This is a genomic window from Kocuria sp. CPCC 205263 (assembly GCF_040981075.1).
Lineage (GTDB): Bacteria > Actinomycetota > Actinomycetes > Actinomycetales > Micrococcaceae > Kocuria > Kocuria rosea.
In genome coordinates this window covers 113,432-225,933 of the sequence record NZ_JAVKPV010000003.1, presented here as the reverse complement: position 1 = coordinate 225,933, position 112,502 = coordinate 113,432, and the positions used below count along the sequence as shown (strand labels likewise).

The window sequence follows — 112,502 nt, the reverse complement described above, 5'->3', positions numbered from 1 at the left end:
GTCGATGCCGACCAGCCGCCGCTTGCCGCCGGTGGTGGCCGCAGCTTCCGTGGCGTCGTCGGAGGTTGTGCCTTCGGGAGCTCCCGCACGGGTGGTTGCCCACGGTGTGGTCTCTGCGGAGGCTGCTCCGGCTGCGGAGGCCGGACGGCGGTCGGAATCGGTCATGACAGGTGTGGGCTCCCCCGGGCGATGTGTCGGTGAGCTCCCTGCCCACCGGCCCGGACCGGTGGGCCCAGGACGAACTCCACTGGATCAGCCACCGATATGCCCCAGTTATCGGAACTCTGTGTCGAGGCTGTGAATCGGTCGCTGACCAGGGCGGATCGAGCGGACGGTCCTCTGCGCCCCCGTCGGGCTCCTGGCGGTGGCGCAGGGAGTGCGCAGACCGTCATGGGCGTTCTGCACCGGCTGACACCGACCGCGCAGCACCATCGTGGCGCGCGAATGCGATCGCAAGGACGGGCGTCTCGGGCACTTCGGGGTGGCACACCGCACCTGTTGTCCACCTGGTGGCCACCGGGAGGTCATCGACGCGTCGCAGACTGGGGCTGTGCCGGCACGGAGCCAGTGCCAGGACGGGTCTCACCGGATGAAGCCCGACTGCGCCTCTCATGACGCTGGCACCCCTGTCACAGGGGGATCCGGATCGCGGCGAGTTGCCGCACGGTGCGGGGACACCGCGAGCGTGTCGCACCAGCAGTTCTGGGCGGTGACGTTGCCGTGCTGAAACGCACGCGAAGCAGTTGGGCGGCCAGCACGGGGGGATGCCATGACCGAGCAGAAGACCGATCCACGAGGCCTGCGGACCGGGGTCCGCCTGTTCGTGTTCACGACCCCCTCTGCAGTGGCGGTCCTGGCGGTGGCCACCGACACCCCGGCGGTCATGGTCCTGATCGCGGTTCCCGGGGCCGTGGTGGGCGCCGTGCTGCACCAGGAGCGACGTCGGATCACCGATCAGCCCGCCCTCGCCGGTACGGTTCCGGGGCCCCTCGATCGACCCGGTCCCGGACAGTCGATCACGTCCGCCCCGGAGACACCCCGAGGGGCGGCCGGAAGGGAGAAGAGGTTCGGCGAGCCGGAGTGGCATGTGGGTGATCTGTGTCATCTTCTGTCCATCCCCTGGTCATCCGGAAGTCATCGCCGCGTCGGACACTGGGATGGTGCCGGCACGATGCCAGTGCCAGGACAGGGCCTCCCGGGCGAAGCCTGCCTGCGCCCTTCGTGGTCCTGGACAGGCTGTCACGGGCAACCGGATTGTGGCGGATCACCACAAGGTGCCGGCACACCACGACCACCTCGGACCAGTGGCTCCGTGCACTGGAGCTGCCGCACCGGCAGGAACGAGAAGCCGGTGGGCGATCAGCATAGGGGGACACCATGACCGAGCAGGAGACGGATCTGCAGGACCCACGGGTGCTGCACCGGGCCGCCGAGCACCTCACCGACCGCTGGGCCGGGGTCTTCTTCCCGGAGCTGATCGAGCGCTGCGTAGCCGAGTGCCATACGGATCTGGCACGGCAGGCGAGGATCCCGACGTATTCGGCCCCGATGGCCCTGCACGGTGCCGCCGACCGGCTGCGGACCCTGGCCCGTGAGGACGACCGGGGCCGGTCCGTGCGCCAGGTGCTGTTCGTGGACGACCACGACACCGGACCGGCCGCCTTGGCCGCAGCCCTGCTGGCCGAACACGCCGGGGCGGCGGTGGTGACCCGCTCGGCCGGGATTTCTCCGGGCGCCGCCCTGGACCAGCACGCGGTGCGACTGCTGGCCGAGCACGGGATCGACCCGGCCACCGCAACCCCGAAACCGCTCACCGACTCGATCCTGTCCGCCGCCGACTGGGTCGTCGTCGTCGGCGACCACCGACTCGGGCCGGTGGGCGAGGGCACCCACTGTCAGTCCTGGCCGGCAGTCCCAGCCCTGGGTGCCGACCAGGACCCCGGGTTCGCCGAGCTCGAAACCCGGGTGCAGGCCCTGTGGCTGGAGATCACCGCCGGCACCGGCCCCAAGCCCGCCCGGAAGCAGGCATGAGCCGGCCCATCGACCCCGCGGGGTCGGCCCAGCCCCTGGACACCCATGTGCTGGCGCGCACCGCCGAGCACCTGGCGCAGCGTTACGCCGGGGTGTTCTCCGCCGATCTGGTGGAGCGGATGGTCTTCGAGTCCTACGCGGCCCTGGCCCGCACCGCCCGGGTGCGCGCGCACCTGGCGCCGCTGGCCGGGCACTTCGCGGCCGCTCGGCTGGCGGCCCTGGCCCACGCCCGGGCCACCAGCACGGCCGCCCCGGGGCATGCGGGGGTGCCGCAGGTGCTGTTCGTCGGCGAGCACGACACCGGACGCGCCCAGATCGCCGCGGCTCTGCTGGCCCACCACGCCGGTGACACGCTCACGGTCCGCTCGGCGGGTCTGCTGCCCGGAACGGCACTGGAACCGCACGTCCGCACGGTCCTGGCAGAGCGCGGCATCGACACCGATGACCTGTACCCAAAACCGGTCACCGACGACGTGGTGGCCGGGGCGGACTGGGTCATCACCTTCGGCACCCTCGACGGGATCCCGGTCCCGACCGGGGCCAACCACCAGGACTGGGACGTCGTGGACGTGCTCGAGGCCGGCCCGGCGGCGGTGGCTGCCGTCATCGACGAGCTCGAGGACCGGGTCCAGGCCCTCTACGAACGGATCCGCGCCCACCCACCGGCGCCATAGCGCGGCCACGGCTCCGCTCCGGCGGGAGGAAGCCTGCACCGGCACCGGTTCACCATCGTCGTTGTCGGTGGTATTGAGCAACTCAACAGGGCCTTGCGGGCGATCCACCCCAGGATGGGGTCTGCCTGCGGCCGGAGGACGACATCTCTGTGGCGTCGGTGCGGTGTGAGCAACTGCACCCCATCAACCGCGGTACAGGCCCCGGAACGGTCGGAGCAGACTGGTGCCGGATTCTAAGATCGAGAGCATGGCCCTGGACCTGGAACTTCTCACGCTCAGCACTGCCCTGCTGCTGGCAGCGGCCCTGTGGCCGGCGCTGGCCCAGGCCGCACGCCGCCGACAGCTGACCACGACCGGCCGGCGGCTCCGGAGCCCGCGCGCCACCCTGCTGGGCTTTCTCGGGCCCGTCGCCCTGACCGCGGCCGCGATGGCCCTGATGGTGGCCGTCCGCTTCCTCTGAGCCCCTGCCCCGGGAGCTGACTGCCAGGTCGACCACCGGTTGACCTGCCCCTTCGCCGAACACGCGCCCAGATCGCGGCCGCGGATCGGAGACAGAACGGGCCTGTGCTGATCGGGATCGTCGGGGCGGGGGCCCGGGTGACAGCGGCTGGATGGTTCGCGGCCCAAGGTGCTCGACGGTGGCCCCGGCCAAGGCGTAGGGAACCCCGAGGATCACTTCGCCCGCGCGAAGACGCAGCCCCGGACGGTCGGCGCGTCCGCTAGCGGGACAACCGGACCGTACACCGGGCGGTGCTGTGGGCGTCGTTGCGCGTCCACCATCCGTCCATCCACCGCTCACCGGCTGGTCATGGTCGTGCTCAAGGCTGGGAGCTCAACGCAACCTTGAAAGGGGTTGGACACCATGGCTGACACCGTTTCGTCCATCGACGACCTCACCACCGTGCACGTCGGGAACCGACTGGAGGCCTGGTCCAACGGGGTGCTGCACCACCTCGGGATCGTGGAGGAGAAACTGCCCGAACTGGGAGTGCTGTGGATCCGCGAATCCGGCACCGGCCAGCGCAAGATGCTCGACGTGCTCAGCTACGACCTGCGTGTGCGCTGACCCCTCGACCAGCAGAGGACCTCTCACCGAGACGGTTTCCGGGTACAAGGGTCGGTTCTCGTTCACCCTGTGGGCCAGGGCCACGGAGTACGCGCCGAGAGGTTCCCGGCCGTCTCCGCGAAAGTTCCGCACCCAGCACCAGCAGCCTCTTCCGGCACAAGGACACGATCATGCGCGCATCCACCACCCTCACCTCGGATCTGAGCGATCCAGCCCGATCCCCTGGCCCGCACCGCAGGGTGCGCTCCTGTCTGCGACCGGAGGAGGCATTCCCCGATGAGCTGGGTGGCCTGAGCCTGGCCGAGCTGCAGGTGCTGCACTCCCGGATCTGCCGCCAGCTCGACAGGGAGTACCTCACCACACCGCACGGACCGCACCCCTGCACCACCGACCGGCTCCACGACGTTCTGGGCGAACTCGACGCCCGCGACAACGCCTGAGCCGGCAGCCGTGCCGCACGGCACGTGTCAGCTGATCTCCTGCGCGCCGAGGACGGAGAGCAGTTGCAGCCTCTCGTAGCTCTCGGTGCCCGGCACCGCGGTGTACACCAGCAGCAGGTGCGACTGCTGCGGGTCCAACAGCGTCTGGCAGTTCAGCTCCAGCGTCCCGACCTGCGGATGCACGAAGCGCTTGACCTCCTCGGGCCGGACACCGACCTCGTGCGCGTCCCACAGGTTCCGCAGCTCCTCGCTGCGCGCCAGGGCCAGCTCGGCCAGCTGCGCCGCCCGGGAGGCGGGCCCGCGCCGGGTGACGAGCGTGCGCAGGTGCGAGGCGTACAGGCGCGAGAGAAACGCATGGTCCTCGGGCGCGTACAGCACCCGCGCAGCAGGGTCGGTAAACCAGCGGTAGCCCAGACTGCGGGCCGGGCCGGTGTATCCGGTGGCGTCGCCGGTGAGCGCGACGCCCATCGGGGTCTGGCGCAGCGTCTCGCCCAGCTCGGTGACGATCTCGGCAGGGGTGTCGACCAGGCGGTCGAGGACGCGCAGCAGGCCAGGGCTGATGTGCTCGCTGAGCGCTCCGCGCGCGGGCGGGTGGTGCCCGGCGAGGCGGAAGAGGTGATCGCGCTCGTCCAGATTCAGGTGCAGGCCCTGCGCGATGGCTGCGATCATCTGCTCGGAGGGGCGCGGGCCGCGCTCACGCTCCAGGCGGGCGTAGTAGTCGGTCGACATGTGGCACAGCGCGGCGACCTCCTCACGGCGCAGGCCGCGGGTCCGCCGGCGCCGCCCCCGCGGCAGACCCACGTCCTCCGGCTGCAGCGCCTCGCGCCGCCGGCGCAGGAACTCCGCCAGCCCCGCCCGATCAATCACTGCCCTGTCGATTCCTGCCCGGTCGATCATCGGCCCACCTCTCCGTCGACTCAGGGCTCCTCGTCCCTACCGCTCATTCGTACATCACAGAACCACCCCTCAGCCACGGCCCGCCGATCCCACCTTGAGCCGGCACAGCGAACGGCACCACCGCGGCGGGCGCGGCGGGTTCGCGCCTGGGGTGGATCGACAGGCCCTGGTTGGGGTCGGCGCCGCGGCCGAGGCTGGAGGCACAGCCCGACCCATCCAGGAGGACACCGTGGCCAATCCATCGCCCGTCGACACCCGCCGGCCTCAGCACACCCGGCCCGGCAAGGAGCCGTTCAGCCACACCCGTCCCGGCGAGGCAGCACCCAGTGCCAGCGCGCGAGCGCGCCGTGTGCTCGAGCTGCCGGAGCCCGTGGAGCGCTCCGCGGGGCGCGCCGTCGCACACCGGGCCCTGGACCGCTTGGGCGGACCGGTCGGTCTGGCAGTGGCTGCGGCCCCGACCATCGCTTTCGTGGCCGCCGAGGCCGTCGCCGGGCTCGGCACGGCACTCGTCGCGCTGGCCGTGACCGCGGTGCTGGCCTGCGCGGTGCGCCTGGCGCGCCGCGAGCCGCCGGGGGTCGCGGTCGCCGGGGTGGTGGTCGCAGCGGTCTGCGCGGGCGTGGCGGCCCTCGCGGGTGAGGCGCGTGCCTTCTTCCTGCCCACCACGCTCCTGCCCGCGGTCTTCGTCGCGGCCCACGTCGTCTCGCTGATCGCGCGGCGGCCGCTGATGGGCATCGTCGTCAACCCGCTGGTCGGCGGGCCCAGCGCGTGGCGCGAGCACCGTGAGCTGCGCCGGGTGTACACCGTGAGCACGCTGGTCGTCCTGGTCATGGCCAGCGCGAACCTGCTCGTGCGGGTGCTGTTCTACCTCGAGAGCCAGCTCGCGGTCCTGGCTGCGGTCCAGGTCGGCGTCCCGGCGCTGTTCGCCGTCCACTTCGCCGTCACCGTGGTCCTCGCCCGCCGCGCGGCGGGCAGGCCCACCACCGGGTCCACGCCCGCGTCCCCCACCCCGCTCGCCCCTGACACCGTCCGACCCTGACGCCGTCCACGCCCGATCACCACGACCACAGGAGCAACGTCATGCCTCGCACACCCCAGTTCAACGTGCACGATCTGTCCGGGCGGCGCGCCGTCGTCACCGGAGGCAGCGACGGGATCGGCTTCGGCATCGCGCGTCGGCTCGCCGCCGCCGGCTCCGAGGTGGTCCTGCCGGTCCGCAACCGCGCCAAGGGCGAAGCCGCCGTCGCCCGCATCCGTGCCGAGCACCCGACCGCCCGGGTGTCACTGCGCGAGATGGACCTGTCCTCGCTGCGCTCGGTGGCCGCCCTGGGCGAGCAGCTGCGCGGTGAGGGGCACCCCATCCACCTGCTGATCAACAACGCCGGGGTGATGACCCCGCCGGAGCGGCAGGTCACCGCCGACGGGAGCGAGCTGCAGCTGGGCACCAACCACCTCGGGCACGTTGCGCTGGTGGCGCACCTGCTGCCGCTGCTCGTCGCGGGCCGGGCCCGGGTCACCTCGCAGATCAGCATCGCGGCCAGAAGCGGGGAGGTGAACTGGAGCGACATGAACTGGGAGACCTCCTACGCCGGCATGCGCGCCTACAGCCAGTCGAAGATCGCCCTGGGCCTCTTCGGGCTCGAACTGGACCGGCGCAGCGGCGCCGGCGGCTGGGGCATCACCAGCAATCTCTCGCACCCTGGTGTCGCCCCGACGAGCCTGATGGCGGCGAGGCCGGAGATCGGCAGGGAGCGCGACACCCCCAACATCGCCGTGATCCGCCGCCTGTCCCGAGCGGGGATCCTGGCGGGCACCGTCGACAGTGCGCAGCTGCCGGCGCTGATGGCTGCCACCTCGCCGCAGGCCCGCGGCGGGCTGTTGTACGGGCCGAAGGGACCGGGGAACCTCGGCGGCGGCCCGGGCCAGCACGCCCTGTTCCGCCCCCTGCGCGATCTGCAGGCGGCTGAACGTATCTGGAGGGTCTCCGAGGAACTCGCCGGGGTCTCGTTCGCCACTTCCGTGCCGGTGTGAGCACCGCCGCACCCAGCTCCCGTGAGAGGACCGTCCTCACCCACGGGTCCAGTGACGGTTTCGGCGGAGGCTCGGCAGTGCGGCTTGGGACTGCTGCACGATCAGGGGTCTTCTGAGCTGTCGTGATGGCCGCTGCTCGAGCCATGTGCACAGCGGGTCCCGGGGCCTAGGTCGTCGGACCTCTCACGCTCGGGGCCGGGGCGAAGATCGGCGCCGGCACCGTGGTGAGCACTGACGTCGAGGCCGACACCACAGTTGTGGGCATCAATGAGTGATGAGCCCGCTTCGAACCCCGAGCGTGCGTTCTACCGTCCGTGCCCGGAGGATCCTCGGGGAGAGGGAAGGCGCTCCTTCACCCACGCGACGTCGTGCGGCTCATCGAGTAGACGACGGGACCTGCCGGGATCGCAGTGGTGGCAGTGATGGCAAATCCAAGACGTCGGTAGAGGTGCACATTTCGTTCGTCCGAGGTTTCCAGGGCGACCCGTCCCATGCTGGGGCGGTTCGACCCGAAGGGCACGGCACGCCCCGACACGAACGCGGGGGCCGTTATCGCCAATATTGACTTTCGATAGATAAAGAGTGAAACTCGATGCATGACTAATGAACGTCAGGCGGTTGCCCCTCTCCGAATCTTCCTCGCGCTGCTGTTCGGGATCTTGGTGCTGTTCCAGGTCATGTCCCTGCCGGGGCAGTTCGCCCACATGGCCCAGGAGTCCCCGGAAATGGCGTATCTGCGGTGGCCGGCGACGGCCGTGACGGTGTTCTGGGTGCTGTGCGCCCAGGTGGTGATCATCTCCACCTGGAAGCTGCTCACCCTGGTGAAGAAGGACCGCATCTTTACGACGGCCTCCCTGGTGTGGGTCGATGCCATCGTGTGGGCCGTCGCCGCCGCCTGGGCCGTACTGCTGGGCGTGTTCCTCTATGTCGGTTTCAACGCGAATGATCCCGGGTTGCCGCTGCTGCTGTTTTTGATGCTGACTGGTGTCACGGTGCTGGGATTGCTGATGGTGGTGATGCGGGCGTTGCTGCGCCAGGCCACGACCCTGCGCACCGACATGGAAGCGGTGATCTGATGCCGATCGTCGTGCGCATCGACGTCGAGTTGGCCAAGCGCAAGATGAGCGTCGGAGAATTCGCCGAACGCGTCGGGCTCACCCCCGCCAATGTCGCCGTGCTGAAGAACGGCCGGGCCAAGGCGGTGCGCTTTTCCACCCTGGAGGCCATGTGCCGGGTGCTCCAGTGCCAGCCCGGGGACCTGCTCGAGTGGGTCGAGGACTGAACCACTCCCGCCCTCTGGAATACCTTGACTCCGTCGCCCCGCTCCCCGGCCACCCTCGGCGGCCGTCTCGCACCTGTGAGAGGACACCTCGTGAAGTACGTCATCCCCCTCGTCATCATCGCCATCGGCCTCGCGTTGGGCGTCGCCGGCCTCGTCTACGGCGAAGCTGACGACTCACCGGGTCTGCAGTTGTTGGGCGTCCTGCTCGTCCTGGCCACGGTGGTGTTCGGTGTGCGAACCGCCCGACGCAGCAGCTAATAGTCCAGTGGGGCAGGTCTCGCCAGCGGTGCCGGCGAGGAAAACCTGACCACTCGGTCGCGCCGGTCGGGTGCGTGCGTCACAGCCCTCCGGCGACCTCGATCGTGGTCCCGGTGGCGTAGGAGGCGTCCTCGGAGAGCAGCCAGGCGACCGCCCCGGCGATCTCCTCGGGCCGGCCGGCACGGCCCATCGGGATCGTCGCGGCGACCTTGGCCGGGCGGTCCGGATCACGGTGGAAATCTGTCCACACCGTGCCCGGGGCCACCGCGTTGACCCGGATGTTGTCGGCGGCCAGTTCCTTGGCCAGGCCCACGGTGAAGGCCTCCACCCCGGCTTTGGCCGCCGCGTAGTGCACGTAGGTGCCGGGTCCGCCCAGAGACGCGGCGACCGAGGAGATGTTCACGATCGCGCCGCCGCCGGCGCGCCGGAGCGGGCCGATGGCGCGCTGGGTGCAGGCGATGACCCCGAAGAGGTTGACCTCCAGGTCCCGGCGGATCTCCTCGAGGTCATTGGTCTCCAGCGGGCCCACCGCCGTGGCGGCCCCGGCGTTGTTGACCAACCCGGTCAGGGCCCCGAAGGAGGCGACCCGGTCGAAGAGCTCGGCGACCGAACCCGGATCGGTCATCTCCACCGGCACGGTCAGGGCGCGGCGGCCGCTGCGGCGCACCTGCTCGGCGACGTCCTCGGCGGCGTTGCGGTCGCGTCGGTAGGTGATCACTACATCGTGGCTCTGCGCGGCGAGGCGGCGGCTGATGGCGGCCCCGATACCGCGGCCGCCACCGGTGACCACGGTCAGCGGGGTCGACATCACGATCCTCCTCGTACGTCGGTGTCAGTGACCGTCCACGCTAGTCGAAACCACCACAGGAACACCCGCAGCGGCGAGAAGTCAGGCACGGCCGAACGGAGGCCCTCAGGGCACCTCGGTCAAGGGCCCACCCAGTGTCCACGAGAGAAGCCACATCACCCTGCAGCCGCCGTGAGCCGTGCCAGTAGGACAGGTCCGGCGATGAGACCGGGCCATGGACTCGTTGTCTGGTCCCAAGCACTCCAGGCGTCGTGGGTACGGATTGCTTCAGCTCGATGAACAGCACCCGGGTCTCCGTGGTTCCCACGTTATGACCCACGTGGTTCTGGGCTGGTAGCCACTGCACGTGGTGGGCAGCCATCTCGACCGAACGCGTACTGCCGTTGACGGTGATCTCCGTTGGAACGCGCTGAGGGTGACCATCCCGCTGTCCCCGTGGTGATGCTCATGGGTCCTGTCACCGGGATGGTCCCGGTACTCCAGCGCCCGTACCCGCTCGTTCTCGAAAACCACCTTGTAGAGCTGTGGGTCCGTCGTCGTCGGGTCCTTATCCATGGTCTGCTCCCGATAATTGCGGCACCTGGAGGCCGTGAGTCGGGCGATCGGAGCCTGAGAGCCCGAACTTTACGCTTTGCCCTGCAACGGAACAACGGCCTCCCACATGCTCGACGACGCCGGGATTCCATGGCGCAACAGTCGCGGTCGGGGTCGCGCAGACGGCGTGGTGACAGTGGGGAACAGGCGGCAACATGAGGGTCGCACCAGGTGCCACCGCCACGGTGCCAACAACACCGCCCACCAGCACTCAGGCCGACCGGCGATTCCCGCACATCCGTGCAGGACCAGACCGACCAGTTGCCCGGTCGCCGGTCTCGGCCCGGATCAGGCTGACGAAGGCACGTGAGGGCCACCTTTCTCACCGGTCATATGCAAAGCGGTCGGGGGTGTTGCTCGTCGTGGCGGCAGCCCACCTCCGGTGAGCGCCCACAGGGGACCCGCCACCGTGCTGAACACCACTGCGACGCCCGTTCGACGACTGCGGGGATGCCCGGGGGCATTCTTTTCTTCATCACTTCCCGCTCGACGTCCGTGGCGAGTTGCGGCGTCTCCTGGGGTTGATCGCTCCGTTGTGCCTGTCCACCAAGCGCATCGGCTGACCCACCCGATGCGCGCCCCGAAGTAGGGTCACAGCCATGGGGAATCAGCCGTACGAGTTGATGACAGGGCGGCAGGCCGCTGACGCACTCGATGCCTATCTGGCCGAACGCGCCCCGGCACTGCACCGTCTGCACACGGCCCTGGCCGGTCAGGGCCGGGATCCCGACAGGTTGCTCGATGGGTCGGTCTACTCCGTGTCGCCGATGTGGTCGTGGATCAACGCCCGCGTCGGTCAGCTCGGCCTGGACCCGCGTCCGCTCACCGCCGATCCGTCTCGGTCGACCTGGCCGTCCTGGGCCCGGCACGGCCGGCTCGTGGACCCGCACCCGCCGGCTGAGACGATCGTCCTCGTCGACGGCTTCGCCTCCTACCTCGGCCAGGTCCTCCTCGACGCAGCCCCGCAGGCGATCTGGCAGGTCGGTGAGCACATCATGGCCGACCACCCGCTGCTGAACTACCCGGTGCTCGCCTCGGACCACCTCCAGATCTTCCTGCCCGCTCTCCCGCTCTACAGCGTCTACCAGTCCGCCCACGGACGGGACCCGATGAGCGGGACCGAGATGCTCACCCACACCCGCCGCACCATCGCGGCCCTGCACGGGGAAGGCCCGGAAGCCGCCGCCCTCGAGGAGCCGCTGGTGACGGTGGTCGCCGAGCTCGACTGCTTCGACGTCGGATTGCGCGAGGACATCCCGGCCGCCCACCCAGGACTGGTGGAGCACCTGATCGCCGAGCTGTGCGACCGCGACGGCGTCGCCTCGGTCCACCGCTACGGTCCGGCCGCCCTGGTCGTGGACGTCGCGGACTGGGACGAGCTGCGGTTGAAAATGTGGTGCACGCTGTGGTTGCAGCGTCATCTGCCGCGGTAGCAGTGCGCACATTCTGAGACCGTGGCCGGCCCCGGCTACGGTATAGGAATCTGGATCCCGTCTCGCGCGTGTGGATGACTCTGCTCCACCCCGGCTCTGCATTCGACGGGCCGCTGCCCGACCCTGACAGGACCCTGCCATGCCGTTCACCCCCTATCGGCTGATGACCGTCGAGCAGGCAACGGCTGCCCTCGAGGAGTTCCTCGCCGAGCGCCCCGCCGCACTGGAGCGCCTGCGCACCGAGCTCACCGGCCACGGGATGAACCCGGCCACGCTGCTCGACGCCTCCCCGGCCTCCCTCACCCCGTTGTGGACCTGGATCACCAGCCGGCGCACCGAACTCGCCGCCAACCCCGCCGCAGGCGTGCCGGTGCTGCCGCGGGAGCAGTGGCCCTCCTGGGCCCGGCACTCCGTGACCGGCGTGAGAGTCCCGTCGGCGACGATGGACGTCCTGGTCGACGGGCTGGTCTCCTACCTCGCCACCGTGCTCATCACAGGAGCCCCCAACGCCCGGTGGGGCCTGGGCTCACCGGAGGACCCGCGCCACCACCTGCACCACCACCCGGTGCTCATCGGCCGCGGCCACCAGGTCTATGTCCCGACCCTGCCGCTGGGCGGGGTGCTGCGGCTCAAGCGCGGGGAGAAGTCACTGCACGCCACCGAACTGGAGCAGTACGCGGACGGTGTCATCAACGATCTGCGCACCAGCTCGCACGCCGTTGACGGCCCGCTGGACTTCCCGGTGAACGTCGTGGCCGAACCCGCATCTTTCGACGTCGGGGTGCACCCGGTCATCGCCGAGCGCAACTCGCGGCTGGTCGACCGCATGGCCCACGAGCTCGTTCGTCAGCGCGGGATCGACTCAGTGCTCAAAAGCGCCCCCGATGCGCTGCACGTAGACGCCCCGGACTGGCACGCCGATGAACTGGAGCAGTGGCTCACTGCCTGGATGAAGGCCAACGGCCCGTTCATCCGTTGAACACCCCACGCCCGCACTGCCCGCGCCACGACCGGTGCTCCGCATTCTCGCCATACACCCGATGCTGCCGACGGAACGGTGAAGTACCGGTACGACCTCACCTACGGCTACAACCGAGCACAGTTGCAGGATTTTCGCCGGGAACCTCAGTGACCGATCCAGCGCCGCGAACCCCCCTCGGCTTTCCCACCTCCGTTCGGCACCACGGGAGGTTCCGCGGCCTCGGCCCGCACGTCATCTTTCTCGGCACGTACCAAAACGCTTCAGATTCTGGCACCAGAGTTTTTCACTGCCGGAACGAGCCCGCCTCCGGGCTCTCCGCTTGTCGCGCCATCACGTCCCGAGGACCCTACCGACGGCCGGCGCGATCGCCAAAATCACGTTGTCGGTCCACACGGCAAACCGAATGTGGAGCCCGCGCTGCAACACAACCCGCTGCCGGCCAGGCCATAGGCAAAGCAAATCAAGGGCACCCTGGCTGAAACGCCCGGAGTATGAAATGTCGTGAGGAGAGCATTCCCGGTTCGTGGCGTGATCGAGGCTCAGGTCGTACGCCGCTTGCGCGCGCAAAGGCAACTGTTGTAAAAGTCCAATGCGGCACCCGGGTGCACTGGTACTCCGACGTCGTCTCCTTTTCGGAGGTTTCGGTGCAGGTTCGTATCGCAGAGAGCGTTGCTCTGGTCACCATCGGTGATGGTGTCATTGCCACATTGTTCCCGGCACGTCATGCCACCCGCTGGATGATCGGACCCGACTCTCTGGGCAGGGTGATGTCGGTGTTCATGGAACACCCCGGGCTGACGCGGGCCGTCGGCGTGGTGCAGCTCGCTGCCGGGATCGCTTGGGTGGCGGCCCTGCCGCCGAAGCCGAGGTGACCGACACCCCGCCTCGAGCCTCGAAGACCCCGGACTGGGCCACCCGGGTGGTGAGGCTTCCGCGGGGCTGAGCCAAGCCGGGCCACACCGCCGGCAGAGCAGCCCGTGCCAGGAGCGCACCTCCCCCGCAGCGACCCGGGTGGAGACATCTGGCGTCCCCGCCGCGCACAGCCAGCACTGCCCTTCTCGTTATCTGCCCTTGTCAACGGGAGGATTGGGTGTACCCGTCGGTTAGGGAAATGTGGGCTTGGCCGGCTACGGATCCTTGTGGCCTGCCGCGCCCCGCCCCTAGCGTGGCCATACCGGGCCATTGGTTTGGTGCTGTTGCACGCGATGAAGGGTGCTCCTGTGGATCACAAGCTCTCCGTCCTTGTTCAGATGGATCTCGAGAACAGATCCGTGCGGCTGGTGGTCACCGGGTGTGTGACCGAGGCCAATCAGCACGTGCTGTATCCGTTGGTCCGCCGGGCCCGGACGCTGATCCCGCCGGTGGCGGTCAGTGTCGATCTCACCTCCGCAGGACACGTCGAGGCCATCGCCGTGGACCTGTTGCGTTGGACGATCGATCACGACGAGCCCGTGCCCGGCGCCGACCCGGTACGGATCCTCACCCCCACCCCCTTCCCCGCCCATTCTTCCGTACCTGCCTGGAACACTGGCCGCCGGAAGTCCGCCAGGTCCTTGCCGGCATGAGCGGAGCTTCCCCTTCCGCGTACGGCCGGGCCGGCACGGCCGGCACCCGCCCACGACCCGCGTGTGGCCCCCGGTGATGACCACGTCCCACCGCCACGGCGCATCGGTCCAGCCGGCCGAGTTCACTCGCATCCTGACCGGTCTGCACCAACGGTGGCGCACCACCACCGGCGGGGCGCGGGTGGCCGCGGTCGCCCAGGCGGGCGTCCACCACGTATCCGGGGCGCGGTGGGCCAGTGTGGTCCTACACCGTCCCGGGCAGACCCGTACGCTGGTGGCCACCGCCCCCACCGCCCAGGACCTCGAGACCCTCCAGCACGAGCTCGGTTCCGGCCCCGGCGTGGACCCCGTCCTGGAGGGCAACGTCTGTCTCTGCCCGGATCTGGCCCAGGATCACCGGTGGCCCACCTTCGGGTCCCAGGCCCGGGGACGACTCGGAGTGGCCGCTCTGCTGACCTGCCGGGTGCCCCTGCCGGAGGACCCGGACACCACCATCGGCTTCACCTTGTCCTCGGACACCCCGAACGTGTTCGACGTCCACGCCACGTGGGTCGGGGCCCTGTTGGCGTCCCAGGCCGCCCTGGCCGTCTCGGCCCAACTGCACCGACAGCAGCTGCAGAACCTGGAACGGGCTCTGGAGTCCAACCGGGAGATCGGGGCCGCGGTCGGGGTGCTGATGGCCCGCCACGGGATCACCCGGTGCCAGGCCTTCGACCTCCTGCGCGAGGCCAGCCAGGACACCGGCCGGAAACTGGCCGCCATCGCCACCGGCGTCGTCGACACCGGGGAACTGACCTCGCCGCCCACCCAGGCCGGCAGGCAGGCCCATCGCTTGCCCGAAGCATCACCGTGACGCCCTCCGCACAGGTTCTCGGCCGCGGTGGACCAATGGCAAGACCTGGGACATTCGCTCCACTGTCGACGGGTGCGCTGGGCCCGGGTGGCGGCGTGGTCTCGTCCCGGAGGAACCCCTGCTCCCGGAAGGGCGCTTCCCACCACGATCACCGCGGAAAGAGCACCGTGGGGAGACAGGAGAAAGGGGCGGGACGGCCCCCCAGCCGTTCCCGACCCTCTACTCTCCGCCTCGAACCGGAAACCCACACATGGTGGCGGATCCCCCGGATCCATCGCGTGCCAGCTTGCCCAGAGCTCGAGAGGTCCTGGGAATCGCCCTCTCACCAGCAGAGTCACTCATTCCATCCATCGGGGCAAGACCCCCGAGGAGTCCGGGCATTCACAAAAGGAAGCAAACTTGTGTGAGGGCGAACACGCAGGGATGCCGGGCCGCGAATCCCAGGCCCCGTTCGAACATGGCGAGCATCCACGGTGCACTCCAGGGGAAGCAATTCCTTCCTCGACCATCTGCACGCAGGATCATGCCGGTCGCCATCGGCACCATGCCCGTAAGCGGAACGGCGTGCACAGCTGCATGACCTCCCGCTTCGTCGGTGCGGTCACCCCATCCCAGGCCACGAACGACCCCTGGTCGGGGCTGTGCTTTCGGTATGGTGTCGATGCGCTATGGGGACGGTCGGGGCGGCGGCCCGGACATGTCCCCATTCGTCTCAACACTGCGCAACCATGTGGTGAGCGCCTGGCAGGCGAGTTCGAGGTTGCCCATCTGGCAGTGCTGATCGGCCTGCTCAGCTCAGGTGAACAGGCGCGTCGTGACGCTACGGGCGGCCGCAAGCGCTTGAGCTTGTGCTCGAGTCAGTGATGGCGGCTGGAAGGCGTCGTGCTCTCCGCACACCAGCAGGACGTCCCGGCCCATCCGCCCGCTGTTCAAGTGTCCGGCATTCATGCCCAGGAACCACTCGGCGACATCGGCCGGGTCCTCGCTTTCGAGCATGTACAGCACCTGATCGACCACCGCACGCAGGGTCGGCGACAGCCGGGAACGGCTGCGCACGCTCCACCGCATGAAGTCCCCGGTGCCGCACCATCGTGCGAACCGGGGCCCGCAGCACCGGTGGAAGCCTGTGCATCCAGTCGTAGACCGGCGGCCAGGCCACGACACTGTGGATGCGGGACTCGCGCCCCGGTGCACGCAGCGCCCAGTACCCGCCCATCGAGATGCCGACCAGTCCGGCCCGGTCGAGCCGGAAATGGTCCAGCACGGCTGCAACCGGCTTTTCCCAGTCGTGGTCGGCGGTGAGCCCGTGCACCGTCCGCGCCCCTCCTTGTCCCGGTTCCTCGAAGGCGATCACGTCGAAGCCGGCCGCGGCGACCCGCTGGCAGACGGGGAAGAACTCCTCGATCAAGGAATCGAATCCGCCGTGCAGCCGAACCGTGCCGCCCGCCGGCAGCCCGCTCGCCGGAAGAGCATAGGCCGGCAACGCCGCGCCGGCATAGGGCACCTTGTGGCGGACGATGGCGGCATCAGTGAACGCGGTGTCGAAGACCTCAAGATACCGGCGGTAGCGATCCGTCTTCTGCACCGTCCGTGGCGGCGTGGAAAACTCCGCGATCCGCGCGTGACCTGCCGCCTGCCGGTACCGGCCCTCGGCGGCAGCCCGGCTCGACAAGCTCTCGAACACCGGAGCGCAGTCGTCCATCGACCGTAGGTGCGCCGCGGCGTCGAACAGCTCCTGGCGGTCGGCGAAGCCCAGTGCATGGGCCCGATTGAGTTGGTAGTTGATGAAGTCCCGTCGGTGAAAACGTTCGAATCCCAGCGGCAGAGCAACGAGCTCAGGATTGCCCACACCGCCAGCGTACGCCCGGCGTGGCCAACGCTCGAGACTCTCCGCGCACCAGCGTCCCGCCTCACCACACCGACTTGTTCCGGGTAGGAATCTTCCACTGCACCATCGCTCTCACAAGACGTGACCGGTAACGGGCCCATATGTAAAGTGCGTGGACACTGTCAGTTGGTGCGGGTCATGATCCACACCGGTGGTCCTGGGGTGGTCACGACAGCCTCGACTGTGAAGCCGAGGCGTTGGTAGAACGGGAGGTTCCGTGGGTCGGAAGTCTCCAGCAGGCAGGTTCCGCCCTGGCCGTCGATGGCTTCCAGCCCAGCGGTGACCACGGTCCTACCCAGGCCGTGGCCCTGGGCGGTGGGAGCCACGCCCACGGTGGCCAGCACCCAGTCGTGGGCGGGTCTGCGGGCCGCCACGAGTTCTTCGGCTTCCACTAAGGCTTCGAGACGATCCCCGTGGGCGTCGGTGATCTGTTCCAGCACCGCCGGTGGCAGCGGTGGGAGTGGGGCAGGCAGGAACGCGGCGGCGGCGGTGCGGTCCGGCACTGTCCACACCATCCCGTGCGGCAGCCCCGCGTGCCTGAGGTAGAGCAGTTGCAGGGTGCGAATTCTCTGGTGGCGGTCTTGGGCCGGGACGGTCCAGTTCGTCCAGGCATAGTCGTCGAAGGCGTCGGCGAGGACGTCGGCCAGCCGGGGCAGATCAGCGGCGGTGGCAGGTCGTGGCACGGGGTTTCCTTTCACCGGGTGGTGTCCGTAGGGCAAGGAGTCACCTTGCTCCGACATGGGCATGGTGCCCGTGGTGTTGACCACCACGGGCACCACACCGGGGAAGGATCTCGGTGCTTGATCAGACGTCGCGGCGCTTCAAGAGCACGGTAGCGGCAAGCAGGGGCACCAGGGCCCAGGCGCCCATGACCAGTCCTCCCTGGAGCTGGGTAAGAGCGTCGTCGGCGATCTCAATGGCCACGAGCTGGTTGCCGGCGTTGGACGGGAGGTACTCGGAGATCTCGGCCGCACGGTCCCCCGAGATCAGGCTCAACGCGGTGGGAAGCACCAGCAGCAGGGCGCTGAGGGTGACGATCCCGCCGGCGCTGTTGCGCAGCAAAGCACCTATGGCCAAGGCCATCACGGCGACCAGGGCCAGGTAGAGACCGGTGCGGGCGATGCTGCCGGTCACGCCTTCCGTGGTGAGGGCGAAGTCCAGGTCGTCGGGTCGCAGGAGGGGTTGGATGGCGGTGTAGGTGAGCAGCGCGGAGCCGGTGCCGATCACGTAGGAGACGGCCGTGATGATCAAGGCCTTGGCCGCCAACACCGGAGTGCGGGCGGGGACGGTGGTCATGGTGGCCTGGATCATCCCGGAGGCGTACTCGGCGGAGACGAACAGCACGGCCAGGGCGCCGATGAGCAGCTGTCCGAAGGTCAGGCCCCCGCCGGGTAGGGCGTGGATCATGGCGTCCGTGACGGGTTGCCCGTCGTTCATGGCTGCGGTCAGGCCCCAGGCCCCGAGGGTGCCCAGCCCCACCATGGTGGCGACCGTGGCCAGCAGCAGGTAGGCGGTGGAGCGCAGGGTCCAGAACTTGATCCACTCGGCGTGCAGGACCCGGCCGAAGGTGACGCGGCCGGAGGTGATCGCTGGGGATTCCCGGTGGTGGAGGGTGGTGGTCATGGTGGTCATCTTCCTTCGGTGACGAGTTCGAGGGAGTGGTATTCGACGTCGTCCTTGGTCAGTTCCATGTAGGCGTCCTCCAGAGAGGCTTGCAGGGCGACGAGTTCGTGGACGAGCACGTGGTGGTCCAGGGCGATGCGGGCGACCTGCCGGGTGGTCAAACCTGTCGCCTCGAGGGCGTCGGTGCCACCGGTCGTCACCTGCCCGCCGGCGCTGGTGAGCAGGTCCGCCATTCGGGCCGGTTCCTCGGCGCGCACCCGGATGCGGGCGTGGCTACCGCCGTTGAGGATCTCGCGCATCGGGGCGTCGGCAATGAGCCGGCCGCGCCCGATGACGATGAGGTGGTCGGCGGTCTGGGCCATCTCGGACATCAGGTGCGAGGACAGGAACACGGTGCGCCCCTCGGCAGCCAGTTGCCGGGTCAGGGTGCGCACCCACAACACGCCTTCGGGGTCCAAACCGTTGACCGGCTCGTCGAGGATGATCGTCTGCGGGTCCCCCAGTAGGGCCGCGGCGATGCCCAGGCGCTGTCCCATGCCCAGGGAGAAGCCGCCGACCCGCTTGCCGGCCACGGCGCTGAGCCCGGTGAGGTCGATGACCTCCCGCACTCTCGTCTTGGGGATGCCGTGGGTGGCGGCCATCGCGCGCAGGTGGTCGTAGGCGCTGCGGCTGGGATGCACGGCCTTGGCGTCGAGCAGGGCCCCGACCTGGTGCACCGGGGCCCGGTGCTGCGCGTAGGCCTTGCCGTTGACGGTGACGGACCCGGTGCTGGGTCGGTCCAGTCCCAGGACCATGCGCATGGTGGTGGACTTGCCGGCTCCGTTGGGTCCCAGGAAGCCGGTGACCCGCCCGGGGTGGACGGTGAAGGAGATGTCGTCCACGGCGGTCTTGGCGCCGTAGCGTTTGGTCAGGTGCTGTGCCTGGATCATCGGGGTGTCCTTTCAAGCGACGCTGGATCGGCTGGGGATCTGGGGTTCGTGCTTGGTTTCATGTTCCGGCGCGGGCCCGGAGGGTCGCACCGGCGAAACCACCGGGTTTCGTTCACGGCAGTCCGGGGAGGTGCAGGCTGGGCACCTCGCCCCGTGCCCGCGTGGTGGTCAGCGGGCCTCGACGGTGAAGGGCACGGTGAGCACGCGGCTGTCGGCGAGGCGGAACTGTCCCCACAGCTGGTGGAGGCCTGGCTCTTCGAAGTGGGTGTGCACGTCCAGGGTGGGTCCGTACTGCTGGCCGGGCAGGGCGAAGACGGGGTTGCCGTTCTTGTCCTCGACCTCGGCGTGTTCGTGGGTGAAGCTGTGACCGGCGGCGTCCATGACGACGACGTGGCCGGCGGCGGCGAGGTAGGGCTGCAGGTCCTCGAGGGGTTGGCCGGTGGCGGCGTCGGCGAAGGCGAAGGTCAGTTCGCTGGTCTGTCCCACTCGGGCGTCGCCGGTCAGGGTGACGCGCACACCGTCGACGGTCTGGGTCCTGGGGCTGGGAGCGAGGTCCACCGAAGCCGGGGCAGTACCGTCGATGACGATCTGCTGGGTGTCGCGGACGTCGGTCATTTGGCCTGGGCGGCGGAACTCGGTGTCCAGCCGGTAGGTGCCGGCGGTCGGGAAGGTCACGTCCACGGCCAGCTGCCCGGGTTCCCCGGTGGGTTCGGGGTGCAGGTGGGCGAAGCTGCCCAGGTCCGTCCGGGTGACGATCAGGTGCATCCAGACCTCGTGGCTCTGGCCCAGGTCCTCCACCGGTGTCCCGGTGGCGGCGTCGGTGAGGCTGACCAGGACCCGGGCGGGTTGCCCGGGGCGGACGTCGCCGGGGATGTCGAGGCGGACGTCGACCTCCGCTTCGTCGGCGGGGACTGGGTCGGTTTCGGTGGTCATCATGGTGCTCATGGCCGGGCGCATGGGCATGCCGGTGGACTGTGCCCAGGCCAGCACGCCGTTCATGCCCCGCTGGGCGGGGTCGCTGTAGCTCAGCGCGGTGAGGGCGGCCCCGATGACCAGGGCGAGCCCGGCGACGCCGGTCAGGTAGGCATAGTGGCCCACCCGGGTGGGCAGCGGCGGGTGCAGGATGTCCTGCACCCCGGCCGGGCGGGTGAATCCGCGCAGGCGCAGGGCGTTGGTGATGACGCTGACCGAGCTCATGGCCATGGCGGCCGAGGCCAGGATGGGGTCCAGCAGCAGCCCCGTGGCCGGGTACAGGGCACCGGCGGCGACGGGGATGAGCAGGGCGTTGTAGGCGAATGCCCAGAACAATCCCTGCTTGATCGTGGCAACCGTGCGCCGGGACAGGGCGATGGCCGAGACGATACCGTTCAGGTCGCCACCGATCAGGGTGATGTCGGAGGCGGCGATGGCCACGTCGGTGCCGGTGCCGATGGCGATGCCCAGGTCGGACTGGGCCAGGGCCGGGGCGTCGTTGATGCCGTCACCGGCCATGGCCACGACGTGGCCCTGGGCCTGCAGGGCCGCGATCCGCTCGGCCTTCTGGGCGGGCAGCACCTCGGCCAAGACGTGGTCGATGCCCACAGCCGCGGCCACTGAATTGGCGGTGTCGGCGTTGTCGCCGGTGACCATCCACACCTGAAGCCCGAGGGCCTTCAGTTGAGCGACAGCCTCGCCGGCCTCGGGGCGCACGGTGTCGGCCACAGCCAGCAAACCGGCGGCCTGTCCGTCCACGGCGGCGAAGACCGGGGTGGACCCGGTCCGGGCCGCTGTGGTGGCCGCCGTGGCCAGGCTCGCGATGTCCACCCCGTGGGCGGCCATCAGGGCCGGGTTGCCGATCAGCACCGTGTGACCGTCCACGACGGCTTGGAGACCGTGGCCGGGCAGAGCCTCGAAGGTCTGCACGGGCGGCAGTTCCAGCCTGCGGTCCCGGGCAGCGGCGACGAGGGCTTCCCCGAGGGGGTGCTCGCTGCCCAGTTCGGCGGCCGCTACCAGGGCCAGGATGTCATCCGGTGCCCATTCCCCGGCCGGGGAGATGTCGGTGAGCGTCGGGCAGCCGGTGGTGATGGTGCCGGTCTTGTCGAGCACAATCGCACTGACCCGGCGGGCCTGTTCGAGGGCTTCACCGTTGCCGATGAGGATGCCCAGTTTAGCGGCCTTGCCCGTGCCGACCATGACAGCGGTGGGGGTGGCCAGACCCAGGGCGCAGGGGCAGGCGATGATCAGCACCGCGATGGCGGTGGTGATGGCCAGGGTCATGTGGTTCTCCTCAGGCCCGAAGAGGACCCAAGCGATGAAGGTCGCTGCGGCGATGATCAGGACGGCGGGCACGAACCAGGCCGAGACGGCGTCGGCGAGCCGTTGCATCGGGACCTGTGAGCCCTGGGCTTCTTCGACGAGACGCACGATCTGGGCCAGGGTGGTGTCCGCGCCCACGGCGGTGACCGTCACCACGAGGGTGCCGGTGCGATTGGTGGTGGCGCCGATGACGGTGTCCCCGACCGCTTTGTCCACCGGGACGCTCTCGCCCGTGAGCATGCTCTCGTCCACGCTCGAGGCGCCGTCGAGGACGGTGCCGTCGACCGGGATCTTCTCCCCGGGACGCACCCGCACCAGCTCACCCACCACGACGTGTTCCACCGGCACGTCCAGCTCGACGCCGTCGCGGATCACGCGGGCGGTGGGCGGTGCCAGGTCGGTCAGTGCCCGGATCGCGGCGGCGGTGCGTTTCTTCGCTCGGGCTTCCAGCCACCGTCCCATCAGCATCAGGGCGAGGATGACCAGGGACGTCTCGTAGTACACGTGCAGGGGCAGGCCCCAGGATTCGGCGGCACCGGGCCACAGGGTGACGAAGGCGCTGTATCCGTAGGCGACCCCGGTGCCCAGTGCGATCAGGGTGTTCATGGTGGTGGTGCCGTGGCGGGCCGCAGCCCAGGCGGCGGCGTAGATGCCGCGCCCGGCCCAGAACTGCACGACGGTGGCCACCACCAGCAGTCCTGGCATCAGCCAGTCCATGGCGTCGATGGGCAGCGGCACGTACATCAGCACCATCAGACCCAGTCCGGTCGTGAGGGCCACCTGCCACTTGCGCCGCAAGGCGGTCAGATCGGCGTCCTGCTTGGTCTCGCGGTCGTCCGTGGCGGTCGGTGACACGGTGGTGGGTGGTACCGGTGTCGGGCTCGTAGCCGGTGGCCGGCCGGTTTCTCGTGGCCGGCCGGTGTAGCCGGCCGAGCCCAGTGCGGTGGTGAGGTCCTCCAGCTGCACCGTGTCGGGGTCGAAGGAGACCGTGGCGGTCTCAGCGGCGAGGTTCACGTGCGCAGCGCTGACCCCTTCGAGCTTGGTCAGGGCCTTCTCCACGCGCCGCACGCAGGAGGCGCAGGTCATGCCGCCGACCTCGATGGTGCATTCGGTCAGGGTCTGGGTCTGGGTCTGGGTCTGGGTGCTCATGGTCATTCCTTCAGCTGGGCAGGTCTTCTCAGGCCTGCTGTGCGGCGTGGTGGGCGTGGGTGTACTCCTGCGGGCGCAGCAGCATGACCCCGGCCATGGCCACCAGCATCAGCAGGTGCCCGGCGACCATCAGGGTGGCCGCCGAAATGAGCCCGGCCCACAGGGGCACGAACAGGATGATGAAGGGCAGATACATTGCTGCGGCCATCTCGGCGATCGGCGCCCAGCCGTGGCCGCGGAAACGCATCCAGGCCGACATGGCGATGGTCATGTCGGTGACCATCACAAGGGCGGCCAAGTCGGGGCGGGAGAACAGCTCGGTGGCACCGATCCGCTCCAGGACCCAGGACCAGACGGGGGCGAGGACGATCATGCCCACGACCATGGCAATCACCATCTCCAGGTAGTGGCGGGCGAAGGCCCGGGCACGCCGGTCTCGGGCGGTGGCCAGGACGGTGGCGGTGCGGGTGGTGCTCATGGCGTTTCCTCCGGAACGTGAATGCGGCGATGAGGGTCAGCGGGACGGGGTCACAGGAGGGTGCACCCGGCCTCCTCCAGGGCGGCGGCGACGGCGACGCGGGCGAGGGGGCGGTCGCTGAGGACCGTCACGTGCCCGGTGGACAGCTCGACGTCGACCTCCCCGACGCCGGTCAGGGCGCCGATCTCCTCGATGACGGCGGCGCGACAGTGCCCGCAGGACATGCCGGCGACCTGGTAGGTGGCGCGGACCGTGTGCTCAGTGGCGGAACGGGGCGGAACGGGGACGGTCATGGCATCTCCTCGAGGAAGTCCAACAGGAACGCGGTCATCGATGACCGGTGGATCGAGCATGCGCGCCTGTCACAGTGCTTTGGACCGGCGAAATCACCGGGTTCGCTGACCGGCGCGTCAGTAGACTGCCGCCGTGATCCAGGGACGACAGCAGGAACGCGCCGCCATCACAGCCCTGGTTGAGCAGGCCCAGGCCTCGCGCGGTGGAGCCCTGGTCGTGCGTGGTCTGCCGGGGGTCGGCAAGTCCGTGCTGCTCGAGGACGCCGCCGCCCGCACGCACGGGGTGAAGGTGCTGCGCACCCGGGGGGTGGAGTCCGAATCCCCTTTGGCGTTCGCCGCCCTGCACCGTCTGCTGCGCCCGCTGCTCGCGCACATCGGAAGGTTGCCGGCCCCACAGGCCCACGCTCTGCGGGCGGCGTTCGGGGAGATCACCGCTGAGGGCGTGGACCGGTTCCTGGTCTTTCTGGCCGTACTGAGCCTTCTGGCCGAAGCCGCTGAACACTCCCCTGTGCTGGCCGTGGTCGACGATGCCCAGTGGCTGGACGACGTGTCGGCGGCCGCGCTGCTGTTCGTGGCCCGCCGGCTGGACGCTGAACGCGTCGCGCTGCTGTTCGGCGCCCGAGACGGGGACGAGCGCCGCTTCGACAGCGGAGATCTCCCCGAGCTGAACCTCGCTGGACTCGACACCACGGACGCTGCTGAGCTGCTCGAGCGGCAGTCGGGAACTGCCGTGCCCGCCGACGTGGTCCGAGAGCTCATGGTCAGTACGGGCGGCAATCCGCTGGCCCTGGTGGAACTGGCCCGGTCCTTGGCCCCGGAACAATTGGCCGGCACATCCCGATTGCCCCACCCGGTGCCGTTGACCACCGGGGTGGAACGGGCGTTCCTGGACCGGTGCCGCCGCCTGCCCGAGACCGCGCAGACATTTCTACTGGTCGCCGCAGCGGACGATACGGGTCGACTGAGGACCGTGTGCCGGGCAGCGCGGGCCCTAGGCGCCGGCGACGAGTCGTTGGACGCCGTCGAGGCCTCGGGGTTGCTGCGGATCGTGGGAGGGCATCTGGAGCTGCGCCATCCCCTGGTCCGTTCCGCCGTCTACGGTGCTGCCACCGACTACCGCCGCCGCCGGGTGCACCAAGCTCTGGCCGACGCCCTGACGGGCGAGGACGCCTCCGAGCGGCGGGTGTGGCACCTGGCCGCCGCCGCGCAAGGACCGGACCCTGACGTGGCCGCCCAGCTCGACGAGGTGGCCCACCGATCCCGTTCCCGTGGCGGGCACGAAGCCGCCAGTGCGGCCTGGGAACGGGCCGCGGAGCTGACCACAACGGCCGAACACCGTGCCGAGCTGCTGTACGAGGCCGCCCAGAGCGCCTATCTGGCCGGGCAGATCACCCGCGCCAGAACACTGAACGAAATGGTGGCTGCCATCACCCAGAACCCGGGTCTACGCGCCGATGCCGTGCGCCGCCGGGCCCGGATCGAGTGGAACACCGGCTCGGTGCAACTGGGGCACCACATGATCCTGCAAGGAGCCCAGGATGTCGCCGGGGCCGATCCCACCCGGGCCCTGGAGATGGGGATGTTCGCCGCCGCCGTGGCCTCCTTCGGCGGGGACTCCGGGATCGACATCCGCCCCACCACACTCATCGCGGAACCTCCCACCACGGCCCCCGCCCGCGTGCACTGCTTCTGGCACCTGCTCGTGGGCCTGGACCACATCGCCCGCGGCGACATCGAACAGGGCGCCCCGGCCCTGCGCGCAGCTTTCGCCGACAAAGTCACGCTGGAGGGCATCGACCAGGACCTGTTGCCCAACCTCGGCATCGCCGCCCTGCACCTGGGCGATGACCACGCCGCCCGCCACTACCACGACCTGTTGCTCTCCAGAGCCCGCTCCACCGGCGCCTTGGTGATGGTGCTCTACGCCCTCACCCGGCGGAACCTCACCGACATCGCCGTCGGCGACTGGGCAACCGCCCGCGCAGGGGCCACCGAAGCCCTGCACCTTGCTCAGGGCATCGGCCAACCCGGCCTCACGGCGCTTCCACACGCCCTGCTCGCCCTGCTGGACGCTCTCCGGGGCGAGGAGTCGCACCTGCAGCACCTGGCCGCCACCGAGCAGATCGTCCAGCATCATCCGACGGGCATTGTCACCGGGATCGTGCACGACCTGCTCCACTGGGGCAGGGCCGTCGCCGGCGAGGACCCGGCATCTGCGCACTACCACCTGGCCGAGCTGAGGCTCCCGATCATTTGCCGCCAGGCAACCATCGATCGGGTCGAGACCACCGTGCGCGCAGGGCACCTGGGCCAGGCGCGCACCTGGGTCGAAGACGTGGAGAAGTTCGCCGAAGCGACCGGCACTGCTTGGGCGTCCGCCGCCGCACTTCACGGCCGGGCACTGCTCACCGACGGACCGGAAGCCGAAAGCTACTACCGCGCCGCCCTGGAACACCATCAGAACTCCCCGCGCGTGTTCGATCGCGCCCGCACCCAGCTGGCCTACGGCGAGTTCCTGCGGCGGGCACGCCGCAGGGTCGATGCCCGCCCCCGGCTGCAGGCCGCCCTGGAGACCTTCACCGATCTCGGGGCCCGCCGTTGGGAAGAACGCGCCGCCCAGGAGCTGCGTGCCTCTGGGCGCACGGCCCGTCGGCGCGACCCCTCCACCGCGGTGGCGCTCACCCCGCAGGAGATCCAGGTCGCCACCCTCGTCCAGGAGGGCATGACCAACCGGGAGGCAGCCGCCCACCTGTTCCTCAGCCCCCGCACCATCGACTTCCACCTGCGCAACATCTACGCCAAGCTCGGCGTCTCCAGCCGGGCCGAACTCATACGCCACCCCCTCGATGCGGGAGCTCGCTCGTCCGGCGCTTCCCGACCCCGGTGATTTCACCGGTGCGAGCCCCACCGGCCCCTTCCTACCCTGATGCCATGGCCCCTGAGACACCGGCCGGGCCACCCGACCGGAGGGGCACCACCGCACAGGAAGGACCCAATCATGGAAACCACAGCGATGCCGGCCAACTACCTGCTGGGTGGAGCCATCAACGGCGCAATCCTGGCCCTCGTGGCGTTCCTGCTCTCCCGCTACCTTCGAGAAATCATCGGCAGGGTGCTGCTCGCTCTCGTCCTGGTGGCCGCCGGAGGGTTCTACGTCGGCTTCGCCATCACCGCCGGAGCCGGCCCCGGCTGGGTGGCCCTCGAACTCGCCCAAGCCGGAATCCTCGCCACCTTCGCCGTGCTGGGCCTGCGCCGCTCCCCGTACTGGCTCGCCGCCGGCTGGGCCCTCCACCCCTTCTGGGACATCCCCCTGCACCTGTGGGGCCCCGGACACGCCTTCGCTCCAGAGGCCTACGCCGTCTCGTGTCTGACCTATGACTGGGTAGTGGCCCTCTACGTCGTCATCGCCTACACCGCCACTGGCGCAACCCGGTTCCAACGCCGTCCGGTGACGATGCCCGCACACCAGCGACGCCTGCAGCACCACCCCACACACTAGGGAGACCTCAAACCGTCAGTTGTGGACGTGCTCGCATCCACCGATGCAGCAGAGCCCGCGACATCCCAAGGCGCCGAGCGACCTGAGTGACCAGCTACCCAACCTCGAGCAACAGCACCGCAGCATGGAACAGGAAGACGGTGAAGACAGGGCGCCTCCCACGGAGGTCTTTGCCAGCCACCCGGCGCTTGGCCATCGAGTCGGTGATCCGACCCCGCTCGACCACCATTCCATCTGAGCCACAGCCGCCATGACATTGACGACCATCAAAGCCATCGATGGGGACGGCCGCGACTCCACCACCGAGACCCAGCACCCTAACCCATCGTCTCCACTCCGCAGTTACTCGGCAGAAGCCAGCATGTTCTGTGCCGACTGACCATGCCGCAGACGAGCCTCTTGCGCAGGCTCCCACACGAAAGGAAACACCTGCCATGACATCATCGACACTGCTCCTGGACCTGCTCTACCCAATGGTCGTCTTCTGGATCCCCGTGGCCATGTTCATCGGCATCGGCCGGAGATCGCGCCTGGCACATGAACGCACAATGATCACCCGATGTGCCTGGACGGATCTGTACAGCGACTTCCGCCAAGGTCTGCGCGTCAGCTCCGCGAACTCCCCCTTGGCCGAGCTCATGGAAGACACATCCGCCCCGACAACACAAAACCAGGCTGCTCCACCCCACCCGGGTCCACACTGAGCTGTCCGGCGGCAACCGGCATAGCGCGAAACGCAACCCCTATAGCAACGTCCTGGCCCGGAGGGGATTGTCGGTGGCTCTCGTGCGGCGGGTGGGTGTTCAGCCGGTGCGGTCGGCGCAGCGCAACACGCGCAGGTAGGCCCAGCAGTGCCGGGCCCGGAGGAGGCTGATCACGGCGAGGCCTGCGAGGCCGAGTATCCACCACACCCAGGACGGCTCCGCCACCAGGAGCCAGGCCAAGGCCATGCCGACCGTGGCGGCCACAGCGTAGACCGCGGCCTCGACACGCTGGCAGGCCGTGACCCCGGCCGCGGTGCGCACCTGCGGATCCGTCGGCACCGCACCGTCCCCAGATGCCGACACCAGCGCGGACCGAAGCTGCTGTGCAGGCACCTGCAGCAGGCCGGGCCGCGGGGCTCGCGCCAGAGGGGCCAGCACATGGAACAGCACGACGAGGCCGATGAGCAACGCCACCCACCACGGTGTGTCCAGCACGGCGGGCGTGGTCGACGACCACCACAGCGCCGCTGGCATCGCTATCGCCAGGACTGCGGCGGCAGGCATGGCCCGCACCACCACCCGTGCGAGTGTGGGCGCCGGGACGGTCTCGACCCGCGGGGCAGGACCGTCTGGCGCGGGGGCCGTGGGCTCACTCATGTCTGGACCCTACCGATCGGAGCACCACGGGCAGAGCACCCGGCGCGGACGGTCCTGATTCCTCACAGCGGTGGATCGAGGGGTTCGTCGACGGCGTGGATCTCGTTGGTGAGGCTGCTGCCCCCGATGCCGTCCAGCGCGGTGATGTCCACGACGATGCCCGTCTGCACGTCCAGATGCACGCAATACACAGTCGGGACCTCACCTGTGATGAGAACCGGATCCTCGGGGCCGTACTCAGAGATCAGGCTGGCGGGGCTGAGCAACAGCGGGCAGCAACCGCACCTCGGGTCGTAGCCGCCGCCCCATTCCTCGTCGTCTTCGAGCAGCGGCCGGCAGGTCGCCGACCACGTGGGACGGCCCCGCAGCACAGTGGCCGCGACATCACTGACCTCCACCCCCTGGCTGAGCTCTGCCGGATCGAGCATGGCCGTGAACTGGTAGTCACGCCACATCGGATCGCCGTGGTCGTAGTGCGACCCTTCCGGGCGCCGGGTGACCAGCCCGTCCGGACGCAGAACGACCCCCGCGTCCGAGGACGGCCGGACATCGCACACCGCGCCACCGCCGTCGTGGTCGTGGTCGTTGCAGCTCACCAAGCTGACGGCTGTTCCGTAGGGCACGCCCTCGGCCGTCTCGACCCATGCGCCGGAGCGCACGGTCAGCCGTCCAGTACCCCGGTCGAGCCAGACCTCGACCGGACCGCCGATCGGAGTGCTCCCGTTGTCCTGCTGGCACCGGTGGGTAAGGTGCACAGTGGTGAACCGCCACGGCGAGCTGGACGCCAGAGCGCGGAAGTCCACCGCAGTAGGGGTGCCGGGCAAGGACTCGCTGCTCACGCCACCGAGTAGAGCACACCCCAGCCCTGCGCCACGGACCCTTGGGATCAATCAACCGCACCGAAGAACAACACCACCTTCGAGGAACCCCTACTGCAATGCCGCACCGCAGACACCAGGCCCAGAAGGACTTCGGAAGCTGTCGCCAGAGCCTCCCCGCGCGATAGCCCGCCAGAGCCCCATCACCGAGGATCCGTCATGTGAATGACTCCTCTGGCTCGACCCCAACGCTGCGGGGCTATACCGAGCACCACAATCGCGCCTACCCTCAGCGCACAGGCGGAACCCGTGGAGAAGGCCATACATGCCATAGGACTCGCCAGATGCACGACCCCGGGGACAGGCACCGGCGGATGGATCCGCCGGGCGCCGTGACCGGTTGTTGTTCCGCACGAGCCCAGGATCGAGGAGCCACCCATGCGCAGCCTCATCGTCAACAACATCGTTTCCCTCGACGGGTTCTACGCCGATGAGAACGGCAACCCGGTGGTGCTCACCATGGACCAGGCCTTCGACGCCTACAACCTCGAGCGCCTCCGCTCGGCCGGGACCGTGTTGCTGGGCCGCACCTCCTTCGAAGGCTTCGGCGGCTACTGGCCCTTCGTCGCCGACGCCCCACAGGAGGCGACCAACCGGGCCCTGAGCCAAGACAACCGAGAGATCAGCCGCATCTACAACTCCATCCCCAAGGTCGTCGTCTCCGACTCCTTGGAGGTGCCCGCGGCCCACCCGTGGGCGGCCACCACCACCGTCATCGGCCGCGGTGACGTGGGCCAGTGGCTGGCCCACGAGCAGCGCAACGGCACCGGAGACATCATCGTCTTCGCCAGTCGCCTCATGTGGAACGGCCTGCTGACCCAGGGACTGATCGATGAGCTGCATCTGACCGTCAGCCCCGTGGCCCTTGCTGCCGGCCAGCCTTTGTTCCTGTGCCCCATCGAGCTGTCCTTGATGGAGGCCCGAGCGTTTCCCGGCTCAGGCAACGTCCTGCTGCGCTACCGCCCCGCAAGTACGTGACCGCTCCATCACAGCAGGCAGTGTCCCTGCCTCACCCGAAGGCGAACTGAATGGTGGCCAGATCCCGGCTCCGCCCAATAATGTAGGCCTACACGAACCTCACCATGGGCATCAGCGGAACCCGTGCTGCAACAGTCCCTCCGCCGCTAACCGGCCATATGTAGAGCAGTGCTGTGCCTGACCATGTCCGTCGACCTCTGCTCAGAACCACCCGTGGGTCGATGGATAGGTGCGCGACGGTTGGTGAGAGGCACTTCGCCCAACACAAGCACGATCGGGCGGGGGCGGCTTCATCGCTCAGGTTGTCGCTGAGGGGCGCCCGATGCGACGGTCGATCGTTGAGGCTGCTACGGCGACGGTGATGAGGGTCGCGGCCAGGGCCAGGGGCAGCTGTGCGGCGCCGGTGACGAGGACCCCGGCCAGGGCGGTGCCGGCGGAGCCCGCGGTGATCTTCAGCGCGCCGATCCACACGAACACCTGGCCGCGGGCTTGGCGCGGGGCGTACTCGCTGCGCGCGGCCAGGGTGGCGGCGAAGAAGTAGGAGTTGAGGATGCCGGCCACCGCGTAGGTGACCAGGGCAAGGGTGAAGGTGTGGGCCAGGGTGGCGCCGATCAGGGCGGTGGCCACAGCCACCGCCAGCCAGGTCATGAGTCGGTCCGCGTCCGTTGTGAAGGGGCGCACCATCACCCCGACGGATCCGGCGAGGCCGCCCAGCCCGTAGGCGGCGGTGAGCAGCCCGGCGGCGGCGGGATCGATGTGCAGGTGTCCGGTGGAGGCGACCGCCGCGATGGGCAGCGCGGCCACGGACAGCGCGACGACCATCGTCAGGTAGAGCGTACGGCGCAGCGGGCCGAAGGCCGCCATCATCCTCAGGGTGCGTCCGGGCGAGGGGACCTCGCCCGGGTGTGCGGCCGGCGGGGCGTAGGGCAGCAGCCGCACGAAGCCTGCGGCCGCGAAGGTGGCAACGGCGAGCACGAGCCCGGCAACAGCAGGGTCGGCCCAAGCCGAGACCGCCGCGACGAGGCTGGGGCCGATGGTTCCGGCGATGCCGTAGGTGGCCACGTCCCAGCCCTGTGCCCGGCGCTGATGGAGCCGGTCCGGGCCGGCGATGGCGGGCAGGCGACTGCTGATTCCCCCGGTGAGCAGCGGCCCGACCAGCCCGGAGGCGATCAGCAGGAGTCCGGGGACGATGGGGCTGGTGAGCGGGTAGAGCAGCACGGCCGCGGCCAGGGTGGCCCCGTGGAGGAGGCAGGCCCCGGCGATGACGGTGCGCCCGTCGTGGGCGGTGTCCAGGCGGCGGGCGATGAACGGGCCCAGCAGGTGCGGGGCGGTGATGGCAGCAGCCAGCAGACCGGCCAGCCAGCCCGGCGCCCCGCTGATGGTTACGAGCAGCACGATGGCCAGCACCGCTCCCCCGTCGGCGGTGCGCGCCAGGGTCGCCGCCACGACGTAGCGAGGCAGGCCCCTGGAAGCAGGTGTTGTCACTGAACCCGGGCGGGCCGTGGTGCTCTGCGACCGGGCACGCTGTGCGGGCGGCGTCTCGGGTGGGGACGGCGGGACGGGCCCGAAGGCGGACGAATCGTGGCGGTACACGTCCTCACCCGGCCAGTCCGGTGGTCTGCAGGGCCGCTTGGAGCTCGGCACGGCCCTGTGGGGACAGCCCGAGCAGCGGCAGGGGCAGACTCGGGGACTGTGCCCATCCGAAGGTTTCGGCGATGGCGGCCACCGCACGCAGGCTGCCGTGGCGCCGGAACAGCGCCCAGATCGGCTCCAGGGCCTGGGACAGCACTTGAGCCTGCTCCCGGTGACCGGCGGCGGCGGCGTCCACGATCGCCTGGGCCGTGGCGGGGAACACCCCGCCGAGCACCGAGTACCAGCAGTCGGCTCCGGCCAGCAGCGCCTCGGCGGCCACCCAGTCGCCGCTGATGCCCACGGAGACGCTGCCGGGCAGGCCCGCTCGGAGCGTGGTGACCCGGTCGGCCACCTCTGCGGCAGGGGGTGGGCTCTTGATCCCGGTGATGTTCGGCAGCTGGACGAGGCGGGTGTAGAGCTCATCAGTGAACGTGAAACCGGTGGTGCCGGGGTTGTCGTAGACGATCACCGGCACGGAGGTCGCGGAGGCGACATCGCGATAGAGCCCGTAGACCTCCCCCTCCGTGAGGCGGTGATAGGAGACCGGGGCCAGCAGCAACCCGGCCGCACCGGCCATCTGCGCGTCCTGGGCATAGGTGAGCACCTCGCGGGTGCGCAGCGCCCCGATCCCGGCGATCACCGGCGTCCCGGCAGCGGCGGCGACCGCCATCTCCAGCACCGTGGAGCGTTCGGCGCGGTCCAGGTAGGGGTAGAGCCCGGTCGAGCCCAGCACCCCGATGGAGTCCACCTCCGCCGTGGCCAGGCGGGCGACCAGGCCGGTCAGGGCCGCCTCGTCGACACCTTCCTCGGACACCGGGGTCAGGGGGAAGGCACAGAGCCCTTCAAGCATGCGGCTTCTCACTTTCGCTCAATCCCGGTGGTGCCTTCACCACCGATGCTGGGGAATCATCGATCGGATGGAACCCATGCTGGCAAGCCGATTGGTCCTAACCTAGATCCAAGAACGACTGGAGGAAGGGGACCAAGAATGGCTGTCGCTGAGCTGCCCATCACCGTGGACCGCAACAATCCGACACCCCTGCCCGCCCAGGTGGCCGCCCAGCTGCGGCAAGCGATCCTGGAAGGCACCGTGGGAGCACCACACCATCTGCCCTCCTCTCGACGGCTTGCCGCCGAGCTGGGCGTCTCCCGCGGGGTGGTCGTGCGCGCCTACGAACAGCTCACCGGGGAGGGCTACCTCGAAAGCCACGGCGCGGGAGGCACCCGCGTCGCCGTGCGGGCCGACGTGCGGACCCCAGTGAGCACCGATCCACCCCGCCCCCGTGACGAACCGTCCCACCCGGTCATCGACCTCACCCCGGGGCGACCCTCGGACACCCCTTTCGCCGACCGCTCCTGGCGCACCGCCTGGCGAGAAGCCCTGGTCGAACCCGGCCACGTCGACCTGCCGCCGGCGCTAGGGACTGACCGGCTGCGGGCCGCCATCGCCGGGCATCTCGCCACCGCCCGGGGGCTGAGCGTGGACGCCGAGGACGTCATTGTCACCGCCGGCACCAGTGACGCGCTGCAGCTGATCGTCACCGCCCTGCGGACCCGCTCCCCCGCACCCCGGGTGCTGGTGGAGGACCCGGGATACCCCACCGCCCGACGGGTGCTGGCTGCCGCCGGCGCCCAGGTCGAGACTCTGCCCGTGGGCCCGGACGGGCTGCGCACCACCCAGCTCACCACCGTGGACCCTGTCCCGGACGCGGTGCTGATCACCCCCAGCCACCAGTACCCCTTGGGCGGGCGGATGCCGGTGCAGGAACGGCTGGCCCTGCTGGAGTGGGCCGCAGAGCACCGGGTACTGGTTCTCGAGGACGACTACGACAGCGAGTTCCGCCACCGACGGATGCCGCTGCCGGCCACCGCCTCCCTTCCCTCCCAAGCCGAGGTGATCCTACTCGGCTCCTTCTCGAAAACCCTCAGCCCCTGGCTGCGCTGCGGCTACCTCGCAGTGCGCGGCACCTCCGGGGACCTGCTGAAAGAGACCCGCACCAGCCTGGACACCCCCGTCTGTGGTGTCCTGCAGTCCGCACTGGCCCACTACATCGACGGCGGCGGACTGGCCCGACACACCGCCAGAGCACGCCGGGCCTATGCCCACCGCCGCGCCCTGCTGCTGGACCGGCTCGCAGACCGGCCCGATCTCGAACTCGACGCCCTGGAAGGCGGCCTTCACGCCGTCCTCCGCCTCCACCCGCAGATCGACGCCGAGCAGCTGGCCACAATGGCACTGACCCACGGCGTACGAATCGTCCCCCTCGCCTCCTACTACGCCCACCGGCCACCCGAGAACGGGCTCGTCATCGGCTACGGCGCACCAACAGACCTCCAACTCACCCACGCCCTGGACACCCTGCTCCAGCTGATCGACACCACGGTCCCGCCCGACGGGCGGGACCGCACTTGAAGGGACTGTCGCTCTAACGGTGTAAGAGGCGGTTTCATCTTCAGTGGTTCTCCGCCGCCTGCATCCGGTCGGCGAAGGCGAAAAGCGAAGACGTTCAGCGCCGGCTTCCACCGTGTGACCCATCGTGTCTGACCGGTGCTCTCGGGTCCAGGGATCGCACGACGAGGTACAGGGTCTTCATCGCGGACTGCTCGTTGGGGAAGTGCCCCCGGGCCCGTACGGCCCGGCGGAACCGGGCGTTGAGGGACTCGATCGCGTTGGTCGAGCAGATGACCCGGCGGATCTCCACGTCGTCGTCCTTCGAAGGGCACGAACTCCGTCCAGGCCCCGCGCCACAGCCGGCTGATCGCGAAGGTACCGGGCGCCCCATTTGTCTTCCACTTCCTCCAGGGCGGTCTCGGCGGCTGCCGCGGTCGGGGGCGGTGTAGACGGGCTTGAGGTCCTTGGCGAGCTCGTCCCAGTACCTCCGTGAGGCGTAGCGGAACGTCCCGCGGATCAGGTGGATGATGCAGGTCTGCACCGTGGCCAGCGGGAACACGGCGTTCACCGAGTCCGGCAGGCCCTTGAGCCCGTCGCAGACCACGAAGAACACGTCGCGCACACCCCGGGACTTCAGGTCATTGAGCACGGCGTACCAAAACTTCGCCGACTCCCCGTCGCCGTCCCCGGCCCACATCCCGAGGATGTCTTTGTGCCCGCCCAGGTCCACCCCGATCGCGGCGTACACCGGGCGGTTGCGGACCTGCCCGTCGCGGACCTTCACCATGATCGCGTCGATGAACACGGCCGCGTAGACCTGCTCGAGCGGCCGGGCCCACCAGGCGGTCATCTCCTCGATCACCCGGTCGGTGATCCGGGTGACAGTGTCCTTGGGGACCTCCGCCCCGTAGACCTCGCCCAGATGGGCGCTGATCTCCCCGGTGGTCAGACCCTTGGCCGAGAGCGAGAGGACGACCTGGTCCAGGTCTGTCAGCCGTCGCTGGCGTTTGCGCACGATCACCGGCTCGAAGGACGCCTCGCGGTCCCGTGGGACCTCGATCTGCACGGGGCCGGCGTTGTCGGTGATGACCGTCTTGGCCCGTTTCCCGTTGCGGGAGTTGCACCGGTTGCGCCCCTCTGACTCGCCGGGCTGGTAGCCGAGGTGTTCGTTCATCTCCTCGTCCGCCGGTGGCCTCGACGACCATCTTGGTCAGCTGCTTCAGCAGCCCGCCCGGGCCGGTCAATGCCGCCCCGCTGGCGCGGGCGGCGCGGGCCAGTTCCCGGACGGTGTCTTGGTCGGCCGCGCGTTCTCTTACGGCTCGTCACCGGACTTCGGTGGGCTCACGTCCACCAGTGTCTCGATCTTCTCGCTCATGTCGACCCTCCAACCCCGAACGGGGTGATTGGGCCTCTTACACCGTTACTGCGATAGTCCCTCGCTCTCGCGGAGAGTGGCCGTTGGCCGGCCATATGTAAAGCCGGAGGGTCCAAGTTGCTTCTGGCACTCGCCGCCCGCGGTTCAACCCGCGTTGCCCGGTCCCTGCGTGTGGACCCAACTTGTCGTGAACCACTGGACTCGGTCCCTTCGCCGACATGCAGGGACCTGTGCGCACAAGAAGCGCCCAGGCCATCCTGTGCTTCTCGAGGAACCTCTTCAACGACCTGTTGTTCACATCACTAGTACGTATTAATGTAATGGGCAACACGCTTCTTCCTCTGCTTTGCACTGCTGACGCGCATCCCCAGAACTGTAAGGAACCACCTATGAAGCTCGGACTCATCACCGACTCCGTCAGCCATCTGCCGTTCGAACAAGCCCTGGACCTGGCCCAGACCCTGGGGTTGAGCTCAGTCGAGGTGGCTACCGGCAACTGGTCCGAGAGTCCCCACGCCGATCTGCCCGCCCTGGTCTCCTCGCCCCAGGCCCAGGCCGAGTTCACCGGAATGATCGCCGACCGCGGCCTGAGTCTCAGCGCGCTGACCGCTAACGGCAATCAACTGCACCCCGTCAGCGGACCCGATCAGGACCGAGTGGTCCGCGACACCATCAGTGTGGCCAGTGAGTTGGGCGTGCCCACCGTCGTGTTGATGTCCGGGCTTCCCGGAGCTCGCGGTGACGCGGCCCCGAACTGGATCACCACCTCCTGGCCGCCGGAGAACCTTGGGGTTCTGGACTATCAGTGGAATGAGGTCGCGCTTCCCTACTGGCGAGGTCTAGCTGCCTTCGCCCGGGACAAGGGCGTCCGGCTGGCCGTGGAGGCCTGCGGTGGTCAGCTGGTTCACAACGTGGCCACCCTGTTGCGGCTCATCGACGCCGTCGGTGACGACGTCGTCGGCGCGAACCTCGATCCCTCCCACTTGATGTGGATGGGTGCTGACATTCCCGCCGTCGTCCAGGCGCTGGGCTCCTCAATCATTCATGTTCATGCCAAGGACATCCGTCTCAACAAGCCCGTTGTTTCCCGGGACGGGCTGTTGGATACGGTGCCGATGGACCAGGCGGCTGACAGGGCCTGGAACTACGTCACCCTGGGTCTGGGACATCCGGACGGGGCCGCCTTCTGGGCCGACTTCGTCTACCACCTTCGCTCGGTGGGCTATGACGGAACGCTTAACATCGAGCACGAGGACACCTTGGTCAACTCCATCGAAGGAGTCACCCGGGCGGCCACCATGCTCCAGCAGGTCGTCCTGGTCGAGGCCCCCGACTGGCAACCCGCCAGCATCTGAATCAAGGGACTGCCGCACGACCGGGTGTCACCTGATCGTGCGGCAGTCCCTCATGTTCTGTTGCTCGTTCAGTCTTCGTCCGTGTTGCGCGTGTGTCGTGGAAGGAATGCCGCGGCCAGGAGGGCGACGATTGCGAGAACTGTGCCGACTGTGAAGGCAGCGCGTGCACCATCTGCGATGGAGGTGGCGTCGGTGCCGCCGGCGTTCGAGCTGAGAACCGCGATGAGTACTGCCAAACCGGCCGCGCCACCGAGCTGTTGGATGGTGTTGAGTGCGGCGCTGCCGTGCGGAGCGAGAGCGCTGGGGAGGGATCCCAGCGACATGGTGAAGAGAGCGACCCAGGCGAATGCTTGTCCGGCGCAGATGAACACGTACGTGGCCAGGACCACCCACATCGAGGTGTTCTCGGTGAAGGTCGTCATGAACCACCAGCCGGCCACGACGACGATGGCTCCCGGGATCGCAAGCCCGCGGGCTCCGAGGCGGTCGTAGTAGCGGCCGACGAGGACGGACACGATCCCGATCGTTGCGCCGCCGGGCACCATGAGCAGCCCGGTCTCCAATGCTCCGAGTCCGAGGGATTCCTGCAGGATGAGCGGGAGCAGGGTGGCGAGACCGAAAGCGCCCATCACCAGGAACAGGAAGACGATGACGGGTCGTGCGAACCCGGCATGCAGGAAGATCCGCATGTCGAGAACGGCCGCGTCGCGGCGCTGCAATCGGAGCTGACGCAGCACGAATGCTGCGATACCCACCACGCCCAGCGGGATCGCGATCCAGAAGGTGGGCGAGAAGTGACCGCCGCTGGATTCGCCAGCACTGGCTAAGCCGTACACCAACGCTCCGAATCCGATCGCGGAAAGCACCAGCGACAGCGTGTCGAATCCGATGCGCCTCGGCGTGGTGAGGTTCGGCATCTTGATCGCCCCGATCAGGAGGCCCAGGAGCGACAGCGGCAGGATGATGATGAACAGCCACCGCCAGGTCAGTTGCGACATCACGAGGCCGGAGAAGGCGGGACCGAGAGCGGGTGCCACGGCAGACACCGCAGTGACCAAAGCCATCATCTGTCCACGACGAGACGGCGCAACGAGACCGATCGATGTCGTCATCAGCAGCGGGACCAGCACCGCCGTACCGAGTGCTTGCACGATCCGGCCGGTGAGCAGCAGCGCGAAACCGGGGGCGACGGCCGCGATCAGGGTGCCGAGGGTGAACAATCCGACGCTGACAATGAAGATCGTCCGCAGCTGGAATCGCTGCATGATGTATCCGGTGGTCGGGATGATCACCGCCAGGGTGAGGGCGTAGCCCGTGGTCAGCCACTGCCCGGTCGTAGCCGTGATGTTGAGGTCGTCCATGATGCGCGGCAGCGCCACCCCGACCACCATCTCGGACAGGAACGCCACGAACGCCGAGAAGACCAGGACAGAGATCGTCAGGACCTCCCCCGGGGACAATCGCTTCGTCGGTGCCGGGCTGGTCGCGATCGGGCCGGTCACCGGTCCTGGGGGATCGGCGATGATGCCGACGGGCCCGGTGGCAGGGGCGAGGTGCGTGTCACTACTCATGAAATCTTGACTCCAAGGTGCTCGTGTCATTAATCGGCTCGGGGGCGGAATCCACAGGATCACCGCCCGGACAGAGCACTGCGCCATCGGAGAGCTTGTCGGTATTCAGTCTCAACATTCACACTAGTGTGAAGGTCAAGTTCCGGCTTAGCGGCATCCGTGGTGGTGTTGGCGCCAGCGCTCGGGCCTGTCGTCCCAGTGAGCGATCCCCGGTGCCTGGCATGGGGCGGGCGCCAGGCACCGGAGTGAGGTTCGGCCGGCTGGCCGTCTTCAGTTACGCCAGGGTCCGGGGTTTGACTGCCACCAGTATTAGGGCGCCGAGCACGGAGGCGAGGCCGCCGAGGACCAGAGCGGTCTGTACACCCGCACCGTCGACGAGGAGTCCGCCGAGGAACGCGCCGAGGGCGACCGCGACCTGGAACACCCCTGTTTGGAGTCCGCCGACGCTTTCCAGGCGGCTCGGTTCGGCTCGTGCGAGCCAGGTCGAGATGACTGTAGGCAGAGCACCGAAACCGGCCCCCCAGAATGCGGCTACGGCGAAGAGAAGTACGGTGCTGCTGCCCATGCACACGAAGGCGATCATCGCGAGGCCGAGGACGAGCGGGAAGACCAGTGCCGCGATGCGCAGGCTGCGGTCGGCGAGGGGTCCGGCGATCAGATTGCCGCCGACAATCCCGAGGCCGTACACCAGGAGCAGGACAGCGAGCTGCTCGGGATCGAGTCCGCCCACCTCTGCGGCTGCAGGACGGATGTAGGTGAAGCCGGCGAAGTGCCCCGCCCCCATCAGCGCCATGGTGAACAGACAGACCAGAATCAGTCGGGAGCGCAGTGTCTGTACCAGGGGTTGGAATCCGCTCGACGGGCCGGTCAGCATCGAGGGTAGGGCGATGACCTGGATGATGATCGCGATGATGCCCACGCCCGCGGCCAGAGCGAACACCGCGCGCCAACCCCATACTTCACCGAGCAACGTACCGAGCGGGACGGCGGCGACCGTGGCCAGTGTCACACCAACGTTCACGATCGTCATACCCAGGCCGAGCTTGGACGCCGGAACCAGGCGCGCGGTGATCGAGATGGCCAGCGCCCAGAACCCACCGATCGCGACGCCGAGCAGGACGCGGGCGGCGAGGAGGATCGGGTAGGTCGGCGCGATCGCCACCAGCACGTCGGAGACGACGGCCAGCGTCGAGAAGATGATCATCAGGTGCCGGCGGTCCATGCGCGACAACAGGACAGGGATGGTGATGCCGGAAACGGCTGCGACGATGGCGGTGATGGCCACGGATTGACCCGCCCGCCCCTGTGTCACTCCCAAATCTATGGCAATCCGTGAGAGAAGGCTTGCCGGCAGGAATTCGGCCATCACGAGGGCGAATACACCCACGCTCAGCGAGGCCACGCCCGCCCATGATGGTTTCTGCGTCGGGGCTGCGGGGTCGGACGGTGATCGGTTACCGCCGATCTCCTGTGTTGCTGTCGCGTCGTGCGAAGTCATGCGTCAGTCATCCTGGCTTGCGTGTGAGTGGGGGTGACGTAGTGGGGCCGCAGCGTCAGCTGTAGCAGGCACGGTTGATGGCGACGAGGAACTTGCCGTCCGGGGTGCCGCCGGCGGCGATGTAGCCGCCGATGGCGTCCATGGCCAGATCCCGGCGCTGCGGGACGCGCTCCTTCTCGGCCGCTGCCAGGAAGGCGGGCATTTCCTCGCGCGTACGGTCGGTGCAGTAGACGGGGGCACCGGGCTGTTGGCGCCACGACTCGGCGAGGACTCCGGCATCGACAGCGTCGAAGCCGGTCTGCTCGACCAGGGACATCGCGAGGGCCCGGTGGTCGTCGCGATCGGAGGCGACCGGGATGGCGACCCGGCCTGCAGTGCCGGCCTCGGTGGCCTTGGCGTCGAAGGACTGGGAGGTGATGGCGTTCCAGGCTTTCGTGACGGGGCGCCCGAACACCTCCGACAACCACATGCTCTCGGGTTGTCCCGCCTCGAAGGCGGGGATGATGCCGTCGCGGGCCGGGTAGTAGTTGGACGTGTCGATGATGACTGCGCCCTCGGGGGCGCGCCTCACGTGGGCGGCGATGTCCTCGTTGCGGTTCATCGGGACGGAGACGATGAGGACATCGACGTCGGTGGCCGCTTCGGAGGCGGTGACGGCTCGTGCACCGGTGCTCAAGGCTGCGGCGGCGATCGTCTCCGGGCCGCGGGAGTTGGCGATCGCGACGTCATGTCCCTGCCGGCTGAGCCGCCGAGCGATGGTCGAGCCGATCGAGCCCGCGCCGATGATTCCGATTTTCATGCTTCTCCTCGTGAGTTCCTGGTCCCTCCATTCTCAACCTTGCCACTAGTGTGAAGGTCAAATCGGGAAGGGAATCACGGCCGGAGTCCGGGGTCCTGAGTGCGCGCACAGCGGAGGGTCGCTAGGGCGTGTTGCTAAAGGCCGTTCTGTGGCGTGCGAGTGAGGCTGGAGGTGTGGCGCGTACTGAGATCTCCGACGAGGCCTGGGCTGTGATCGGTCCGCTGTTCCCGGTGCCGATGGCGACGGGCCGGCCGCCAGTAGAGCGTCGCGCGGTGGTCGAGGCGACCGCGTGGCGTTACCGGACCGGCGCTCCCTGGCGCGAAGTGCCGGAACGGTTCGGGAACTGGAATACCATCTATAAGAACTTCAACCGATGGGCCGAGCAGGGCGTCTGGGCGCGCGTGCTGGAAAAGGCGCAGTCCCTTACGCATCAGCGCGGTGAGCTGGACTGGGTGGCATCGATCGACTCCACGATCGTGCGCGTGCACCAACACGGCGCGACCCTCCCGCGGGAAACAGGGGGCTCGGTCGAACTACAAGATGTTCGGGACGGAACCGCCTGATCACGCGATGGGCCGCTCCTGTGGCGGGCTGACGACGAAGAATCATCTGGTCTGCGACGGCAAGGGCCGCGTTCTCGCGTTCGTGCTGACCCCGGGACAGGCGGCCGACACGAGCATGCTGATCGACACGCTTTCTCAAATCCGCGTCCCAGGGCGCAGCGGCAGACCCCGGTCACGGCCGGACCGGGTCCTGGCCGACAAGGGCTACCCGTCGAAAGCGAACAGAACCTGGCTGCGCGAACGGGACATCGCCACGACCATCCCGGAGCGCAACGACCAGATCGCGCATCGCCGTAAGAAACCCGGCCGCCCGATCGACTTCGGTGACGAACAGCGCGTCCGCTACCGCGGACGCAACGTCGTGGAACGCTGCTTCAACAAGCTCAAGCAGTGGCGCGGGATTGCAATGCGTTCAGACAAGACAGCCCGCAACTACCACGCCGCCATCTGCCTCGCCGCCACCCTCCGATGGGTTTGAGAAAAGGCCCTAACCGAAGGTTGCGGATGGCTCGCCGAAGAGGGTTGCGTCGGGATGCACGCCAAGTCCAGGCCCTTGAGGCACGGCGATGTGTCCGCCCTCGATGCGCACACCCCCGTCGGGGTCGTAGCTGCCATCGAGGTATGGTTGCGCGATCCAGGCGCCTTCGTTGAGGCGAGGCTGCACGGTTGACGCGAGGTGCACGCAGGCCGCTGCGATGATGTCGCCACCCCATTCGTCATCGCTGGTGTGGGGCATGGACCTGATCTCGCAGATGTCTCTGATGAGCGCCATCTGGTGGAGCCCGCCGACGCGGGTGACCTTCATGGCGAAGCCATCGCAGATGCCGCGGCCGATGGCGTCGAGCACTGTTGACACGTCGCGTGTCGCCTCGTCGAGATAGATGGCGTGGTGCAGTTGCGATCGGATGGAGGCGATCTCTTCGATGGTGCGGCAGGGCTGCTCGATGATGAAGGGAATATCTGGGCATTCGCGGCTGAGTCGAAGAGTGTCTCGGGTGGTGAGCCCACGGTTTCCGTCGACGGCAAGTCGCACGCGGTTGCCGACTCGTTCCCACACCTTCCGAATAACTTCGATGTCTTCTTCGATGGGCCGACCACCGACCTTGAGCTGCAGCCGGGGGTAGCCCTCTTCCACTGCAGACTCCACCTTATCGACCATGTCATCGACCGTCTCGCCTGCGCTGGTTGCGTAGTAGGACGGCACTCGGTCGGTGAGGGCGCCGCCGAGGAGCGTGGAGACCGGCACCCCGTAGTGCTTGCCGGTGAGGTCGTGCGCAGCAATGTCGATCGCGGCCTTCGCGGGGTGGTGTCCATCGAGGAGGCCGTGCATGCGGCGGTGCAAGCTGACGATGTGGGTCGGATCCACACCGAGCAGTCCGGGGGCGAGTTCGGAAAGAGCGGCTCGGTCACCAGCCGCGTGGTGGGGCTGGTAAATCGGCGAGATCGGCGAAGTCTCGCCCCAGCCGACGAGACCGTTATCAGCCGTGATGCGCACAAGCGTCGTGGGGACCTCGGTGATCTGCCCGAGGGGCATACGGAAGCTTGAGTTCTTCACCGGGAGCACGTGGTCGAAGACGGCGATTTCGGTGATCTTCATGCGTTGCTGCTTTCTGTGCTCGGAATGGAGCTCGTGAGGGGACTGCGGCGAGTCCTGCTGTCATGCCTTGAACGAGGACTTCGAGATCGTGGGTCGAGTTGATGAGCGTGAACCCCTGAGCTGCCCGTCTTGCAGCATCGACACCCGTGCCTGCGTAAATGCCCACGACCTTGCCGCGATGGTTCGTCTCGACCTCGACGCGTGCGAGTACCTTTGGCAGCCGGCCCGTCGCCTTCGGCACCGGGAACAGCGGACCAATCACAGCCCAGGCCTCGTCGGAGATCTCAGTACGCGCCACACCTCCAGCCTCACTCGCGCACCACAGATCGGCCTTTAGCAACACGCCCTAGTGGAGGGATCGGTCTCGGCCCTGGAAATACAGCAGGGATCAGGATGGTCGCCAGGGGATGTTCCGAGTTCGATAACGCGTCCGAGCACGGTGATGTGGTCGCCGGCGTCGTGTTCTGCCCAGATAGTGCAGTCGAGCCAGGCCAGGCTTCGATCGAGGATCGGGTTGCCCTGTTCTGTCCGACTCCACTGGATGTCTGCCCATTTGTCCGTGCCTCGTCGGGCGAACTGGTTCGATACTGCTCCCTGGTCGCGCGAGAGGATGTTGACCGTGAAGGTTCCGGTGTCGTGGATCCTCGGGTAGGTGGTGGAGGTTTTCATGACGCTGAAGGACACCAGCGGCGGGTCGACGGAGACACTGTAGAACGATTGGCAGGTGAACCCGATCGGGCCTTGGTCATCGTGGCCGGTGATGATCGTGATGCCTGAGGCGTAATGGCCGACGGTGCTGCGGAAGAAACTCTGGTCAATGGTGTGGCTGTGGGTGCCGGCGGTCGTCGTCATGCGGTGGGGTTCGCGAGTCGGGTGTCCAGGCCGTACTGGGCTGGGGCGCCGAGGTGGTCGCGGAGGGTGGTGCCTTCGTAGTCGTCATGGAAGAGGCCGCGCTCCTGGAGCAGGGGGACGACTTCGTCGACGAAGGTGTCGATCCCGTCCTCGTAGACATCGATCGACACCCAGAAGCCGTCGCAGGCGCCTGCTTCGAACCACTCCTGCATGTGGTCGGCAGTGACGGATGCCGGACCCACGGGGGTGGGGTGGTAGTCGATCACCCCGTGAGCGAGGATGTCGCGGAGCGTCCATCCTTCGCGGGCGACGTCCAGTGCCCGCGGGGAGCGGGGATCGAAAGGACTGGGTCGGGCTCCCGCCAACTGGGCGGGCCTGAGTGGCTCGTCGAGCTGGCTCGCATCGAGAGTCAGTCCCAGCATGGAGCCGAGATAGGGCACGAGGGCCGGGGCGGCTTGGTCACCGAGGGCTACGCGGCGGTCAAGGGCCGCCCGCTTGGTGGCAGCGATGGCCGGCATGACCCCGGCGATGAACTTCACCTCGTCAGGGTTGCGTCCGGCCTTGCGCGCTGCATCGCGGATGGCTTCACGCTGGGCGCGCGCGTCCTCGATGGTGAACACGGCGCCGATGACGGCGCTGGCGTACCGACCGGCGATCTCGAGGCCGTTCGCCCCTCCACCGGCCGAGAAGACCACAGGTTGGCCCTGCTCCGACGGTGGAATGGGCAGGGGCCCGCGGGAGGCGACATATTTGCCCTGCAGGTTGATGGCCTCGATCTTCTCCGGATCGATGAACCGAGCGTTCGTCGTGTCCTTGATCCAGGCGTCCTGCTGCCAGCTGCCCCAGAGGGCCTGGGTGATCTGGATGGTCTCGTGGGCCCGCTGGTAGCGCTGCGGCCGGGGCGCGATCTCCTGCCCGAAATTCGCGGCTGAGCCGGTGTCGCTGGTCGTGACGGCGTTCCATCCGGCTCGGCCGTGACTCATCACGTCCAGGGCCTTGAACTGGCGAGCGAGGTTGTAGGGCTCGTTGAAGGTCGTGGAGCCGGTGGCCACGAGGCCGATGCGCTCGGTGGCGCGGGCTATGGCCGCCAGGGTCAGCATGGGTTCCAGGGTGAGCATGGGCGCCTCCTGCACGCCGTCTGCTTTGTAGGCCAGGAAGTCGGGCAGGAACAGGAACGCGAACTTGCCCCGTTCGGCGGCCTGGGCGTACCGCACCTGAGCGTCGAAGTCGGTGTAATTGGCTGGATCCACGCCCGCGGCGCGCCAGGCCGATCCATGGGCGCCGTACCCGTTACCGAGCTGCAGACCGAGGATCATCTTTGAAGAGGAGGAAGTCACCTACCCATCGTGCAACCTTCTCACTAGTGACAAGGTCAAATCACGAGCCTGCTGCTACGCCGGCTGCCGTTTGGTGACGATGCTGCTCTTGCTGCCGACGGCGGCCTCCAGGGCGCGGATGTAGCGGGTGATGGCGTCCCGGTTCTGGGAGAGGACGTCGATCTTGTGGGTCATCCGATCCCGCTCCTGCAGCAGGATCTCCAGGAGCTCCGGGTCCGCGTCATCGACGACGACGGTCTGCGGCTGATTCAGGCACGGCAGGATATTGCCGATGATCCTGGTCGGGATACCCGAGTCGATGAGCCCGCGGATCTTGGCCACGCGGTCCACGAGGTATTCGTCATACTCCCGGTAACCGTTGTCCAGGCGACGCGGTGTCACCAGCCCTTGCTCCTCGTAGTACCGGAGCATCCGAGCCGGCACTCCAGATCTCTGTTCCAGTTCGCCTATACGCAAGATGCCCACCCCTTGGGTCGTAGCCAAGCCCATGTCAACCTTCACACTAGTGGAAGGGTGGCACGGGGAGCTACTCGTGTCTGTGCCCGTGCAGACGTCCTTGAGTATTTGTGCAGACGACCGTGAGAACCGACAACGGGACTGCCGCACGAATGGGTGACAGCTTGAGCTGGCTTGATGACCGCCATCTCGCCATATGTAAAGCGGGAGGTGAGCCGCCCCGGCCGGATGTCTTCTGAGGTGTGGCCATGGCCGCCTCCACCCGTCCCGGTGTCCTGGCAGATGCCCGTGCGATCGCCGCTGCCGACCCCGCTGGGCAGGGCACCGCGGCCACCCTGCTCAGCTACCCGGGCCTACACGCGGTGGCCCCCCACCGGATCGCCCACCGCCTGGGGTCCACCCGGTGGGGTAAACCGGGCGCCCAGGCCATCGCCACCGCTTCGGCGAAGGTCACCGGTATCACCATTCACCCGGGTGCAGTGATCGGGCATCGGCTGTTCATCGACCACGGCAGCGAGGTCGTCATCGGGGGGGGACCAGCGTGATCGGCGACAACGTGACCATCTATCAGGGGGCCAGCTTCGTTGGCGACGGTTCCCCGGGACGGCGCCACGCCCTCGTCGGGGACGGGGTTCTCATCGGTTCCGGGGCCAAGGTCGTCGACCCCGTCACCCTCGGGCCCAGGGCGAGAATCGGCGCGGGTGCTGTGGTCACCCACGATGTACCCGCCGACACCACGGTCGTGGGCATCAACGAATGATGAGCCCATACCGAACCCTCCCTGCATCAGGCGCCACCGGATCCGGCGCGAGTTCGTCACACGGAGAGCGGAATATGGGCGAAGAGGTTCAGGCGGTGTCTGCCTCGACGGGTTCGACCGTGGCGGTCGCTGCAGGGGTACAGGGGGTTGGTGGGGGCAGTGCTGCGCTTAGGTGCGGGGCGATGTGTGCCAAGTGAGCGAGATAGCCGCAGGTCTCCAGCTCGGTCAACGCGAGGCGAACCCGGTCCTTGGCAGTGCTGGCGCGAGCGGCGAGGTCGGCCAGGGCCAGGGTGTGCTCGGGACTGGTGCGGGCCACCGCGCGCAGCACTCGACGGGCCTGCGGGCTCAGCCGGGAGTCGGCGCTCGACTGGTGGATCAGGGCGTCCAGGTCCGGGCGCAACGCCGCGAAGGCCGCCGCCCGGGACAGCGGATCCATTACGGGACTCGCCCAGCCGGCGTGCGCCCCGGCAAGGTGGACATCGTTCATGCGGGCCTCCTCAACCGGGACAACCACCTGAGGGTGGTCCTCGTGCTGCCACAGATTCAGAGGGATGGTCATGGGTGCTGTGTGGGGCCGCCGCTCTGGCGGCAGAAGAATCGCCCCCCGACGACGGAGCCCCAGGCCCCCAATCTTCTGCCGCCAGGACGGCGGTCATTCGACCGGTCTAGAGCGGGTCAGCCCCCGACTGAGCACCGTGCGTGACACCCCCACCGTACCGACCAGTAAGAAGAAGATCGACTTTCATACTGTCCACACTTCCGCTGGCGGGACGCCCCGTCGTGCACGCGAGGCGGTTCCGGTCCGGGTTGTTCGCCCAGGGGCAGCTTCTGCTGGCTCGTACGGCAGGCGGGTGTTGCTGTGGCGCTGGCCCGGCGCACACCAACCCCTACGGCAATAACTACGGCGCGATGGGGTGGTTGTCAGTCGTGCTCGAGAGAACGGTGCTGGAGCCAGCGCCGCGCCTCATAGATCGTTGTGGCGATCAGGACTGCGATGAGTGCCAGTAGCCATCCGAAGGCGAGCCAGCCGATCAGCGGCGGGTCGTAGAGGTCGATGATGTCGTCTGGTGGTTCGAGGGCCCAGGGTCCGAAGTGGATGACGGTCAGGAAGATTGCCCCGCCGCCGGAGAGGAAGACCCAGGTCCCGGGACCGATGACTCCTGCGCGGGAGAGGGCGAGCCTGGTGAGGATCAGCGGGTAGGTGATCAGGCTGAAGGTAAAGGCGTTGACCTCCGCTGTCAGCGGCCAGCCGACATGGTTGCCGCGGATGATGTGATCGAGGTGATGGCCCACGGCGAGAACCAGGGCGAGGAGGATGAGCGCGTAGAGCCGCCGGTTGACCATGTCGCTCCCCCTCGGTGGGCTCACCAGTTCTCCGGTCACCCTGGCATACCGCACGGGATCCGGGAGGGTCGGGGGCACCAGTGTCGCGGTGTGCAGCAGCCGCACAACAGCCCGGGCCGCGGCGGTCGGGGGCTTACCGGGGGTGGGGCTCAGCGTTGCGGGACCATTTCCTTGCTGTAGATCGTGTCGCCGTGACCGTCGCGCAGGCTCACGGTCAGGACGTCGTCCTCGTCCAGTTGCACGTGGCCGAAGAACTGGAAGCGGCCGTCGCGCGGGGAGCCGCCGGTGGGACCGGCCTTGGCGAAGACCTGTTCCGGGCCGAAGGTGCCGTCCAGCGCGTTCGGGCCGAAGGTGCCTGCGTTGATCGGGCCGGCCACGAACTCCCAGAACTCTTCGAAATCGGTGAACGCCGCTCGCTCGGGCGAGTAGTGGTGCGCCGCGCAGTAGTGGACGTCCGCGGTCACCCACACGACGTTGCGCACGCCGGCGTCCTTGAAGGCCTTGAGCACCCGGGCCAGCTCGAGTTCTCGGCCCAGCGGGGCCCCGTCGTCGGCGTTGCTGATGGACTCTTGGGCCTTTCCGTCCGGGACGATCACCCCCAGGGGGAGGTCCGCGGCGATCACCTTCCAGGTGGCGCGCGAGGACTTCACGCCGTCGATGAGCCACTGCAACTGCTCCTCGCCGAGCAGGGGCGTGGCCTGGGGCTCCAGACCGGTGGTGTTCTTGCCCTTGAACGTGCGCATGTCGAGGCAGAAGACCTCCAGCTGCGGGCCCCGCTGGATCCGGCGGTAGATCCGCTGGTCCTCGAAGCCCGTGGTGCCCGGGCGCAGGGCACGGGCCTCGCCGGTCGGTTGGTACTCCTGCCAGGCTCGACGCCCGCGGGCGGCCAGGGTGTTGACGTCGCGCACGGTGTAGCGATCGTCGTCGAGGATCTCCCCGGCCCACCAGTTGTTGGTGGTCTCGTGGTCGTCCCACTGGGCCACCACCGGCACGTCGGCGTACATCGCCCGCACGTTGTCGTCCATGAGGTTGTACCGGTGGCGGGCGCGGTACTCCTCCTGGGTCTCGGCGACCTTGGTGACGCCTTCCGTGACCAGGTTGCGCCAGATGCGGCCGTCGGCTTCGGTGACTTCCGCCTGGATCGGGCCGTCGGCGTAGATCGTGTCCCCGGAGTGGATGAAGAAGTCCGGGTCCAGGTCGTGCATCGCCCGGTAGGTGTACATCCCGCCGAGGTCGGGGTTGATGCCCCAGCCCTGTCCGGCTGTGTCGCCCGTCCATACGAAGGATTGGCTGCGGCTGCCGGCGCCATGCCCATGCCCATGCCCGCCAGAACGGCCCTTCCTCTGGCCGCCCGGCGCGGTCCGGAAGGTGCCGTGGTGGACGTCGGAGAACACGCCCTCCTCGTCCTCGAAGCGCACCTCCAGGGCGAAGCGCGTGCCCGAGGGCAGATCCGTGGCCCCGATCTTGACGGTGTGGTCGGTCGCCTCGCTCACCCACCCGGAGGTCAGGGTCCGCTCGAAGCCGCCGCGGCCGCGGAGGGGCGCGCCCTCGGCGTCCACGGCGCGCAGGCGCGCCACCATGCGGCCCGTGCCATCCGTGCGGGACCACAGGATCCCCGAAGTAGAAGTCACGTCACCGGTGGCGATGCCGCTGGGCAGGTGCAGGCGTCGGCGCACCAGGGCCGGGGACGGCGGTCGGGTCGGTATCACGGGGCCGGCGGCAGAGGCCGCGGTCGTGCCGGCGACGGTCAGGGCGGAAGCCGCGAGGGAGCCCTGGAGCAGTCCTCGGCGGGAGAAGTTGGCCATGCGTCGATCCTCAGCCCCGCGTCTGACTTGGGGTTGAACGGCCGGCGACGTCCCGTCGACCGGCCGGTGAGTGCCCGGTAGGGCGGTCGCGCCGACGGGACACCAGCAGGTCACACCCACCCGTCGGCGATTTCCCATGCTCCGTTCCCTGAAGGAATCGTGGGCCATTGGTGGTCCGGTGCGGATCATGGTGGCGGAGGAGGTCCTGCCACGGCCAAGCCCTCGTCCGCCTGCCCGCCCCGGGACCCGCAGGAGGAACGGGTCCCACTCTGCGGAGAGCGCTGCGCCAGCCAACGAGCCGACCGGGGCAAAAAGCCAACAGGACTGATGCAGGAACTTCCGTGAGTTACCAGCCGCTGACTGGCCATCTGTGAAGCGGTGGGGGACGGACGCGTCCTAGTTTGGTTGCCCCCGGATCAATCAGTGACCATTCGGTTGGCCATCATTGATGATCGGTCGTCATCGGAGAGATCGGGGGTGTCAGTCGTGCTCAGCATCAGGGGCCCAATAATCGTGCCGGCGTTCTTGGCGGTGAGCATGATCGTCCCGATGCCTACCACCACCCCGGTGCACAGCTCGATTTCGCCGATCAGCCGCGGCACTCTCACCAGCATGGGTCAGGAGCCCAGGCATGGTGGGGCGAGGTTGGTGGAGGGCGGATAGCAGCGAGGGGCCCGGGGACCACCGGTGATGACTGGGGTGAGGGATTCCAATGGCTGCACGGCCCCGACCATGAATGCAGAAGTAATCGTGCCGATCTGGTCGTCACGATCCGTCCATGCGCTGGTGGGCTGGATTTCATCTGCCCGGAGCAGACTGGGCATGTCGTCGACGTCTCGATGGCACGGGGGAAGGGGATCCGCCATGGCTGACATGAACGTGCCCGATGAGGACCTGGCTCGGCTCCGTCCCGGGGACCGGCTGGATGCCCGCCGAGACGGGCAGGTGCACCACCGCGGGGTTGTCGATGCCACCGTCCCGCGCCTGGGAGTGGTGTGGATCCGCGAGAGGAGTACCGGGTACCGGAAGATGCTCAGCACCGATGACTTCGAGTTGCGCTCCGACCGTCACGCGCGCACCGTGGCTGAGCACCAGGAGCTGGCATGAGAGCGCTGACCACCGAGCTGACCGTCCCGACGCTCCTGCACAGGGCCACCGAGCACCTCACCGACCGCTGGGCCGGGGTGTTCTTCCCCGAACTGGTGCACCGCTGCGTGGCCCGGGCCCACGCCGGCCTAGCATCCACCGCCCGGGTCCACACTCACCTGGGTCCCATCGCCGTCCACGCCGCCGGGAACCGGTTGGCCGCCCTGGCCCGGGCCAAGGGGGCGGCCTCGGCACCGGTACGCCAGGTGTTGTTCATCGACGCTCACGACACCGGCCTGGCTGCGATCGCCGCCGGGCTGCTGGCCCACCACGCCGGGACCGCGGTGGTGACTTGTTCGGCCGGGATCGACCCGGGAACCGCCGTGGATCCCTTCGCGGTGGAGGTGCTGGCCCAGCACGGGACCGAGCCGGCCGGGCTGGCCCCGAAGCCGGTGGCTGAGGAGGTGCTGCGAGCCGCCGACTGGGTCATCCGCCTCGGTGTCGGTGAGGCCCTCCCTCTCCCACCGGGCCTCACCGCCCAGGACTGGCCGGTGGAGGTAGGCCTGGATGAGGCCCATGGCCGGGCTTTGGTGGCCGACCTCGACGCCCGCGTGCAGGCCCTGTGGGTGGAGATCACCTCCTCTGCTGCGGCCTGGCCCATCACTTCCGGCCGGGCTCCGGGATCCTGAGATGGCTCCGGCGCTGAAGACCGGAGTCCGCCTGTTCGTCTTCGCCACCCCGGCCGGGGTGGCGGTCCTGGCGGTGGTCACCGACACCGCGGCGGTGATGCTGTTGGTCGCGGTCCCCGGCGCCGTGGTGGGTTGGGGGCTGTACCAGGATCAGCGGCGGGCCTCCGTTGCGGCTCGCGCCACCGACGGAACGGCCGGGCACCTGTCGGATCCGCCGGGCACCCGCCCGTTGATCATTCCTTGCCCGGAGGCACCCACGATGGACGACACCACCCTGGGCCGTTCCCAAGCCCGCCTGCTGCACCACGCACTGGGGCGCAGCGGCATCACCGTCCACCGGTTGTGGATGCACTACCTCAGCCTCGGTGGGATCGTCGGGGAGATGGAGCTCGAGGCGTACCTGTATGAGATCTTCCACCTGCCCGCGGTGGAACGCGACCGGTTGATGCACACGGCCAACGCACTGCTGGATCCCCGCTCCCATCCGTTCCTGCCTTGTACAGGCGAGCTGTTGAGGCGTGATCGGGTCCACGATCAACGCGGAGACCATCAGAGCTGACGAGTGCGTCCGTTCCACCCCTGGCCTCCGAGGGTCGGTGGGCTCAGATCAGCCCTGCGGCCACCAATAGCCCCAGCCCGGTGGCAATCAGCACCGCGGGCCCGGTGAACGGGACGGTCCGGGCCATGGTCTGCCCGTCCCGGGCGAAGCGCTGACGGCGCCGGTGGGTGGAGAACAGCGGCCAGGCGACGGCGGTCATCAGCATCAGATTGCTGAGCACTGTCAGCTGCAAGTCGAAAGACACACAGAAAATTGTAGATGCCGCCCGCCGGGCCAGGCTCCCGAAAGGGCCCATCACCGTATCCAGGACGGGTGTTCTTACCCACACTGTCCGAGAGGCCCCAGGGGGGGGGTAGAGCAAGGACGCCGATCACGATGCGCAAGAGACACAGGCGCAGCCATAATGATGCCCCCCGCCGCACGCCAATGTGACACAAGACACCTGGGGTCCATCTGATGGTCATGTAGAGGTCATTGGGGCGTCGCAGACTGTGTCCGTGCCGGCACGAGGCCAGTGCCAGGGCGGGGGCACCGGGCGCACGAGACCTGAGCCCGTCATGAATGGTACGGCCGTCCCGGGGAACCGGATTACGGCGAATCGCCACAAGGTGCTGGCACACCACGACCATGCCGTACCCGCGGCTCCACGTTGAGGAGCCGCGGCTGCCGTAAGAGTGAGCAGCTGGTGGGCGGCCATCACAGGGGGATGTCATGACGGAGCAGGAGATCGATCTGCGGGATCCACGGGTGTTGCACCGGGCCGCGGAGCACCTGGTGGAGCGCTACGCCGGGGTGTTCTTTCCCGAACTGGTGCAGCGGTGTCTCATCGACTGTCACACTGACCTGGCTCGCGCAGCGAGAATCAAGTCCTATCTCATGCCCATGGCCTTACATGAGGCCGCCGACCGGTTGCGGGCCCTGGTCCAAGACCAGGACAGCGGTCATAAGCGGGTGCACCAGGTGCTGTTCGTGGACGACCACGACACCGGTCCTGCCTGCGTGGCCGCGACCCTGCTCGCCGCCCACGCCGGAGAGGCGGTGGTGACCTGCTCGGCCGGGATCGCCCCGGGGGCGGCCCTGGATCCGTACGCGGTGCAGGTGCTGGCCCAGCACGGGGTGGATCCGGCCGCGGTGGTTCGGCAGCCGCTCAGCGCCGCGCTGCTGTCCGCCGCCGACTGGGTCATCATCTTGGGCGCCCAGGACGTGGGACCGGTGGGGGCGGGCACCAATTACCAGCACTGGCCGGTGGACAGCACTTTGGACCCCGAGAGGAACCCGGGGGCCGTAGTGGAGCTTCAGATCCGTTTGCAGGCCCTGTGGCTGGAGATCACCGCCGGCACCGCCGACGGTGCTGGATCCGGACCCGCCCAGGAGCATGCGTGAGCGAGCCCACCGCCCCCCCCCCCCCCCGCACCCAGGGACCCCACTGAGCCGACGGAGTCGGCACGGTCTTTGGAGGCCCACGCCCTGGCCCGCACCGCCGAGCACCTGAGCGAACGCTACGCCGGGGTGTTCTCCCCCGACCTGGTGGAACGGATGGTCTTGGAGTCCTACACCACGTTGTGGCACACCGCCCGGGTGCGCACGCACCTGGCCAGCCTGGCCGGGCACTTCGCCGCCGACCGGCTGGCTGCCCTGGCCCACGCCTGGCCCGGCACCGGCAGGTCCCGGCAGGACGGGGCGGTCCCGCACGCGCTGTTCGTCGGGGACCACGACACCGGCCGGGCTCAGATCGCCGCAGCCCTGCTGGCCCACCAGGCCGGGCAGGCACTCACTGTCCGCTCGGCGGGCCTGCTGCCTGGGGCGGCCCTGGAAGCGCTGGTCGTCGCTGCACTGGCCGAGCGCGGCATCAACACCGAGGAGCTCTACCCCAAACCGGTCACCGCTGATGTTCTGGCCGGGGCGGACTGGGGCATCACCTTCGGCACCCTCAACGGGCTCCCCTGCCGGCCGGAGCCGCCCACCAGAACTGGGAGGCCGCAGACGTGGCGGCGGCGGACCCGGCGGCGGTGCGCGCCGTGGTGGAAGAACTCGAGAGCCGCTCCCGCAGCCTGTACGAACAGATCCGCACCCACCCTCGAGCGCACCCCCCGGGGTAGTCCTTCCACCGCCGACGGATGGGATTGCTCGTTTTCGCTGGGGCGGCCGCCGTGGGCAGGGGCTCAGGGTTCGACGACGGCCGCAGCCACTAAGGTCGCGGCCCCGGCGACCCCGAGTACGGCCGGCACGACGGGTGGGGCCACCGGGGGCACGTGCCGGCCGACCTCGGCCAACTCCTGCCGGCGCCGCTTCTCCAGGACGGCGTCGATCTGGGCGAAGGCCCATTCCATGTCCGCCATTTTCTGCTGACTCCAGGCAGGCCGGGCCGCGCACCGGGTATAGATCCGCTCGTAGCTCAGCTCCAGCTCGGCCCGCAGGCCGGCGTGGTAGCTCTGGATCCGGCGCAAGCGCACCGCCGTGCGCCATTGGCGCACCCGGCGGATCAGCCACCAGGCCACCGCCGCGGTCACCGCGGCCACTCCTGCCAGCGTCAACAGCATGGTCGGCGGCATGGCTCCCCCTTCGTGAAAACGCATGCGCTCCAAGCGTAGCCAGCGCCTCGCCCTCCTACCGGGGCGCCACCAGGGATCGTGTCCCAGCCGTGACGTGCACCGGCACCGGTTCCGGGTCCTTGCACCAGGCTTTCCGACCTATGAGGTACGTCACTTTGAGGGCGTATCATCGCCCCATTCTGACGAAGAACACCGCCCTGCGGATGAGCCGGATCGAGGAAGATGCCATGGACGCTGTCGCCCAGCGTGAACTCGAGCGCAAGTACGATCTCCCGGACGGGGCCAAGCACCGGGTCGACTGGGGTGTGCTGGAGGGATACACCGTCACCGACACGGCGGTGGAGCACCGAATGCAGGCCGTCTACTACGACACCGCCGACCAGACCCTGGCCCGGCACCAGGTGGCGCTGCGCCGGTGGGCGGACGGGGCCGATGACGGGTGGCACGTGAGGTTGTACGAGCCCGGCGGGCGCTACGAGGCGCAGGTCCCCCTGCTGGCAACGGCGCCGACGCGGATGCCCGCAGCGGTACGCCACCTGCTGGAAGGACTCACCGGCGGGCAGGAATTGCACCCGCTCGCGACCCTGGCCACGGTCCGGCAGGTGCTGACCATCGCAGCGGTTTCCGGGGCCTCGGTCGCGGAGGTCGCCATCGATGAGGTCGAAGCCGTGGATCATCACAACGGCACGGCCCGGTCGTGGTCGGAGTGGGAGGTGGAGCTCACCGAGGCGACCGTGGCGCCCGAGCAGCAGGAGCAAATTTTTACCGCCATCGAGCACGCCCTGTTCGCCGCCGGGGGCCGACCCTCGGCCTCGACCGCGAAGATCGCCCGCGCCCTGGGCGCCGACGACGTCGCCCAGGACGGCGACGGGTCCGTGCCCGCCGGCCAGGAAACGGGGACGACCTCCGGGAAGGAGGACGAAAAGGCGGGGAAGAACGTCACCGGGGCGGTACTGCTGGGCACGGTGCTGGGGCAACTGGCCGGGCAACTGGTGCTGTGGGATCTCAAGGTCCGGCTCGATGTCCCCGATGCGGTGCACCAGATGCGGGTGACCTCTCGGTCGCTGCGCAGCCTGCTCAAGGCCGCCGCCCCGTTCTTCGACGGTGACACCGCCGCCGAGCTCGATGTACGCCTGCGGGAATTGGCCCGGGCGCTATCCGGAGCCCGGGACGCCGAAGTCACCGCCGAGTTGCTGCCCGCCCGGGTGGCCGCCCTCGACGGGCGGGTGGACCCGGCCGCCGCGCAGGTGCTCCAGCGCACCGCCGAACAGCAGGCGAAGGCGGCCGCGGCTACCGTCCGAGGCCACCTGGGCAAGCAGGAGCACCTGCTGCTGCTGGCCGACGTGCAGACCTTCGCCGCCCACCCGCCCCTGACGCAGGAGGCCGAGCAGCTCACAGCGCGGAAGGTCGCGAACAAGCTGGTGCGCCGAGCTCTGCGCAAGGTCCAACGCCTCGGGGACCACGGGCTGGCGGCTGAAGACTCTGGTGCGGAGGCAGATCTGGTCCACCGGTTGGAGCACCTGCACGAGGTGCGCAAGGACGTCAAACGGGTCCGCTACGTGACCGCGGTGCTCAAACGCTCCGGATTCACCCCCGGCAAGACGGTCCGGCACGCGGCCGCTGATGCCAAGGCCCACCAGGAGGCGCTGGGCGAGGTCATGGATGCCGGAGTCGTGGAAGACTGGCTGGCCCGCACCGCCGACGCCTACCGGGGTACCGGCGAGGACCGCTACGCGGTAGGGGTGCTGCACGGGGCGGAGCTGGCCGCGGTGCGCACCGGGGTCACCACCGGCCACGAGGTCGTGGCCGAGCTCATGGCCCAGCTGCGCCAGGGCCTCACCTGACCACCGCGGCGTCTCAGCGGTCACGGTCGGTGAGGCTCACCTGGAAGGTCAGGGCCACGGGGTCGTGGCGAACACCGGCCAGCACGGCCAGGTCAGGCCCGTAGAGATTGCCCACGACCTGGTGGCAGGTACGGTCACCCAGTAACGGGCCCGCGGTACCCAGTCGTCGGCCCGCACGGTCGGTGACCTCGGCCAGATACAGCCCGTCCTCGACGTCATCGCAGATCAACAGCAAGGACACCGCGCACGGATGGCGGGTGCGCACCCGCAGGATCAACTCCTCCAAGGGCAGCGATCGTCAGCTCGTGCCGGGCCCCCCAGATACGCCCGGCGGGCGGCCTCGAATCCCGGGTGGGTCGTGGTCGGGCCTTGAGCACCAGCAGGATCCGCCCGATCCATCATATCCCTGAGCCTACCCATGGCCCACGGCCTCAAAACTTGGTGACCCAACGAGGCCAGCCACCCAGCGAAGTTCTGGATGCCGTGCCTTCCCGGTGCAACTCCTGCGGCGCCAGCGGTGAAAACCATGGGAGGCCGTAGCACGGCACTACGGTGCTTTGCCGCCGGGCGCCTCCTCCGGTGTTTATCTACCGTCCACTTGCCCTGTCTACACTGCCGCGAAAGTTCCCCAGCGCGAGAAGGAGCAAAAATGTCAGAAGCCAGAAGGCTGTGGGTGCCCGAGGACCAGTGGTCGGGGCGGGAGAACCTGCGGGAGTTCATCGACCAGCTCACCGAGCAGGGCTACACGGTCCGCGATGGGCACTCCAACGATCCCGACCTCATCGACCCCGGGGGCTCGGCGGTGGAGACCTGGCGGGAGGACTACCCCTACGACGAGCTGTTGGGCCGTGAGGCCTACGAGTTGGAGAAGTACCAGTTGCAGGTGGAGCTGCTGAAGTTCCAGTACTGGGGCCAGGACCACGACCTCCAGCACGTCATCGTGTTCGAGGGTCGCGACGCGGCCGGCAAGGGCGGCACGATCAAGCGGTTCACCGAGCACCTCAACCCGCGCGCGGCCCGGGTGGTGGCCCTGACGAAGCCCTCGGACCGGGAGGCCGGGCAGTGGTACCTCCAGCGCTACATCGCCCACCTGCCCACGAACGGGGAGATCGTGATGTTCGACCGCTCCTAGTACAACCGGGCGGTGGTCGAACGCGTGATGGGTTTCTGCACCGATGAGGAGTACCACCGGTTCATGGCCCAGGCCCCGGTCTTCGAGAAGATGCTGGTGGACTCCGGGATCCACCTCACCAAGTTCTGGTTCTCCGTCACCCGCCAGGAGCAGCGCACCCGGTTCGCGATCCGTCAGATCGACCCCGTGCGCCGGTGGAAGCTCTCCCCCAACGATCTGGCGTCCCTGGACCGGTGGGAGGACTACACCCAGGCCAAGGAGGAGATGTTCCTGGCCACCGACACCGACCACGCCCCCTGGATCACGGTGAAGTCCAACGACAAGAAGCGCGCCCGGCTCAACGCGATGCGGTATTTCCTGAACCAGTTCGACTACCAGGACAAGGACCCCACCGTGGTCCACGGTCCGGACCCGTTGATCGTGGCCCGCGGCCGGGACGCCGTCGGCGACTGAGACCCGCCCACGTCGTACCCCCGGCGGGAGCCCCGCTCAGCGCTCAGACGGTTCATGCCAGCAGTCCCACGCACACAGCAACCCGACCGGTCCTGGCTGTCAGGAGCTCCGGCCAGGCTTTTGAGGACTGGTCTCAGCGGATGGTCAGGCCCGGACGCCGGGCCTGCCCCAGGAAAAGGGACCCAAAGCCTCACCGGCGGGGCCGAGGTACTCGAGCTCAGCGATGGACAGTAGGGCACCGGGGCTGTGCCCGTCAGCTTCGCAGCGCACGACCACCACCATGTTCAGCGAGGTCGGTTCGTATGGGATTCCTAGGAGGATCTCCCCAGTGCGCAGATGCAGCCCCGGGCGGTTGGTTCGCATCCGGTAGCGAGACAACTGAGGAGCGCCACGTTGCAGGGCTGCACCGGTCGGACCCGCTTCGGGGGTGGGCAGCGGCGGAGCAGAGTAATCAGGGACAGTGCTGGAAGGGGGAGTGGTCATGAGTGGATCCTTCTGGTGGTCAAGCGCACCCGAGCCCAGATGGACCGTGGTGCCGGTGGGAGAAGATCGACATCGTTGTCCACCTCCACAGTAGGGGCCGCTGCCACACCGCGCGGCAGATTGGGCCAGTGATCCTCAGCGCACCCTTGCCTCCATGACGAGGGTCAACAGTGTGGACGGGTCGTGATCTTGGTCCAGCGGACCGGAATCGACAGGCCTCGCCCTCGGTGTGCGGCTGAGGCCCGATGCAGGACTCTGAAACCTAGTCTTGAACTGCCCGCCCGGGATGAGTGCGTTCTCGCCGTCGAAGCGCCTGTGGCCTGGTGTGGCGGGCCAGCTGGGGAGCCGGATGCTCCAGCCGGCCCGCCGTCGGCGGGCTGGAACATCCGGTACGGCTGCCCAGGGGTGCATCCGTACCAGTCAGACAGGCTTTAGGGGGGCGGCCTGCTGGCCTGCGACACCGTAAGGAGCCGCTGTGACCGACCGGCCAACAGCAGGTGAACGCCCGGTGTCGGCGTATGCGGCATCCCCGCGCACCCGACCGGGCCGATGCACTCAACGGCCGAATGGAGCCGAGGACCTGGTGCTCAGTGCCCTCAACGGGTGAGGAACTCCTGGAGGCCGGGAAGGTCGTCGGTGTTGATGTGGTCGACCCCGGCCGCCTGCAGCTCGGTCCACAGGTTCTCCCGGGCCTGTCCGGCGATGTCGTTGGTGGCCCAGAACCGCACCCGGTACCCGGCGGCATGGGCCTGCTCGACGTAGTCGTGCAGAGCCTCCCGCTCAGCGGCCGGCATCTGCCCCACACCCTGCCAGGTGAACAGCTTGGTCCAGTTCTCGCTCACCAGCGGCATGAACTCCGAGCCCAGCCCGGAGCCCAGGTCAGTGGAGCGCCCGTCGTAGAAGGAGTACCGGGTCTTCGCGGCCTGCATGTCCGCCAGGGGCCGGTTGCCGCTGATCACCGCGTCCACGGCCCGGTCCTTGACCTGCCCCTGGTGGTAGCCGGTGAAGAACTTCCGGTGCTCTGCCAACTCCTCCTCGATCGCCGCCCACGTGGCGGGGCCGTCGCTCTTGATGTCGATCAACAGCTGGAAGTCCCCGTCGTCGCCGGGATAGAGATGCTTGCCGTTGGGCGAGACCAGCTCCGCCAGCGGCTCCAGGTAGGCCTCTTCCAGGGTCGGGGCATCGGCCAGCTCCCAAGCGTCGTGAGCCACCCGCAGCTCCCCCTCGACCAACCACACATCGGCCTCCACCGAGGTGAAGCCGTGCTCCAGGGCATCCAGATGCGGCCGGTCGTGCTCGTAGTCGTTGTGGGCGTGCGCCTGAGCCAGCGGGGCACCGAGTTCTGCGCCCGCCCCGGCATCGGGGGCGGCGGTGGCGGCCTGAGGTGCGGCCAATAGGGCGATGACCGTGGTGCCGGTGGTCAGGGTGCGCAGGATAGTGGTCATGGGGGTGTGGTCCTTGATCGCAGGGAACAGTTCATCCCAGCATGGGCGGTGTCGGTGACCTGCGGCACTCACCGGCGTGACCGGATGCTGAACACTCGTCAAAGGACCCGATGCGACCGTGGTTGGTGGTGGGAAGGTAGATGGCCCGGGGAAGTGTCCATCGGAGGGGCATCTGCCGGTCACACGGTGCTCACCGCGTGCTGTCAGACTGAGCGCGCCCACACCGGCCAGTGGCAAGGGCAGCCCGGGAGGTAATGTGATGACCGCTCAAACCGTCCTGGTCACCGCGGAGATCAAACTTCTTAAGGCCAAGCGCGCCTACGCCAAAAAGCTGCTCCGGCTCATCGCCGAGCACATGCACCACCACCACCCCGAGGCCGTGCGCCTGAGCGTCTACGCCGATCAGCGCACCAGCGAGTACTTCCTCGGCGAACTGCTGGATCCCGACGGCAACGCCATCGACTTCGATCCGGACAGTCTCGTGGTGCCCCACATGGAGACGGACGGCCCCTTCGGAGAACCGGTCACCGTTGGCCCCCATGACGTGGCGGACCTGCTGTGCCGGGCCCTGACCACCTACGAGGGACCGTTGGAGAGGCTCTTGCGCACCGAACGCCACACCGGGGAGCACTACCTGGATCTGCCCCGGACCCACTGACCCCTAACTCGGCTCCCCCGGTGATTAACAGGGCTGGTACGGAAAGGCACCACCACCGTTTTCACCACCACCCCAGGGACGCTGTCCCCGACCCCACATCAGAGGGGTAATGAGGGTGCGGACCTCCGGGGTAGGCACGACCACTCCCGCGGCGGTGGGCGCCAGAGCGGCGGACCGCCATGCTCAGCAGTGCTCGTTGAGCTCCGTGGTGACCGGGGTGGTCCGTCGCCACGGGCGGGCGCCAATTCCGGTGCCTCCTAGGGCGGTGAGCACCTCGCGGTGACGGTCCAGGCTCACCGGGTGCGAACCGGCGGGATCAGTGAGGTACTCGTGGTCCAGTTGCAGGCCCAGCCGGCTGTGCAGGATCTGCAGCTCCACCACCGCTAAACCGTCCAGGGAGGCAGGAAACGCTTCTGTCGGTCCCAAACGGCGCGAATCCGCGGCCCCCGGAATGAGTGCCTCCGTCGCGGCGACAGTATCGGTGTGATCAATCATGGTGGGCTCCCTCTGTCCAGGCCACCGGACGCGCACCACCCGGACCCGGGCCGGGGTGGCTCGCCCCCAATCCGGTGGGCTTGCGTGGATGCTTCCTATCCTGCGGGCAGCATATGAACGGCGGGCGAACGGATCACCTGGCGCCTTCAGCGAATCGATCAGCCGCCCGAGGCGGCCGCGGGTCAATCGCGATGACCGTCCTGACCTCTGGCCACTGGTGCCGGAGAGGATCTTCGTGGCTTGACGACCTCTAACCGGCCATATGTAAAGCGAAGGCGTGGTGCCGTCCGGGACACACGCCGTCCGTGGGGCATCCAGGAGTTGTCCGGTGCCCTCTTGTCTCTGGCCAGAGCAGACCGGGGCAACCTGTGGTGCTGGGTATACCCAACGGAACACCGCGGGCGATGAGTTGACGGACGCATGGGGCTCCTGTGCGCCCATCCGCACCGAAACCGGGCAGGGACTGGGCATACGAACCTCTGGGTCCAGGTAGCTCTTCGCTGGTGCTATGGACTCACCGGACGGTCGTGGGCTTGTCACCGACCTTGGGCACGCGACCGAGTGGTCATCGGCAAGCTGATGTAAGTCCGGGCGCCTCGGACCGGCGCCGAGAAGATCACCAACACTGTTTGTTCACCCCCCCCCCCCCCCCACCGGGCGCCGCGGGGACAAGTGGATCGGCGTCGGACGGTTCTCCACCCTGGCGATCCTCACGGGAGAGGTACAGAATGCGGTCATGGACATCACCGACAACGGGCCGAAACCGAACGCGTTCGATATCGAAAGCGCTACGACGGAGAACGCTGACTACCGCCGCGTCGCCTGGACGGGCAAGCACCTGCAGGTGACGCTCATGTCGATCGAGCCCGGCGGAGCGATTGGTCTCGAGGTGCATCATGGCACCGACCAGTTCCTGCGCATCGACGCCGGCAAGGGCCGCGCGAAGATGGGGCCCTCGAAAGACAATCTCTCGTTCCAGCAGGACGTCGAGGACGGCTGGAGCATCCAAGTGCCCGCCGGCACGTGGCACGACGTGGAGAATACCGGGGACGAGCCGCTGCGTCTTTATGCGATCTACGCGCCCACGCACCACGCGCAGGGCATCGTGCAGAAGGCTCCGGAAGACGCCGAGAAGGACGAGGAGCAGGGCCGCGACGAGCCGCCGCCGTGGATCGATGAGGTCGACGACCAGGGCGAAGAGACCGCCTGAGCTGCTACAACGATTACCTGACTGTCCGGTAGCCGGACCATATGTAAAGCCGTGCACTCACTGGGCTCCTGGTCGACTCCAGTGGGGGCACCGCTCGCCTTGGTTGCTTGCGAGGGACACTGGTGCACCGTCGGGATCGGGGAGCATTGCAGGATGCTGCAGTGATGGGGCGGACCTGGGTCAGGCGGGGCAGCGGTACAACTGGTGCTCGCTGGGATCGAGCAGCTTCCTCTCGCCCAGGTGGGCTTCGCGGATCCACACCACGCCCAATTCTCGGGCGACGATGTCGACGACTCCTACGTATCGCTGCTGGTAGCTGTTTCGGGCTTCGATCCGGTCGCCTCGACGTAGCTCGGTGACCGGTACTGTCCGGGCGCTGGTTGAGCGCATGTTCCTTCTCCTGGACATCTTGCGCCGGCCACCGATGCCGGGCGTCACCACCTGACACGACGTCGTACCGGCGGCAACGGCGAGGAATCATGAGCAGACAACTGGGCGGCGCCACGGGTGCCCAGAGGTGTCGCTTTCGCTGAGGCTGTTCTGTGTAGGCCTTGGCCGGGTTGGCCGGGCCGGGGTCAGGGACGGCCGTCACCGATGTTCCCCTTTACCCAGCGGGGCGAAGGGGAACATCGGTGACGGCGACCAGTTGCCGGTGGACGCGCTCTAGCGTCCGGTGTGGTGCATAACGTGCTTGGTGCGGGAGTAGTCGTCCAGGGCGTAGGCGGAGAGATCGCGGCCGTAGCCGGACCCCTTGAACCCGCCCCAGGGCATCTCGGTAGCCAGCACCAGGTGGGAGTTGACCCAGACGGTGCCGGCGTCCAGGCGGGAGGCGATGTCGTGGCTGCGCTGGGCGTTGAGCGTCCACACCGAGGCCGAGAGCCCGAAGGGCACCTCGTTGGCCCGTCGGACCGCGTCCTCCTCCTCGGTGAAGGTCTCCACGGTCACGACGGGGCCGAAGATCTCCTCCAGCGTGCAAGCCGCCCCTTCCGGGACGTCCACCAGCACGGTGGGGGCCACGAAATAGCCCGGGCCCTCCAACGCGCCGCCGCCGATGGCGGCCTTGGCCCCGGCCTCCTTCGCGCGCTCGAGATGGGCCAGGACCCGCTCGTAGTGGTCCTTGGAGATCATCGGACCGATCTCGACGTCGGCACCGGCCCTGGGCTCGCCGACGACCAGGGTGGACACCTGCTCCACCAGCAGCTGGGCGAACCGTTCGGCGATGGATTTGTGGATGATGACCCGGCAGCCGGCCCCGCACTCCTGCCCGGAGTTCCAGTACCCAGCTGTGCGCAGGGACTCCGCGGCCGCGGCCAGGTCGGCGTCGTCGAAGATCACCACGGGGGCTTTGCCGCCCAGCTCCAGGTGGACGCGTTTGAGCGTCTCGGCGGCCGCCTTGGCCACCGCCTGCCCGCTGCCGACGGAGCCCGTCAGGGCGATCATGTCCACCTGCGGGTGCTCGGCCAGGCGCTGGCCGACCACCGATCCGCGGCCGGTGACGACGTTGAACACCCCTGCGGGGAGCAGGTCGGCGGTGAGTTCGGCGAACTTCAGGGTGGTCAACGGGGTCTGCTCCGAGGGCTTGAGCACGATGGTGTTGCCCGCGGCCAAAATGGGGGCGATCTTCCACACGCCCATCAGCAACGGGTAGTTCCACGGAACCACAACCCCCACCACGCCCAGGGGTTCGCGCAGGATCACCGACAGGTGGTCCTCGGCGTACTCGCCGGCGGCCAGGGAGGTGATGGCCCGGATGGCCCCGGCCATGAAGCGGAAGGAGTCGATCGAGGAGGCCACGTCGTCCTCGGCGACCATCATCGACTTGCCGGTGTTCAGAGCCTCGAGCCGTGCCAGCAGGTCCGCGTGCTCGGCCATCCGGTCAGCGATGGCCAGCAGCACCTCGGCGCGGTGCTTCGGTGTGGTGCTCCCCCACTCTCGGCGGGCCTCGACGGCGGCGGACACGGCCACGTCGACGTCGGCGGTGGTGCCTTGGAGGACCTCGCAGATGGTGTTTTCGGTGGCGGGGTCCACGACGGCCGCTGAGCCGTTGTCGGTCCCGGTGCGGAACTGTCCAGCGATGAAGTGCTGGCCAGGAGGCAGCTGGTCAGCGGCGAGGAGGGCCGAGGAGTCGGTGGCCCGCCGCACGGTGCCCGAGGTGGTGGATGCCGGTGAGGTCATGGTCGGTCACTCCTGATGATGGGTGGGCGTACTGATGAGGAGAGGGAGGAGCGGGACGGGAGGAGGCGCGGGGACCGGCCTCGGATATCCACCGGCCGGTCCCCGCCTGCCGGTCAAGCGGAGGCCGACTCCAGCTGGAGCTCGGCGACGAGCTTCTCGATCCGGGCCAAGGACGCCGGGTCGAGGTCGGCAGAGGGACGGCGCATGCTGCCGACGGGGTGGCCGAGCACTCCCAGGGTGGCTTTGATCGCCGCGACGAAGGGCACGGAGATCAGGGCGTCGATCAGCGGGTAGATCCGGTTCCACTCGGTGCGGGCCTTCTCGAAGTCCCCGGCGGCCACGGCCTGGTGAACGGCGACGATCTCGCGCGGGACGACATTGGCCGCACCGGCCATCACCCCGGCCGCACCTTCGGTCAGGGCGGCAAGGATCAGGGAGTCCCAGCCGATGAAGGTCGAGATGTGCTCGGCGTGGTGGTGGATCAGCTGGTTGGCCTGCTCCATGTTGGCGCTGGAGTCCTTGATGTAGCGGATGTTCTCCACCGACCGGGCCAGTTCCCCCACGGTCTCGTGGTCGAGGTTGACCCCGGTGGCGGCCGGGATGTTGTAGAGCATCACCGGGACCTCCACGGCCTCGGCCACGGTGCGGATGTAGTCGGTGGTCTCCGCCAGGGACAGCGGCTCGTAGTAGGGCGTGACCAGCATGAGCACATCAGCCCCGACCTCCTGGGCGTGCCGGGAGGTGCGGATGGCCTCGGCCGTGCTGGTGGCCCCGGTCTGGGCCACCACCGGCACCCGGCCGGCGGTGTGCCCCACGACGGTCTCCACCACCAGGCGCCGTTCGTCGGTGCTCAGGGCGGCGAACTCCCCGGTGGAGCCGCAGGCCACGACCCCGTCCACACCGCCGTCGATGGAACGGTCCACGAGGAACCGCAGCTGGGGCACGTCTATCTGGCCGTCGGTGGTGAAGGGGGTGGCGAGAGCGGTGAGCACACCGCGGAGCTGTGCGGACATGATGTGTTCCTGTCTGTTGCTGGTCGAATGAGTGGTGAGGCGACGGGGAGGAATTTGTCACACGAGGGTGGGAGTCCCGGGCACGGGGTGGTTGCGGCGGGTCTGCTGTTCGGTGGCCAACAGGCTCGTGGCGTCCTGGGCGGCGGAGAATCCAGTGGTGATGGAGCTTTCGGTGTAGAGGGTCCCGAGGTAGTCGCCGGCCAGGAATACCCGGTCGGTGCCGCGCATGAGCGTGGACTGCAGCTTCGCCCGGCCGGGGAAGCAGTAGGGCGAGGCGTTGGCCCACCGGTCGGTCTGGGCTTCCACGACGCTGTTGGCGAAACCGTGACCGAGGATCTGGTCCAGGTCGGCGAGGTGGGTCTGGATGACGTCCGCCTCGGGCTTCTCCAGCAGCGCCCGGCCCAGGCTGGCCGGGGAGAAGGTCATGAAGCTGCCCCCGGGTCGGCGCACGGACTCGGTGCCGCGGACGATGCTGGCCTGGTTCAGGGCGATGGCGAAGGAGCGTTTCGGGGCGGCGATGGCGTAGATGTCGTCCCAGGGCTTGGCTTCGGTCTCATCCGTCAGGAAGGCCGTGCTTACGTGCGGGCCATACTTGATCTGCGCCAGCGCGCCGCGCAGGTTCTCGGGCAAGTCCACTCCGATCCGGTGGGAGACATCGGCGGTGGTCGCCAGGACGACGGTGCGGGCCTCGACCTCATGGTCGGCACCGTCCTGGACGTAACGGACGACGACGGAGTCCTTTTTGTGCACGACCTCCTGCACCGCGGCGCCGAGCTCGATGCGTTCCCCCAGGGCGGCGGCGATCGACCCGGTCAGCGTGGACGGGCCGCCGACGATCCCCCGGTTGAGCCCCTGCCCGATGCCCAGCACCAGGCTGAAGTACCCGATGCCGGCCCCGGTCGAGATCTGGTCCATGTCACCGGCGGAGCGGGTGACGGTGGTCTGGAACAGTGCGGCCGCGTCCTCGGAGAGGTTACCGATGTAGTCGAGGAACGACCGGTCGTTCTCGAAGTCGTAGATGCGCTGCTGGCGCATGGCCCCGGATTCGCCCGGGCGCTTGCGCACCACACCGGTGTACTTGGCCACGCCATGGACGACCTTCATCCCGGCCCGCACCGTGTCGAGGCGGGAGGACAGGGACATCGGGATGCGCAGCGGGTAGGTGGCGATGTGTCCCTGGCGGATGAACTTGCCGTTCATGGACAGCCCTTGGAGGGACCCGGGGATCTCCACGGCCGTCACACCGGTCTCCGTGAGCAAGGAATCGGTGGAGGACCCCGGACCGGCGAAGACGTGACCGCCCCAGTTCAACCAGTAGTCCCCGCGGCGCTCGGAGCGGATCCGTCCCCCGACACGGTGCTTGGATTCCAGCACCAGGGTGTCCCAGTGCCGCAGCCGCCAGGCCGCAGACAGACCGGCCAACCCGGCACCGATGATGACTGCATCTTTCATGGGACTGCCTTTCGTTCTACCGCCTCGCGCACTGGTTGACCACCTGCGCGGACGAGGGACGTGAGGGGCTTGCGAGGAAGGATGCGGGCACCCACCGGGCGTCCCTGTTTGCCCTGGACGCGTGGTCCAGGCAGAACTTGGGAGACGCCCACGACTCTTCTGCTTGCCGCGGATCTGTCCCAGAGCCGAGGTTCGGCTCGTTGTGGTGCAGATTTCCTTACACCATAGAATGTGATCACACATCACACAAGGGGCGATGACGAGGTCCCCGAGGAGATCGTCCAGGGGCAACAGGCGATCCCCATGACTGTGGTGGCGGCAAGGGCAGGGCCCGCGCCGAGGAGCAAGCTCATCGGCGCGGGCCCTGAGTAATCAGTGGCGGCTCAGTGCGCTGGCGCGGGGCTGAGCAAGGCCTGGCGGATGCGATCGGTGGCGCTGAGCAGGGACTCGGTGTTGATCCGTGCGGCCGCAGCGGCATCGTGGCTCGCCGCTGCGTCAATGAGCTGCTCCTGGAACATCGAGAGCACCGCGGGGTCACCGGAGTCCAGGGTGTTGCGCGCTCCGACGATCTTGTACGGCCGGCAGCGTCGCCACAGTCCACGCACCATTTCCAGCAGCACCGGGTTGCCGGCGGCGGAGTACAGGAGGCTCAGCAACTGTTCATCGTGGTCGAGCATGTCGGCCACGCGCTGCTCCTCCAGGGCCTGGAGCATGGACCGGTACTGCTGGCGCATCTGCTTCACCTGATCCGGGGTCACCTGGGACGCACCCAGTCGCGCCGCTTCCACCTCGAGCACCCGGCGCACGTCGTAGACGTGCAGCAGCTCCTCCAAAGTGAGGCCTTTGACCACGGCACCCTTGTAGGGCACCTTCTCGGCCAACCCGGCCTCTTCCAGGCGTCGAATGGCCTCGCGCACCGGCATCACGCTGGTGCCCAGCTCGGCGGCCAGATCACGGATCAGCAACCGATGGCCGGCGGGCAGGTCGCCGTTCATGATCCCGTCGTGGATCGCCTCGAAGACCTGATCCGCCACCAGGATGCTGGGCTCGAGCTTATGCAACGCCATGGGGCTCATTCTACGACCCGCCCCGCAACGGCTTGCCCTGCGGTCTCTCTGCCGGGTGGGCGGAAGCTCTCTCCTCCATGAGAAGGGTGTGCTTCCATCGATGCTCCTGGCGACCGTAACGACAAGTTAACCTGTTCCTCTTGTTTGATCTGTGATCACAAATTACAGTATTGCCAGTGATGTGCGACACACTTGCTGCCATGTCCGTCGTCGTGCACCTATCGACCTTGTGAGGAGTCAACGATGGTTGACCAGATCTATGCAATCGGCGACAAGCTGTGGCTGATCATGCTTTTCATGGCCATGCCCATCGGGGTGTACCTGACGGTGCGCACCCGCTTTCTGCAGGTCCGGCTGTTCAAGGACATGATCCGGCAGCTCAAAGGCGACGGGAAGGACCACGAAGGCGGCCTGACACCTTTCCAGGCCCTGTCCCTGACCATCGGCAACCGCGTCGGTGTCGGCAACATCGCCGGTGTGGCCACCGCCATCGGCTTCGGCGGCCCCGGGGCGCTGTTCTGGATGGCGGTGATGGCCTTCTTCGGCGGCGCGACCGCATTCGTCGAGTCGACCCTGGCGCAGATCTACAAGCAGCGGATCGACGGGGAGCTGCAGGGCGGTGTCCCCTACTACCTCGAGAAAATCACCCAGAAGCGCTGGCTCGGGGTGGTCGCCGCCGTGACTGCGCTGACTCTTTACACCCTGCTGGCCCCGGGCGTGCAGGCCACCAACATCGGTGTCGCTGCGGAGTTCGGGCTGAACATGCCCACCTGGGTCACGGGGCTGATCGTCACCGCCGTCCTCGGCGCCATCATCTGGGGTGGGCGCCGGCGCGTCCTGAAGTTCGTCAACGTTGCCGTCCCGATCATGGCCGCCGGCTACATCCTCATGACCGTGCTCGTGCTGGCCTTCAACATCACCCAGGTGCCCGCCGCCATCGGCCTGATCTTCAGCAGCGCCTTCGGCGCCGACTCCGTCTACGGCGGGATCATCGGAGCGGCCATCGCCTGGGGCGTACGCCGGGCCCTGTTCTCCAACGTCGCCGGTGTCGGTGAGGGCACCTACGCCGCCGGTGCCGCCGATGTGTCTCACCCGGCCAAGCAGGGACTGGTGCAGGCGTTCTCCATCTACATCGACACCCTGGGCATCTGCATGGCCACCGGCCTGATGCTCGTGGTGACCGGCAAGTACAACGTGATCACCGCCGACGGCACCGAGATTTCCACCAACCTGCCCGGTGTGGCCGCCGGCCCCAACTTCACTCAGGAAGCCGTCGCCACCGTGTGGCAGCCGGCAGCCGGCCCGTTCATTGCCATCGCCATCGCCTTGTTCGCCCTCACCACGATCGTGGCCTTCTACTTCATCGCCGAGGCCAACCTCGCCTACCTCGTCGGACACCGGAACCCGGTCCTCGTGCGCATCCTCGAAGTCGCCATCCTCGCCGTGACCTTCTACAGCACGATCTCCGACGCCGGCCTGGTGTGGGCCACCGCTGACATCGGCTACGGCGCGCTGGGCATCCTCAACTTCACCGCGCTGATCTTCGTGTCCGGGATCGCCATCAAGACCCTCAAGGACTACGACCAGCAGCGCAAGGCCGGCCTGGACCCGGTGTTCGACCCGACCACGCTGGGCATCAAGCACGCCACCTTCTGGGAAGAGCTCAACCTCAACGCTGATATCGCGGCCCGGCGCGCCCACCACTGATGTCACGCCCCCACGACTAACGAAAGGCTTTCCATGACCGAGCTGATCCTCGTCGGCACCGACGGGTCCGAAACCGCGTCCCTTGCCGTGACCGAAGCGGCCGGCCTCGCCGCGAACCTCGATGCCAAGCTGCTGATCCTCACCGCGTCCCCCAGCCTCGCCGACACGAAACTCGGCGAACATGCCCGCGACATGCCCGCGCCCAAGCACTGGCGATCCGCCCAACGGGCCGAAGCCGAGAAGGTTCTCACCACGGCCGTGGACTCGCTCGGACAGTCTGGCATCTCCGTGGAAACCATCGCTCAGGAGGGGGATCCGGCGGAGGCCATTCTGCGGGTCGCCGAAAAACGCCAGGCCGACATCATCGTGGTCGGCAACAAGGGCATGGCCGGGGTCAAGCGCTTCCTCCTCGGCTCCGTGCCGAACAAGGTCGCCCACCACGCCCCGTGCTCGGTGTTCATCGTCCGCACCACCTGACCGACGACCGAGACGCCGAGCAACACCGAGCACCCAACGCCCGTATTACCAGTGCCGCGAGGTCAGCGACGAAAAGTCGCTGACCTCGCGGCACATCCATTTCGGCGGCAACGAAGCCGCAGACAACGACGTGGGGCCCACCCAGCGGGCGGCAGACGCCAGTCGGGCTCAATAGTGAAGTAACCCCCTGCAGCCATACGCCTTGGTGTGCCGCTGGTTCTGCGTCGAGCACACCAGACGGTCCAGGACGGTGATGACGAACGTGTCGCCCTCACCAAGGCCAGTACCGTTCTTGCGAAGCTCGACCGCTAATCCGCCATATGTGAAGTTGTTTGATTTTGGGTGTTCCCCATCCGCCCATTGTCGGGTTGGCCTGCGTGGTGGCCGCCGTCGCCGACATGCTCACAAGGCAGGTCGTCCTCGATGCTGGGGAAATTGTCCGTTTGGGCGGAAATGCTTGCCGGCATGGTCACCTACGCCGTCGTCCCCTAGGTCAAGTGATCGCAGCGCACGACCACCAGGGATGAGAACAGGCCTTGCCTACAGTCCCCACCGCAGACCGAGCATGGGGCGGCACGTGCTCCAAAGGCGACCGTGGTTCTGCCGATCGTTCCAAGGCCGACGGCCGCAGTGATCTGGGCGACCAGCACGTCGGTCGTTCCGGTCGCGTCCACCACACTCCAGCCCCCGGTCCGGGCGAGCTCCAGGTAGGCGGTGCGGGCGGTCTGCAGGTAGTCCAGCGACTCGTGGTCCTCGCCTCGGCGCAGGATCCGTTGTTGCGCGATCTGGGCCGGGAGGTCGAGAAAGTCCACCGTGTAGGGGCGGATCGACCGGGTCGCCAGCCACGGAAGCACGCGGCCCGGGGGCAGGCCCCGGCCCTGGCGCAGCACCAGCTGGCACACCAGGTGACGGTCGATGACCACCAGACCCTCCCGGTGGCCAGCCCGCACCTGGGACACCGCGACGTTGGCGACACGCACCACGGTCTCGAACCGGTCCGCCCATCGCACGGGCAGCTCCACCCCGCAGCGCACCGAGACGCGGGCTAACCAGCGGCGACCGGACCGGTTGCGCAGCGCGATTGCCGGCCGTCCCGATTCCCGCCCTGTCGCCGCCAGCGCTTCCGCCGTGGTTGTCTTCCCGGCCCCGTCGATGTCCAGCAGCACCACGATTCTCCGGGCACGTCGAGAACGGAAGCCGTCGGGCCGCGACCCCCGACTGCCTGCCTGAGAACGACGCACCCGGCCCCTCTTCCTCGACTGCTTCTGACACTGTTGAACGCAGGATCCCACGCCTTAGGCACCGAGACGGGCACGCTCGTGGGTAAGGCCGAGGGGTTCTCGCCCGGTCCGTCGGGAAAGGCGGTGGCCGGGGTGATGCTCGCGACGAAACCTTTACCGCAACGCCCACCATGGCCCTATCGCTCGTATACGGGTGCGATGCCCGGACGGCAGGCGCTGGGTAGCCCGGCTCAGCCGCGGACTGAGCCCGAGCTGAGTCCGGCCACCAGGTAGCGCTGGGCCACGAAGGCGAACAGCATCACCGGGATCGTCAGTAGCACCGCCGCCGCACCGGCCTGCTGGAGCATGGGCAGCGTCTGTCCGAGCTGGGTGGCGACGAACACCGGGACCGTTCCGGCTTCGGTGTTCGTGAGCACCACGGCGGTCAGGTACTCCTGGAAGGCGAAGAAGAACACGAAGATCGCCGCGGTGAGGATGCCCGGTCCCAGCAGCGGCACCATGATCCGGGTCAGGATCTGATGGCGTCGACACCCGTCCAGCATCGCGGCCTCGTCGAGTTCGCGTGGGATCGCGGCGAAGAAGTTACGCAGCAACCAGATAGTGAAGGGCTGGTTGATCGCCACCAGGGCCATCGCCAGAACGAACCGGGTGTCGTAGATGCCCAGGCTCCGGGAGATGTCGTACATCGGCAGCACGATCGCGAAACGGGGCAAGGAACGGAACACCAGGGCCAGCAGCAGCAGTGCGATGGACACCCAGCCGGGAAAGCGGGAGAGGGCGTAGGCGGCCGGGATGCCCAGCACCAGGGCCACGAGCGTGCTGACCACGGCCACCACGAGCGTGTTGAGCAGATAACGGTAGAAGTACGTGGTCTGCCACAGATCAGCGAAAGACTCCAGCGTCGGCGAATAGGTCAGCACCGGCGGGTTCACAAAAGCCACGCTCGTGGGTTTCGTGACGGACAGGACCGTCCAGATCACCGGCAGGAGCATGAGCAGGCAGACCAGGGTCAGGATCACGGTGCCGATCGGACCCACCCCGGCGCGGGCCCCGGGCCGGCGGGCAGGAGTTCTCATGCTTGCTTGGCCTCCCGGACGACGTCGCGCAGGAACGGGTAGAGCATCACCAGGATCACGACAATGGTCAGCACGGACAGCGCACTGCCCAGGCCGAGGTCCTGGCCGCCGTCGCGGAACGCAATGTTGAAGATGTAGAGCATCACGGACTCGTTGCCCAATTGCACCGCCTGCGGGGACAACGGCACAAGATTGTCGAAGACCCGCAGGATGTCCATGACCGAAATTAGCCCCACGAACCCGATGACCCCGCGGATGGACGGAACGATGATGCTCCAGTGCGTGCGGATCGGGCCGGCACCGTCGAGCTGCGCCGCCTCCAAAACGTCACGGGACACGCCCTGGAGCCCGGCCAGGAGGATGAGAGTGGCGAAGGGCAGCATGGACCAGACCACGTTGAGCGCCACCATGACCCGGTTGGGCCAGGTCTGCACGTACCACAGGATTTCGTCGCCGGTCAGCCAGCTGAAGGCCAGGTTCACCACTCCGCCGAAGTTCTGGTCGAACAGCCACGAGAACATTGTCGCGCCCACCACGTTGGGGATGACGTAGGAGATCAGCAGAATCCCCAACACCACCGGGCGCATCCGGCCCAGCTTGTTGACCGTGGCCGCCAGCACGTAGCCGGCGACCAGCAACACGGCTGTCACCACCACGGTGAGCCCGGCGGTGAACACCAGCGCCCGGCCGAACCGCGGGTCCGTGAACGCCTGGGCGTAGTTGTCCAGGCCCACGAACTCCCCCGGTGACCCGTAGTCGACCTCCTGGAAACTCCACTTCACCGTCAGGTACAGGGGCACGACCAGCAGTCCCACCATCACGGCCACACTGGGGCCCACCAGCCCGTAGAACTCACGCCTGCGCATCAACGACGGCGCCCTCTGACGGCGCCGTCCGGGCCTCGGCCCGGGCTCGGAGCCATCATCGGGTGTCCTGCAGAATCTGCTCGGCTGCGTCCTGCATGTTCCGGGTGGCTTCCTTGGGCTCGGTGTTGCCGGTGAGCACACCGGCGACCATCGGGGTGATTTCATTGCTGATCAGCGAGGTGTAGGGATAGGGCTCCGCCGGCGGAGCATTGCTGATCGCGTTGTTGGCGGCCTCGGCGTAGGGCGAGTTCTCGGAGGTGACTACGCCCTCCCGCGCCGGGTAGGCGGCCGGCACCGCGGCCTCGGAGGCTTCCTGGCCGACCGAGACGGCCATCAGCTGGAACAGCAGGTCCGGGTCCGCCTCGGTGTTCGCCGGGATCGACCAGCCGTCCACGGACAGGGCGCTGTACTGCTTGCCGCCCTCCTCGACCGCGGGCGGGGCGGCGAAACTGATCCGGTCCGCGTACTGCGAGTTCTCCGGGTCTGTCAGATCGGTCATCCGCCCGGAGAACATGATCGAGATCGCGGCGTCCCCGTTGTACATCTGCTGCTGCACCGCCGGCTGGTCGAACGTGGTGACCTGCGGATCCATGTAGGGCAGCAGCGACTCCAGCTCCTCGAAGGCCTGCGCGGCGACCGGGGTGTCGAAGTTCGCCCTCCCCGCCTGGTGGTCCACGAAGTCGGAGCCCAGCGAACCCAGGGCCGCGTCGTAGGCGGTGACGATGTCCGAGCTCGCCAACCACGGCAGGGCCACCGGGTACTCCATCACCCCGGCCTCCTGGATCGTCTGGGCGGCCTCGCGCAGTTCCGCGAACGTGGTGGGGGCCTCCAAACCCAGATCCTCGAAGACGTCCTCGCGGTAGGCCATGACGAAGACCTGCGCTTGCATCGGCAGCGCGTAGAGCGTGCCGTCGTAGGACATCGCCTCGAGCATCTGCTGATTCAGCCCATCCAAGCCGTACTGCTCCTCATACTTCGCGAACAGATCATCCAGCGGCATGAGCTTCCCCTCCGCCGCGTAGGTCGGGATCACAAAGCCGTAGGTCTCCACGATGTCGAAGGTGCCCGAGTCCCCGGCCAGCGTCGCCTGCGTGCGCTGGACCTGACCGGCGAAGTCGATCGGATCGTGCTTGACAGTCAGCCCGTCCTGGGTGCAGCTGGAAACCATGGTGTTGGTGAACGGATCGATCGCCGAGGAATTGTAGGCCAGAACGTTGACCGTGGTCTCCCCTTCGGGGACCTCGACGTCGCAGGAAACCTGCTCCGCGCCCCCACTCTCAGCCACCCGGGAGCCGGCACCACAACCGGACAACACCGTCATCGCAGCGGTCAGGCTCACGGCCAACATCAAAGACTTGTTGCGGAAGGGCATATCGGGGCTCCAATCAGAAGGAGGGAACGAAACCACAGCCGGCCACGACGCACCGTGAGACCACCTTAGAGCCACTGGGCAGGACCGGGTCCAGGACCTGCCTCTGGCGCTGTCGTCTGCATGGCCGTCAACGCACGCCCACGGCCTCGTGATGGACGCCCGACGCACGGAAAACCCGAACCCAGCCGCACCGCATACCGGCCACGGCCCGGCCCGAGGGCCACTGCTTCCTCGCTGGCGAAACTGACCTTGAGCCACACCGGCCCCAGCACATGGCGGGCAGTTTAGGGCCCCGCTCCGACAAGCACTTCCACCCGATCCCAACACGAGGCACATGAGCACTACCGACCTCAGGAAGAGCCGCTCGGTCCCACCCCGACGTTTAAATCACTATGGGTCGCCACCGAGCTTTCCGGTCGTTCACCCTTCGCAGCAGTCATCAGAGCCAGATTCGGCACACTGCCCGTCCCGCTCAGCGGGAACTCACCCCGTCCACCGACCCGACTCTGCGGGGGCTCGTCCCCTCCCCCGCCGGCGCTGATCACCACCAGCGCACAATGCGTTGAGGGCAGCCGTTGTTGTGGTGGGCTCGGAGACGAAGGCGGCCTCCCCCTCGACGGGCGAAATGTGAGCCATGTGGAGAACATGTTCTTGTGGGCCGGGCCCCGTCTTCCTACCGTGGACGAAGAGGTTCGACCCATAATCTGCGATTCCCCCAGCATGCGATGAAGGATGCTCACCCATGGACCACAAGCTCACCGTGCTCGTCCAGGTCGATCTCCACGCCCAGTACGTGCACCTGGTCGTCACGGGATGCGTGACCGATGCCAACCAGCACGCCCTGTACCCAGTGGTGGCCCGGGCCCGGACACTCATCCCTCCGGTGACGGTCACAGTGGACCTCACCGGCGCCACCCACCTGGAGGCCGCCGCGGTGAAGCTGTTGCGCGCAGCGATCAATCACGACCACCCACTCTCCGGGGCCGGACCGGTGGAGATCCTCGTCCCGGCCGCGCTGACCGACCACGCGCCCGTCCCGCACCACGCGAACACCCTGACAGGCGGCACACGGACCCGTGCCGCCTCGCCGGTCCTGCGGGCTGCATGAACTACGCCCGGACCTACCCGCCCAGCGCCCCCACCCCGGGTGCGGCTCCACCAGGAACCGGCTAATCCTCATCCCGAGGTGGCGACCGCCTCGTGAGACCGTTGTGATACCAGGGGCCACTGCCATCCCAGAAGCATCAAGGACCACTCGACCCGCGAGCCTCGCGTCGGTGTGCAGCAGTGGCTGACCACCTGGCTGAAGGCCAACGCCCCCTTTGTCCGATGAACACCCCACGCCGACACGTCCCACACCGCCACCAGCGCTGCGCCTTCTCGCCGGACACACCCGGTGCTGCCAGCGGGATCGGTGAAGTACCGGTACGACCTCACGTACGGCTGTAACTGAGCACAGTTGCAGGATTTCCGCCGGAAACCACACTGAGCGGTCCGACACCGAAAGCCCACGGCTCTCCCACCTCTGTTCGACACCACGGAAGGGTCCACGGCCTCGGTTCGCCGGTCGTCCCACGCGGAACGCACCATAGCGCTTCAAAGTTCGGCGCTCGAAGCCTAGGCGCCACCGCTTCCGCGCACCCGACCGCGGCCCCGGCTACCGCCTCAAAGGCGCCCGGCAGCGGTCACCGCTGTTGCGATTTCCGCCGGCGGACCCGACGACGCGGGCCGCCAGGCCGTGAGCACCGCGCGGGCGACGTGCCGTTCGGTGGCGCCGTAGCGCGGGTGACAGGTGGTCAGCGTCAGCAGCCGTTGCACAGGAGCCTGAGCCGGATCGGATGGGTTCGGCGCCAGTACTCGAGTTTCGTCCGGCGCGACGATCTCGCTGTCCCGATAGGAATAGGTGTAGTACCCCTGACTCGTGCGCACGTGGATACGATCTCCGGGCCGCAGCGTGTGAATGCGGTCCAGCGCCTTCCCATTGGACTGCCGGTGGCCGGCGACAGCAAAGTTCCCCAGCTCTCCTGGCATGGCCGTGGCGGGATAGTGCCCCAGGCCCAAGGTGTCCAACACCTCCGCACCCGTTCCCTGGATGACCGGCCGCGCGTAGTCCTCGCCAAAGCGCGGCACGTAGACGACGCCGATCGGTTCCGCGTAAGCCGTCGACACGGACTCCGGCGGCTCGGTCATGCCCGCAGTCGCATCCTCGGGATGGCCGGGGCCCACAGAGTCCAGCCGGTCACTGATCTGCACCACCGCCTGCTCCTGCAACGTCTCGGCCGTGACGTCCGACCACCACAGGTACCCGGGCGGTACCAGCATCAGAACCAAGCCGCACACCATCAGCACCACCGATGTTCTCCGTCGCTGAGCAGGAGCCGTGGCTCCCTCGCCGGGCTCGCGCCGGTCCGGACGGCGCGATGCCCCAAGCGCTGTACACACGGGGTTGCCTCAGCCGCACCGGCGGCGCAGGACCGCCCCCGCGGCCAGAAGCACCGCGCCCAGACCACCTACACCGAGGAGTGCGCCGCTCACACCGGTGTACGCCAGCGACTCCGGCAGCGCGACGGCAACCTCGGGCGCGGCTCCAGCAGAAGGCCCGATCCCGGCACCGACGACTGACGCCGTCGATGCGTCCGAGCGCACCTCGTTCGTAATCGTCGTGATCTCAGTCGTGCGCAGCAGTGCCTGCGGATGGACCACGGCGGTTGCCGGCAGAACCTGCAAAGGTGTGTCAGCGGAGCCGACCCGTGACGGCGGCAGGACGGTCGCCGGACCCTCCTGGAATGTCGAGTCTTCGGCGGTGCTGTCGCCGGAGCCCTGCGGGCTCGGCTTGTCCTGGGGCGCCAAGTGGCGGGGCAGAGGGTCAGCGGTCGGGACGGGCGTCGACTCCTCATCCTCTCGATGGCCGTTGCCCTGGGTGCCGTTGCCGTCGTTGCCGTTACCGGGGATGGCGCCGTCACTGCCCTGACCACCGTTGCCGAGGCCACCATTGCCCTGGGTGCCGTTGCCGTCGTTGCCGTTACCGGGGATGGCGCCGTCACTGCCCTGACCACCGTTGCCGAGGCCACCATTGCCCTGGGTGCCGTTGCCGTCGTTGCCGTTACCGGGGATGGCGCCGTCACTGCCCTGACCACCGTTGCCGAGGCCACCATTGCCCTGGGTGCCGTTGCCGTCGTTGCCGTTACCGGGGATGGCGCCGTCACTGCCCTGACCACCGTTGCCGAGGCCACCATTGCCCTGGGTGCCATTGCCCTGGGTGCCGTTGCCATTGTGACCGTTGCCGGGGATGGTGCCGTCACTGCCCTGACCACCGTTGCCCAGTCCACCGTTGCCCTGGCCACCGTTGGCTCGTTCGGGCCCGTTGCCCGCAACTGCGTCCGGATGCGACGAGGCCACGGTGGCCATGACCAGCGTGAACGGTGCGGTTGCGTCGGCCATGGGACTCGCGGCAATAGCACCGGTCAGTCCACAGACGGTGAGTGCTGAGGCGGTGGGGGCAACGAGCAGGGCACGCATGAGGGTCGTCTTCACGGTCATCTCCGGAGGGTGAGGAGTGGTGGGGGATCACTGCCCACTGTAGGAAGTTTCCATGCGCATACATGTACATAGAAGAGCGGTCATGTCGAAGGGCCCCACTTATCGGCGGACTACGTGGACTCTGCTCTCACCTGCGGTGATGCTCGCGCCTTGGACAGCAGCCCGGCCACTGGTCCGCGCGCCGTCCCCCGAACTGCACCGGAGGAGGGCGGCTATATCCTCGGAAGTGTGTACGACGCCGTTGCTGTCACACCAGGGGCGATGGACAGCCGCCGACACCTGGGGCATGCCCCTCAATAGGGCCTTGAGCCAGATGGTGATGGCGCCCAGTACGGCCCCACCGCGGTAGGTCAGCGCCAGCTTGTCGTAGCGGGTCGTGAGGCCCCGCCGGTGCTTGAAGACGTCGAAAAGGAGCGCTCGACGACGTTGCGGCTCATGTAGTCCTCGGCGTCGAAGGACGGTGGCCTCCCGCCTTTGGAGCCGCGGTGGGACAGATGCCCGACCTGGTCGTCCCTCGCCAGAATCACCGCGGTGATGTTTCGGGGGCGCAGATGCGCCCGGATTGCTCTCGAGAAGTATGCCTTGGTCAGGCCCCTGCAATGCCGCCCTCACAGTCTGATTGCCGCTAACCGGCCATATGTAAATCGAGTGATCGACCCGCTCTCAGCTGTACTATTCGCGGTCCCCCACCAGGTCATGGAGTGCTCACCGGTCGCCCTGCGATGGGGCCTCCATCCGTGACCCTCCCCAGTGTGCTCGCAGCGCTGCCAATGACTCTTCCACCAAAGCACTGCGGGACACTCCGGCCGGCAGGGCGGCCATCACCGAATTGGTCGGGATGCTCCCGGCTAGCGGGCGGAACACCAGTGGGCGCCCCTCGGGGCTGGTGGGGACTGGTTGCATCAACAGCGAGTAGGCCAGGTTCCGGCCCACCACGTTCTGGATGGCTTGCACACTGGCCGATCGCCACCGCATGTTGGGTTCAACGCCGGCGCGGGCGAACTCCGCCACGGTTTGCTGGAGCGCGGGCTCCTCATCCATGAGCATGGCGGGGTATGGCGCCAGCTCCGCCAGGCCCACCGCCTCTCGTCCTGCCAAAGGATGCTCGAGACCGAACACTGCCTGGCGCTTGGTCTCCCTGAGCACCTCGGCCGTGCAGTCGGTCAGCAGCTGGGCTTCGTACACCACGCAGACCTGGAGCCGGCCGGCGAGCATTGCCTCCTGAACCTCAGGCCCAGTGCCTTCCACGAAGTCCAGCTCGACCTGCGGATGCCGAGTGGTGAACCACTCCACCAGAGCCGGGATGGCGTGCATGGCCAACGTGCTGAACACTCCGATGACCAGCCGCCCGGACAACCGGCCGTGGACCAGGTCCACTGCCGACGCCAGATCCACGACCTGGTCCGTCACTTGGCGAGCCCGGGTTGCGACCACCTGCCCCTCCGGTGTCAGCGACATCCCCTTGCCCCGCCGCCGGACGGCCAACGTGGCACCGACCGCCTGCTCGAGCTGGCCCAGCGCCAGACTGACCGCCGCCTGCGAGACATTGCAGCGCTTGGCGGCTTCGGTAATCGACTGCGTCTCGGCTACGGCGGCGAAGTACTCGAGCTGCCGCAGAGTGACCTCTCTCATGAGCTCTCCTTATGGGTCTGGTCACTTATTGTAGCTCGACAAATGTGACCCGGGACACGACGCTGAAAGGAAGCACTTGATCGACTCATCGAATGGAGCAGGGCCGCATGGAAACACCGCATCAGGCCCCCTACGTGATCACCTTGGGCACGGCGGGCGGACCCCGCTGGTGGAAGGATCACCACGGCACCCCGCGTTTCGGCATCGCCACGGCCGTGGTCGTCAACGACTCCTGGTACCTGGTGGACTGCGGTCAGGGGGCCGGCCGTCAAGCCCACGCCGCCGGCCTGGACATGGCCGACCTCGGCGGCATCTTCATCACCCACATGCACTCGGACCATACGGTCGACCTGCCCTCGATGCTGCTGTTCGGGGCTTTCGAGCTAAAGAACACCTCCCGGGGACCGATTCCCGTGATCGGCCCCGGTGACCGAGGCAAACTGCCGCCGCTGTCTCCGCGCGCCGCTTCCGTGCCAGCACCGGTCGCCCCGCATCGACCGACTCCCGGTGTCACCGGGCTGGTCGAGGGCCTGCTGGGCGCCTACGCCACCGACATCAACGACCGGATCTTCGACTCGCTGGCCAAGAGCCCGACCGAGCAGTTCGAAACCCGGGAGATCGACCTGCCGGCGGACACCGGGTTCGACCCGGACGCCAACGTCGCCCCCAACATGGAGCCCGTCGAAGTGTTCCGCGACGACTACGTCACCGTGACCGCCATCCTGGTCTCCCACCACCCGACGGCCCCGGCCTACGCCTTCCGCTTCGACACCGAGACGGGCTCGGTGACCATCTCCGGCGACACCGCACCGTGCGCCAACATGGTGCGCCTGGCCCGCGACACGGACCTGCTGCTGCACGAGGCCATCAACCTGGACATCCTCGCGGCCCAGTACACCGACGCGCAGATGCTCCAGGCCACCATGGACCACCACCGCCGCGCCCACACCACCGCCGCCGAGGCAGGCAGCATCGCCGAGGCCGCCGGAGCCCGTCACCTGGCCCTGCACCACCTGGTGCCCAGCTACTCACCACCCGAGGCCTGGGCCGAAGCCCACACCACCTTCGAAGGGCCATTGAGCATCCCGGACGACCTGGACGTCATCCCGTTCGGCCGCACGGCCGACCCCGCTTCTTTGACCACCCCCGGCACCGCATCCACCGCGCACTAGAAGACCGAGGACCACGCCATGAGCACACAGCCCCAGACTCCGGCAACGCCCGGTGGCACCTACCACGCCAGCCCGCGCGAGATGCGCAGGATCCTGTTCTCCAGCTTCCTGGGCACCGCTGTGGAGTACTACGACTTCATTCTTTACGCCACCGCCGCCGGTCTCGTCTTCAACCAGGTGTTCTTCGCCGGCATGGACCCGCAGCTGGCGGTCTTCGTCTCCTTCGGCACCCTCGCCGTCGGCTACGTCGCCCGCCCCCTGGGTGGCTTCATCTTCGGTCACCTCGGCGACAAGATCGGTCGCAAGGCGATCCTGGTCGGCACCGTGCTCATGATGGGCATCGCCTCCACTCTGATCGGCCTGCTCCCCACGACCGAGCAGATCGGGGTGTGGGCACCGATCCTGCTGGTGACCCTGCGCCTGTTCCAGGGCATCGCCGTGGGCGGGGAATGGGGCGGGGCCATGCTGCTGGCCTTCGAGAACTCGAAGAAGGAGTCCCGCGGCTTCGCCTCCGCCTTCGCCTACATGGGCGCTCCGGCGGGCACCATCCTGGGCACCCTGGTGCTCTCGGCCATGTTCACCCTGCCGCAGGAGCAGTTCCTCGCCTGGGGCTGGCGCGTACCGTTCATCTTCTCCGCCGTCCTGATGGGGGTGGCCATTTTCATCCGCATGAAGGTCTCCGAGTCCCGCGTCTTCCAAGAGCTCTCCGCCAAGGCCGAGACCACGAAGCGCCGCGTCCCGGCCGCCGAGCTGTTCCGCGAACACCCCAAGGCCCTGCTCATCGCCGTCGGCGCCGGGCTGTCCGGGCAGATGGCCCAAGGCCTGATGGGTGCGTGGGCGATCTCCTACGCCGTCCAGCAGACCGTGCTGGCCCCCAGCGAGGTGCTGAACATGAAGGCCATGGCCGGGGTGTGCACCATCATCATGGTCATCATCGCCTCGAGGCTCTCCGACCGGCTGGGCCGGCGCCGGGTCATGATCTGGGGCAACATCGGCGCCATGATCCTGGCCTTCCCGGTCATGGCTCTGCTCGACATGGGCTCCAGCGTGGCGTTCATGCTGGCGATCTTCCTGGGCCTGTCCGTGGTGCAGGGATTCACCTCCGGCCCGTACGGGGCCTTCGCCGGCGAGCTGTTCCCCACCTCGGTGCGCAACTCCGGCGCCTCGATCGGCTACCAGCTGGCCTCCACCCTGGGCGCCGGCTTCACCCCGATGATCGCCACCGCCCTGGTCATCACCGGCGGCGGGTCGCTGTGGCTGGTCGCCGGCCTGTGGGTCGCCTTCTCCGGCATGAGCCTCGTGTCCCTGCTGGCGTCGAAGGACCGCTCCGGTCAGGACATCCAGGAACTCGACGGCCCGGCCGAGGTCACCGTAGCCGCGACCGACTCGGTGGCTGCCACACCGTACGAGACGCCGGCCGTGCGGGGGTAGTTCCCGGCTCCGCCCGTTTATGGCGGCAGTGGTGCGCACCCTCCCGGTGCGCACCCTCCCGGTGCGCACCGCCGTCGCCATGGCAATCGAACACTGCTGGCAGGACCGCCAATTGGCGGCCCAGATGTATGTCTTGAACCTGCCCTGCATCCACCTGGTTCCGGCACTACACCCCAAGAATGCTCGCCAGAGAGCATCAAGGTGTCCTGGTGCCGGAACGAGGACCGCCACGAAACCGGAATCCCTCCAGCAACGATCGTGAGGCGCCCCGTGCCACCCTCCCCTCAGGCGCCACCGCGCAATCGATTCTCCACCCGGGTACTCGGCGGTGGCACCGAGCCCGACCCCCGGTTCACCCTGACCAACGAACGCACCGTTCTCGCCTGGATCCGCACCTCCCTGGCGTTCCTGGCCAGTGGCATCGCGGTGGAAGCCTTCACCGAAGATCTCTTCCCCGAGCCGATGCGCACCTTCCTGGCCGTGGTCCTGCTGCTGCTCGGGGTGCTCATCAGCGGCGGCGCCGCCCTGCGCTGGGTGGGTGTGGAACGCAGCCTGCGACAAAAGACACCGCTGCCGCTGCCGCTGATCGCCCCCCTGCTGGGCATCGGCGGGGCCATCGCTTCCGGGGCCATGGTCGTGTTCGTCCTGCAGACCTGACCAAGGCCGCCCGATGAACGGCTCCTCCCAACGACCTCCGGGCACCCGGACCCTGGATCCGGCGCATGACGACCCTGGGCTGCAGCCCGAACGCACCATCCTGGCCTGGGGACGCACGGTGCTGGCACTGATCACCGCCGCAGCCATCTGCCTGCGCTGGATCTCCCACCACGGCCCTTTCGTCCTGGCGCTCTTCACCGTCGCCGTCATCACCGGCACGGCGATCTACCTGACCCAACGGACCCGCTAGACCCGCAGCTCCACCGGAATCACCGCCGAACACGTCGCCGCCGACGTCCGCGGAGTGCTCGGCCTCACTGCGGCCACGGTCGTTCTCGGCGCCCTGGGCATCTACGTCGCCGTCGTGCTCGCCTGATCCCTCTGCACGAGGCCAAGGCGGACCGGCCGACGACTCATCTGATCGACATGGGCAGCTCTCGGATGCGGCGGTAGAGGGTGGCTCTGGACATCCCGAGATCCCGTGCCACCTGGGTGGCCGGCTCCCCGCCCTCGATCAGGCGCAGTGCGTTGCGGATCTGGGAGTCGGTGAAGGTCTGGCGCCGCCCGCCGAGGTCCTTGCCGGCGGCCCTCCGCTTGGCCACCGAGTCCATGATCCGCTCCCGCTTGATCTCCAACTCCATCTGCGCCAGAGCAGCCATGACCGTGAAGACCATCGAACCCATCGGGGTGGCGGTGTCCACGTCTCCCCCACCGAGGTTGAGCACCCGCAGCCCGGCACCTCTCCCCCGCAGCGCCTCGGCGAAGACCAGCATGTTCTGCGTCGACCGACCCAACCGGTCCAGCGTCGTGATGACCAGAGTGTCACCCTCTTCGAGCGCGGCCACCGCCTTGTCGAGCTGCGGACGTGAGGCACGTCCGCCAGACACTCCATGATCGACGTAGAGGTCATCGCGCCGCACACCGACGGCCAACAGGTCAGACACTTGACGGTCCGCGTCCTGCTGCCGCGTCGACACTCTCGCGTACCCGATCAGCTTCCCCATGTCCCCCTCATCTGTCTCGCAACCGACGTTGAGTATCCGATTCTAGGGGCATGGATAAAGCACAAGGATGCGAGACAGGCCGAACCGCGGAAACATGCGGGCGTAAATTTCTCGGACGAGACGTCTCGCACCCCTTGGTTTGACGGGCGGCCTGATGTCACATTGCTCAGCTTGCTTCCAAAGTTGTCGGCCCCGTGCCTACCCTGGGCAATCTCCATCGGGCCCCCAGACCCGGCGGCGCGATCCTGCCCCAGGCCGCCACAGCCAGACGATCCATCACCTGCGAACAGGAAGAAGGCATGAACACCTCTGCACCTGGGTCTCTGGCCGTCGAGCTGCACCCCGCCTCGCCCACCCAGTGGGTCGCCACCTACTACCCCATGGTGGTCACCCCCGCGGGCCGCAGGGCCGAGGTCACCTGGGACCTGCACCAACACCTGATGCCCGCCATTTCCACTCCACGGGAGCCGGCACGGTGGCTGGAGGCGTGCAGCCCCGACCCCGAGCACCCCTGCTACGCCGGCCACCGGGGCTGGGCCACCCAGCTGGCCGTCGGCTACGCAGCCGCACGGGCCGTCCACGACACCGAGGCCACTGAGGCGCCCCTGTCGGCCCGGGAGACGGCGCTGCTGCTGGGCGAGGACACGTTCGTCGTGCCGGCAGGGCAGCTCTCAGAGTGGGTGCTCGACGATCTCGAGGGCGAAACCTCAGACGTCCGCGGCTGACCCTGCGCGCAGATCAACCCTTCGCACACCGGCCACCCACGGCCACCTCCATTCACAACCGCACATGGATGTGTCATGTTGTGAACCCCGCCACATCCGCGGAATTGCCGGACGGGGCAGGAGCGAGCACCCTGGCATATCAAAGGGACAGGTGATCTGCATCAGACCATCCTCCAGCTTCGGACGCGTCGACCGGCCGCACCTTGGTTCCGGGGGGATCCGAGGTGCGAGCCAGATGATGAGTCCGCGATGAAGCAGCACGGGGCGGGGTGGCCGGGGGGCCACCCCGCCCCTGCCACACCCGACCACGACACCTCAGCCAGGGCACGCGAACCCGCTCCCGTCAAGACGTCCCACCACCCAGCCCCCGGCGGAGGAGTCGCCACACGACCCGGGTCAGGCCACGCACGTGGTGAGTGAAGTCGACCCCAGCGGAACCAGCATCTTCAAGCCGCCCTCCCCTGGACTCGCCAGGTCATGGGGCCGCTCCCACGGCACGAAACCTCTAGTCAGACCACCTCACGGTGCTTCACACTGGTGTTGTGGCGGAAGCCGTCTTCCATGCCGAAAGCCGGACAACCATCCCTCGTCCGGCTTTCTGCATGCCTGGCACAGCGCCTACCGATACCTCGAAAAACCCTGGTCGGTGATGACCTACCTGATGACGCATGCGACGGGACACCCGACCGGATAAGACGAGGTCTCCGCAGGCCGGGCTGACATTGAGAACGTCGGCAGCGCTAGGTCAATGAACGGGGCAGCCCGGCAAGGAAGTCAGTAGCGTGTGCCGGGCTTATCCCATCCGCCCAGCACCACCGGCTCGAGCGCGGGTTCGAGGTACTCCACCTCATTGGCCGTGATGAGAGCACCTGGGGTGTGCCCGTCAGCCTCACAACGCACCAGCACGACCATGCCCAGCTCAACGGGTGCGTAGGGGGCGCACAGCACGGTCTCCCCGGCCCGCAGGTGCAGCCCCGGCCGGTCAACGCGCATCCGGCAGCGGGACAGCTCGGAAACATCGACCCAGGGCATGGGATCGAAGACAATGCCGACGCCGATGCCCGGCGAGATCGGCACGGGCCCGGCGCCAGACAGGACGGGCAGCAGATCACAGACACTCATGGCAGTGGTCCTTCAGGTGGTCGAGCGCACCAGGAGCTACAACGAGCCCAGGTGCCGGCAGGGGTACTCGACGACGCTGTCCACTTCCAGGCTAGAGACTCCCACCGGGCAAGAGAAGCAGGCTGTCAAAGGTGTCACCAACTGTTCACCTCCGCCGAGACACCACCAAGCGTCCGCCGGAAACCAGCGACGAGACGTCTCGCATCCTTTGGCTTGCGTGAGAGAGCCAAAACCCTTTGCGTGGCAAGATGCTACGACGTCGGGTGCCCGCAGCGATCCTCCTGCCCTGTGTCGAATCTGTTGCTACGGCGTGCAGAAAGTCGGTTTGCCGGTTCGCCCGGACAAGAGGTGGAGAGGAAGGGCTCAGATCCATAGACGTGGCTGCAGGAGCATCATGAACTGCACCGCGTGTTCAGGGTCGTGTTCCCACATCTTGAGGAAGGGTCTGTCGTACCAGCGGAAGCGTGGGCACGGCCGGGGAGCGTCAGGTGACCCGGTGGAGGCCAGCGTGGAGGCGATGTGCTGGGTTTGGCGAAGGATTCGGGTGAAGCCGTAGCCTGTGGTGGCCTTGACGGCCCCGGCGGGACATCCGATGCGCACATGGCGGCCGCAGGAAGAACCGGGGCGGATGCCCAAGGGGATGGATCCTCGCTCCACGGACAACCAGGAGAATTTGCTCACGCCCCACACCTCACGCAGGTAGTCCGACGTCGCCTGTTCGAACGAGAATTCCGGGGTGTGAGCCTTCCCCGGCATGATCCGGGTGACTTCAACGACGGCTTCTCGGACTGAGATCGGCAGGACGCAGTGGAAGTGCACGGGGTCGTGTTCACCGGACCGGAAATCGATGAAGGTGGCGATCGACGGGTCGATGAAAGCGTGCACAGTCCGCACCTGACGAACCTCGCCCGACATGAGCAGTGGTGCCTTGATCCCGGTGGGGGCAAGGTGCTGTCGAAGCAGTGGGATGCCGTGACGAGCCGGCCATCGGACAGGGCCACGTCCACCGAGTCGGCATGGGCCCGTACTCGTGAAACTCGTGCGTCAAGACGGGTGATCTGAGGGTTGGCATCGATGACGTCGTCGAGGCATCGGAAAACGGCCCGTGACGAGGTGAGGCACAGGCGGTGGCGCTCGAGCGGCAGCACCCGCTGGGCAGGTCCTGCGTCAACCGCGAGGCTCGTGAACGTGGCTGCGGGCGTCAGGGGCAACGGGAGGGCGTCGTCGTGCCAGTAGATCAGTGAACGGTGCGGGTATCGATCTCCGGCGTCGTCGATGATGAGGATCCGCACCCCGGACAGCCCTGGTTCCCGGCTCAGAAAATAGGCGAGACTGCGCCCGGCAAGTCCACCGCCGGCAATGACGACGTCGTACTCCCGCGCTTGGTGGGTCATGAGCAAGGCACTCCTTCTCCGGACGCAGGCATCTCTGCGGCCACTCTCAAAACCGTCAGTGACCCTCGGGACGATGTCCAGTCTGGCCGATCTGTCAGGGGTCGTCGACGTCGTCATCGGCGGCGACACCTGCGTCCACACCCGTTCCGCCGCAGCCGTCGAGGCCGGCACCGGCGGTGCGCTCGGCAAGATCACCGTTGCAGCGGACGGCACGGACTCCCCCGGCCGTTCTGCCGCGACGTCGTCGATGTCCGCATCGCCTCGTCGACGGGCGCGGGGTGCTCACACCCCCGTCACACCGGGAGGCTAGTCTTGGTCGCACCCGTCCGCCCACCACGACAGAAGCCGGCCCTTGGACAACCCACTCCTGCGCCCCAGCCAGCTCCCCTACGAGCTGCCCGACTTCGGGCGGATCAAGGAGGAGCACTTCCTGCCGGCTTTCGAGGCGGCGATGGCCCAGGACCTCGAGTGCGTGCGGGCGATCCTGGCCGACCCGGACCCGCCCACCTTCGCCAACACCATCGAGGCCCTCGAGCGCGGGGGTCTCGCCCTGGACCGGGTCGAGTCGGTCTTCTTCACGCTGACCGCGGCCCACAACACGGAGGGCATCCAGCAGATCTACCAGGAGCTCGCCCCGCGGCTGTCGGAGCACAAGGCGGACTTCACGCTCAACAAGGAGCTCTACGCCCGGGTCCGGCGGGTGGACCGCACCGACCTGGAGCCGTGGCAGCTGCGCGCACTGGACGAGTACGTCTCCTGGTTCGCGAACTCCGGCGCGGAGCTGAGCCTGGACGACCAGCAGCGGCTCCGGGAGATCAACGACGAGCTCTCGGAGCTGAGCATCGGCTACGGCAACGACCTGATCCGGGAGGTCAACGCCTCCGCCGTGGTCGTCGACGACCCCGCGGAGCTGGACGGGCTGTCCCCCACGGACGTCGAGGCCGCCGCCTCCGCGGCCGCCGAGAACGAGATGCCCGGCCGGTACCTGCTCACGCCCTCTCTGTTTACCGTGCAACCCGCGCTGTCGGTGCTCACGGATCGCGCGCTGCGCCGGCGGATCCATCTGGCCGCCGTCAACCGCGGCACCGGCGAGCACGGCGGCGAGGGCTCGCAGAGCCGCACGGACCTGCTGCCCGTGGCCGCCCGAATCGCCCGGCTGCGCGCGGAGCAGGCCCGGCTGCTCGGCTACCGCAGCCACGGCGACCACGTCATGGCCGGGAACACGGCGCCGTCCCAGGAGGCGGTGCACGAGATGCTGGAGCGGATCACCGGCCCCGCCGTGCGCAACGCCCTCGAGGAGCGGGCGGAGCTCGAGCAGCTGGCCGGGCACCCGATCGAGGCGTGGGACTGGCCGTTCTGGGCCGAGCGGCTGCGCCGGGAGCGCTACGCCGTGGACGCCTCCGCGCTGCGGGAGCACTTCGAGCTGGAGTCCGTGCTGGAGCACGGGATCTTCCGCACCGCCCGGGAGCTCTACGGACTGGTCTTCACCGAACGCCCCGACCTGGACGGCTACCTGCCGCAGGTGCGGGTGTGGGAGGTCACCGACGAGGCGGGCCGCGGCGTGGGGCTGTTCCTGGGCGACTGGTTCACGCGGCCCAACAAGCAGGGCGGCGCCTGGATGGGATCGCTGGTGCACCAGAACCGGCTGACGGGTCAGCGCCCCGTCGTCGTCAACAACGCGAACTTCACCCGGCCGCCCGCGGGCAGGCCCAAGCTGCTGACCCTGGACGAGGTGGTGACGGTCTTCCACGAGTTCGGCCACGCGCTGCACGGGCTGCTCTCCGACGTGCACCTGCCCTCGTTCTCCGGGACGAAGGTGCCGCGGGACTTCGTGGAGTACCCCTCCCAGGTGCACGAGATGTGGGTGCTGCACCCGGAGGTGCTCCCGCACTACGCCCGCCACCACCGCACGGGCGCGCCGATCCCCGAGGAGACCCTCGCGGGCCTGCGGGAGGCCTCCGCGCACGGGCAGGGCTACCGGACCGTCGAGTACCTCGCCTCGACCTACCTGGATCTCGCGTGGCACGGGATCGAGGACCCCGCCGAACTGCCGGACCCCCGGACCGTGGAGCAGGAGGCGCTCGCCCGCGCCGGAGTGGGCGTGGACGGCATCGCCCCGCGCTACCGCACCGGATACTTCAAACACATCTTCGCCGGCGGCTACTCCGCGGGCTACTACTCCTACATCTGGTCCGAGATCCTCGACGCCGACACGGCGCAGTGGTTCACGTCCCGCGGCGGACCGACCCGGGAGAACGGGCGGCGCTTCGCCGAGGAGGTGCTCTCCCGGGGCAACGAGACCGCCCCGATGGAGGCCTTCGAGGCCCTGCTGGGACGCCGCCCGCACCTCGGCGCGCTGCTGGAGCGGCGCGGCCTCCAGCCGCGGGAGGAGTTCGTCCACCGGCGGCGCGGTGCTCCCGCCCGGGACGCCCGCGGCTGAGCGCTGCGGCGCCCGTAGCCGGAGGGCTCGGGTGTGACGACGACGCGGATCAGGCCGCGGGCCAGGCGTCGGCGATGTCCTGGCGGGTGTCCCCGAGGGTCTGCATGATGGCCTTGGTGCCGGCGAGGACGGGCATGAAGTTGGCGTCCCCGTTCCAGCGCGGCACCACGTGCTGGTGCAGGTGCCCCGAGAGGGAGCCGCCGGCCGCGGCCCCCAGGTTGATGCCCACGTTGAAGGCGTGCGGGGACGCGACGCTGCGGATCGTGGCGACCGCGGTGCGGGTCAGGTCCGTCAGCTCCCGCAGCTCCGCCGGCTCGAGCTCCGTCAGATCGGCCACGTGCCGGTACGGGCAGACCATGAGGTGACCGGGGTTGTACGGGAACAGGTTGAGGATCACGAAGCAGTGCTCGCCGCGGTGGACGATCAGCGACTCCTCGTCCGCGCGCTGCGGGCCGTTGCAGAAGGGGCACCCGGGGTCCTCCCGCACGGACGGGTCCTCGCCGCGCACGTAGGCGAGCCGGTGCGGGGTCCACAGCCGCTGGAAGCTGTCGGGCACCCCGGGGATCTCGAACTCGTCCTGGCGGATCCAGTGGTGCGGGGGCCCGGCGTCGGGCGCCGTACCGGTCACTGCCCCACCCCGGCCGTCTCCGCGGCGGCACGGGGGTCCTCGGCGGCGGCCGTCGGCTCCTCGTTGATGCGACGCTGGACGTGCGCCACGATCCGCTCCACGGCCTCGCCGACCGGGACGCCGTTGTCCTGCGAGCCGTCGCGGAAGCGGAAGGACACGGCGTTCGCCTCGGCGTCCTCCCCGCCCGCGATGAGCACGAACGGGACCTTCTCCTTGGAGGCGGTGCGGATCTTCTTGGGGAACCGGTCCGAGCCGGCGTCGAGCTCCACGCGCACGCCGCGGGCCCGCAGCGTGTCCACCACGCCCTGCAGGTAGTCGTTGAAGGCCTCGGCCACCGGGATCGCCACGACCTGGACGGGGGCCAGCCACGCCGGGAACGCCCCGGCGTAGTGCTCCACCAGCACCCCCATGAACCGCTCCACGGAGCCGAACAGGGCACGGTGGATCATCACGGGCCGCTGCCGGGTGCCGTCGGCGGCCTGGTACTCGAGGTCGAAGCGCTCCGGCAGGTTGAAGTCGAGCTGGATGGTGGACATCTGCCAGGTCCGCCCGATCGCGTCCTTGGCCTGCACCGAGATCTTTGGGCCGTAGAACGCGGCGCCGCCGGCGTCCGGGACCAGGTCCAACCCGGACTCGGCCGCGACCTCGGCGAGGGTGTTCGTGGCCTCCTCCCAGAGCTCGTCCGAGCCCACGAACTTCTCGGGGTCCTTGGTGGAGAGCTCGAGGTAGAAGTCGTCCAGCCCGTAGTCCTTGAGCAGGTCCAGCACGAAGCCGAGCGTGGTGGTCAGCTCCGCCTTCATCTGCTCCCGGGTGCAGTAGATGTGGGCGTCGTCCTGGGTCATGCCCCGCACCCGGGTCAGGCCGTGCACCACGCCGGACTTCTCGTACCGGTAGACCTGCCCGAACTCGAACAGGCGCAGCGGCAGCTCCCGGTAGGAGCGGCCCCGGGAGCGGAAGATGAGGTTGTGCATCGGGCAGTTCATGGGCTTCAGGTAGTAGTCCTGGCCCTGCTTGGTCAGCTCCCCGGTCTGCGGGTCCCGCTCCTCGTCAACGTGCATCGCGGGGAACATGCCCTCGCGGTACCAGTCGAGGTGGCCGGAGACCTCGTAGAGGTGGCCCTTGGTGATGTGCGGGGTGTAGACGAACTCGTAGCCGGCCTCCGTGTGCCGCTCCCGGGAGTAGTCCTCCATGGTCTTGCGGATGATCCCGCCCCGGGGGTGGAACACCGGCAGGCCGGAGCCGAGCTCGTCGGGGAAGGAGAACAGGTCCATCTCCGAGCCGAGCCGGCGGTGGTCGCGCCGCTCCGCCTCGGCGAGGCGGTTCTTGTACGCGGTGAGGTCCTCCTTGGACGGCCACGCGGTGCCGTAGATGCGCTGGAGCTGCTTGTTCTTCTCGGAACCGCGCCAGTAGGCGGCGGCCGAGCGCATCAGGGCGTAGCCGTTGCCGATCAGCTTGGTGTCCGGCAGGTGCGGGCCGCGGCACAGGTCCTTCCAGACCGTCTCCCCGGTCTTGCGGTCCACGTTGTCGTAGATCGTCAGCTCGCCGGCGGCGACCTCCACGGAGGCGCCCTCCGCGGCGGCGTCCACGTCCGCGCCGGAGCCGGGGCCCTGGGACAGGCCGATGAGCTCGAGCTTGTACGGCTCGTCGGCCATCTCGGCGCGGGCCTCCTCCTCGCTCACCGCACGGCGGCGGAAGGACTGGGTGGAGTTCACGATCCGCTGCATCCGCTTCTCGATGGCCTTGAGGTCCTCGGGCGTGAACGCCTGCTCGACGTCGAAGTCGAAGTAGAATCCGTCGGTGATGTACGGGCCGATGCCGAGCTTGGCGTCCTCGTGCAGCTGCTGCACGGCCTGGGCCATGACGTGGGCGGCGGAGTGGCGGAGCACCTCGAGGCCCTCCGGCTCGGAGATCAGCACCCGCTCCACGGCGTCCCCATCGGCCAGCCCGGTGGCGAGGTCCTTGAGCACGCCGTTGACCCGGGCCACCACCACGGAGCGGTCCTCGCGGTACAGGTCCGCGGCGGACGTCCCGGTCCCCACCGTGCGCTGCTCGCCGTCGACGGTGATGGTGAGGGGGGCGGACTCGGACTGGTGCTCGGGCACGGTGGTCATGGGGAAGGTGCTCCTCGGGTCGGGATCGGCACGCACCGGTACGGGGGGCGCGTGGCAGCGGCACCGGCGGGCGGCGCGCACTGCATCGATGGTACCTGTCGGCCGGTGGGGGCCGCGGCGGTGAGATGATGGCCGGCGGAGGTGAGGCCAACCGATGCCCGCAGACGTTCCCGGACCGCCCGACCCGCCCGCACCGGGAGGGGAGGTGCCCTCTCCCCCGCCGCACCGGCTGTGGACCGCCGGCTTCGTGCTGATGTGGGCGGGCCAGTTCCTCATCTCCATGAACTTCTACCTGCTGATGACCGTCATGGCGCTCTACGCCATGGAGCGCTTCGGCACGGACGAGGCGCTGGCCGGGGTGGCCACGAGCGCCTTCATCGTCGGGGCGGTCCTGGCGCGGCTGCTCACCGGCAAGTACATGGAGCTGCTCGGGCGCCGGCGCGTGCTGCTCGCCGCCCTCGTGCTGCTGGCGCTGTGCGCCGCCGCCTACCTGCTCGACACCGGCTTCTGGGGCCTGCTGGTGGTGCGGGTGCTCAACGGCGCGGGCTTCGGCATGGCCACCACCGTGCTGCCCGCGTCCGTCCAGGCCCTCATCCCCGCGCACCGGCGGGGCGAGGGCACCGGGTACTTCATGCTCTCCACCACCCTGGCCGCCGCGCTGGGCCCCCTGGCGGGACTGAGCCTGTCCACGGCGGTGGGCTACGACACGCTCTTCGGGGTGTGCACGGCGGTCGCCCTGCTGGGCCTCGCCGTGGGAGCCGTCACCCGGGTCCCCGAGCTCAGCCTCTCCGCCGAGCAGCGTGCGGGGCTGCGCTCCTTCTCCGTGGGGCAGTTCGTGGAGGCGCGGGCCCTGCCCGTCTCGGCGCTCATGCTCTTCGTGGGCGTGGGGTACTCGGCGGTCCTGTCCTTCCTCAACCCGTTCGCCGTGCAGGCGGACCTCGTGGGCCCCGCGGGCGCGTACTTCGTGGCCTACGCCGTCACCGTCCTGGTGAGCCGCCCGTTCGCGGGCCGGCTGCAGGACCGGCGCGGGGACAACGCGGTGCTGTACCCGTCGTTGCTGCTCTTCGTGGTGGCGTTGCTGCTGCTCGCGGCCGCGGACTCGCCGTTCCTCGTGCTCGCCTCGGGCACGGTGCTGGGCGTGGGCTACGGGGCGGTGCTCTCGGCGGCCCAGGCCGCCGCGATCCGTTCGGCCCCGCTCACCCGCGTGGGGCTGTCCACGTCGACCTACTTCCTGTGCATGGACGTGGGAGTCGCGCTGGGCCCGATGCTCATGGGTGCCCTGGTCCCCGCGCTCGGCTACCGGGGGATGTACGTGGCGGCCGCGGCGGTGGTCGCGCTGGGCCTGGTCTACTACGCGGCCGTGCCCGGCACGCGGGCCCGGCGGGCAGCGGGGTGAACCGCGTCCGGCACGACGACGGGGCCCCCGTCACCAGAACGGTGACGGGGGCCCGGAATCGATCGGGTGCGATCAGATGCGGTCGCGGCGATCGTCGTCGGTCAGGCCGGTGCCGCGCTCGGCGTCGGTCTCGACCTCGACCTGCTCCTTGCGGACCTCGGCGTCGACGCGCTCGGTGTCGCGGACGGTGTCCTTCTCCAGGCCGACCTTCTCGACGCCCACGGTCTCCTTGGCGACGACGGGGCGCTCCTCGTGGAGGGTCACCTCGACGTCCTCCTCGCCGATGGTGCCGGCGGTGGCCTCGGTGCCGCTCAGCGGGGTGCGCTCGACACGGACCTCTTCGCGCTCGAGGGGCACGTCCACGGACTCGTTCTCCGTGACCACGTACTTGCGCAGACGGGCACGGCCGGTCTCCTGACGCTCCTTGCCGACGTGCAGCTGCTCCTCGTGGCGGACCACGCCGTTGTCGACACGGTCGGTGCGGTCGCGGTCGGTGTCGGCGAGCCCGGCGGTGCGGTCACGGTCGACGTCGGCAATGCCCGCCGTGCTGTTGCGGTCGGCGTACCCGTCGTTCTCGGGGTAGCCGGCAGTGCCGGTCGCCGGGACGGCGTTGCGATCGGTGTCCGCGGCGTAGCGGTCGTCGCGGTCGGCGAGACCTGCAGCGCCGGCGGTCCCGGCGGCACCAGCGGTGCCGGCAACGCCGTCGGTGCGGTCACGGTCGGTGCGGTCGCGGTCGTCGGCGCCGTTGCCGGAGTAGTTCATCTTGTAGTAGCGGTAGATCTCCTCCTCCTCGGCCGGGGAGAGGTGCTGGTCCGCGTCCACGTTCGGGGCGTCCTTGACGACGTCCTTGGTGTAGGGAAGGACGAGGCGGTCGCCGTCCTGCTGGGCGCCGTCGGCGGGGACGAAGCTCTCCTTGGTGCCGAACAGACCGGTGTTGACGGTCACGAAGGTGACCTCTTCGGTGTTGTCGTCCAGGAAGACCTGCTCGACCTTGCCGATCTTGTCGCCGTCCGACCCGTAGGCGGTGGCGGACAGCAGTGCGTTCACGTCGTACGTAGCCATGAGAACTCCTTCTCTATTCTGCGAGGCAACGGGCTCCCCTGGACGGGGGGCTCGCCGCGGACGATCTCCGCCCGGGGAGGCGGGTGCAGCTCGTCCGCTGTTATTAGTAACCATACTGGCAATCAGTTCGCTGGCCAATGGCTTCACCGAGAGTGAAACCCCTGGATCCGGGCGGTTTCCCGGCTCATCCTGCCCCCGCCCCCCGGAGGCTCAGCGGGGCCGCGGCGCGCACTGCGGCCGGGGTTCCGGGGTCGGCGAGGTCCCAGGCCTGCTCGGCGCTGATGCTGATCCCCCGGGGCCCGGTGCGCCGCGTCCGGCCCCGCACCAGCAGCATCCGCGTGCCGAACAGGTGCTGCCCCGAGCGGGTCTGGGCGTCGGAGAAGAAGGCGCAGTCCACCGCGCCCGTGCCGTCGTCGAGACTGACGAAGACCACCCGCCGGCCGCTGCGCATGGGCGGGGTCATGGTCGAGACCCGCACTCCCGCCACGAGCACCTCGGAGCGGTTGCGCAGCTCCAGCAACCGCTCCGCGGGCGTGACCCCGAGCTCGCCGAGCAGGGGCGCCCAGCTCTCCAGCAGGTGCGCCGAGACGTCCACCGCGAGCAGGTCCAGCTCGGTGCGGACCTTCTCCGCCAGGGTGGGCTCGGGGCGCTCCGCGGGCAGGGCGCGCAGCTCGAGGTCCCCGAGCGGGAGGGCCAGTTGCCCCTCGACCTCCCCGTCCGGCCGGGCGGGCCGGCCGCTGTCCGCCCGGGTCCGCAGGGCGTGCACCAGGTCGGCGCGGGAAGCGGGACCACCAGAGCGGCGCAGCAGGCCGTCGAAGGCCCCCACGGCGGCGAGGCGCTCGAGGGTGCGCCGGGCCGGACGGGCCCGCTGCCGCAGCTCGGCGAGCGAGGCGTAGGGCTGCCCCGCCGCGATCCGGCGGACCTCGGCCCGGGAGACCCCGTGGATCCCGGTGAGGGCCAGGCGCACGCCCAGGCGGGCGGGGTCGTCGTCGAGCCGTTCCACGCGGTAGTGCTCGTCGGAGCGGTTGACGTCCACGGGCAGGACGGGGATGCCCATCCGCCGCGCCTCCCCCACGAGCAGGCGCTTGGGGTACATCCCGGGATCGTGCTCCCACAGCCCCGCGAGGAACGCCTCCGGGTGGTGGGCCTTCAGCCACGCGGACTGGTAGGTGGGCACCGCGAACGCCGCGCCGTGGGCCTTGCAGAAGCCGAACGAGCCGAACGCCGCCAGGGTCTCCCAGACCCGGTCCACCACGTCCAGGGGGTAGTCCCGCGCCCGGGCCCGCTCGCGGAAGAACTCCTCCACCTCGAGCTGGCGCTCGGAGCCCAGCCGGCGGCGCAGCTCGTCGGCCCGGGCGAGACCGCACCCGGTGAAGGTGTCGAGGATGCGCAGGACCTGCTCGTGGAAGACGGTCACGCCGTGGGTTTCGGCGAGGATCGGGTCGAGGGACGGGTGGATCGAGACGGGCGCGGACCAGCCGTGGCGGTGCTCCAAGTAGGGGCGCACCATGTCCGAGTGCATCGGCCCGGGACGGAACAGGGAGATGTCCACGATGAGGTCGCGGAAGCTCGTGGGCGCCATCTTGCCGATGAGCTCGCGCTGGCCGGGGGACTCGATCTGGAAGCACCCCAGGGTGTGGGTCGAGCGGATGAGCTCGAACGTCCTCGCGTCGTCCACGGGGATCGCCTCGAGGTCCAGGCGGGGCCGGTCCGGGTGGGTGCGGGCCACCTCGTCGACGGCGTGGGCGAGCGCCGACTGCATCCGCACGCCGAGGATGTCGAGCTTGAGCATGCCCATGGGGTCCATGTCGTGCTTGTCGAACTGGCTCATGGGCATCCCCGTCCCGCTGGACTGCACCGGGGTGCGGTCCAGGAGGCTCAGGTCCCCCAGGATCACCCCGCACGGGTGCATGGAGATGTGCCGGGGCAGCCGGTCCAGGCGCTCGGTGAGGTCCACGAGGAGGTCGAGCTGCTTCTCCTGGGCCACCTGCTCGGCGAAGTCCCGCAGCTCCGGCTGGCGGGCGATGGTCTCCCGCAGCGCCGAGGCCGGCAGGTGCCACAGCTGCTTGGCGGCACCGTCCACGGTCTCGGGGTCGATGCCGAGCGCCAGCCCGGCGTCCCGGACGGCGCCGCGGGCCCGGTAGGCGTTCTGCATGCTCATGAGGCTCACCCGTTCGGGGCCGAAGCGCTCGAAGATCCGCCGGTAGACGCGGTGGCGCTCGGCCGACTCGACGTCGATGTCGATGTCCGGGAGGGTCGAGCGGTCGTTGGAGAGGAAGCGCTCGAAGAGCAGCTCGTGCTCGAGCGGGTCCACCTGGGAGACGTCGAGCAGATAGTTGACGAGCGAGGACACCCCCGAGCCGCGGGCGGCGTGGCGGACCCCCATCTGCCCGATCATCGCGGAGACCTCGGCCACGGTGAGGAAGTAGGAGGCGAAGCCGAGGTCCTCGATCACCCCCAGCTCCTGCTCCAGCCGGTCCCGCACGGCCCGCCTCGCGCGGCGGCCCGGGTAGCGGCGGCCCAAGCCCGTCTCGCACCGGGCCCGCAGCTCCGCGGGCGCCGGCCGGTCCAGGCCCAGCACGGAGGCCTCGGGCACCACCGGCCGCCCCCAGCCGCAGTCGGCGACCGGGTCCAGCCGGCACCGGTCGGCCACCCGCTGGGTGCCCGCCAGCAGGGCCGCGGTCCCGGCGGCACCGAGGTCCGCGGCCCGGGCGATCTCCGCGGCGAGCGCGCGCATCTGCCGGTCGGACTTGAGCCAGCCCTGGCCGTTGGGCTGCAGCGGCTCCGGCGCCGCCGTCCGCCGGGACGTCCCGGTCCGCCCGGCGCCCCTGCCGCCGGGGGCGTGGCCGGCACGCGCCCCGAGGGTCTCGAGGGGGGTGAGGGCGCGGGCGGCGTCGAGGACATCGGCGGTGGCGGCCTCGGCGGGAGTGGCGTAGCGCACCGCGTTGGTCAGCACGGGGGTCAGCCCCGCCTCGAGGGCAGCGCGCAGCATCCGGGCCGCGTGGGAGGTGCTGCACGCCGTGCCGGGGGCGGCGAGGTGCGAGACCACCTCCACGGCGAGCGCCGGTGCGGGGAGCAGGGCCCGCCACCGGGCCAGGGCGGCGCGCCCGGTGCGGTAGCGGCGGGCCGCGAGCTCCTGCCCGACGTCGGAGGCGGGCCCGAGCAGGACGGTCAGAACCGGCTCCCCGTGCCGGGGCGAGCGTGCGGCGGCCGCGATCTCGGCGGCGGTCACCCCGGGCGGGCCCGCTGCGGCGTGGGCGGTGGAGACGAGCCGGCACAGGGCGGCGTAGCCCGCACCGGCGGTGCCACCGGCCGCCAGGACCACCACGCGGCCGAGGGCGCGCTCGCGGCCGGGGTCCAGCAGGGCGAGGTCGACCCCCAGGACCGGGTCGATGCCGTGCTCCCGGCACGCGCCCAGGTGCTTGATCGCGCCGTAGAGCCCGTCCCGGTCGGTGCAGGCGAGCGCGTCCGCGCCGTCCGCCGCGGCGGCGGCCGCCAAGACGGCAGGCCGGCTGACCCCGAAGTGGGCGCTGAAGGCGGTGGCGACGTGCAGGTGCGGAAAGCTCACGCCCCCATTCGAATACGTGTTCGAATCTTAAGTCAATTGCAAACCGCCGGGGCCGCGAGAACTCCGGATCCTGGGCGGCCGTCGCGGCGCACGCTGGTCCAGGAGGACGCCGGGCCCGGGCGGGGCACGATCCACCCACGGCCCGCAGGGGCGCCGCGCACGGGGACGCCCTCGTTCCGCGACGGGGGATGCGGCACTTCTGTGGCATGTTGTTTCCTGCACCCACGGGCAGGACCGATGGGCCCGCACCCCCGGGGCGGGTCGTGGCCGCACGGACGAGGCCCCCGGCAGGACGGGGCGCCGGGCCCGCACGCCCCGCCGCACGGACGCAGGAGGAGACGACGATGGACGTCCGGCAGCTCACGTACTTCCTGGCCGTGGTGGACCACGGCGGCTTCACCCGGGCTGCGGAGCAGCTGCTCATCGCCCAGCCCTCCCTGTCCCAGACCGTCAAGGGCCTCGAGCGGGAACTGGGGGTGCCGCTGTTCCACCGGATCGGGCGGCGGGTGGTGCTCAGCGAGGCCGGCCAGGAGCTCGTGGGCCCGGCCCGGGTGGTGGTCCGGGACCTGGAGGCCGCCCGGTCCGCCGTCGACGACCTGCGCGGGGTGCGCAGCGGCCGCCTGGACGTGGTCGCCATGCCCTCCCCCGGCGTCGAACCGCTCACGTCGATGATCGCCGCCTACGCGCGGGCCCACCTGGCCGTGACGGTCAGCGTGGACGCGGCCTTCACCCCCGAGGAGGTGGCCGACGCGGTGCGCACCGGCAGCGCGGAGATCGGCGTCCTGGGCTCGGAGCACCCGTTCCGCTCCGCGGCGGTCGAGGTGATGCACCTGGAGCAGCAGCCCCTGGTGCTGATCGTGGCAGCGCAGGCGGACACCTTCGGTGACGGGGACGCCATCCGCCGGGAGGGCCTGGCCGGGCACCGGGTGGTCGTCTCCCAGCGGGGCTCGCTGATGCGGCGGCTGGTCGACGACGCCCTGGCCGGCGGGGTGCCGGTCGAGATCGCCGCCGAGGTCGCCCACCGCACCTCGGTCCTCCCGCTGGTGCTGGCCGGGGTCGGGCACGCGGTGCTGCCCTCTTCCTGGACCCCGCTGGCGCGCGCCGCAGGGCTGCGGGTGCTGCGGATCGAACCGGTCACCGTGCTGCACGTGGCCGTGCTCAGCCGCCCGGCGCACCTGACCCCGGCCGCCCGCGCGTTCCTGGCGGTCGCCGCCGAGCACGCGGCCCGGCACGCCGCGGGCCGCCCCCGGGCACCGGAGGGAACGGCGCCGGGCCGGGCCGAGGGGGCGGGCCGGCCGGAGGGGGCGGGCCGGCCGGAGGGGGCGGCGCCGCAGGACGTGCCGCGGATCGTGTCATAGGGAATTCCTCTCTGCGGGATGGGATTCCGGTCTTGGACCTCATGGTGCTCGAGGCGCTCTACTGGAACCCGGTGCCGCACTGCGTTGCGGACACCACGACCAGAGCACCCGAGAAGGAGAGCACCCCATGGCCGAGCACCAGGTCTTCACGATCGCCTCGATCCCCGCCGACGGAGTGGGCCAGGAGGTCGTTGCCGCCGGCCGCACGGTCCTGGACGCCCTCGCCGCCCGGTCGAACGGGGCGTTCTCCTTCGACTGGACCGAGTTCCCCTGGGGCAGTGAGTACTACGCCCAGCACGGGGTCATGATGGACCCCAACGGGCTGGAGGAGCTCAAGAACTTCGACGCGATCTACTTCGGCGCCGTGGGGTGGGAGAACGTCCCCGACCATGTCAGCCTGTGGGGGCTGCGGCTGAACATCACCCAGAACTTCGACCAGTGGGCCAACATCCGCCCCGTGAAGTTCCTCCCGGGTGTGGTCTCCCCGCTGCGCAAGGCCGACGACACCGAGCTGGACTGGGTCGTGGTCCGAGAGAACAGCGAGGGCGAGTACGCCGGGCTCGGCGGGCGGAACCTCGCCGGCCGGGGTCCCGGCAACGAGGTCGCCGTCCAGTCCTCCCTGTTCACCGAGAAGGGCTGCGAGCGCATCATCCGCTTCGCCTTCGACCTCGCCCGCACCCGCACGGTGCAGAAGGTCTCCAGTGTGACCAAGTCCAACGCCCAGCAGCACGGCATGGTGCTGTGGGACGAGGTCTTCGCCCGCGTGGCGAAGGACTACCCCGACGTGCAGACGGAGTCGGTGCTGGTGGACGCGATGAGCGCCAAGTTCGTCCTGCACCCCGAGGAGCTCTCCGTGGTGGTGGCCTCCAACCTCAACGCCGACATCCTCTCCGACCTCGGCTCCGCCCTGGCCGGCAGCCTCGGCCTGGCCGCCAGTGCGAACCTCAACCCGGAGCGCCGGTTCCCCTCGATGTTCGAGCCCGTCCACGGCACCGCCCCGGACATCGCCGGCCAGGGCATCTGCAACCCGATCGGGGCGATCGCCAGCGCCGCCCTGATGCTGGACCACTTCGGGCTGCACACCGAGGCCCGCCGGGTGGAGGCCGCGATCGGGGCCACCACCGCCGCCGGGCACCTCACCCGTGACATCGGCGGCACCGCCGACACCGCCGAGATCACGCGGGCCGTCGTCGACGCCCTGGCCGCCTCCCTGACCTCCGCCTGAGGCTTCCCGTCCCTCCGGCCCCGCCCCACCCGGGACACCTCCGGGGACCGGCCGGCACCGCGCCGGGCGCGGCGGTCAGCGTCCCGTGGCGCAGATCGCCCGCTCGATCAGGGAGGCGCTGCGGCGGTCGATCTCGTCCTCCACGAGCCTGCCGGGCGCCTCGGGGTACCAGCCGAGGTCGTCCCGCACGTCGGCGGCGACCTCGGACCCACCGCCGCGGGGGGCCACCCGGAAGGTGGCCCGCAAGGGCAGGGCCCGCCACCCGAACTCGGAGGCCGTCCCGCGCCGGCGGAAGGTGACGTCCGAGCCCACCGACACCTCCACGCAGCACTCCTCGGAGCGGACCGCCGGGCCGAGGTCCTCGAACGCCGTGCGGATCCGCTCGAGGGCCTCCTCCGGAGGCATCGGGCACGTCCACGCCCGGGTCGTGGTGATGCGCGGCCGGTTCGGGGACCGGCGCGCCAGCCAGGGGACGACGAACCGCTGACCGAGCACCAGCGCGACGACGACGAGTGCCGCCGCTCCGAGGGCGAGCTGCGCCACGGAGACCACGCCCCGGAGGAGGAGTTGGACCACGACGAGGACGACCACGGCCGACCCGGCAGGCCCGGCCAGCCGGTACCGTCGTCCCCCGGCGGAGCGTCTGGCAGACATGCACCCTCCCTCCCCGGTCCGGACCACGGTGCCCCGCGGCTGTCCTCCGTCGCTGCCATTCTTGCCCTCGCGCACCCCGGGACACCAGGTGTGCATCCGTAAAGGGGACAGGTTCGCGGGGCGCTCCCCGGGTGCAGGAAGGAGCGGGCGGCGCGGCCCAGCGCCCCCGGTGTCATCGGCCCTGCCTATGCTGAGGTCCGGCGGCAGCGAGGCGGCGCCGGACCGGGGGCCGCGACGACGGAGGGGTGTGGGACATGACGGCGACCTATCGGTACGACGTGGAGGTCCTGCACCTGCTCGTGTCCCCGGCGCACGCCTACTTCGGCCGCGCCCGGGACGGCGCGGCGGACGTCCCCACCACCGACGCCGAGCGGGTGGAGCTGGTGGCCGGCAAGGGCGTGGTGGGCGACCGGTTCTTCGGCAAGGCCGCGCACATGGACGCCGCCGTCACCCTGCTCGCCGTCGAGGCGCTCGAGGCCATGGCCGCGGACCTGGACACGGACCCCTTCGACCCGCTCCTGACCCGGCGCAACGTGGTCCTCCGGGGCGCCCACCTGGCCCCGCTGCTGGGCGAGGAGTTCGCGCTGGAGTCCCGGGGCGCGCTCGTGCGACTGCGGGGCGGGCGCCCGGCCCACCCCTGCGCCTGGATGGACCGGGTCCTGGCTCCGGGAGCGCACGCCGCCATGCGGGGGCGAGGGGGCCTGCGCTGCCGGCCGCTGTCCAGCGGCGACCTGCACCGCGGACCGGCCGTGCTGCACAGCCCGGTCCCGCTCGAGCCGGAGCTGGCCGGCGCGGCCGTGCTGCGGCGCCCGTCCCGGCTGCCGTAGCCCGCGCACCCGGGACCGGCGCCCGGGCCCGCGCCGGGTCAGGCCTGCGCCAGCTGGGGCAGCACCGTCTCGCCGAAGGCGTCGAGGAAGTGGCCCTGCTCCTGCCCCACGTGGTGGAGGTAGATCTCGTCGAAGCCGAGGTCGGCGTACTCGTGCAGCCACTGGGCGTGCCGGCCGAGGTCGGCGGAGACGTTGACCGCCCCGGCGATCTGCTCGTCCCCCACGTCCTCCTGGACCGCCTTGCGCAGGTAGTCCTGGGGCGAAGCGAGCTCGGCCATGGTCACGGGGTCGAAGACGTTGGTGCGCCACTGGTCGAGGGCGATCGCGCGGGCCTGCTCCGGGGAGGGCGCCCAGCTCAGGTGCACCTGCAGCGCGGTCCGCCCGGTGCCGCCGGCCTCGCGCCAGGTCTCGAGCATCCGGCGCAGGTCCTCGAGGGGCTGCTGGACGGTGATGAAACCGTCGGCCAGGGGGCGAAGCGGCGGACCGTCGCCGGGGTGAGCGCGGCCACGCGCAGGGCGGGCAAGACCTCCGGCGGGTCCCAGACCCGGGCGCGGTCGGCGTGGAACGGCTCGCGGCAGGACACCTCCTCGCCCGCGTGCAGCCGGCGGACGGCGTCGAAGCTGCCCTCGAGGAACCGTTGCCGGTGCTCCTTGGCCGGCCAGTCCGGGGTGACGGCCCGCTCGTTGAGCTTCTGCCCGCTGCCCAGGGCGGTCCAGATCCGGCCGGGGAACATGCGGGCGAGGGTGGCCGTGGCCTGGGCGGTGACCACGGGGTGGTAGCGCCGGCCCGGGGCGTGCACGAAACCGAAGGGCAGGTCCGTGGTGGCCAGGGCGGCGCCCAGCCAGGACAGGGCGAACCCGGAGTGGCCCTGGTGCGGTGACCACGGCTCGAGGTGGTCCGAGCACATGGCGGTGCCGAAGCCGGCCTGCTGGGCGTGCCCGACGTCGCGCAGCAGCTGCTCGGGAGGGATCTGCTCGTGGGAGGCGTGGAAGCCGATCGTCGCCATGGGGTCCTCCGGTCGAAGGCGGGAACAGGACAGTGGGATCAAGTCAGTGGGATCTGGACGGCAGGAGAAGGGCGACGGGACCGAGTGGGAACGGGTGCCGGGTCAGCCGGCCGCCACCCGGAGGTCCTCGGCGGGGGTGCAGACGTTGCGCAGCTCGCCGATGCCCTCGATCTCGGTGACGACCTCCTGGCCGTCCCGCAACCAGATCCGGCGGGGCTTCTTGGCCAGGCCCACGCCGGCGGGGGTGCCGCAGGCCACGAGGTCCCCGGGCTCGAGGGTCAGGAACCGGCTGAGGTACTCGACCAGCTCCACGGCGGAGAAGATCATCCGGTCGGTGCCGGAGTCCTGGTGGCGCACGCCGTCCACGGTGCAGCGGATCGCCAGTCCCGCCTCGGGGTCGACCTCGTCGGGGGTCACCACCACGGGGCCCACCGGGGTGGTGCGGTCGAAGTTCTTGCCCTGGAACCACTCGGAGGTCCGGCCCTGCCAGTCCCGCACCGAGATGTCATTCATGATGGTGTACCCGGCGATCGCGGCCCGCGCCTGGTCCGGCGTGGCGTGGCGCAGGGGCGAGCCGATCACCACGGTGAGCTCGGCCTCCCAGTCGATCTTCTCGGACTCCTCCGGCATGGCGATGGGGTCAGTGGGGCCGATGAGCGCGGTGGCGTACTTCGCGAAGATCGTGGGGTGCTCCGGGATCTTCTGGCCGACCTCCTCCGCGTGGTCGTAGAAGTTCAGCCCGGCGCACAGGATCTTGCCCGGGCGCAGGACGGGCGTCGCCAGGTCCTCCGGGGCCGGTGCGGGGCCCGGCTCCCCCGGCAGCCGCAGGTCGCCCCCGGCGAGGAGGGCCCCGACGTCGGGGACGGGGAGGTAGACGGTCCGCCCGTCCTCCTGCCGGAAGGCCTGGGTGGTGCCGTCGCGTCGCACGGTGCCGAGTCTCACGGGTGCTCCCTCACGTTCTGCGGTGCGGTCTCCACCGACGATCCTATGCACCTCCAATGGGAGGGTGCACCGCGGCGGCCCTACGCGCAGCGCACCACGCGGATCCCCGAGGCGCTCGTGGCGGCGAGCAGCCGCCAGCGCCCGGTGTCGAGGGTGTGGACGAGCTCGAGGGTCAGCAGCTCGGAGCGGGTGTTCAGCTGCACCTGGACCCGCCACATCTGCTGGTCCACCGCACCGATCCCCCGGTCCTTGGGCAGCCGCGCGTCCTCGGACCACCAGGCGCGGCGCTCGTACCAGCGCACGGGGCCCTGGGCCACCAGGTAGTCCCGCCCGCGCCAGCGCACACCCACCGGCACCCCCTCCGTGTCGCAGTCCACGTCGACGCTCTCCGTCAGGAAACCCACGACGGCTCCTCTCTCCCTCGGCCGGCGCCCGTCCCCGGTGCGCCCTATTCCCTGGAAGCTAGAACACCTGTACGACACGCTAACTCGGAAGAGCACGGAAAAGGAACAGGTGTTCCCTTGAAGTTCCCGCTCCGACCCGGCCGTTCACTTTTGCGATCGAGAACGGCGAAGCATGGACAAGCCCAGCGAAATGGATACGCTGAATGCACGGAGGGCCTGCCCTGCGCGGCCCGCCCGGACGTCCCCTGTCCCTCGTCCGCCCCGCCGGAGCAGCCGGCGTCGACCTCACGGAGGCCTTCCATGACCGGAACCATCACGCTGATCGCCCACACCGCGGCGAACACCAAGAAGCCCGCGGTGAATCTGCGTCCGTCCGGCCCGGAGGACGCCGAGAGCCTCGCCCAGCTCTACTACTCCTCCTACGAGCAGGGCGGGGTCTCCAGTCTGGAGGAGGCCCGCCAGGTGATCCGGGGAGTCTTCGACGGGGAGTACGGGCCCTTCCTCCCCGAGGCCTCGCCGGTGGTGGTCGACGACGACGGGACCGTGGTGGCCGCGGCGCTCGTGCTGGCCCGGCGGGTGGGTGAGGACCTGCCCGACGTCCCCTACATCTTCGAGCTGTTCACGGCGGCCTCCCGCCGCCGCCAGGGCCTGGCCGAGCAGCTCGTGCGCTGCGCCATTGGCACCCTCTACGACAACGGCTACGACCAGGTCAGCCTGCGGATCGCCGAGGACAACGCGGCGGCGCTCGCGCTCTACCTGACGCTCGACTTCAACCGCTGGGTCCCCGAGACGGACTACGTCTGAGCCCGGCGGGCGCTCCGGACCGGGGGACGCCGGAGGGGACGCCGGCACGAACAGGACCCGGCACCAGGCCGTGGAAGAGGTCCGGGATCCGCGATGCGGGTCCCGGACCTCTTCTGTGACCGGCTCAGAGCGAGAACTCCTCCCGGACGGGGGGATCGGCGGCGATGTCGACGAACCGCGCCCAGCGGGGGCGCACCGCCACGAGCCGGGTGCTGTCCTTGCCCGTGGCCCCCGGGTGCCGGGCCTCCAGCACCTCGCCGGCGTCCTGCGCGGCGGAGCCCTCCAGCACGGCGGCCTCACCCTCGAGCTGGAACTCCTGGCCCGTCCCGGAGACCACCACGAGGGAGACCCGGGGGTCGGCGAGGAGGTTGGTGTACTTGCGGCTGCGCTCGTTCGTGCCGAAGACCAGCCGCCCGTCCCCGAGGGCCGCGAGGTTGATCCACGCGGACTCGGGGCAGCCGGCGCCGCTGTTGGTCGCCACGACCCCGCCGCCGTGGGCGCGGACGAAGGCGGTGACCCGGTCCGCGGGCTCCCGGGGGCTCAGAACAGGCTCCGCTGCGGCTCGACGAGCTCCGGGGAGTTGTTGCGCACGTTGCCGACCGCCGGGCCCACCGGGTCGAGCACCCAGCGGGCGGCCGTCCGGTGCGCCTCGGCCCGGACCAGGTCCACGAGCTGCGGGGCATCGTCCTCCCCCGGGCGCAGCCAGTCCCCCACGTGCTCGGGCGCCAGCGGGATCGGCATCCGGTCGTGCAGACCGTGCAGCTCCGTGAGCACGGGGTGCTCGTCGGAGGGCTCCGGGGAGTCGGTGGTGAGGATGGAACAGGACAGCAGCCAGGCGCTCCCGCCGCCGTCCCTGCCGGGCTGCAGGGCCGCGGAGTGCAGCTCCGTGCCCTCGGGCACCCGCCACCACTCGTAGATCCCGGCGAACCAAATGGTCTCCTCCGGATCGGCCGGGTGGACGTAGTAGGGCTGCTTGCGCCCGCCCTTCCCGGCGCCGGGCTCCTTCTTCCACTCGTAGTAGCCGTTGGCCGGGACCGCGCACCGGCGGGCCCGGACCGCCTTGCGGAATGACGGCTTCTCGAGGACGGTCTCCGACCGGGCGTTGAACATCTTCGACCCGACCGCCGGGTCCTTGGCCCAGCCCGGGACCAGTCCCCAGCGGGCCACGTGCAGCTCGCGCACCAGCTCCCCGTCGTCGTCCCGGCCGTCCCCGCCGGTGAGGCGTTCCAAGACGATCGGCACGTCGGTGGTGGGCGCGGTGTTCCAGTTGGCCCGCAGCCGCTCGGAGTCGGCCTCGCCCAGGCTCTCGTCCGGGACCGCCCCGGTCGCGGCCACGAGGTCGCCCACGGCCCTGGCGATGACATAGCGTCCGCACATCTGCTGCCTCCTCGGTCTGCCCGGCCCGCGGCCGGGGCTCAGTCGGTGAGCGGCCCGTACCCCAGGTACCGGGAGTACATGCCGTACACCTTGCGGATCCCGCGCTCGACGTCGGCCACGGTAGTGCCCGGACGCAGGTCGTCCACGGCCCCGGCGGTGGCCGGGTCCCAGTCCAGGTCGAGGGCCGAGTAGACGTCGGTGAGCACCGAGCGGATGGGCTCGGACTGCTCGACCACCAGCACGGTGCTGAAGTACCAGGCGCCCGCGACCACCCGCTGGGCCGTCCCGGCCAGCTTCACCTTCCGGCCCGGGGTGGACGACGACGCCGGGTGCGTCCCGTGCACGCTGTGCTCGCCGGCACAGTACTCGCCCGGGATCTCACCGACGTCGGCCTCGACCTCGAGCTCCTCCAGGGCGGCCACGATCATGTCGCCGAAGAGCCGGTAGCGGTCCTGGATGCCCGAGGTGGGGTCCTCGGCGGCCTCGAGGTGGTCGATGATCAGGCATCCGCCGTGGTAGGCCGCGGCGCGGCCCCCCACCTTGCGGACCAGGGGCTCGAACCCGCTCTCGCGCGCGGCCCGGGCGGCGTCGGGGAAGCCCGGGCGCAGCTCGTCCCGGCGGCCGAAGGCGACCGTGGGTGCCGGTTCGTACAAGCGCAGGACGGGCCCGCTGCGGCGCACGTCGGCGAGGAGGGTCATGGCGCTCTCGTAGTCCTGCTGGGCGCCCAGGGACTCGCGCTGGCGGAGAAGTTTCATGCTGGCCCCAGTCTAGTGGCGGATCCGGACGGTCCTGCGGCAGGTCACGCCCCGGTGATCCCGCTGCCGCGGAACCAGCGACCCAGGGCCATGGCGCTGAGCTCGACCTTCTCGGCCCACGCGACCGCCTCCTCGTCGGCGGCGTCGGAGACGTGCTTGACCATCCGCAGCGGCACACCCAGGTGCCGGCAGGCCACCGCGATCGCCCAGCCCTCCATGTCCACGAGGTCCGCCCGGGCGGCCAGGGCGTCCCGGGCGGGTCCGCCGGCCACGAAGGAGTCCCCGGTGGCGAGCACGGGGCCGTCGCCGCCGAGCTCGATGACGTTGTCCACGGGGATCCCAGCCGCGCGCAGCAGCTCCTCGTCCACGTCCCGGTTGATGATCCAGGAGGGCTCGAGCACCCCGGTCAGCCCGTGCTTCAGGGCGCCGGCGCTGCCGATGTTGAGCACCGTCAGCTCCGCCCGGCGCGCGGGGTCCGGGCAGCGGGTCAGCACCGCCTCGGTGGTGCGCACCGCCGCGGCCGACATCCCGACACCGGTCAGGACCAGGTCGATGTCCTCCGGGAAGTACTTGGTCTCCAGGGGGTGGGCGGCGAGGACGAGCAGCTGTGGCACCCCGTCACTCTATCCGCACTTCCCACCCGCCCCCGCCCGGCCTGACCTCCCATCGGCGGGACGGCGGCCCGGCGGGGGGAGATCAGGCCGGGCGGGTGGTGAACAGCGCGGCGAGCCGCCGGTCGGAGTCCGCCTGGGCGTCGAGATCGTGCGCGCCGCCCGTCACGAGCAGCTCGTCCGCCCCGGTGCGCGCGAGCAGCCGTTCCAGCTGGTCCCGGACCTCCGGGGCCGTGCCGTGGACGGAGGTTGTGAGGGTCTCCTGTACGAGGGTCCGCTCCCGGGCCGTGAGCCCGTCGGGCTCCGCGGGCCGCGCGGGCGCCAGGGGCGGGAACTCACCCCGGGTGCGGGAGGCGGCCAGGGCGCGGGCCTCGGGCAGCAGCAGTTCGCGGGCGGCCGCGCGGGTCCGCGCCACCGCGACGTTCGCCGAGACCACCGCGTAGGGCTCCGGCCACCACGACGACGGGCGGAACTGCGCGCGGTACCGCTCGAGCACCGCGGCGCCGCCGCCGGGGCCCTTGCGGAAGAGCGCCGGGCCGCCGAGCACCACGGCGAGTCCCGCCCGGGCCGCGGTCTCCACCCCGGCGCCGGTCGCCAGGACGAAGACCGGTGTGGCGGCGTGGTTGCGGGGCCGGGCGGTCACCGGGGCCGCGCCGGAGAGGTGCGCGAGCAGCTCGGCCAGGTCGTGCCCGAAGCGGTCCGCGGCCTCCTTGCCGGTGCGCAGCGCATCCCGGACCGCGGCGGTGAAGCCGAGGGAGCGGCCCACCCCGAGGTCGATCCGGCCGGGGTGCAGGGCCTCGAGGGTGGCGGCCTGCTCGGCGACCACGAGGGGCTGGTGGTTGGGGAGCATGATCCCGCCGGAGCCGATCCGGAGACGGCGGGTCCGGGCGGCCAGAGCGGCCATCAGCACCGCCGGCGCGGACCCGGCGATCCCGGGCACCGCGTGGTGCTCGGCCACCCAGAACCGGTGGTAGCCCAGCTCCTCCGCACGCTCGGCCCGCTCCAGGACGCGGGCGAGGTCCTCGGCCTCCGTGGAGCCGTCCCGGGTGTTGGCGCGGTCGAGGAGGGAGAGCGGAACGTCGGAGAGGGTCATGGTGCGCACAACCCGGGCGGCGCCGGAAGCATTCCGGGCCGCTGCCGCCGTCCGGGGTGGTCAGGGCCGGCACCGGACCTGGATCCGTCCCTCCTCGACGCGGGTCTCGTAGCTGGGCTGCGCGGCGGTCGCCGGTCCGCGGACCACGGCGCCGTCCGCGAGCCGGAAGGTGCTGCCGTGCCAGAGGCAGGTGACGCAGCCGCCGTCGAGGGCCTCGACCCGGTCCCCGTCGCGGACGAGCAGCACCGAGACGCTGCCGGCCGGCACCCGTCGGTGCTGGCCGGCGGCGAGGTCGGCGTCGGCGAGGACGTCGGTCCACCGCCGTGGGCCCCTCCGCCAGGCGGTGCGGTTGACGTTGACGCCCCGCGCGAAGACCAGGTGGCCGCCCAGGTAGCCCCCGCCCGTGACGCAGCCGTAGCCGACCAGGGCGAGGGCCCTGCCGGCGCCGCGCCGACCCCGGAGCCGGGCGGCGAGCGAGGCCGCGTAGAACGTCAGGGCCACGCTGTTGGCGGTGGCGTGCACCAGGCCGATGCGCCGGTCGGCGCCCTGGGTGTCGAACCAGTCGTTGAGCCCGGTCGCCGCCGTGGGAACGGCGGCGGCCAGCCCCGCGGCCACGAGCACGTCGGCGGCCCGGGCCGTGCTGGGGCCGCCGGCCAGGTCCAGCACCGCCGCCATGGTCCACGCACCGATCGGGACGTCGGTGAGGAGGGGGTGCAGCGGGTGCCCGATCACCGTGCCCGATCACCGTGCCGCTCAGCACGGTGCGCACCGGCGCGGGCCGCACCGCCCGGCCCACGGCGCGGGCCAGGGGCTCGGCCACCCGGTCCAGCGCCTTCCACGTCTCCACGCGGGCCACCAGGTCCTCGAACTGTGTCATGACCGCCCCCTCAGCGCCGGGGCGGTCAGTGTCCCACCCTGCGCCGGGCGGGACAAGGACGTCCTGGTGTGTGAAGACCGGTGGCGCCAGGAGCCGCTCAGCCGGCGCGGTCGAGGGCCTCCTCGGCGGCGACCCAGCCGAGCATGGCGCACTTGACGCGGGCCACGAACCGGGAGACCCCGGCGAAGGCGGCGGCGTCGCCGAGGACCTCCTCGTCGGGGACCACGGTGCCCCGCGAGCGCAGGAGGTCCCGGAACGCGCCGATCAGCTCCACCAGCTCGGCCCGCGTCATCCCGGGGGCGGTCTCGGCCAGCACGGAGGCCGCGGCCATGGAGATCGAGCAGCCCTCGCCCTCCCAGCTGAGTTGGGCCACCACCGGCTCCGCGTCCCCGGGGCCGGCCGCGAGCTCGACCCGCACGGTGATCTCGTCGCCGCACGTGGGGTTGTACTGGTGCGACTCCCCGGCCCCGTGCCCGGGTGCCGGGGCGGCCAGGCCCTCGCCGGAGCGCCGCTTGGCGTGGTCGAGGATGACCTCCTGGTACATCCCGTCCAGCGCGCTCATGGGGTCCTCCTCGGTGGGTTCAGTGGGTTCTGCGGGTCCTGCGGCTCCGGCCGTTCCGGTGCGGCGGTCACGGTGCTCAGCCGGCCACGCGGAAGTAGCTGCGGACCCCGGCGAGCTCGGCCAGGAACCGGTCGACGTCGGCGGTGGTGTTGTAGAGGTAGGCGCTCGCCCGCGTGCTGGCGGTCAGCCCCAGCGCCCGGTGCAGCGGCTGGGCGCAGTGGTGGCCCACCCGCACGGCCACCCCGGCGGAGTCCAGCACCTGCCCGACGTCGTGGGCGTGCACCCCCGCCACGTCCACGGCCGCCAGACCCACCCGTTCGGCGCCCGGGGGCGGGCCGATCAGCCGGATCCCCTCCAGCTGGGCGAGACCGGCCGCGAGCCGCTGCCCCAGCTCGTGCTCGTGGGCCGCGACCCGCTCCATCCCGATGCCCTGCAGGTAGCGCACCGCCTCGGCCAGCGCCACGGCCTGGGCGACCCGCTGGGTGCCGGCCTCGAAGCGGGTGGGGGCCGGCAGGTAGCGGGCGGACTCCATCGTGACCTTCGTGATCATGGACCCGCCGGTGAGGAACGGGGGCATCGCGTCCAGCAGCTCGGACCGCCCCCACAGCGCCCCGATGCCGGTGGGACCGAGCATCTTGTGCCCGGAGAACACCGCGAAGTCCACCCCCAGGGCGGGGAGGTCCACGGGCAGGTGCGGCACCGACTGGCAGGCGTCCAGCACGGTCAGCGCCTCCGCCGCCCGGGCCAGCTCGACGAGACGGGCGACGTCGGTGATCGCACCGGTGACGTTGGAGACGTGGCTGAAAGCCACCACCCGGGTGCGCTCGCCGATGACCTCGGCGGCGGCCCCGAGATCGAGGGCGCCGTCGTCATCGACGGGGACCCAGCGCAGGGTGGCCCCGGTGCGGGCGGCCAGCTCCTGCCACGGGATGAGGTTGGCGTGGTGCTCGGCCTCCGTGGTGACGATCTCGTCGCCGGGGCCCAGCCGGAAGCGGGCGGCCGTCCCTCCCCCGCGTCCGGCCGAGGCGTTGGAGAAGGAGTAGGTGAGGAGGTTGAGGGCCTCGGTGGCGTTGGAGGTCCACACCAGCTCGCGCTCGGTGCCGCCCACGAAGCCGGCCACCACCCGGCGGGCCTCCTCGTAGGCGTCGGTGGCCTCCACGGCCAGGGCGTGGGCGCCGCGGTGGACCGCGGCGTTGCGGTGCAGGTAGAAGTCCCGCTCGGCGTCCAGGACGGCCAGGGGCTTCTGGGAGGTGGCCCCCGAGTCCAGGTAGACCGACGGGCTGTTCGTCAGCAGCGGGAAGTCCTCCCGCAGCGCACGCACCTCGGGATCGGTCAGGGGCAGCACGTGGTTTCCTTCCATGCTCCGACACTGTACGGCCCGGGCCCGGGTGTTCTCCGGTCGGGCGCCTCCCGGCGTCACGGGCGGGCTACCGGTGGCGGTGGCGGGCTACCGGT

108 protein-coding genes and 3 pseudogenes (2 of these 111 running past the window's edge) are annotated in these 112,502 nt (G+C 69.3%); 47 read left to right on the top strand and 64 right to left on the bottom strand.

Features of this window, described 5'->3' with window-relative positions:
- Positions 1-165 carry the 5' portion of a heparan-alpha-glucosaminide N-acetyltransferase domain-containing protein gene (locus RF647_RS05815; protein WP_368810908.1) on the bottom strand. The gene continues 1,149 nt to the left of window position 1, outside the view, so 165 of the gene's 1,314 nt are visible here — the first part of the coding sequence; it begins with the start codon at positions 163-165; the stop codon falls past the left edge of the window.
- A gap of 1,212 nt (positions 166-1,377) precedes the next feature.
- Between RF647_RS05815 and RF647_RS05810 the strand changes: the two genes are divergently transcribed.
- From RF647_RS05810 to RF647_RS05790, 5 genes are all read left to right on the top strand, one after another.
- On the top strand, positions 1,378-2,031 hold the full coding sequence (locus RF647_RS05810; protein ID WP_368810907.1) for a low molecular weight phosphatase family protein: 654 nt from the start codon (positions 1,378-1,380) through the stop codon (positions 2,029-2,031).
- Positions 2,028-2,705: a low molecular weight phosphatase family protein gene (locus tag RF647_RS05805; protein WP_368810906.1), complete on the top strand. Its 678-nt coding sequence runs from the start codon at positions 2,028-2,030 to the stop codon at positions 2,703-2,705. Before RF647_RS05810 ends, RF647_RS05805 begins: the two co-directional genes overlap by 4 nt.
- Before the next feature lie 247 nt (positions 2,706-2,952).
- Positions 2,953-3,165, top strand: coding sequence for a hypothetical protein (locus tag RF647_RS05800; RefSeq protein WP_368810905.1), 213 nt, complete (start codon positions 2,953-2,955; stop codon positions 3,163-3,165).
- A gap of 402 nt (positions 3,166-3,567) precedes the next feature.
- Positions 3,568-3,771 carry a hypothetical protein gene (locus RF647_RS05795; protein WP_126350191.1) on the top strand — a complete coding sequence of 68 codons (204 nt, stop codon included), beginning with the start codon at positions 3,568-3,570 and terminating at the stop codon, positions 3,769-3,771.
- Positions 3,772-3,941: 170 nt separating this feature from the next.
- Positions 3,942-4,211, top strand: a complete 270-nt coding sequence (locus RF647_RS05790; RefSeq protein WP_368810904.1) for a hypothetical protein — start codon at positions 3,942-3,944, stop codon at positions 4,209-4,211.
- Between the two features lie 27 nt (positions 4,212-4,238).
- Here the strand turns inward: RF647_RS05790 and RF647_RS05785 are convergent, their stop codons facing one another.
- Complete coding sequence (locus tag RF647_RS05785) at positions 4,239-5,078, bottom strand: helix-turn-helix transcriptional regulator (protein ID WP_368810903.1); 840 nt, start codon at positions 5,076-5,078, stop codon at positions 4,239-4,241.
- A gap of 259 nt (positions 5,079-5,337) precedes the next feature.
- On the opposite strand from RF647_RS05785, the gene RF647_RS05780 reads away from it, so the two are divergent.
- The 5 genes from RF647_RS05780 (at position 5,338) to RF647_RS05760 (ending at position 8,676) form a co-directional block, all read left to right on the top strand.
- Positions 5,338-6,144 (top strand): DUF3159 domain-containing protein, encoded by an 807-nt coding sequence (locus tag RF647_RS05780; RefSeq protein WP_368810902.1) that lies wholly within the window; start codon positions 5,338-5,340, stop codon positions 6,142-6,144.
- A 41-nt stretch (positions 6,145-6,185) separates the two neighbouring features.
- Positions 6,186-7,136: an SDR family oxidoreductase gene (locus tag RF647_RS05775; protein WP_368810901.1), complete on the top strand. Its 951-nt coding sequence runs from the start codon at positions 6,186-6,188 to the stop codon at positions 7,134-7,136.
- A 596-nt stretch (positions 7,137-7,732) separates the two neighbouring features.
- On the top strand, positions 7,733-8,212 hold the full coding sequence (locus tag RF647_RS05770; protein ID WP_368810900.1) for a DUF2975 domain-containing protein: 480 nt from the start codon (positions 7,733-7,735) through the stop codon (positions 8,210-8,212).
- Positions 8,212-8,418: a helix-turn-helix domain-containing protein gene (locus RF647_RS05765; protein WP_368810899.1), complete on the top strand. Its 207-nt coding sequence runs from the start codon at positions 8,212-8,214 to the stop codon at positions 8,416-8,418. Before RF647_RS05770 ends, RF647_RS05765 begins: the two co-directional genes overlap by 1 nt.
- Before the next feature lie 90 nt (positions 8,419-8,508).
- Positions 8,509-8,676 carry a hypothetical protein gene (locus RF647_RS05760; RefSeq protein WP_368810898.1) on the top strand — a complete coding sequence of 56 codons (168 nt, stop codon included), beginning with the start codon at positions 8,509-8,511 and terminating at the stop codon, positions 8,674-8,676.
- A 79-nt stretch (positions 8,677-8,755) separates the two neighbouring features.
- Here RF647_RS05760 and RF647_RS05755 read toward each other — a convergent pair whose 3' ends face one another.
- Positions 8,756-9,484, bottom strand: coding sequence for an SDR family NAD(P)-dependent oxidoreductase (locus tag RF647_RS05755; RefSeq protein WP_368810897.1), 729 nt, complete (start codon positions 9,482-9,484; stop codon positions 8,756-8,758).
- Between the two features lie 1,193 nt (positions 9,485-10,677).
- Between RF647_RS05755 and RF647_RS05750 the strand changes: the two genes are divergently transcribed.
- From RF647_RS05750 to RF647_RS05730, 5 genes are all read left to right on the top strand, one after another.
- Positions 10,678-11,511 (top strand): hypothetical protein, encoded by an 834-nt coding sequence (locus RF647_RS05750; RefSeq protein WP_368810896.1) that lies wholly within the window; start codon positions 10,678-10,680, stop codon positions 11,509-11,511.
- Between the two features lie 139 nt (positions 11,512-11,650).
- Positions 11,651-12,490, top strand: a complete 840-nt coding sequence (locus RF647_RS05745) for a hypothetical protein (RefSeq protein WP_368810895.1) — start codon at positions 11,651-11,653, stop codon at positions 12,488-12,490.
- Positions 12,491-13,095: 605 nt separating this feature from the next.
- Complete coding sequence (locus tag RF647_RS05740) at positions 13,096-13,365, top strand: hypothetical protein (protein WP_368810894.1); 270 nt, start codon at positions 13,096-13,098, stop codon at positions 13,363-13,365.
- 348 nt (positions 13,366-13,713) lie between these two features.
- Positions 13,714-14,058, top strand: coding sequence for a hypothetical protein (locus RF647_RS05735; RefSeq protein WP_368810893.1), 345 nt, complete (start codon positions 13,714-13,716; stop codon positions 14,056-14,058).
- Between the two features lie 76 nt (positions 14,059-14,134).
- Positions 14,135-14,911: an ANTAR domain-containing response regulator gene (locus tag RF647_RS05730; protein ID WP_368810891.1), complete on the top strand. Its 777-nt coding sequence runs from the start codon at positions 14,135-14,137 to the stop codon at positions 14,909-14,911.
- Between the two features lie 820 nt (positions 14,912-15,731).
- Here RF647_RS05730 and RF647_RS05725 read toward each other — a convergent pair.
- The 7 genes from RF647_RS05725 to RF647_RS05695 all read right to left on the bottom strand — a co-directional run bounded on the left by RF647_RS05725 (position 15,732) and on the right by RF647_RS05695 (position 23,566).
- Positions 15,732-16,760 (bottom strand): alpha/beta hydrolase family protein, encoded by a 1,029-nt coding sequence (locus tag RF647_RS05725; protein ID WP_368810890.1) that lies wholly within the window; start codon positions 16,758-16,760, stop codon positions 15,732-15,734.
- A 161-nt stretch (positions 16,761-16,921) separates the two neighbouring features.
- Positions 16,922-17,566 (bottom strand): GNAT family N-acetyltransferase, encoded by a 645-nt coding sequence (locus tag RF647_RS05720; RefSeq protein WP_368810889.1) that lies wholly within the window; start codon positions 17,564-17,566, stop codon positions 16,922-16,924.
- Positions 17,567-17,603: 37 nt separating this feature from the next.
- A complete protein-coding gene (locus tag RF647_RS05715; RefSeq protein WP_368810888.1) occupies positions 17,604-18,422 on the bottom strand; it encodes an ABC transporter permease in 819 nt (272 codons plus the stop codon).
- A gap of 5 nt (positions 18,423-18,427) precedes the next feature.
- Positions 18,428-19,351, bottom strand: a complete 924-nt coding sequence (locus tag RF647_RS05710) for an ABC transporter ATP-binding protein (protein ID WP_368810886.1) — start codon at positions 19,349-19,351, stop codon at positions 18,428-18,430.
- Between the two features lie 168 nt (positions 19,352-19,519).
- Entirely contained in the window at positions 19,520-22,795 is a 3,276-nt protein-coding gene (locus tag RF647_RS05705) for a heavy metal translocating P-type ATPase (protein WP_368810885.1), read from the bottom strand.
- Between the two features lie 28 nt (positions 22,796-22,823).
- Positions 22,824-23,273, bottom strand: coding sequence for a hypothetical protein (locus RF647_RS05700; RefSeq protein ID WP_368810884.1), 450 nt, complete (start codon positions 23,271-23,273; stop codon positions 22,824-22,826).
- A gap of 50 nt (positions 23,274-23,323) precedes the next feature.
- Positions 23,324-23,566 (bottom strand): cation transporter, encoded by a 243-nt coding sequence (locus RF647_RS05695; RefSeq protein ID WP_368810883.1) that lies wholly within the window; start codon positions 23,564-23,566, stop codon positions 23,324-23,326.
- Positions 23,567-23,699: 133 nt separating this feature from the next.
- Here RF647_RS05695 and RF647_RS05690 point away from each other — a divergent pair, with 133 nt between their 5' ends.
- Complete coding sequence (locus RF647_RS05690) at positions 23,700-26,453, top strand: AAA family ATPase (RefSeq protein WP_368810882.1); 2,754 nt, start codon at positions 23,700-23,702, stop codon at positions 26,451-26,453.
- Between the two features lie 111 nt (positions 26,454-26,564).
- Positions 26,565-27,065 carry a DUF6010 family protein gene (locus RF647_RS05685; RefSeq protein WP_368810881.1) on the top strand — a complete coding sequence of 167 codons (501 nt, stop codon included), beginning with the start codon at positions 26,565-26,567 and terminating at the stop codon, positions 27,063-27,065.
- An 803-nt stretch (positions 27,066-27,868) separates the two neighbouring features.
- Here RF647_RS05685 and RF647_RS05680 read toward each other — a convergent pair.
- On the bottom strand, positions 27,869-28,426 hold the full coding sequence (locus RF647_RS05680; RefSeq protein WP_368810880.1) for a hypothetical protein: 558 nt from the start codon (positions 28,424-28,426) through the stop codon (positions 27,869-27,871).
- A 62-nt stretch (positions 28,427-28,488) separates the two neighbouring features.
- Entirely contained in the window at positions 28,489-29,265 is a 777-nt protein-coding gene (locus tag RF647_RS05675; protein WP_368810879.1) for a hypothetical protein, read from the bottom strand.
- A 417-nt stretch (positions 29,266-29,682) separates the two neighbouring features.
- Here RF647_RS05675 and RF647_RS05670 point away from each other — a divergent pair, with 417 nt between their 5' ends.
- Positions 29,683-30,282 (top strand): dihydrofolate reductase family protein, encoded by a 600-nt coding sequence (locus RF647_RS05670; RefSeq protein WP_368810878.1) that lies wholly within the window; start codon positions 29,683-29,685, stop codon positions 30,280-30,282.
- 297 nt (positions 30,283-30,579) lie between these two features.
- Here RF647_RS05670 and RF647_RS05665 read toward each other — a convergent pair whose 3' ends face one another.
- Together RF647_RS05665 and RF647_RS05660 are read right to left on the bottom strand one after the other, a co-directional pair.
- On the bottom strand, positions 30,580-31,767 hold the full coding sequence (locus tag RF647_RS05665) for an MFS transporter (RefSeq protein WP_368810877.1): 1,188 nt from the start codon (positions 31,765-31,767) through the stop codon (positions 30,580-30,582).
- 112 nt (positions 31,768-31,879) lie between these two features.
- Positions 31,880-32,764, bottom strand: a complete 885-nt coding sequence (locus tag RF647_RS05660) for a dihydrodipicolinate synthase family protein (protein ID WP_368810876.1) — start codon at positions 32,762-32,764, stop codon at positions 31,880-31,882.
- 138 nt (positions 32,765-32,902) lie between these two features.
- Here RF647_RS05660 and RF647_RS05655 point away from each other — a divergent pair, with 138 nt between their 5' ends.
- Positions 32,903-34,327, top strand: coding sequence for a PLP-dependent aminotransferase family protein (locus tag RF647_RS05655; RefSeq protein WP_368810875.1), 1,425 nt, complete (start codon positions 32,903-32,905; stop codon positions 34,325-34,327).
- 94 nt (positions 34,328-34,421) lie between these two features.
- On the opposite strand, the gene RF647_RS05650 is transcribed toward RF647_RS05655, so the two are convergent.
- On the bottom strand, positions 34,422-35,480 hold the full coding sequence (locus tag RF647_RS05650; protein ID WP_368810874.1) for an IS256 family transposase: 1,059 nt from the start codon (positions 35,478-35,480) through the stop codon (positions 34,422-34,424).
- Positions 35,481-36,070: 590 nt separating this feature from the next.
- On the opposite strand from RF647_RS05650, the gene RF647_RS05645 reads away from it, so the two are divergent.
- Positions 36,071-37,036 (top strand): sugar phosphate isomerase/epimerase family protein, encoded by a 966-nt coding sequence (locus RF647_RS05645; protein WP_368810873.1) that lies wholly within the window; start codon positions 36,071-36,073, stop codon positions 37,034-37,036.
- Positions 37,037-37,104: 68 nt separating this feature from the next.
- Here RF647_RS05645 and RF647_RS05640 read toward each other — a convergent pair whose 3' ends face one another.
- The 3 genes from RF647_RS05640 to RF647_RS05630 form a co-directional block, all read right to left on the bottom strand.
- Positions 37,105-38,607: a DHA2 family efflux MFS transporter permease subunit gene (locus RF647_RS05640; RefSeq protein WP_368810872.1), complete on the bottom strand. Its 1,503-nt coding sequence runs from the start codon at positions 38,605-38,607 to the stop codon at positions 37,105-37,107.
- A 274-nt stretch (positions 38,608-38,881) separates the two neighbouring features.
- Positions 38,882-40,105, bottom strand: a complete 1,224-nt coding sequence (locus RF647_RS05635; RefSeq protein WP_368810871.1) for an MFS transporter — start codon at positions 40,103-40,105, stop codon at positions 38,882-38,884.
- Positions 40,106-40,160: 55 nt separating this feature from the next.
- A complete protein-coding gene (locus RF647_RS05630; protein WP_368810870.1) occupies positions 40,161-40,904 on the bottom strand; it encodes an NADPH-dependent F420 reductase in 744 nt (247 codons plus the stop codon).
- 173 nt (positions 40,905-41,077) lie between these two features.
- Here RF647_RS05630 and RF647_RS05625 point away from each other — a divergent pair.
- Positions 41,078-41,945: pseudogene (locus RF647_RS05625) on the top strand (IS5 family transposase).
- 9 nt (positions 41,946-41,954) lie between these two features.
- Here RF647_RS05625 and RF647_RS05620 read toward each other — a convergent pair.
- From RF647_RS05620 to RF647_RS05605, 4 genes are all read right to left on the bottom strand, one after another.
- Positions 41,955-43,064, bottom strand: a complete 1,110-nt coding sequence (locus RF647_RS05620) for a mandelate racemase/muconate lactonizing enzyme family protein (RefSeq protein ID WP_368810869.1) — start codon at positions 43,062-43,064, stop codon at positions 41,955-41,957.
- Positions 43,065-43,397: 333 nt separating this feature from the next.
- Entirely contained in the window at positions 43,398-43,916 is a 519-nt protein-coding gene (locus RF647_RS05615; protein ID WP_368810868.1) for a flavin reductase family protein, read from the bottom strand.
- On the bottom strand, positions 43,913-45,253 hold the full coding sequence (locus tag RF647_RS05610) for an NtaA/DmoA family FMN-dependent monooxygenase (protein WP_368810867.1): 1,341 nt from the start codon (positions 45,251-45,253) through the stop codon (positions 43,913-43,915). Before RF647_RS05610 ends, RF647_RS05615 begins: the two co-directional genes overlap by 4 nt.
- Positions 45,254-45,307: 54 nt before the next feature.
- Positions 45,308-45,742 (bottom strand): MerR family transcriptional regulator, encoded by a 435-nt coding sequence (locus RF647_RS05605; RefSeq protein WP_368811122.1) that lies wholly within the window; start codon positions 45,740-45,742, stop codon positions 45,308-45,310.
- A 215-nt stretch (positions 45,743-45,957) separates the two neighbouring features.
- Here RF647_RS05605 and RF647_RS05600 point away from each other — a divergent pair, with 215 nt between their 5' ends.
- Together RF647_RS05600 and RF647_RS05595 are read left to right on the top strand one after the other, a co-directional pair.
- On the top strand, positions 45,958-46,254 hold the full coding sequence (locus tag RF647_RS05600; protein ID WP_368810866.1) for a hypothetical protein: 297 nt from the start codon (positions 45,958-45,960) through the stop codon (positions 46,252-46,254).
- Positions 46,251-46,469 carry a serine O-acetyltransferase gene (locus RF647_RS05595; RefSeq protein WP_368810865.1) on the top strand — a complete coding sequence of 73 codons (219 nt, stop codon included), beginning with the start codon at positions 46,251-46,253 and terminating at the stop codon, positions 46,467-46,469. The genes RF647_RS05600 and RF647_RS05595 overlap by 4 nt, the downstream gene beginning before the upstream one ends.
- Before the next feature lie 88 nt (positions 46,470-46,557).
- Here RF647_RS05595 and RF647_RS05590 read toward each other — a convergent pair whose 3' ends face one another.
- The 4 genes from RF647_RS05590 to RF647_RS05575 all read right to left on the bottom strand — a co-directional run bounded on the left by RF647_RS05590 (position 46,558) and on the right by RF647_RS05575 (position 50,220).
- Positions 46,558-46,956 (bottom strand): hypothetical protein, encoded by a 399-nt coding sequence (locus RF647_RS05590; protein WP_368810864.1) that lies wholly within the window; start codon positions 46,954-46,956, stop codon positions 46,558-46,560.
- 434 nt (positions 46,957-47,390) lie between these two features.
- Positions 47,391-47,837, bottom strand: a complete 447-nt coding sequence (locus tag RF647_RS05585; RefSeq protein ID WP_368810863.1) for a hypothetical protein — start codon at positions 47,835-47,837, stop codon at positions 47,391-47,393.
- A 125-nt stretch (positions 47,838-47,962) separates the two neighbouring features.
- Complete coding sequence (locus RF647_RS05580) at positions 47,963-49,618, bottom strand: alkaline phosphatase (protein WP_368810862.1); 1,656 nt, start codon at positions 49,616-49,618, stop codon at positions 47,963-47,965.
- A gap of 416 nt (positions 49,619-50,034) precedes the next feature.
- Positions 50,035-50,220 (bottom strand): hypothetical protein, encoded by a 186-nt coding sequence (locus RF647_RS05575; protein WP_368810861.1) that lies wholly within the window; start codon positions 50,218-50,220, stop codon positions 50,035-50,037.
- Positions 50,221-50,482: 262 nt separating this feature from the next.
- On the opposite strand from RF647_RS05575, the gene RF647_RS05570 reads away from it, so the two are divergent.
- From RF647_RS05570 to RF647_RS05560, 3 genes are read left to right on the top strand one after another with little or no spacing between them, the layout of a single operon-like run.
- On the top strand, positions 50,483-50,725 hold the full coding sequence (locus tag RF647_RS05570; RefSeq protein WP_368810860.1) for a hypothetical protein: 243 nt from the start codon (positions 50,483-50,485) through the stop codon (positions 50,723-50,725).
- A complete protein-coding gene (locus RF647_RS05565; RefSeq protein ID WP_368810859.1) occupies positions 50,722-51,393 on the top strand; it encodes a low molecular weight phosphatase family protein in 672 nt (223 codons plus the stop codon). Before RF647_RS05570 ends, RF647_RS05565 begins: the two co-directional genes overlap by 4 nt.
- Before the next feature lies 1 nt (position 51,394).
- Complete coding sequence (locus RF647_RS05560; RefSeq protein WP_368810858.1) at positions 51,395-51,952, top strand: hypothetical protein; 558 nt, start codon at positions 51,395-51,397, stop codon at positions 51,950-51,952.
- 43 nt (positions 51,953-51,995) lie between these two features.
- Here RF647_RS05560 and RF647_RS05555 read toward each other — a convergent pair whose 3' ends face one another.
- Positions 51,996-52,196, bottom strand: coding sequence for a hypothetical protein (locus RF647_RS05555; protein WP_368810856.1), 201 nt, complete (start codon positions 52,194-52,196; stop codon positions 51,996-51,998).
- A 467-nt stretch (positions 52,197-52,663) separates the two neighbouring features.
- On the opposite strand from RF647_RS05555, the gene RF647_RS05550 reads away from it, so the two are divergent.
- Both RF647_RS05550 and RF647_RS05545 read left to right on the top strand, forming a co-directional pair.
- Positions 52,664-53,335, top strand: a complete 672-nt coding sequence (locus RF647_RS05550; RefSeq protein WP_368810855.1) for a low molecular weight phosphatase family protein — start codon at positions 52,664-52,666, stop codon at positions 53,333-53,335.
- Between the two features lie 69 nt (positions 53,336-53,404).
- Positions 53,405-53,851, top strand: a pseudogene (locus RF647_RS05545) (three-helix bundle dimerization domain-containing protein); the annotation flags it as partial.
- A gap of 263 nt (positions 53,852-54,114) precedes the next feature.
- On the opposite strand, the gene RF647_RS05540 reads toward RF647_RS05545, so the two are convergent.
- Positions 54,115-54,504: a hypothetical protein gene (locus RF647_RS05540; RefSeq protein ID WP_368811130.1), complete on the bottom strand. Its 390-nt coding sequence runs from the start codon at positions 54,502-54,504 to the stop codon at positions 54,115-54,117.
- Positions 54,505-54,731: 227 nt separating this feature from the next.
- Between RF647_RS05540 and RF647_RS05535 the strand changes: the two genes are divergently transcribed.
- A complete protein-coding gene (locus tag RF647_RS05535; RefSeq protein WP_368810854.1) occupies positions 54,732-56,348 on the top strand; it encodes a CHAD domain-containing protein in 1,617 nt (538 codons plus the stop codon).
- A gap of 13 nt (positions 56,349-56,361) precedes the next feature.
- On the opposite strand, the gene RF647_RS05530 is transcribed toward RF647_RS05535, so the two are convergent.
- Positions 56,362-56,634: a hypothetical protein gene (locus tag RF647_RS05530; protein ID WP_368810853.1), complete on the bottom strand. Its 273-nt coding sequence runs from the start codon at positions 56,632-56,634 to the stop codon at positions 56,362-56,364.
- A gap of 363 nt (positions 56,635-56,997) precedes the next feature.
- Here RF647_RS05530 and ppk2 point away from each other — a divergent pair.
- Positions 56,998-57,933, top strand: a pseudogene (gene ppk2 / locus RF647_RS05525) (polyphosphate kinase 2).
- 1,079 nt (positions 57,934-59,012) lie between these two features.
- On the opposite strand, the gene RF647_RS05520 reads toward ppk2, so the two are convergent.
- Positions 59,013-59,861: a phosphatidylinositol-specific phospholipase C/glycerophosphodiester phosphodiesterase family protein gene (locus RF647_RS05520; RefSeq protein WP_368810852.1), complete on the bottom strand. Its 849-nt coding sequence runs from the start codon at positions 59,859-59,861 to the stop codon at positions 59,013-59,015.
- Between the two features lie 259 nt (positions 59,862-60,120).
- Here RF647_RS05520 and RF647_RS05515 point away from each other — a divergent pair, with 259 nt between their 5' ends.
- A complete protein-coding gene (locus tag RF647_RS05515; RefSeq protein ID WP_368810851.1) occupies positions 60,121-60,519 on the top strand; it encodes a hypothetical protein in 399 nt (132 codons plus the stop codon).
- 183 nt (positions 60,520-60,702) lie between these two features.
- Here the strand turns inward: RF647_RS05515 and RF647_RS05510 are convergent, their stop codons facing one another.
- Positions 60,703-60,900 carry a hypothetical protein gene (locus RF647_RS05510; RefSeq protein WP_368810850.1) on the bottom strand — a complete coding sequence of 66 codons (198 nt, stop codon included), beginning with the start codon at positions 60,898-60,900 and terminating at the stop codon, positions 60,703-60,705.
- Positions 60,901-61,750: 850 nt separating this feature from the next.
- Between RF647_RS05510 and RF647_RS05505 the strand changes: the two genes are divergently transcribed.
- Entirely contained in the window at positions 61,751-62,224 is a 474-nt protein-coding gene (locus RF647_RS05505) for a cupin domain-containing protein (protein ID WP_368810849.1), read from the top strand.
- A 180-nt stretch (positions 62,225-62,404) separates the two neighbouring features.
- Here RF647_RS05505 and RF647_RS05500 read toward each other — a convergent pair whose 3' ends face one another.
- From RF647_RS05500 to RF647_RS05480, 5 genes are all read right to left on the bottom strand, one after another.
- Positions 62,405-62,614 carry a hypothetical protein gene (locus RF647_RS05500; protein WP_368810848.1) on the bottom strand — a complete coding sequence of 70 codons (210 nt, stop codon included), beginning with the start codon at positions 62,612-62,614 and terminating at the stop codon, positions 62,405-62,407.
- 273 nt (positions 62,615-62,887) lie between these two features.
- The gene (locus RF647_RS05495; RefSeq protein WP_368810847.1) at positions 62,888-64,399 is read right to left on the bottom strand and encodes an aldehyde dehydrogenase family protein; all 1,512 of its coding nucleotides are present in this window, start codon (positions 64,397-64,399) and stop codon (positions 62,888-62,890) included.
- A gap of 113 nt (positions 64,400-64,512) precedes the next feature.
- Positions 64,513-65,412, bottom strand: coding sequence for a 4-hydroxy-tetrahydrodipicolinate synthase (dapA, locus tag RF647_RS05490; RefSeq protein ID WP_368810846.1), 900 nt, complete (start codon positions 65,410-65,412; stop codon positions 64,513-64,515).
- 57 nt (positions 65,413-65,469) lie between these two features.
- The gene (locus RF647_RS05485; RefSeq protein ID WP_368810845.1) at positions 65,470-66,864 is read right to left on the bottom strand and encodes an NAD(P)/FAD-dependent oxidoreductase; all 1,395 of its coding nucleotides are present in this window, start codon (positions 66,862-66,864) and stop codon (positions 65,470-65,472) included.
- Positions 66,865-67,247: 383 nt separating this feature from the next.
- Positions 67,248-67,931: a GntR family transcriptional regulator gene (locus RF647_RS05480; protein WP_368810844.1), complete on the bottom strand. Its 684-nt coding sequence runs from the start codon at positions 67,929-67,931 to the stop codon at positions 67,248-67,250.
- 243 nt (positions 67,932-68,174) lie between these two features.
- Here RF647_RS05480 and RF647_RS05475 point away from each other — a divergent pair, with 243 nt between their 5' ends.
- Positions 68,175-69,638: an alanine/glycine:cation symporter family protein gene (locus RF647_RS05475; RefSeq protein ID WP_368810843.1), complete on the top strand. Its 1,464-nt coding sequence runs from the start codon at positions 68,175-68,177 to the stop codon at positions 69,636-69,638.
- Positions 69,639-69,671: 33 nt separating this feature from the next.
- On the top strand, positions 69,672-70,115 hold the full coding sequence (locus RF647_RS05470; protein ID WP_368810842.1) for a universal stress protein: 444 nt from the start codon (positions 69,672-69,674) through the stop codon (positions 70,113-70,115).
- 488 nt (positions 70,116-70,603) lie between these two features.
- On the opposite strand, the gene RF647_RS05465 is transcribed toward RF647_RS05470, so the two are convergent.
- From RF647_RS05465 to RF647_RS05450, 4 genes are all read right to left on the bottom strand, one after another.
- Positions 70,604-71,281 (bottom strand): thymidylate kinase, encoded by a 678-nt coding sequence (locus RF647_RS05465; protein ID WP_368810841.1) that lies wholly within the window; start codon positions 71,279-71,281, stop codon positions 70,604-70,606.
- Between the two features lie 305 nt (positions 71,282-71,586).
- The gene (locus RF647_RS05460) at positions 71,587-72,432 is read right to left on the bottom strand and encodes a carbohydrate ABC transporter permease (RefSeq protein WP_368810840.1); all 846 of its coding nucleotides are present in this window, start codon (positions 72,430-72,432) and stop codon (positions 71,587-71,589) included.
- Positions 72,429-73,298 carry a carbohydrate ABC transporter permease gene (locus RF647_RS05455; RefSeq protein WP_368810839.1) on the bottom strand — a complete coding sequence of 290 codons (870 nt, stop codon included), beginning with the start codon at positions 73,296-73,298 and terminating at the stop codon, positions 72,429-72,431. Before RF647_RS05455 ends, RF647_RS05460 begins: the two co-directional genes overlap by 4 nt.
- Positions 73,299-73,353: 55 nt before the next feature.
- Positions 73,354-74,583, bottom strand: coding sequence for an ABC transporter substrate-binding protein (locus RF647_RS05450; protein WP_368810838.1), 1,230 nt, complete (start codon positions 74,581-74,583; stop codon positions 73,354-73,356).
- A gap of 829 nt (positions 74,584-75,412) precedes the next feature.
- Between RF647_RS05450 and RF647_RS05445 the strand changes: the two genes are divergently transcribed.
- Positions 75,413-75,778, top strand: a complete 366-nt coding sequence (locus RF647_RS05445) for a hypothetical protein (RefSeq protein WP_368810837.1) — start codon at positions 75,413-75,415, stop codon at positions 75,776-75,778.
- A gap of 557 nt (positions 75,779-76,335) precedes the next feature.
- Here RF647_RS05445 and RF647_RS05440 read toward each other — a convergent pair.
- From RF647_RS05440 to RF647_RS05430, 3 genes are all read right to left on the bottom strand, one after another.
- Positions 76,336-77,013: a class E sortase gene (locus RF647_RS05440; RefSeq protein ID WP_368811121.1), complete on the bottom strand. Its 678-nt coding sequence runs from the start codon at positions 77,011-77,013 to the stop codon at positions 76,336-76,338.
- A 108-nt stretch (positions 77,014-77,121) separates the two neighbouring features.
- Positions 77,122-78,210, bottom strand: a complete 1,089-nt coding sequence (locus RF647_RS05435) for a hypothetical protein (protein WP_368810836.1) — start codon at positions 78,208-78,210, stop codon at positions 77,122-77,124.
- Between the two features lie 705 nt (positions 78,211-78,915).
- Entirely contained in the window at positions 78,916-79,842 is a 927-nt protein-coding gene (locus tag RF647_RS05430) for a LysR family transcriptional regulator (protein WP_368810835.1), read from the bottom strand.
- A 107-nt stretch (positions 79,843-79,949) separates the two neighbouring features.
- Between RF647_RS05430 and RF647_RS05425 the strand changes: the two genes are divergently transcribed.
- From RF647_RS05425 to RF647_RS05410, 4 genes are all read left to right on the top strand, one after another.
- Entirely contained in the window at positions 79,950-81,014 is a 1,065-nt protein-coding gene (locus RF647_RS05425) for an MBL fold metallo-hydrolase (RefSeq protein ID WP_368810834.1), read from the top strand.
- Between the two features lie 18 nt (positions 81,015-81,032).
- Positions 81,033-82,445, top strand: coding sequence for an MFS transporter (locus RF647_RS05420; RefSeq protein ID WP_368810833.1), 1,413 nt, complete (start codon positions 81,033-81,035; stop codon positions 82,443-82,445).
- 270 nt (positions 82,446-82,715) lie between these two features.
- Positions 82,716-83,102: a YidH family protein gene (locus RF647_RS05415; RefSeq protein ID WP_368810832.1), complete on the top strand. Its 387-nt coding sequence runs from the start codon at positions 82,716-82,718 to the stop codon at positions 83,100-83,102.
- A gap of 13 nt (positions 83,103-83,115) precedes the next feature.
- The gene (locus RF647_RS05410) at positions 83,116-83,352 is read left to right on the top strand and encodes a DUF202 domain-containing protein (RefSeq protein ID WP_368810831.1); all 237 of its coding nucleotides are present in this window, start codon (positions 83,116-83,118) and stop codon (positions 83,350-83,352) included.
- 163 nt (positions 83,353-83,515) lie between these two features.
- Here the strand turns inward: RF647_RS05410 and RF647_RS05405 are convergent, their stop codons facing one another.
- Positions 83,516-84,106 carry a recombinase family protein gene (locus tag RF647_RS05405; RefSeq protein ID WP_368810830.1) on the bottom strand — a complete coding sequence of 197 codons (591 nt, stop codon included), beginning with the start codon at positions 84,104-84,106 and terminating at the stop codon, positions 83,516-83,518.
- Between the two features lie 299 nt (positions 84,107-84,405).
- Here RF647_RS05405 and RF647_RS05400 point away from each other — a divergent pair, with 299 nt between their 5' ends.
- A complete protein-coding gene (locus tag RF647_RS05400) occupies positions 84,406-84,831 on the top strand; it encodes a hypothetical protein (RefSeq protein WP_368810829.1) in 426 nt (141 codons plus the stop codon).
- Between the two features lie 774 nt (positions 84,832-85,605).
- On the opposite strand, the gene RF647_RS05395 is transcribed toward RF647_RS05400, so the two are convergent.
- Both RF647_RS05395 and RF647_RS05390 read right to left on the bottom strand, forming a co-directional pair.
- Positions 85,606-85,953: a hypothetical protein gene (locus RF647_RS05395; RefSeq protein ID WP_368810828.1), complete on the bottom strand. Its 348-nt coding sequence runs from the start codon at positions 85,951-85,953 to the stop codon at positions 85,606-85,608.
- Positions 85,954-86,316: 363 nt separating this feature from the next.
- Positions 86,317-86,838 (bottom strand): lycopene cyclase family protein, encoded by a 522-nt coding sequence (locus RF647_RS05390; RefSeq protein ID WP_368810827.1) that lies wholly within the window; start codon positions 86,836-86,838, stop codon positions 86,317-86,319.
- Between the two features lie 582 nt (positions 86,839-87,420).
- Here RF647_RS05390 and RF647_RS05385 point away from each other — a divergent pair.
- Entirely contained in the window at positions 87,421-87,657 is a 237-nt protein-coding gene (locus tag RF647_RS05385) for a hypothetical protein (RefSeq protein ID WP_368810826.1), read from the top strand.
- Positions 87,658-87,699: 42 nt separating this feature from the next.
- Positions 87,700-89,787 (top strand): M3 family metallopeptidase, encoded by a 2,088-nt coding sequence (locus tag RF647_RS05380; protein ID WP_368810825.1) that lies wholly within the window; start codon positions 87,700-87,702, stop codon positions 89,785-89,787.
- A 49-nt stretch (positions 89,788-89,836) separates the two neighbouring features.
- Here RF647_RS05380 and RF647_RS05375 read toward each other — a convergent pair whose 3' ends face one another.
- Both RF647_RS05375 and thrS read right to left on the bottom strand, forming a co-directional pair.
- On the bottom strand, positions 89,837-90,415 hold the full coding sequence (locus RF647_RS05375; RefSeq protein WP_368810824.1) for an HIT domain-containing protein: 579 nt from the start codon (positions 90,413-90,415) through the stop codon (positions 89,837-89,839).
- A complete protein-coding gene (gene thrS, locus RF647_RS05370) occupies positions 90,412-92,526 on the bottom strand; it encodes a threonine--tRNA ligase (RefSeq protein ID WP_368810823.1) in 2,115 nt (704 codons plus the stop codon). The genes RF647_RS05375 and thrS overlap by 4 nt, the downstream gene beginning before the upstream one ends.
- A gap of 205 nt (positions 92,527-92,731) precedes the next feature.
- On the opposite strand from thrS, the gene RF647_RS05365 reads away from it, so the two are divergent.
- Positions 92,732-93,922 carry an MFS transporter gene (locus RF647_RS05365; protein WP_368810822.1) on the top strand — a complete coding sequence of 397 codons (1,191 nt, stop codon included), beginning with the start codon at positions 92,732-92,734 and terminating at the stop codon, positions 93,920-93,922.
- 72 nt (positions 93,923-93,994) lie between these two features.
- On the opposite strand, the gene RF647_RS05360 is transcribed toward RF647_RS05365, so the two are convergent.
- Together RF647_RS05360 and dnaE are read right to left on the bottom strand one after the other, a co-directional pair.
- Positions 93,995-94,984 (bottom strand): DUF2382 domain-containing protein, encoded by a 990-nt coding sequence (locus RF647_RS05360; RefSeq protein ID WP_368810821.1) that lies wholly within the window; start codon positions 94,982-94,984, stop codon positions 93,995-93,997.
- Between the two features lie 184 nt (positions 94,985-95,168).
- Positions 95,169-98,552: a DNA polymerase III subunit alpha gene (gene dnaE, locus RF647_RS05355; protein ID WP_368810820.1), complete on the bottom strand. Its 3,384-nt coding sequence runs from the start codon at positions 98,550-98,552 to the stop codon at positions 95,169-95,171.
- Between the two features lie 344 nt (positions 98,553-98,896).
- Between dnaE and RF647_RS05350 the strand changes: the two genes are divergently transcribed.
- Positions 98,897-99,910 (top strand): LysR family transcriptional regulator, encoded by a 1,014-nt coding sequence (locus RF647_RS05350; protein ID WP_368810819.1) that lies wholly within the window; start codon positions 98,897-98,899, stop codon positions 99,908-99,910.
- Positions 99,911-100,037: 127 nt separating this feature from the next.
- The gene (locus tag RF647_RS05345) at positions 100,038-101,135 is read left to right on the top strand and encodes a tartrate dehydrogenase (RefSeq protein WP_368810818.1); all 1,098 of its coding nucleotides are present in this window, start codon (positions 100,038-100,040) and stop codon (positions 101,133-101,135) included.
- A gap of 75 nt (positions 101,136-101,210) precedes the next feature.
- On the opposite strand, the gene RF647_RS05340 is transcribed toward RF647_RS05345, so the two are convergent.
- Positions 101,211-101,789 (bottom strand): hypothetical protein, encoded by a 579-nt coding sequence (locus RF647_RS05340; protein ID WP_368810817.1) that lies wholly within the window; start codon positions 101,787-101,789, stop codon positions 101,211-101,213.
- A gap of 254 nt (positions 101,790-102,043) precedes the next feature.
- Between RF647_RS05340 and RF647_RS05335 the strand changes: the two genes are divergently transcribed.
- Positions 102,044-102,616: an MOSC domain-containing protein gene (locus tag RF647_RS05335; RefSeq protein WP_368810816.1), complete on the top strand. Its 573-nt coding sequence runs from the start codon at positions 102,044-102,046 to the stop codon at positions 102,614-102,616.
- Between the two features lie 38 nt (positions 102,617-102,654).
- On the opposite strand, the gene RF647_RS05330 is transcribed toward RF647_RS05335, so the two are convergent.
- The 4 genes from RF647_RS05330 to RF647_RS05315 form a co-directional block, all read right to left on the bottom strand.
- Positions 102,655-103,032, bottom strand: coding sequence for a hypothetical protein (locus RF647_RS05330; protein ID WP_368810815.1), 378 nt, complete (start codon positions 103,030-103,032; stop codon positions 102,655-102,657).
- Positions 102,972-103,622 (bottom strand): LLM class flavin-dependent oxidoreductase, encoded by a 651-nt coding sequence (locus tag RF647_RS05325; RefSeq protein WP_368810814.1) that lies wholly within the window; start codon positions 103,620-103,622, stop codon positions 102,972-102,974. Before RF647_RS05325 ends, RF647_RS05330 begins: the two co-directional genes overlap by 61 nt.
- 102 nt (positions 103,623-103,724) lie before the next feature.
- The gene (locus RF647_RS05320; protein ID WP_368810813.1) at positions 103,725-104,564 is read right to left on the bottom strand and encodes a fumarylacetoacetate hydrolase family protein; all 840 of its coding nucleotides are present in this window, start codon (positions 104,562-104,564) and stop codon (positions 103,725-103,727) included.
- 80 nt (positions 104,565-104,644) lie between these two features.
- On the bottom strand, positions 104,645-104,968 hold the full coding sequence (locus RF647_RS05315; protein WP_368810812.1) for a DUF6504 family protein: 324 nt from the start codon (positions 104,966-104,968) through the stop codon (positions 104,645-104,647).
- A gap of 300 nt (positions 104,969-105,268) precedes the next feature.
- Here RF647_RS05315 and RF647_RS05310 point away from each other — a divergent pair, with 300 nt between their 5' ends.
- Positions 105,269-105,772 (top strand): GNAT family N-acetyltransferase, encoded by a 504-nt coding sequence (locus RF647_RS05310; RefSeq protein WP_368810811.1) that lies wholly within the window; start codon positions 105,269-105,271, stop codon positions 105,770-105,772.
- Between the two features lie 124 nt (positions 105,773-105,896).
- Here the strand turns inward: RF647_RS05310 and RF647_RS05305 are convergent, their stop codons facing one another.
- The 9 genes from RF647_RS05305 to RF647_RS05265 all read right to left on the bottom strand — a co-directional run.
- On the bottom strand, positions 105,897-106,316 hold the full coding sequence (locus RF647_RS05305; RefSeq protein WP_368811120.1) for a pyridoxamine 5'-phosphate oxidase family protein: 420 nt from the start codon (positions 106,314-106,316) through the stop codon (positions 105,897-105,899).
- Positions 106,313-107,149, bottom strand: coding sequence for an SOS response-associated peptidase (locus RF647_RS05300; RefSeq protein WP_368810810.1), 837 nt, complete (start codon positions 107,147-107,149; stop codon positions 106,313-106,315). Before RF647_RS05300 ends, RF647_RS05305 begins: the two co-directional genes overlap by 4 nt.
- Positions 107,150-107,187: 38 nt before the next feature.
- Positions 107,188-107,904: a lipoate--protein ligase family protein gene (locus tag RF647_RS05295; protein ID WP_017834637.1), complete on the bottom strand. Its 717-nt coding sequence runs from the start codon at positions 107,902-107,904 to the stop codon at positions 107,188-107,190.
- 44 nt (positions 107,905-107,948) lie between these two features.
- Positions 107,949-108,518, bottom strand: coding sequence for a nucleosidase (locus RF647_RS05290; protein ID WP_368810809.1), 570 nt, complete (start codon positions 108,516-108,518; stop codon positions 107,949-107,951).
- A gap of 82 nt (positions 108,519-108,600) precedes the next feature.
- Positions 108,601-109,608 carry an MsnO8 family LLM class oxidoreductase gene (locus tag RF647_RS05285; RefSeq protein ID WP_368810808.1) on the bottom strand — a complete coding sequence of 336 codons (1,008 nt, stop codon included), beginning with the start codon at positions 109,606-109,608 and terminating at the stop codon, positions 108,601-108,603.
- A 60-nt stretch (positions 109,609-109,668) separates the two neighbouring features.
- Positions 109,669-110,340, bottom strand: coding sequence for a DUF2231 domain-containing protein (locus tag RF647_RS05280; RefSeq protein WP_368810807.1), 672 nt, complete (start codon positions 110,338-110,340; stop codon positions 109,669-109,671).
- A 242-nt stretch (positions 110,341-110,582) separates the two neighbouring features.
- Positions 110,583-111,047, bottom strand: a complete 465-nt coding sequence (sufU, locus tag RF647_RS05275; RefSeq protein WP_368810806.1) for a Fe-S cluster assembly sulfur transfer protein SufU — start codon at positions 111,045-111,047, stop codon at positions 110,583-110,585.
- A 76-nt stretch (positions 111,048-111,123) separates the two neighbouring features.
- The gene (locus tag RF647_RS05270) at positions 111,124-112,407 is read right to left on the bottom strand and encodes an aminotransferase class V-fold PLP-dependent enzyme (RefSeq protein ID WP_368810805.1); all 1,284 of its coding nucleotides are present in this window, start codon (positions 112,405-112,407) and stop codon (positions 111,124-111,126) included.
- Between the two features lie 87 nt (positions 112,408-112,494).
- Positions 112,495-112,502 carry the final stretch of a hypothetical protein gene (locus RF647_RS05265; RefSeq protein WP_368810804.1) on the bottom strand. It continues 220 nt past the right edge of the window, so 8 of the gene's 228 nt are visible here — the last part of the coding sequence; its start codon lies beyond the right edge, outside the window; it ends in the stop codon at positions 112,495-112,497.

What these genes read in the sequence shown, in the direction of transcription:
- RF647_RS05810 (WP_368810907.1), top strand. Translation starts at nt 1,378, where the DNA reads ATGACCGAGCAGGAGACGGATCTGCAGGACCCACGGGTGCTGCACCGG.
- RF647_RS05805 (WP_368810906.1), top strand. Translation starts at nt 2,028, where the DNA reads ATGAGCCGGCCCATCGACCCCGCGGGGTCGGCCCAGCCCCTGGACACC.
- RF647_RS05800 (WP_368810905.1), top strand. Translation starts at nt 2,953, where the DNA reads ATGGCCCTGGACCTGGAACTTCTCACGCTCAGCACTGCCCTGCTGCTG.
- RF647_RS05795 (WP_126350191.1), top strand. Translation starts at nt 3,568, where the DNA reads ATGGCTGACACCGTTTCGTCCATCGACGACCTCACCACCGTGCACGTC.
- RF647_RS05790 (WP_368810904.1), top strand. Translation starts at nt 3,942, where the DNA reads ATGCGCGCATCCACCACCCTCACCTCGGATCTGAGCGATCCAGCCCGA.
- RF647_RS05775 (WP_368810901.1), top strand. Translation starts at nt 6,186, where the DNA reads ATGCCTCGCACACCCCAGTTCAACGTGCACGATCTGTCCGGGCGGCGC.
- RF647_RS05770 (WP_368810900.1), top strand. Translation starts at nt 7,733, where the DNA reads ATGACTAATGAACGTCAGGCGGTTGCCCCTCTCCGAATCTTCCTCGCG.
- RF647_RS05765 (WP_368810899.1), top strand. Translation starts at nt 8,212, where the DNA reads ATGCCGATCGTCGTGCGCATCGACGTCGAGTTGGCCAAGCGCAAGATG.
- RF647_RS05755 (WP_368810897.1), bottom strand. Translation starts at nt 9,484, where the DNA reads ATGTCGACCCCGCTGACCGTGGTCACCGGTGGCGGCCGCGGTATCGGG.
- RF647_RS05750 (WP_368810896.1), top strand. Translation starts at nt 10,678, where the DNA reads ATGGGGAATCAGCCGTACGAGTTGATGACAGGGCGGCAGGCCGCTGAC.
- RF647_RS05745 (WP_368810895.1), top strand. Translation starts at nt 11,651, where the DNA reads ATGCCGTTCACCCCCTATCGGCTGATGACCGTCGAGCAGGCAACGGCT.
- RF647_RS05730 (WP_368810891.1), top strand. Translation starts at nt 14,135, where the DNA reads ATGACCACGTCCCACCGCCACGGCGCATCGGTCCAGCCGGCCGAGTTC.
- RF647_RS05715 (WP_368810888.1), bottom strand. Translation starts at nt 18,422, where the DNA reads ATGACCACCACCCTCCACCACCGGGAATCCCCAGCGATCACCTCCGGC.
- RF647_RS05710 (WP_368810886.1), bottom strand. Translation starts at nt 19,351, where the DNA reads ATGATCCAGGCACAGCACCTGACCAAACGCTACGGCGCCAAGACCGCC.
- RF647_RS05705 (WP_368810885.1), bottom strand. Translation starts at nt 22,795, where the DNA reads ATGAGCACCCAGACCCAGACCCAGACCCAGACCCTGACCGAATGCACC.
- RF647_RS05700 (WP_368810884.1), bottom strand. Translation starts at nt 23,273, where the DNA reads ATGAGCACCACCCGCACCGCCACCGTCCTGGCCACCGCCCGAGACCGG.
- RF647_RS05695 (WP_368810883.1), bottom strand. Translation starts at nt 23,566, where the DNA reads ATGACCGTCCCCGTTCCGCCCCGTTCCGCCACTGAGCACACGGTCCGC.
- RF647_RS05685 (WP_368810881.1), top strand. Translation starts at nt 26,565, where the DNA reads ATGGAAACCACAGCGATGCCGGCCAACTACCTGCTGGGTGGAGCCATC.
- RF647_RS05680 (WP_368810880.1), bottom strand. Translation starts at nt 28,426, where the DNA reads ATGAGTGAGCCCACGGCCCCCGCGCCAGACGGTCCTGCCCCGCGGGTC.
- RF647_RS05670 (WP_368810878.1), top strand. Translation starts at nt 29,683, where the DNA reads ATGCGCAGCCTCATCGTCAACAACATCGTTTCCCTCGACGGGTTCTAC.
- RF647_RS05660 (WP_368810876.1), bottom strand. Translation starts at nt 32,764, where the DNA reads ATGCTTGAAGGGCTCTGTGCCTTCCCCCTGACCCCGGTGTCCGAGGAA.
- RF647_RS05655 (WP_368810875.1), top strand. Translation starts at nt 32,903, where the DNA reads ATGGCTGTCGCTGAGCTGCCCATCACCGTGGACCGCAACAATCCGACA.
- RF647_RS05650 (WP_368810874.1), bottom strand. Translation starts at nt 35,480, where the DNA reads ATGAACGAACACCTCGGCTACCAGCCCGGCGAGTCAGAGGGGCGCAAC.
- RF647_RS05645 (WP_368810873.1), top strand. Translation starts at nt 36,071, where the DNA reads ATGAAGCTCGGACTCATCACCGACTCCGTCAGCCATCTGCCGTTCGAA.
- RF647_RS05640 (WP_368810872.1), bottom strand. Translation starts at nt 38,607, where the DNA reads ATGAGTAGTGACACGCACCTCGCCCCTGCCACCGGGCCCGTCGGCATC.
- RF647_RS05635 (WP_368810871.1), bottom strand. Translation starts at nt 40,105, where the DNA reads ATGACTTCGCACGACGCGACAGCAACACAGGAGATCGGCGGTAACCGA.
- RF647_RS05630 (WP_368810870.1), bottom strand. Translation starts at nt 40,904, where the DNA reads ATGAAAATCGGAATCATCGGCGCGGGCTCGATCGGCTCGACCATCGCT.
- RF647_RS05620 (WP_368810869.1), bottom strand. Translation starts at nt 43,064, where the DNA reads ATGAAGATCACCGAAATCGCCGTCTTCGACCACGTGCTCCCGGTGAAG.
- RF647_RS05615 (WP_368810868.1), bottom strand. Translation starts at nt 43,916, where the DNA reads ATGACGACGACCGCCGGCACCCACAGCCACACCATTGACCAGAGTTTC.
- RF647_RS05605 (WP_368811122.1), bottom strand. Translation starts at nt 45,742, where the DNA reads ATGGGCTTGGCTACGACCCAAGGGGTGGGCATCTTGCGTATAGGCGAA.
- RF647_RS05600 (WP_368810866.1), top strand. Translation starts at nt 45,958, where the DNA reads ATGGCCGCCTCCACCCGTCCCGGTGTCCTGGCAGATGCCCGTGCGATC.
- RF647_RS05590 (WP_368810864.1), bottom strand. Translation starts at nt 46,956, where the DNA reads ATGAACGATGTCCACCTTGCCGGGGCGCACGCCGGCTGGGCGAGTCCC.
- RF647_RS05580 (WP_368810862.1), bottom strand. Translation starts at nt 49,618, where the DNA reads ATGGCCAACTTCTCCCGCCGAGGACTGCTCCAGGGCTCCCTCGCGGCT.
- RF647_RS05570 (WP_368810860.1), top strand. Translation starts at nt 50,483, where the DNA reads ATGGCTGACATGAACGTGCCCGATGAGGACCTGGCTCGGCTCCGTCCC.
- RF647_RS05565 (WP_368810859.1), top strand. Translation starts at nt 50,722, where the DNA reads ATGAGAGCGCTGACCACCGAGCTGACCGTCCCGACGCTCCTGCACAGG.
- RF647_RS05560 (WP_368810858.1), top strand. Translation starts at nt 51,395, where the DNA reads ATGGCTCCGGCGCTGAAGACCGGAGTCCGCCTGTTCGTCTTCGCCACC.
- RF647_RS05550 (WP_368810855.1), top strand. Translation starts at nt 52,664, where the DNA reads ATGACGGAGCAGGAGATCGATCTGCGGGATCCACGGGTGTTGCACCGG.
- RF647_RS05540 (WP_368811130.1), bottom strand. Translation starts at nt 54,504, where the DNA reads ATGCCGCCGACCATGCTGTTGACGCTGGCAGGAGTGGCCGCGGTGACC.
- RF647_RS05535 (WP_368810854.1), top strand. Translation starts at nt 54,732, where the DNA reads ATGGACGCTGTCGCCCAGCGTGAACTCGAGCGCAAGTACGATCTCCCG.
- RF647_RS05520 (WP_368810852.1), bottom strand. Translation starts at nt 59,861, where the DNA reads ATGACCACTATCCTGCGCACCCTGACCACCGGCACCACGGTCATCGCC.
- RF647_RS05515 (WP_368810851.1), top strand. Translation starts at nt 60,121, where the DNA reads ATGACCGCTCAAACCGTCCTGGTCACCGCGGAGATCAAACTTCTTAAG.
- RF647_RS05505 (WP_368810849.1), top strand. Translation starts at nt 61,751, where the DNA reads ATGGACATCACCGACAACGGGCCGAAACCGAACGCGTTCGATATCGAA.
- RF647_RS05500 (WP_368810848.1), bottom strand. Translation starts at nt 62,614, where the DNA reads ATGCGCTCAACCAGCGCCCGGACAGTACCGGTCACCGAGCTACGTCGA.
- RF647_RS05495 (WP_368810847.1), bottom strand. Translation starts at nt 64,399, where the DNA reads ATGACCTCACCGGCATCCACCACCTCGGGCACCGTGCGGCGGGCCACC.
- dapA (WP_368810846.1), bottom strand. Translation starts at nt 65,412, where the DNA reads ATGTCCGCACAGCTCCGCGGTGTGCTCACCGCTCTCGCCACCCCCTTC.
- RF647_RS05485 (WP_368810845.1), bottom strand. Translation starts at nt 66,864, where the DNA reads ATGAAAGATGCAGTCATCATCGGTGCCGGGTTGGCCGGTCTGTCTGCG.
- RF647_RS05480 (WP_368810844.1), bottom strand. Translation starts at nt 67,931, where the DNA reads ATGGCGTTGCATAAGCTCGAGCCCAGCATCCTGGTGGCGGATCAGGTC.
- RF647_RS05475 (WP_368810843.1), top strand. Translation starts at nt 68,175, where the DNA reads ATGGTTGACCAGATCTATGCAATCGGCGACAAGCTGTGGCTGATCATG.
- RF647_RS05470 (WP_368810842.1), top strand. Translation starts at nt 69,672, where the DNA reads ATGACCGAGCTGATCCTCGTCGGCACCGACGGGTCCGAAACCGCGTCC.
- RF647_RS05460 (WP_368810840.1), bottom strand. Translation starts at nt 72,432, where the DNA reads ATGAGAACTCCTGCCCGCCGGCCCGGGGCCCGCGCCGGGGTGGGTCCG.
- RF647_RS05455 (WP_368810839.1), bottom strand. Translation starts at nt 73,298, where the DNA reads ATGCGCAGGCGTGAGTTCTACGGGCTGGTGGGCCCCAGTGTGGCCGTG.
- RF647_RS05445 (WP_368810837.1), top strand. Translation starts at nt 75,413, where the DNA reads ATGGACCACAAGCTCACCGTGCTCGTCCAGGTCGATCTCCACGCCCAG.
- RF647_RS05440 (WP_368811121.1), bottom strand. Translation starts at nt 77,013, where the DNA reads ATGGTGTGCGGCTTGGTTCTGATGCTGGTACCGCCCGGGTACCTGTGG.
- RF647_RS05435 (WP_368810836.1), bottom strand. Translation starts at nt 78,210, where the DNA reads ATGACCGTGAAGACGACCCTCATGCGTGCCCTGCTCGTTGCCCCCACC.
- RF647_RS05430 (WP_368810835.1), bottom strand. Translation starts at nt 79,842, where the DNA reads ATGAGAGAGGTCACTCTGCGGCAGCTCGAGTACTTCGCCGCCGTAGCC.
- RF647_RS05425 (WP_368810834.1), top strand. Translation starts at nt 79,950, where the DNA reads ATGGAAACACCGCATCAGGCCCCCTACGTGATCACCTTGGGCACGGCG.
- RF647_RS05420 (WP_368810833.1), top strand. Translation starts at nt 81,033, where the DNA reads ATGAGCACACAGCCCCAGACTCCGGCAACGCCCGGTGGCACCTACCAC.
- RF647_RS05410 (WP_368810831.1), top strand. Translation starts at nt 83,116, where the DNA reads ATGAACGGCTCCTCCCAACGACCTCCGGGCACCCGGACCCTGGATCCG.
- RF647_RS05405 (WP_368810830.1), bottom strand. Translation starts at nt 84,106, where the DNA reads ATGGGGAAGCTGATCGGGTACGCGAGAGTGTCGACGCGGCAGCAGGAC.
- RF647_RS05400 (WP_368810829.1), top strand. Translation starts at nt 84,406, where the DNA reads ATGAACACCTCTGCACCTGGGTCTCTGGCCGTCGAGCTGCACCCCGCC.
- RF647_RS05395 (WP_368810828.1), bottom strand. Translation starts at nt 85,953, where the DNA reads ATGAGTGTCTGTGATCTGCTGCCCGTCCTGTCTGGCGCCGGGCCCGTG.
- RF647_RS05385 (WP_368810826.1), top strand. Translation starts at nt 87,421, where the DNA reads ATGTCCAGTCTGGCCGATCTGTCAGGGGTCGTCGACGTCGTCATCGGC.
- thrS (WP_368810823.1), bottom strand. Translation starts at nt 92,526, where the DNA reads ATGACCACCGTGCCCGAGCACCAGTCCGAGTCCGCCCCCCTCACCATC.
- RF647_RS05360 (WP_368810821.1), bottom strand. Translation starts at nt 94,984, where the DNA reads ATGGCTACGTACGACGTGAACGCACTGCTGTCCGCCACCGCCTACGGG.
- RF647_RS05350 (WP_368810819.1), top strand. Translation starts at nt 98,897, where the DNA reads ATGGACGTCCGGCAGCTCACGTACTTCCTGGCCGTGGTGGACCACGGC.
- RF647_RS05345 (WP_368810818.1), top strand. Translation starts at nt 100,038, where the DNA reads ATGGCCGAGCACCAGGTCTTCACGATCGCCTCGATCCCCGCCGACGGA.
- RF647_RS05340 (WP_368810817.1), bottom strand. Translation starts at nt 101,789, where the DNA reads ATGTCTGCCAGACGCTCCGCCGGGGGACGACGGTACCGGCTGGCCGGG.
- RF647_RS05335 (WP_368810816.1), top strand. Translation starts at nt 102,044, where the DNA reads ATGACGGCGACCTATCGGTACGACGTGGAGGTCCTGCACCTGCTCGTG.
- RF647_RS05330 (WP_368810815.1), bottom strand. Translation starts at nt 103,032, where the DNA reads ATGCTCGAGACCTGGCGCGAGGCCGGCGGCACCGGGCGGACCGCGCTG.
- RF647_RS05325 (WP_368810814.1), bottom strand. Translation starts at nt 103,622, where the DNA reads ATGGCGACGATCGGCTTCCACGCCTCCCACGAGCAGATCCCTCCCGAG.
- RF647_RS05310 (WP_368810811.1), top strand. Translation starts at nt 105,269, where the DNA reads ATGACCGGAACCATCACGCTGATCGCCCACACCGCGGCGAACACCAAG.
- RF647_RS05300 (WP_368810810.1), bottom strand. Translation starts at nt 107,149, where the DNA reads ATGTGCGGACGCTATGTCATCGCCAGGGCCGTGGGCGACCTCGTGGCC.
- RF647_RS05295 (WP_017834637.1), bottom strand. Translation starts at nt 107,904, where the DNA reads ATGAAACTTCTCCGCCAGCGCGAGTCCCTGGGCGCCCAGCAGGACTAC.
- RF647_RS05285 (WP_368810808.1), bottom strand. Translation starts at nt 109,608, where the DNA reads ATGACCCTCTCCGACGTTCCGCTCTCCCTCCTCGACCGCGCCAACACC.
- sufU (WP_368810806.1), bottom strand. Translation starts at nt 111,047, where the DNA reads ATGAGCGCGCTGGACGGGATGTACCAGGAGGTCATCCTCGACCACGCC.
- RF647_RS05270 (WP_368810805.1), bottom strand. Translation starts at nt 112,407, where the DNA reads ATGGAAGGAAACCACGTGCTGCCCCTGACCGATCCCGAGGTGCGTGCG.